Genomic DNA, 83068 nt, shown 5'->3' on the forward strand with positions numbered 1-83068 from the left:
CCACGCTAACAAGCCTTTGTCAACACTTGACTTCAAGAAATTATTTCCCAGAGAATCATTGTACGTTTTTTCGTACTTTTTAGTGTATCGCCTGTGACAGCTACGCTAGTATACCACCACTATTGTTGCTTTTTCAAGTGTATTTTATCCTTATTATAGTCTTTATATGGCATTTATTTTAATTTATAAAATGTTTTCTCTTATATGTTTCAAAATACTCTTCGATTCTCTAGTTATCATGAGATTTGTTTCTTTTTTAATAAAACCGTAAAATCATTATTCAGGTATCCCTTCAATATGGTTACAGTCCAATACATTCCGTACTTTTCTGTTAATAAATGTCCTACCTTATCCGGGTCAAAGTAAAAGTATTTATCCTCCCTGTCGGGGGACTTATCCCAAAGCAGATTAAATGATATTACTCCTCTGGATAACTCTTGGAAAACGTCCAAGGCATCCATCAGGAATTCCTTGTTGTTGCCTAAATTGAGATTAAATATTCCCGACGAAAATATTGCATCAAATGAATTGCTCCGGAAGGGATTGTTTTTAAACAAATCCATACATATAAACCTTCCTTTTAACTTTTTACCTTGTGCAATATTAATCATATGGGGCAGAATATCCACCCCCGTATAATCAAATCCGATATATCTCTGATTAATGTACTCCAGTAAGTTTCCCGTTCCACAGCCCACATCAAGAATTCTTTTGTTGGTAAGATTAATCTGACCAACCAGTTCTTTAAACCTCATCTCCTGAGCAGTCTTATTTTCCCACCCTTGTATGTAGTAATCGGGATATCCTTCTTTGTAATTATCCTCATAGTATTTTTTTATATTGTTCATATGGTTCATATTCAGGCACCTTCTATCCTAGTATCATAATTACTTATTATTGACGACATTAACCGGGGTTCCCTTTATAAAAGAGTCGACATTCTTAATTAAAGTATCCATAAGCCGTTGGCGGGCTTCCTTTGTAGCCCATGCAAAATGGGGTGTTATTATACAGTTTTTTGCGCAAAGCAGTGGATTTTCAGCTTGTACAGGTTCTATAGATACTACATCAGTTCCAAAACCGGCCAGTTTACCGGTATTTAAGGCCTGTGCAACATCCTTTTCATCTATAACCGGCCCTCTTGATGTGTTTATAAGGAATGCTCCGTCCTTCATTTTAGATATTGTATCCTTATTTATTAGCCCCTTTGTTTGCTCAGTCAGAGGACAGTGTAAAGTTATAAAATCTGAATCGGTCAGTACTTTCTCCATGGCTGGGTACTTTATGTTATCCGTTTCAAGCCCCGGATTTAATGTTCTGCTGTGGAATAATACTTTCATACCGAATATTTCAGCAATTTTGGCTACTTTTTGTCCTATGGCACCAAAGCCGATTATTCCTAAGGTCTTGTTTTTTATTTCAATGAGAGGATAGTCCCAAAATGAAAAATCAATATTCTTTGTCCATTTTCCTTCATGGACAGCCCTATTATGTTCACCAACATGGTGGCAGAACTCTAATATAAATGCAAACACCATTTGAGCTACGGAATCCGTGCTGTACGCCGGTACATTTGTGACAATTATTCCGAGTTCTTTTGCATATTGAGTATCAACTACATTATATCCCGTTGCCATTACACCAATATATTTAACCGACGGTGTTTTATCTAATATCTCTTTTGTTAGGATTACTTTATTTGTAAGAATTATCTCTGCATTATCTATTCTTTCAATTATCTTTTCAGCCGGTGTTCTGTCGTAAACTACCAGTTCCCCAAGTCGTCCCATTGCATCCCATGACATATCTCCCGGATTCAGTGTATATCCGTCTAATACAACTATTTTCATGATTACCTCCAGTTAATAAGCTATTAGTATTAACCCCTGACCAAATGGAATTTATTCTGGCTATTAGAATTTATTATACAATTATAATCTATATAAATTGTCAGTTCCATACCATTTCCTAAATAAAATAAAAGAGCTGCCTGTCCTGCGTGACAGACAACTCCTTTATTATTATTGTAAAGCTAATACTTAATTTTTAGTTAATAGTTTTGCAATTTTTTCACCTGATACCTGTATTGCCTGAACAACGATTATTAATAAAATAACTGTTGTTAACATTACATCCATCTGGTATCTATAGTAGCCGAATCTGACTGCCAAATCACCAATACCGCCTCCTCCTACAGTTCCTGCCATTGCCGAATATCCTATAATGCTTATTATAGTTACTGTTAAAGCTCTAATTAAGGAAGGCAGAGCCTCTACCAACAATACACCCGATACGATATGCTTTATTCCGCTTCCCATAGCCAATGCTGCCTCTATCAATCCCTTATCAACCTCTTCAAAGGAAGCTTCTGCAAGCCTTGCAAAAAATGCTATTGATGCAACTGTCAAGGGTACTGCTGCCGCTTTTGGCCCTATGGTAGTCCCTACTACCTTCGATGTTACAGGAACTAAAAGTACCAGTAGAATAACAAACGGTATGGATCTTATAATGTTTATGATGAAGCCCGCAAGGGTATTGACTATCCTGTTTTTGTAAAGCAGATTGCTGGAGGTTATATAAAGAATCAGTCCCAAAAGCAACCCCAATACACAGGCAATAACTGTTGCAATAGCCACCATAATTAAGGTTTCTTTTGACGCCTTTCCTAATTGGGATAAAAACTCTAAGCTATGTTCCATGCGGTGTCTCCTTTCTTCCCATGGTAGTACGTAGTTATCTCTTCCACGTTGTCAGCAATAAACTGCTTTGCCCTGTCACACTCCTCCTGAGCTCCTTCAAGGGTGACAAAAAGTATTCCGATTGGCTTTCCCTTTATATATTCAATTTTTCCGTGAAGTATATTCAGTATGACGTCAAACTTTTTATTCGCCAAAGATATAATGGGTTCAACACTCTTTTCTCCCTTGTAAACAAGCTTTAGAATTTCATTCTCAAGGGATTCAACTATTTCAGAAGGCAGTTTTATATTATCCTTTATAAGGCCTCGTGTTATCTCATTTGCGGGTGCAGCAAATATTTGATAAGTATCGTTTTCCTCTATAACAACCCCTTGGCTCATGACAGCTATTCTGTCAAATAAGGTCTTAGCTATCTCCAATTGATGTGTTATAAATACAATTGTTATATTAAGTTCTCTGTTGATTTTGCTTAGCAGTTGTAAAATTTCCTCAGTTGTCTGGACATCTAAAGCTGAAGTAGCCTCATCACATAGCAGAACCTTTGGATTTACAGCTATTGCCCTTGCTATTGCTACCCTTTGTTTTTGTCCTCCGCTAAGGTTGGCGGGATAGACATTTTCCTTGTCGGATAGTCCGACTATTTCGAGGAGTTCCCTTACTCTTTTACTCCTATCCTCTTTAGGGTAATTCTGAATTTTTAGCGCAAATTCAATATTCTTTCCTACTGTTTTTCTGGAGATAAGGTTAAAGTGTTGAAAAATCATTCCTATTTTTCTTCTTATATTCCGCAGATTTTTGCCGCGGGCATTTGTTATATCCTCTCCATCCACAAAGACCTTGCCGTGTGTTGGTTTTTGCAGACCGTTAAGGGTCCTTATAAGACTGCTTTTCCCCGCCCCGCTTGTGCCTACTATTCCGAATATCTCGCCTTTGCGGATATGCAGTGATACGTCTTTCACCGCAGCAATCTCTTTTTCCTTTTTCTGTCCGAATACTACACTGACGTTTTCAAGTCTTATCATATGACCCCTCCTTTTAACATGAAATCGTGTTATTTGTTAAACCATTTGGGGAAATCAAAATCCTTGAATATATTTTTATCGTCTTGTATTACATTTCTAAATTCCTGTGATTTAACAATTTCTTCTATATCCTTTACAAACTGGGTTCCTTTGTCTTGAGTCTTCACCGCTATAACATTTTTATAGGATTCATCCAACTTTTCCTTGGCAACAGCGTCAGAAAGCTTTAAGCCGGCTGATATGGCAAAATTGCCATTTATTATTGCTATGTCAGCACTGTCGAGAGTTCTTGGAAGCTGTGCTGCTTCTGCTGGTGTGAAAACAAGCTTTTTAGGATTTTCGGCTATATCTCTTTCAGATGCCTTTGTTAAATCAATGTCAGGTTTCAATGTTATAAGATTTACCTGTACAAGGAACCTCAGCGCTCTTGCCAGATTCGGAACGTCATTTGGCAATGTAACCGTTGCTCCATCGGGTAATTCATTAAGTTTTTTATATTTTTTCGAGAAGATTCCCATGCTTGCAGTTGGTACACTGATTACCGGGCTCAGGTCAAGATTGTGTTCTTTTGCAAAGTTCTCCAAATATACTGTATGCTGAAACAGATTTACGTTTATTTCACCGTTTCCCAGTGCAATATTTGGTTGGACATAATCACTGAATTCCATTATTTTAACGGCATATCCCTTTTTCTCAAGTTCAGGTTGTATCGCCAGCTTTACCATATCTCCGTATGGTCCCGGTGCTACCCCAAACACTATTTCTTTTCCACTGCCTTTCCCGGATAGCGACTGCTGTGATGTGGAACCGGCTGAGTTTTGGGAGGAATTTGTATTGCCACATGCTGCGACACCCAATCCCAATGCTAAAGTTAAAATACCTGCTATACCTGCTTTTATTATCTTTTTCATTTATAAACACCCCTTTTCAAGAAACCTATATGTATCGTTCCTTTATAAATTTAATATTCTCATCTCTCTGCCTTTCAATTTCCTGAATATCCTCGTCAGTTAAATGTTTGAACCGTCCTTGTTTTTTAAGATATGTCCTGATGCTTGTAAATTCTTTCACATTCTTGTTAAGCTTGTATTTTCCGTCCTCATATTCTGCCAGATACCAAAGTCCGCATTCTACTGCTTCTCTTGCAATCGCTACTGTTTCGCTGCTGTCTATCCCCCAGCCTGTAGGGCATGGTGCTGCGATGTGTATGTATGATGTGCCGTTGGTGTTTTTTGCTTTTTCAACTTTTTTGATGTAGTCTGGAATATTACCTATACTTGCTGTTGCAGCATATTTTATGTGGTGTGCGGCTACAATTTCAAACATATTTTTTTTGCTGTTTCTGCTTCCATGTATGTGTTCACCGGGAGGTGTTGTTGTTGTTCTTGCACCGTACGGTGTCAGGCTGCTTTGTTGAACTCCCGTATTCATATATGCTTCATTGTCATAGCAAATATAAATTATTTTATCACCCCGGTCTATTGCACCGGATAATGCCTGAAGACCGATATCCGCAGTGCCTCCGTCTCCCGCAAAACCTACAACGTTGCAATTTTTAATGTTTAGTGATTTGGCTGCCGCCCTGATACCTGAAAGCATGGCTGCAGTACTGGCAAAAGGTGATATCAATGCATTTACTCCGAAACAAAGCTGCGGATATACAAATCCTACCGCAGACATGCAGCCGGCGGGAAGTACTACGAAAGTGTCCTTACCAAGGACTTTAAGTGCAAGCCTTACTGCAAGACTTCCTCCGCAGCCGCCGCAGCCTTTATGTCCATAAAAGTATTCTTCCTTATCCAATCTGTCTAGCACCTCTACACCTCCAGCCCAATAAAATTGACGATATTTGTGTCTTTATCAACGTTTTTCAATCGCCGGAATATTTCTTCAATGTCCTGCTGGCTTATATTCTTACCGCCAAGACCCCCTACAAAGTTAATAAGTCTTTTATTGGTGTTTTTGAGGGCATCAGTAACATTTGTATAAACTGTTCCGTGATATCCAAAGGATATATCCTTTTCCAGTACACCTATTACGGCTGCATTACTGCAAAGCTTAAGTATTTCTGTTTCCGGAAAGGGTCTCATAAACCTGATTTTAACAACCCCCACTTTTTCTCCGCCTGCTCTGAGAACATCAACTACAGCCCTCACCTGTCCGGTTATACTTCCCAGCGTTATAAGTATGATATCCGCATCCTCTGTTTTGTAGCCTGTGGCTAAACCTCCGTACCTTCTGCCTGTTATTTCTCCGTATTGTTTATCCAGGATTTCAATTATTTCTCGTGAGTTTTCCATTGCTTGGTGCTGTTGTACTTTAAACCTTATATTGTCCGCTGGACTTGATGAGAAAAATAAATTTCTTGGGTTTTCTAAGTCCATTTTTCCCTCCAGTTCAAAACCTGGTAGAAATTTGTCCACCTGCTCTTCTTTGGGAACCTCTATAGCTTCATATGTATGGGTCAATACAAAGCCGTCAAGGTTTACCATAACAGGAGTCAATACTTCTTTGTGCTCAGCCAGAGCATAGGCTTGTATTATCATGTCCAGACTTTCTTGTGCATCCTCCACATAAACCTGTATCCATCCGCTGTCCAGCATTGACAAGGAATCTCTCTGGTCTCCGAATATACTCCAAGGGAGGGCCAGTGATCTGTTGGCATTCATCATTACCAACGGTACCCTTCCCCCGCTGGCATAGTGCATTACTTCCGCCATGTATAAAAGTCCCTGTGATGAGGTTGCGGTAAAGGTTCTGGCTCCAAGTACACTTGCGCCCATAACTGCGGATAATGCCGAATGTTCCGACTCAACATACATGTATTCCGCATTTAGCTCCTGTCTTTCAACCATTTCAGCCAATCTTTCCACTACTATGGTTTGGGGTGTTATTGGATATGCGGCAATTACGTTTGGCTTTGCAAGTTTTACACCAATGGCTACTGCTTCATTTCCTGAAACAAATACCTTGTTACTCATTTGCCGCACCCTCCTTTTGCATGGTAATCGCATGCTTTCTACATTCTCTGGCACAAATACCGCAGCCCTTGCAAAAACCATAGTCTATGTCCATTATGTTTTTTTCATTGAAAATTACCCCCTCGGGGCATACTAGGTAACATAAACCGCAAATATTGCAAATATTATTGTTTATAACTGGTCTTGAATTTCTCCAGCCTTCCAGTGTTTCTGTGAGATGCATTGCAGGCCCATAGGTTCCCTTGGGTATTTCACCGGAAAAATCTGTTTTCACAGTTGGTCTGCTCATAATCCCACTCCTTTTGTACATGTAAAAATATATTCTGCAAGTTTCTGATTCTTTGACGCTATCCTCCCCGGCATATCGTATCCGATTGCCGCTAAAAGGCTGTCTCTTGATATCAGATGAGTATTAGCTACCAATACTGAAAGCATTGCAGTATTGGTTATGGCTGCACCCAGATATTCTTCGGCAACTTTAGCAGCGTCAAAACCAATAGTATCAGGGTTGCTATTTTCTTTGGGTGTATTGAGAATTACTTTTCCTTCGGGCTTTAATTTATTATGTAAACTTTCATCATAAAGACTTTCATCCAATACAACAATATAATCGCTCAACTGGCACTGGCTTCTGTTTCTAATAGGCACTGTATCTATTTTTGTATATGCAAAGACCGGAGCACCACGCCTTTCAGGCCCGAAGCTGGGGAAACTGAGGGCAAACTTGTTCTCATACAGGCTTGCTGCTGCTCCCAGTATTCTGGATGTTGTAAATGCACCTTGCCCGCCCCTGCCTAAAAATGTTATTTCTATCATAAATACATCTCCTTTTGGCTTACCAACCAAGGTTTAAAAAAATTTGCGGATGCTCTGCAGACGCTCCAGAGCCTTTTCTAAAGTTTCCTTTTTCTTTGCAAAGTGAAATCTTACATAGTTATTTACATCATCCTTAAAAAAGCTTGAGCCTGGAACTGCCGCAACACCTATATCTTTTGCCAGTCTCTCAGCAAACTCGACGTCAGTTTTTATACCGAATTCACTTATGTCTACCATTACATAGTAAGCCCCATCGGGCTTATGATATTTGAGGCCTATTGAGTCCAACCCTTTCAGGAAAAACTCTCTTTTCTCGGTGTACAATCTGGCTAGCTCCCGGTAATATTCATCACCAAAGGCCAGACCTGCAAGTGCCGCCTTCTGCAGCGGAGCTGCCGCACCAACTGTCAGGAAATCGTGAACCTTTTTGCAATTGTCTATTACATTTTTAGGGCCGATTACATATCCAAGCCTCCATCCGGTTATTGAATAGGTCTTGGACAAGGAGCTGCAGGAGATAGTTCTTTCAAACATACCCGGCAATGAAGCGAAGTATATATGTTTGCTCGGTTCATAGACTATGTGCTCGTATACTTCATCAGTAATTACAAAGGCATCGTATTTTGTAACCAATTCCGAAATAAATATGAGTTCATCCCTTGTGAATACTTTCCCCACAGGGTTTGAAGGGTTACACAATATTAAAGCCTTTGCTCCTGCCTTGAATGCATTTTCCAGCTCATCCTTATTAAATGTAAATTCCGGTGGATTCAGAGGAACATATATGGGTTTGGCACCACAAAGAACCGTGTCTGCTGCGTAGTTCTCATAAAAAGGTGAGAATATGGCTACTTTTTCACCTGCCTCGCATACTGACATCATTGCAGCCATCATGGCTTCTGTGCTTCCGCACGTTACCACTATATTCTCATCCGGGTTAAGGTTTATATTCATAAAATGTTTTTGTTTTTTTGCAACTGCTTCTCTGAAAAGTGGTGAGCCCCATGTTATTTCATATTGATGAGGGCCTTCTTCCGCTGTTTTTTTTAGGGCTTCTATCAATTGCTTCGGAGGATCAAAGTCCGGGAAACCCTGTGAAAGATTAATTGCACCGTATTGGTTGGCTATTCTTGTCATTTTTCTGATTATTGATTCTGAAAACCAGTCTAATCTTGTACTTAGTTTTGGCATTTTACCCTCCATATCCAAATGATTTAATGATTTATTTTTCTGTTCTTATGTCTACAAGTCTTTTTGCTTTATGGGTCGCTCTTGGAAGTGTTCCCTCCGGAAGTAATATAACATCCTTTGGCTTTATTCCAAGATGGGTTTTAAGTTCATGGGCAATTATCCTTGTAAGTTCTTCGTCCCTAGTCTCTGCCCCGAATCTTTTTTCAACCTCTACACTGAATTTCGTAATGTGGTTATCTGTCAATACGGTAACCCTGTACTCTCCTGTTAAATCCTTTATATTTCTCACTGTGTATTCTATGTCGCTTGGGAAAACATTTACGCCCCCGCAAATAAACATATCATCAACCCTGCCAACTACATTTATACGCTTGTGGGTGCGGCCGCATTTGCATTTCTTATTTGTATATGTAACAATGTCTCCCGTTCTGAAACGGATCATGGGCCTGGCCTCTTTTCTTAGGGTTGTAAGAAGCATTTCTCCCCTTTCACCTTCTGCTACAGGCTCGCCTGTGTGCTCATCAACTACCTCCACCAGCAAATGGTCCTCCGCAATATGAAGTCCCTCATGATACTCACATGCAGCAGCACAAGCCCCGAATATATCTGAGATTCCATAAAAATCATATACATCTGCTCCCCACAAATCCTCAATTGCTTTTCTGGTTGCAGGTATTGAGCCTCCCGGTTCTCCTGCAACTATTATTGTTCTTATGGATAAGTCTTTTTTTATGTCTATTCCCTTTTCTCTTGCCGTTTCTCCCAGATACCAGGCGTAAGAAGGTGTTGTCCAGATTATGTTTGGCTGGTATTCCTGCAATATGAACAGCAGCCTGTCTGTGGGGATTGTTCCGGCCCATATGCACAGTGCTCCGAGATTCTGTGCCCCTATTACATCCGGCCCTCCAACAAAAAGTGAAAAGTTAAGTGCATGTATGTATCTGTCCTTTGGTCTCATCCCTGCCTGCCAGAATAATCTGCTCTCAACCTCCTGAAATTCATCAAAATCAACTTTACTGAAGGGGCTGGCAGTGGGCTTTCCCGTGGAGCCGCTGGAGGACGATATAAATACCACTTTCTCTTCATCTACCGTTATCAGGTCTCCTAAAATGGGCTTTTCATTCTGTCTCTCTCTAATTATGTGTTTTGTCAGTATTGGAAATTTTCTTATATCGTGTAGAGTTTTTATATTATCCGGTGTAACGCCCGCTTTCTCAAAGCTCTCTCTGTAATATGTCGATTTTTCATATGCAAGCTTTATCTGGGACTTTACACGCTCCAACTGGTAAGCTTCCAGCTCATCTCTATCTATAGTTTCAATTTTTTCTACCCAATATTTGTTCTCCATTTTTAAACCTCCGATTTTGGCAACAGTTATTGGCACCATTAAAAACTACGTGCCACTATTTATAATAGTTTCAGCGTTTTATCACTCTGCTGTATTATTCCTAGTAATATTATATGTTTGCTATTATATATTCTGAACTATTCTGTGTCAATAGAATTTAGCAATATATATATTAACAATCTTAAAATTAATAGAAATATAATTCTGTGTACTTGTGTTCATTCAAAATTTAATTTACATACAGAATAGGATTGAATAGAAGTTTTTTTATTATAAACAGACAAAAAAATAACTCTAAGCATAGCTTAAAGTTATTTTTTTATATTTATTATTATTTGAATTCGGGAAGCCAATTGCCATGTGCCTCTATTAGTTCATCAACCATTTTTACGATGTTATCAAGAGTCATTTCAGCACCCGTGTGCGGATCCAGCATAGCTGCATGATAAATATGCTCCTTCTTTCTGGTGACTGCTGCTTCAATAGTTATAAGCTGGACGTTAATGTTGGTCATATTCATTGCTGCCAATTGTATAGGCAACCGTCCTACCCTGCACGGATTAACACCCATACCATCAACCATACAAGGTACTTCAACACATGCCTCGTGAGGAAGGTTTTCAATCAGACCGCCTTTATTTATAACATTTCCACCTATCTTATAGGGTTTATTTGTTACTATCGCCTCCATAATGTAAGATGCATACTCGCTTGATCTTGTATGGTTCAGCGCCTGATTGCTCATTAACTCATCTCTGCGTTGATTCCACTCTTCAATCTGATATATGCATCTCCTGGGGTACTCATCAAGAGGTATGTTAAACTTATCTATAAGTTCGGGATATGAGGATTTAATAAAGTAGGGATTGTATTCCGCATTGTGCTCACTTGATTCAGTGCAGTAATAACCTAATTTTTCTATGTACTCATATCTTACCATGTCATAATGCTTCTCGTTTTGATTCTTTTCTTTTGCACGTCTTTTAATCTCAGGGTAAAGGTCATTGCCGTTCTTATCGCATATTTCAAGTAACCACCCCATATGGTTTATACCAGCTATCAGTTCCTTTCTTTCTTCCAGCCGGTCTTCCATACCCAAGGATTTCAACAAATCCTGAGAACAAATCTGTACACTATGGCATAATCCCACTGTTTTTATACCCGTGTACCTCTGCATATACCCGGACAACATGGCCATTGGATTTGTATAATTCAAAAACCAAGCATTTGGACAGACTTCTTCCATATCCCTTGCAAAGTCCTCCATAACCGGTATTGTCCTTAGTGTACGCATTATTCCCCCGATTCCCAGTGTATCTGCAATTGTTTGCCTTAATCCATACTTTTTGGGAATTTCAAAATCAATAATCGTACATGGGTCATATCCGCCAACTTGTATGGCATTTATGACGAAATCCGCACCTCGAAGGGCCTCCTTTCTGTTCTCAACTCCTAAATAGGTTTTGATTTTAGCCCTTCCCTTGTTTACATTCCTATTTATTGCCTCCAGCATTATTTGAGACTCCTTGAGTCTATCGCCTGCAATGTCATACAGTCGTATTTCACCGTCTGCGAGAGCTTCAGTACACATACTGTCACCCAGTACATTTTTTGCGAATACAGTACTACCGGCTCCCATAAATGTTATTTTGACCATTGTTGATACCCCTCCATACCATTTAAACTCTATTTATAGAATACCAGAAATACATAATCCGAAAATTGAATAATGTAACTTTTATTTGTTATAATGTAACCATTGGGTTTAATTGAATATATAAATAATGATAGTATTTGAAAGGATGATTTTATTTGGAAAACAATTTATATAATCTTGCAGTAAAAAGAAGAAGTATCCGTAAATTCAAAGAAACACCCGTTTCACATGAGGATATAGAATATTTTATTTCTTGCGCGGTAAACGCACCAAGCGGATGCAACAGCCAGTGCTGGCACTTTGTTGCCGTGGAAGACAAAGCTTTGATTGAGCGGCTTGCAGAGGAAACTGCAAGAAGTGCCAGAGAATTCTATGGAACAGGTTTCACGGAAGCAAATGAAGAATTCCTGATTTCCAGAGAAAAGGCAACGAGTTTTTTCAGAAATGCTCCTGTGGTTATATTCGTATTTCTTGACAGGATGGATTATTATGACGAAAGGGTTTCCAAGGCTTTCTCTGAAAAAGGTTTTTCAAAAAGGGAAATGCTCGACGCCCTTGCTTACCCTGATATTCTGTCAATTGGCGCCGCTGTCCAAAATATGCTTCTTGCCATAACTGAAAAAGGCTATGGGGCCTGCTGGATGAATGATCCTGTAATTGGAGAACCCCAAATTAAACCCCTTTTAAAGGTAAGAGATGATTTAAGACTTATAAGCGTTGTTCCCATAGGAATTCCCAATTATATTCCTCGGGGGAAAAAACTCAGAAGTATGAGTGAAGTTATTGAATACAGGTGAATATACTAAGGGGTCGTTTTAAATGCACAATATTCCTTTACTGAATAAATGCTTTAATGATATCAACCCGTTGATATGCGGGTGGGAGTCGTGTAATAAGGGACATTTTTTCGGACCTGCTTCACGTGAATATAATCTGATTCACTATATTGTTTCAGGAAGTGGTATTTTTGAGAGAGCCGGAAAACACTATCCTTTATCCAAGGACTCTCTGTTTCTGATACGGCCTTACGAATTAACCTTTTATAAAGCGGATAATGAAAATCCGTGGGAATATATATGGATTGGGTTTAACGGAAATTTGGCTCCCGATTTGCTGAAAAACAGTGGGTTTTCTGATGATATTTGTACAATGCATATACCTTCTCTCAGAAATACCTTTTTAAGTATGAAGGATGCTGAAAACATGCAACACTCTTCAGAATTATACTTGTGCGGTAAAATTTTTGAGTTGTTTTCATACTTGTCAGAAGAATTCAGTCAAACACCGAAAGGGTCTGCAACAAGTGTTTACTGTAAACGTGCCAAGGATTATATAATGGCCAACTATGCAACACAAATATCCGTAAAAAGTATAGCAAATATGCTTGGTATTGACAGAAGATATCTGTGTAGAATTTTTCATAAGCACACTGGGAATACACCCCAGAATTTTATTGTCAATTACAGGCTTGAAAAGGCTGCACTTCTTCTTTCCAAACATGGCTATACAGTAGCAGAGGCTGGTAGAAGCACCGGCTATGACGACATATATAATTTCTCAAAAATGTTCAAGAAAAAATATGGGATACCCCCGTCACTTTATAGGAATGACTTATAACCAATTTTACCGACTTTTTTAATATGATTTTCATGGTGACATGCCAAAATTATAAGTCTATAATAATAGTTTAAATACTATTATACGGGGTCTTATTCATGAAAAAGTTTAAGCTAAACAAAGAAATTGACAAAGAAATTATCGGTCTTGCCTGGCCTTCCATTACTGAGCAGATTCTTGAAATGCTGGTAGGTATTGTTTCCACAGTATTTATGAGCCGGATAGACACGGCAGCCTTGGCAGGGGTCGGTATGGTCAACGTACTTATTAACTTCCTGCAGACTGTTTTTTCAGGACTATCAATAGGAACCACGGTGGTTATAGCGAGGGTAACAGGAGAAGGAAATCATACAGAGGCCAAAAGAACTTTGATTCAATCCGGGTACATGGCTCTTGTTGTAGGAATATTTCTAATGGTAACTGGAAAAATCTTTTCTAATCCCATTCTCAATTTATTTCTGGGTAGAGCAGAAGTTCAGGTCTTCAACCATGGTCTAACTTATTTTAATATTATTTTGTTCAGTCTTCCCTTTTTTGTTCTTGACATAATTGTATCGGGAGCAATGAGAGGTGCCGGAGATACAAAGACTCCTATGTATATTACAGGGGGAGTTAATATAATAAATATTATTCTTAATACCATTTTAATTTTCGGTGTACCTTTTCTGCATATACCGGGCATGGGTGTGGCAGGTTCTGCCATTGCCGTAACTGCCTCAAGAATTATCGGTGTAACTGTAAGAGTTCTTGTCCTGTATAACAGAAAAGGACTTAAACTTAATCTTAGTCTTAAAGATAATTACCGTTTGCATCCGCAGCTAATGAAAAGAATTATAAATATTGGTGTCCCGGGATTTATTGAGCAGGCAGTTATGCAGGGAGGTTTTCTCATACTTCAGCTTATTATTGTGACCATGGGTACGGTTGCAATGGCTGCTTACCAGATAGGAATTAATATAAATGCGATTGCATTTTTCCCGATATTCGGTTTTGCCATAGCCAATACAACTCTTGTAGGGCAAAGCCTTGGTGAAAAGAATTATGACAAGGCAAACAATTATTCTTATGAGGGCTTAAAAATAACCATGCTTTTTGGGTTTGTTCTCGGTATTTTGATGTTTATACTGGCTCCTTTACTGGCCAGAATATATTCCGATGATCCCGAAGTAATAAAGGAATCTGTAATGATTGTAAGGACTTTTGGTGTTCTTGAACCCCTGCTCGCCGTTCTCAATATTTGTTCGGCAACTCTGAAAGCCGCAGGTGATATTAAGTATGTTATGATTACGTCTTTGGTAGGTTTATGGGCCCTTAGGGTATTGCCTTCATATGCTCTTGACAGAGTTCTTGGTATGGGTCTTACCGCCGTTATGATTGGTATCTTTTTAGATTTCTGTTCACGTTCCGTTATGTATCTTTTGCGAATGAATAAAGGCGACTGGAAGTATTTGAAAGTATAACTCCTCAAAAAAACCCCCTACGCACGGATTGCTTCATGCGTAGGGATTTTAGAAGGAAATATATCTATTTTTTAGTTAGTTTCAAGATATTATTTTTACACGTTCTAATCCGGGTATTTAACGTGTAATAGCCTAACCAATAACGAGCAGACCTGTTTCCTATTATTTAGTCCTTTATAAGTAAGTAATTGGGAATTATAATATTTTATAGCCATGTTGAATATAAGGAATATATATGAAGGGTACTTTCTGAATAAGGTGTGCGAAGAATTTTAGAAGAATAATATAGAAATTTAGCAATCTATGTAACAAAATATATATTATACCATTTAATGTAATTATGCAAGACTTTTTTTCTGTCTTTTATAATACACTTTTAATAATTGTAATTAATTACCATATATATTTCTTTCTGAAAGTTAAAGAACCCCTTGAACAATAACGTTCAAAGGGTTCTTGCTTTTAAAGTTAAGCTTATTTTGCTTCAAGAATATATTGGTTTAACAAAGCTTCCAGCATTTCCTGACGTCCGGACTTGTTCTGGATCTTTGCATTAAGTGCGTGTTGTTCTAGTTCCTTAAAGCCAACTTTACCCCGAACGATATCTTTACCGATACCAGTTGTGTAGCTTGAATATCTGTCAGCAACAAATGCATCAAACTTACCGTCTTCCATGATCTTGTTAGCTATGATAAGACCCTTTGCAAAAGTATCCATACCTGCAATATGTCCATAGAACAAGTCAGCCGGTTCAAATGATCCTCTTCTAACTTTTGAGTCGAAGTTCAAACCACCCTTTGTCAATCCGCCTGCCTTTAATACTTCCAACATTGCAAGAGTTGAATCATACAGGTTTGTTGGGAATTGGTCTGTATCCCATCCGAGCATTACGTCACCCTGGTTAGCATCGATACTTCCAAGCATATTGTTGATTCTGCACATAGCAAGTTCATGTTGGAATGTATGTCCTGCCAATGTAGCATGGTTAGCTTCAATGTTCATCTTGAAGTATGGGTCCAATCCGTATGTTTTCAAGAAGCCGATAACCGTAGCTGTATCAAAATCATACTGATGCTTTGTTGGTTCCTTTGGCTTTGGTTCGATTAAGAACTGTCCGTCAAAACCGATTTCTTTAGCATAGTCAACAGCCATCTTTAAGAATCTTGCCAAATTGTCAAGTTCCAGCTTCATGTCTGTATTCAATAGAGTTTCATAACCTTCTCTACCACCCCAGAATACATAGTTTTCTCCGCCTAATTCTTTTGTAATTTCCATTGCTTTCTTAACCTGAGCTGCTGCATACGCAAAAATGTCAGCGTTTGGTGAAGTTGATGCACCATGCATAAATCTAGGGTTTCCGAAAGCATTTGTAGTTCCCCATAATAATTTAACCGGGCTTGATTTCATTCTATCTTTGATTACTGAAACTATTACATCAAGATTTTTGTTTGTTTCAGCAAGTGTGTCACCTTCTGGAGCAATATCTCTGTCATGGAAAGCAAAGAAAGGAGCTCCAAGCTTTTCAATGAATTCAAAGTTTGCTTCAACTTTATATTTTGCAATTTCCAGAGGATCGGACATTGTGTTCCAAGGTCTTACATATGATCCTGCACCGAACATGTCAGCACCTGGTGCTGCAAAAGTATGCCAATACGCTACTGCAAATCTCAGATGTTCTTCCATTGTCTTTCCGCCGATAACTGCCTTAGGGTTGTAGTACTTAAAAGCTAATGGATTATCTGACCCGCTTCCTTCAAATTTGATGTTTGAAATACCGCTAAATACTTCTGACATATTAAAATCCCTCCGTTTTTATTTTTTTGTTTCCTAACGATTATATATATTAAGCCTATAGCCTGTAGCCAAATAGCTTTTTTAATGGTATTATCGCCGCACCCAATGCCGATGAATCCTCTCCGATTTTTGATGCTACTACTTCTACTCTGGAGGCCGGATACTTGAGTGCCTTCGCTGATGCAATACTTTTTAAGTGATCCATTATATCTTCAGAAAATTTGACCAATTCTTTTCCAAGAACTATTTTAGAAGGGTTTACAGTATTTATAAGGTTTGCTATTGCTAGTCCCAAATATCCTGCTGACTCTACCAGAATTATTCTGGCTGATTCGTTTCCTTCACCTGCCAGTCTGAAAATATCATCGACAGTTATCGCTTCAATGTTCTCAAAGTCCGTTATCAAACCCTGCCTTACCAACTTTTGTGCTTTCTCTACCATAGTTCTTGCCGAGACCAATGCTTCAAGACAACCATAGTTTCCGCAGGCACATCTTGGCCCATTCTGGTCAACGGTTATATGACCTATTTCCCCTGCACTTCCACAACATCCTCTGTACAGATTCCCGGCTGCAAATATACTGGAGCCTATTCCCGACTTCATATTTATACATACAAAATCACTTTCATCCATACAGCACCCTATCCAGTTTTCACATAATGCAGAACACATTGCTTCATTATCAACATATATAGGAAAATCTCCAATTCCGTCCATCATGTGTTCCAAATCTACCTGTTCCCAACCAAGATTCGGAGCGAATATTATCTCATGTGTAAGGTTGTCGACCATTCCCGGAACGGATACTCCCACTCCGAGTAATCTTTCGTGTCCAATATTGTGGTTATTTATAATTTCAGCTATCTTTTCTTCCATAAGTCTTATTGACTCTGAAGCGGCCCGGGCAAAATCACAGGATATCTTATCCTTGAATTCAACTTGCCCGGTAATATCCATTAAAATAAAACGAATATAGTCAATGTCAATGTCCACTCCTATGGAAAAATAGCTTCTCGGGGTTAATTCATACAGTATTGGCCTCCTGCCACCCTTGGATGTTCCTATTCCTGCTTCACGAATGTAACCTTTGTCAAGCAGATTTGTTACTATTGTTCCACACGCAGTAGGTGAAAGTCCGGTTATTTGTGCAAGCTCAGCTTTTGATACTTGCTTGTTTATTCTTATTAATTCGAGTAATGATGTCTCATTAATCTCTTTTAATAGCTTATTATTTCCGGCTTTACCCAACCTCATAAATCAACCCCCATATACTGTAAATTTACACAGAACTAACTGTATAAAGCTTATTTCAATATTGTGCTAAGCTGGGTAAAATCATCTTTTAATGATTTGTAGAGCTTTGTATACAGCTTGTAGAAATCATCATATTTATTTATTCTATCTTCAATCGGAGCAAGAGTGTCTTTAACCTTTATAACATCTTCACAAGCTTGAGGAACGCTGTCATATATACCTGCACCAACTCCTGCAAGGATTGCTACACCCAAAGCCGGTCCTTCATCAGAACGGATACGGTTTATATTGGTACCGAATACGTCAGCCTGCATTTGTCTCCAGATTCCGCTCTTTCCGCCTCCGCCTGAAGCTCTTACCTCTGATATATCTACACCCATTTCCTTAATTATTTCAAGGCAATCCCTCAAGCTGAAGGTTACACCTTCCATTATTGAACGGATAAAGTGTGGTTTTGTGTGCTTTGCAGTCAGACCAAAGAATACACCTTTTGCATTTGGATCAAGGTGAGGAGTTCTTTCTCCCATCAAATATGGAAGATAAATAAGACCATCGCTGCAAGGTTTTATAGTTTCAGCTTCCGCATCAAGGAGCTTGTATACATCAATGTCTGAAAGTTCAGAAGTCATCATTTCTTCCATACAGAAGTTGTCTCTGAACCATTTGAGTGAAAGTCCAGCACCTTGTGTAACACCCATTACATGGTAGGTATTAGGTACAGCGTGGCAGAATGTATGCACTCTTCCAAGAGGGTCTATTGTAAGCTTGTCTGTATATGCAAAAACAACACCTGATGTTCCGATAGTAGATGATACTATACCTGACTTAACAATACCGTTTCCAACTGCACCTGCAGCTTGGTCACCGGCACCGCCGACTACAATTGTTCCGGCGTTTAGTCCTGTCTGGTCTGCTGCTGATGAAGTAACCTTTCCGGTAACTTCCTGAGATTCATACATTTTACCAAGCATTGAAGTTGATAATCCCAATTTATCAAGAACTTCGGTACTCCACTCTCTTTTTGCGATATTCATTAACTGCATACCGCTGGCATCAGAAACCTCAGTAGCGTACTCTCCTGTTAATCTAAATCTGATATAGTCTTTTGGTAACAATATTTTTGCTACTTTTTCAAATATCTGAGGCTCATTATTTTTAACCCACATGATTTTTGAAGCAGTAAACCCTGTAAGTGCCGGGTTTGCAGTAATTTCTATCAATCTCTTCCTACCAATGAGGTCAGTAATCTGATCACATTCAGCAGCACTTCTCTGGTCACACCAAATTATGGCATTTCTTAATACTTTGTCATCCTTATCCAGTAAAACGGCTCCATGCATCTGTCCGGACAATCCAACGCCCTTAACCTCTCTTTTATCAACGCCACTTTTTAACATGACATTATTTATACTTTCGCATGTGCCCTTCCACCATTCTTCAGGATCCTGTTCAGCCCAGCCAAGGTTAGGCTGATAAAGAGGATATTCAACTGTAGAGCTTGCAACAGGCTTTCCAGCCTCATCAAATAATACTGTTTTTACACCCGATGTTCCTAGATCAATACCAATAAGAAAAGACAATGTATAGTCCCCCTCTCCAAAGTATACTTTATAATATTATATTATAAAGTATACCAAGCTATGATAGTTTTGTCAAAATATATTTCGGTTTTATAACTTAGTTTTTGTACAAACTTTACAAAGAATCATAATCAAGGTATTCATGTTTATGGTTTGCAAATTTTTTATTTAAATACATAAATTTAATAAATAAAATCATTTATTTTAATATGCCTTATAAAAATAAAAAGGGCAGAACAATAAGTTCCACCCATACTATATTCAAAATATATTTTTAGCTAATATAATGTTATCTCGAACCTGTCAAATTTAATTTCCTCACCGAAGTGATCGCCATTAAAACTGGTTTTTCTATATAATCCAAAATCTGTGGTATTCTTTTTAAGCCAAATCGGAACTTCTATATCAAGTTTCTTGCAAACCTGAATAAGGCATTCCTCAAGTTGGTCCCTGAAATCCTCGGATGTTCCCTGCGGTTCAGCCCACGCTTCATTTATGAGTTTTCCCTGCTTTATTATTCTGCCATAGAGCTTCAATTGATTTGATCCCCTTATATAATTAGTTTTTCTTTAATACTATTATACAGTAAATCAAAAAAAATACAGCCGACATTTAAACATATTTGTAAAAATTGTTATTCTAAATATCTGACTTCATTAGTTTGTGCTCTACCGAATCCACCAACGCTCGCCAGCTGGCTTCAATTATGTCGGAAGATACCCCCACAGTCGTCCAGACTTCCTGTCCATCAGTAGTTTCTATCAGAACTCTAACCTTTGATGCAGTCGCAAAATTAGAATCAAGTACCCTAACCTTGTAGTCAGTAAGCTTCATTTCCGCTATTTTGGGATAAAACCTCTCCAAAGCTTTTCTTAAAGCTTTATCAAGTGCGTTTACAGGTCCGTCTCCTTCTGCTGCAGTTATCTCTGTCTGCTCTCCTACAACTATTTTTATCATGGCAGATGAATTTACACTATTTATGGTTGGTTCATTTACTATAACTTTAAACTCTTTCAATTCAAAGAAAGATTTGTATTTACCAAGCATTTTCCGGATAACAAGTTCAAATGAACTTTCCGCACCTTCATACTGGTAACCCTCATACTCAAGCTCTTTCAATCTTTCAATTATTCTTTTGGTTTCAGAGGAATCCTTGGTTATAGTACTGTCTATTTTGTTTATGATGTTCATAACCGCACTTCTGCCTGCCACTTCGGACATAAGAATTACACGCTGATTTCCCACAACCTCAGGATTTATCATTTCGTAGGCAGAAGTGTTCTTATTTACCGCATCAGCATGCATTCCAGCTTTGTGTGCAAATGCACAGTTTCCAACGAAAGGTGCTCTTTCGTCATGTATTATATTTGCAACCTCACTTACAAACCTTGCAGTAGGTGTAAGATAAGACATATTATCACTGGGTATACACTTATATCCCATCCTAAGCTGAAGGTTTGGGATAATTGTGCAAAGATTGGCATTCCCGCATCTTTCGCCAAAGCCGTTAATTGTTCCCTGTATCTGTACCGCTCCTGCCTCTACCGCAGAAATAGACCCTGCTACGGCCATTCCGTTATCATTGTGGCAGTGAATTCCAATTGCACAATCAACCGTTTCCCTTACTTTCTTTGTAATTCTGGCTATATGGGAAGGCAGTCCTCCTCCCTTGGTATCACAAAGGCATATGATATCCGCTCCTGCATTACATGCCTTCTTCAAGGTTTCAATAGCATATTCGGGATTTGCATCATAACCGTCAAAAAAATGTTCCGCATCGTAAACAACAGTTTTTCCTTTTTCTTTTAAAAATTTGACTGTATCATATATCATATTAAGATTTTCGTCCAGAGTAGTTTTTAATATATCAGTAACCTGAAAATCCCAAGACTTTCCAAATACAGCTATCGCTTCGGTACCTGCATGTAGAAGAGATTGTATGTTCACATCATCTTCTGCTTTTATATTTGCCCTTCTGGTTGACCCAAAAGCAATTATTTTGGACGTCCTCAATTTCATTTTTAATACTCTTTCAAAAAACTCAAGATCTTTCGGATTTGAACCGGGATTACCCGCTTCAATGTAGTCAATACCCAGTTCATCAAGCTTTGAAACAATTTTCAGTTTATCCTCAACTGTAAATGATATTCCCAGCGCCTGAGCCCCATCTCTCAAAGTTGAATCATACATGATTATTTTGTTATTCTCCATATAATTTCTCCTTTCTTATAAAATAAATTAACCTGCCTTCCTCGGGAATATCAGGTATTCAAAGCTAAAAAAGCAGCCCTTAAAGGGGCTGCTTTTTTTATCAAGCTCCCCTTACTGGTTAATTATGCTTTCTCCAATTTCGCTTATTGATCTGTTTATTGCATTCAGGTATGCCTTAACACTGGCCTCAATGATGTCAGTACTGACACCCTTGCCCATAAATACGCTGTTATTATTCGATATTTTTACGGTTACCTCACCAAGTGCATCTTTACCTTCCGTAACCGCCTTTATACTATAATGCACCAACTCTGCATTAACCCCCGTAGCTCGCTCAATTGCGTTAAAGGCTGCATCTACAGGGCCATCTCCCGTTGCAGCTTCTGTTATGATTTCCTCATCTTTTTTAATACTGACTGTTGAGGTTGATATCATTTTATTTCCGCTGTTTATCTGAAAGCTGTCTATTACAAAGATTTCAGGAACCGCAATGTTTTCATCCACCAGTGCTTCTATATCCTTGTCAGTGACTACTTTTTTCTTGTCAGCTAAATCTTTAAATTTTGCAAAAGCAACCTTTACTTCTTCATCAGACAGGGAGTAACCCATCTCTCTCAATCTTTCTTCAAAAGCGTGATGCCCTGAAAGCTTGCCCAGAACCATTCTGTTCTGACCCATTCCCACTGATTCAGGAGTCATAATCTCATAAGTGGTCTTTTCAGAAAGCACACCATGCTGATGTATTCCTGATTCATGTGCAAATGCGTTTGCTCCCACGATGGCCTTATTGGGTTGTACATTCACACCTGTCAGGCTTGAAACAAGTCTGCTTGCTCTGTATATCTGGGTTGTGTCAATCTTATGTGTTATATCATAGTAATCTTTTCTTGTATTTATACCCATTATTATTTCTTCTATAGCAGCATTCCCAGCTCTTTCACCAAGACCGTTAATTGTACACTCAACCTGTACAGCTCCATTTGCAACTGCTGCAAGCGAATTAGCAACAGCGAGGCCTAAATCGTTATGACAGTGAACGCTTATATCTGCCTTGTCAATATTGGGTACATTATTTCTTATATTCCTTATAAGTCTTCCGAATTCCTGCGGTGTTGAATATCCCACCGTATCGGGAATATTTACGGTTGTGGCTCCTGCATTGATAACAGCTTCCACTATACGATACAGAAAATCCTCCCGGGTTCTGCTGGCATCTTCTGCTGAAAATTCAACATTGGAACAATAGCCCTTCGCATGTTTTACCATGGCAACAGCCCTTTCCAGCACCTCTTCCTCTGTCATTTTCAGCTTGTATTTCATATGGATATCGGAAGTAGCAATAAAGGTGTGTATTCTTGGGCTTTCCGCATACTGAACCGCCTCCCAAGCCCTGTCTATATCTTTTTCTACAGCACGGCACAGACTTGCTATTGTAACCCCTTTCAGGTTTCTGGAAAGTGTCATTATTGATTCAAAGTCACCGGGGGAGGCAATGGCAAATCCACCCTCAATAACGTCTACACCCAGCCTTACCAGTTGCTTTGCTATTTCCATCTTCTCCTGGAGATTAAGGTTAACACCGGGTGTTTGCTCTCCATCCCTTAATGTGGTATCAAATATCTTAATCGTTCTGGCCATATTAATTCCCCCTTACATTCTCATATTCATAAATATCTAAAATTAAAATAAATTAATAAAATCAACAATTCTGTTTGTGAATTAGTAAGCTTATAAAAGCTATACTAATTCATCAAACATATTCTTTTTATATATTATTATTACTTTTTCAACCAGCTCATCATTTTTCTAAGCTCTGCTCCTACTGTCTCCAACTGGTGTTCAGATTCATTTCTTCTCATTGATATAAAGTTTGCTCTTCCGGCTGCTTTATTTTCAATTATCCAGTTGGCAGCGAACTTACCATCCTGAATTTCTTTAAGCACCTTTTTCATTTCTTTTCTGGTTTCGTCTGTGATTATTCTCTTTCCTGTTACATAATCACCGTATTCTGCAGTGTCACTAATGGAATATCTCATTTCGCCGAAGCCGCCCTGATTGATAAGGTCTACAATCAGCTTCATTTCATGTATACACTCAAAGTAAGCTATTTCAGGCTGATATCCTGCTGCAACCAATGTTTCAAAACCGGCCTTCATTAATTCTGTTACACCGCCGCAAAGTACAGCCTGTTCACCGAACAAGTCGGTTTCTGTCTCTTCTCTGAAGGTTGTTTCAAGTATCCCTGCTCTGCCTGCTCCAATGCCGGAAGCATATGCCAAAGCGTATTCCTTTGCTTTTCCGGAAGCATCCTTTTCAACTGCAATCAGTGCAGGAACACCTCTTCCTTCCTTGTACTGACTTCTTACAGTGTGGCCAGGGCCCTTTGGTGCAACCATGATTACATCGACATCAGCCGGAGCAACTATCTGCTTGAAGTTTATATTGAAGCCGTGTGCAAACATAAGGATGTTACCTGCTTCAAGGTTAGGTGCTATACACTCTTCATACATTGCCGCCTGTTTTTCGTCAGGAATGAGAATCATTATGATTTCAGCCATTTTCGCTGCCTCTGCGGTATCATAAACCTTCAACCCGTCAGCCTCAACCTGCTTTCTTCTTGCAGACGTCGGAGTAAGTCCTACTATTACATTAACTCCGCTGTCCTTTAGGTTTTGTGCATGTGCGTGCCCCTGACTTCCGTATCCTATAACCGCTACTGTTTTTCCCTCCAGTAGTTTCAAATTGCAGTCACTGTCATAATACATTTTTGCCATATTCTTAAGCCTCCCAATATTTTAATCATTGCAATTCTATATAATTGCATTGTTTTTATGTTGACTATATTTCTTCCGTACTTCCTGCCTTAATATACTTATTGCCTCTTTCAATGGCAATTGTACCTGTTCTTACGATTTCCTTTATACCAAACTGCCTGAGCATATCCTCAAGAGCCCTGACTTTATCACCGGAACCTGATATTTCAACTGTTAATGTATTTTTTGATACATCTACAATTTTTGCTCTGAATATTTCAACTATCTGCACTATTTCAGACCTTGTAGAGGATGTTGCATTAACCTTTATCAGAGCAAGTTCACGGCTGACGGATTCAGAATTTTCCAAAGCCCTTATCTTGATTATGTCAATTAACTTATTAAGCTGCTTGCTTACCTGCTCAACGGTATATTCGTCTCCGTCAACTACAATAGTCATTCGTGATACTTCAGGATTCTCTGTTACCCCTACTGCAAGGCTATCAATGTTGAACCCCCTCCTGCTGAATAAACCTGCTACTCTGGACAATACTCCGGAGCGGTTTTCAACCAGTACAGAAAGTGTATGCTTCGCCATTTCTTATTCCCCCTCTGTCTAAACCGTTTCTTCTTCAGGATCAATACTACATTCCAGCAGATATACATTATCATCAGCAAGGAATCTGTCCAATGCACTGTCAATCTGCGAATTACAGGATATTCTTTCAGATTTGAATCCATAGGCTTCCGCTATTTTAACGAAATCAGGATTATCATCAAGAAATACCTGTGAATATCTCTTTTTATATTTGTTCTTCTGTATTTCTCGAACCATACCAAGCCTGTTGTTATTGAGTATGAGGATTTTTACTCCCAGCCTGTTCTGCTTTATGGTACCCATCTCCGGCATTGACATCTGAAAACTTCCGTCACCGCCTATAACAACTACCGTACTGTCAGGTTTGCCTGTCTTGGCTCCGATGCCCGCCGGAAGGCCATAGCCCATAGTTCCCAATCCCCCTGAGGTAATAAAAGAACCCGGTTTTCTTGCAATAAAATTGTTTGCGGCCCATATCTGATTCTGTCCGACTTCCGTAACTACTATTGCGTCATCATTAAGTCTTTTTGAAAGTTCAGCTATAAGCTTCTTAGGGTTTACATAACTGCTTTTCTCCGTTAATTCAACTTTATTCTTTTTAACAGCCTGTTGCAGACTATCGAGCCATTGTGAAGTATTACAGTTTTGAATAGACTTATATAAGTCCTCAACAATCAATCCGGCATCTCCTACCACAGGTATCGTGGTACTTACATTTTTCCCTATCTCGGCAGGGTCAATGTCAATATGAATTATTCTAGCCTTTTCAGCTATCTTGCCGGCTGTTCCCAAAGCACGATCTCCCACTCTGGCCCCGATTATTATAAGGAGGTCAGTGTTATGTACCGCATAGTTGGCTGCATATACTCCATGGGAACCTAACATTCCTAAATTCAAAGGATGGCCTACCGGGATTGAGCCGATTCCCATTAACGTTGTCACTACAGGTATTTGATACTTCTCTGCAAGCCTTGTCATTATTTCCGAAGCCTTTGCAGAAATAACTCCCCCTCCTGCACAAATAACCGGCCTTTGTGAGCCCGAAACCGCCTCAGCAATCTTTTTTATCTGCTGGGGATGACCTTTGTAATTTGGCTTATATCCCTTAATATCTACCTCATTTGGATATCTGAAATCAAGTATATCTGTCTGTATGTCCACAGGTACATCTATCAGTACTGGCCCAGGCCTACCGGTAGATGCAATATGGAAAGCTTCTTTTACTATTCTGGGTAAATCCTTGACGTTTTTTACCAAGTAATTATGCTTGCAGAAGGGTTCTGTAGCTCCAGTAATGTCTGCCTCCTGAAACACATCCCTGCCTATCAGATCAAGGGATACCTGCCCTGTAATAGCTACCATTGGAATTGAATCCGAATATGCAGTTGCAATCCCTGTTATAAGGTTTGTCGCACCGGGCCCCGAGGTAGCCACACACACTCCTGTTTTTCCGGTAACTCTTGAATATCCGCTGGCAGCATGTGCTGCTCCCTGCTCGTTTCTTGTAAGTGTGTGATTGATATCTGAATCCAGCAGTGCATCATAAAATGGACAGATTGCCGCACCGGGATATCCGAAAATTGTAGTTACGTTTTCCAACTCAAGTGCCTTTACCAATGCTTGAGCTCCTGTTATTTTCAATGGCAATCCTCCTTTTTTACTATAGGTTATACTCAGATTAGTTATAAAAAACCCCTCATCTCTGCTATTACGCAGGGACGAGGGGATAATTCCACCGTGGTACCACCCTGATTTGATGCAGTTTATAAACTGCATCCTCAGTGAGCAACCGGACGCGTGTCCGTGCTCCATAGCTATATCGTTGCCAACGCCGATACTTAATCAAGTTGAATCTTTGGGTATCGGGCCTCCGGAATGAGTTATACATGTATTTACTGTACCGTCTTCCACCAACCGCCGGCTCTCTTTAACAAATCAATACATCTTGTTTTCCATCATAAGCTATATTATGATAATTAATTCTTACAAAAGTTGTAAGTCTTGGTTTAGAAATAATTATAGCATCATATTTATAGAGCGTCAATAAAAGGCATTTAACGTTTTCTGACCAGTTTAGCTTGAGTTTTTAATGTTTTATGTTGTTGGGTAAATCGCAGCTCATAATCCTGAATATTCAAATAAATCAAAATCTGCCGTATTTCTGCTGTCATAACCATTGCTGCTGGCGAACATCCCTACATATGTCCCAATAAATCCCCCTGCTACATCAGTACTCAGTATTCTTCCGTCTACATTGAAAGCCAGTTCTATAAGCTGATTTTCATCCCCGAAGTAAAAGCTGTAATCCTGTCCGCATGCCTGAACTACCATATGAATACGTTTGTGCGTAATTTCCTTTTGAGCAATGATGCTTTCCTTTCCGTCAGTACATACGACCAGCCTTATTATATTTTTCTCACCAGAGCGGGTACACTCTAACCTCATATGATAATTGTTATTTTGTATTACTAATATGCCTGCCGCTTCATTTTTGTTCTCAGGGGAAAACTCCATTATTGTTTTGGCCCGAAAATTAATATGCTGCTGGCGCCTGCCAATATAGCCGGGGTTTTTCTGCTCAGTTATTTTTACAGGTCTCAGCTTTAACCTTAAATGCCCCGGTCGGTCGGTAAGGCTGTAAAAGTTTTCTCTTGGAGTGCGTACAAAATTCCATTCAAACCCAAGCTTTTCATTGTCAAAATGGTCACAAGCCGTTACTTCAACCGGATTATCCGAAGGAAGCTTAGGTCTTTCATACGTAAACTCGACTTTTCCGCTTAAAGGACTTACTACCGGCCAGCCATCTTCCCATGTAACGGGAATAAGAAATGTTTCACGGCCAAGGTTTCTGTAGTATCCTCCATACGGCCTTGATGCCAGCGCTACCATCCACCACTCGCCGTTTTGGGTTTCAATAAGGTCGGCATGGCCTACATTTGCAATAGGGTATTTTCTTCCCAAATGCCTGTGGGTAAGAATAGGATTTCCTTTGCAACCCTCATACGGGCCTGTTATACATTTGCTTCTGGCAATTGTAACCGAATGGTGATAGTCTGTACCACCTTCAGCAATCATAAGATAATAATAGCCGTTAATTTTATATATATGTGGTCCTTCAGGCCACACAGCATTCTTCATTGCGCCTCTCCACAAGCCATATCTCGGGCCTGTCAGCTGCATCTTCCCAGTGTCCAGTTCCCGCATCCAGATTTCGTTGTCTCCATAGTAGGTTCCATCAGGTGCATCATTGGTCCCCATAAAATATATCTTTCCGTCATCATCAAAGAAAAGTGACGGGTCTATGCCGGGTGCATCTTCTAGCCAGTATGGTTCTGACCAAGGGCCTTCCGGTTTTTCCGCTGTTATTATAAAGTTGCCCTTTTTCCCTACGTTGGTACATGCTATATAAAACAAGCCTTTATTATATCTGATGGTTGGAGCATATATCCCTTGGGATTGTTCAAGTTCATCTAAGTTAAGCTGAGTCGTTCTCTCTAGGGCATGTCCTATTTGTTTCCAGTTAACTAAATCCTTGCTGTGGAAAATCGGCAGTCCCGGAAAATATGTAAAGCTTGATGTAACAAGGTAATAGTCATCGTTTACACGGCATATTGACGGATCCGGATAAAACCCCGGCAATATGGGATTACTGAAATAATTACAATCTTTTTTTGTCAAATATAACGCCTCCCTACAGAAATATTTATTTTGAGTATCCGGAAATGTATCATCCCCGAAATAAGGATGATACATTTCAATAAGGATAGTTTAGCACAGTTTATAAGTATTTTTCATTTATTGTCCTATAATTTCCAAAAACCTATCCTTGGATATATAATTTGTTTCCTCTATCAAGGCTCCGTTTTTGTAGAACCTTAAATAAGGTATCTCTGAATTTCCCAGCTGCTCCTCCTTGAAGGTTTTGAATTCTTCAAAATAGTCGGTGGTATTATACACTAACTCATATACATCAATATCCACTATAATATCCGTACTATCATATAACCATGTTTTCAGCGCCTGCCACTGGGGACACCAATCCTGTGTTAATATTATAAGTACTATTTCCTTTGAAGCTGTTATACTCTTGTCAAAATCCCCGTTCTGTATAGCATTTAAAGCCTGTTCCTTTTGTATTTCTGCTTTATTTATCATAAGTTCCCGTCCTTTAATGTAGTATGTCCTTATTTATTATTTTCTTAGCTGCTTAAAAAATTCTGTTAATATATTTCCACATTCCTCGAACATTAATCCATATACTACATCAACCCTGTGATTAAATTGCGAAACTCTGAATAAATCCACCACTGACCCTGCAGCACCCGCCTTTTTGTCCATTGCTCCTATATAAAGAGTCTTTATCCTTGATTGAATGATAGCACCTGCACACATGGAACACGGCTCCAGAGTAACATACATGTCACATCCGTCCAGTTTCCAGGTTCCAAGCTCCTTTGCAGCTTCTTTCAAAGCCTCTATTTCGGCATGGGATGTTACATCTAGCTTTTCTTCCTTTTGATTACGACCCCATGCTATAATCTCTCCATCCTTCACAATAATCGCTCCTACCGGGGATTCACCCTTTTCATATGCCTCTTTTGCTTGTTCAATTGCCGCAAGCATAAATTTCTCGTTTCTGGTGTACATTCCGGGTACCTCCATTAGTAGTATTTCATATTCAATACTATATATTATAACTCCGGAGGTACGGAATTAAATATTTTTATAAGTCAGTACCATAACGAAATTATAAACATATTATGTTATCAGAATGTCAGCTTTTTTTAAGCTGCGTTAGTATTTGTATAAAAAGGAGACGTATACATGAAAAAAGCTTTAATTACGGGAATAACAGGTCAGGATGGGTCATATCTTTCTGAGTTTTTATTAGATAAAGGGTACGAAGTTCACGGTATTGCCAGAAGAAGTAGCAGCCTGAATACTCAAAGGATATCCCATCTTCTTGAGGATAATAGCGGAGAAAATTCACGAATATCCCTTCATTTCGGGGACTTGTCCGACTCCGGCAGTCTAAACAAACTTATATATATGATAGAACCCGATGAAGTTTACAATCTGGGTGCACAAAGTCATGTTAAAGTGTCTTTTGACATTCCTGAATACACTGGCGATGTTGATGCACTTGGAACTGTAAGACTTTTGGAAAGCATCAGAGAAATTAACCCTCGTATCAAGTTCTATCAGGCTTCCTCAAGCGAATTATTCGGTAAGGTGAGAGAAACTCCTCAAAGTGAGACTACTCCCTTCTATCCCAGAAGTCCATATGGCGTATCTAAAATGTATGCATACTGGATTACAGTAAACTATCGTGAAGCATATGACCTTTTTGCATGCAATGGAATCCTTTTCAACCATGAGTCTCCCAGACGCGGAGAAACTTTCGTAACCCGTAAGATAACCAAAGGTATCGCCGACATAGTAAATAGGAAAACAGACAAACTTTATCTCGGCAACATTGATGCAAAAAGGGATTGGGGTTTTGCAGGGGATTATGTGGAAGCAATGTGGCTCATGCTTCAGCAGAATGAACCCGACGATTATGTCATAGCTACAGGGGAAACCCATACTGTAAGGGAGTTCTGTAATCTTGCATTTAAACATGTAGGAATAACGCTGGATTGGCAAGGCTCCGGAGAGCAAGAAAAGGCTGTAGACAGTACTACCGGGAAAGAGCTTATTAATATCAGCAGTAAATTCTTCCGGCCTACGGAGGTAGATTTGCTTTTGGGTAATCCGTCTAAAGCCAAAAGCCAACTCAAATGGGAACAGAAGGTCTCTTTTGAGGAACTAGTTAAGATGATGGTCGAAAGTGATTTAAATGGGGAGATGAAATAATGAATAAGGAAAGTAAAATCTATGTAGCCGGACACAACGGTATGGTTGGTTCTGCAATAGTAAGGAGACTGCAGAAGAACGGCTATGAAAATATTTTATGTAAAAGTCACAAAGAGCTTGACCTTACAGACCAGGCCTTAACGGACCGTTTTTTTATGGATGAAAAACCGGATTATGTTTTTATCGCAGCTGCAAAGGTTGGAGGAATACATGCCAACAACTCTTTTCCTGCAGACTTTATAATGGAGAACATGCTTATAGAGTGCAACTTAATAAAAAGTGCTTTTAAATATGGAGTTAAAAAACTGCTGTTTTTAGGCAGTTCGTGTATATACCCTAAATTATGCCCTCAGCCCATAAAGGAAGAATATCTTCTGACTGGTGAACTTGAGCCTACCAACGAAGCATATGCCCTTGCAAAAATATCAGGTATAAAAATGTGCCAATCCTATAATAAGCAGTACGGTACCCGGTTCATTTCCGCCATGCCTGCAAGCCTTTATGGGGTTAATGACAGATTTGATGTAAACAATTCCCATGTTATTCCTTCAATGATTATCAAATTTCATGAAGCAAAAATGAAAAATAAGCCTCATGTTGAGCTGTGGGGTACAGGAAACCCTTTAAGGGAATTTCTTTACGTTGATGACATGGCAGATGCATGCTTGTATCTTATGCAAAATTATGATAGCAATGAGTTTATCAACATAGGTTCGGGTCAGGAAATCAGTATCCGTGACCTTGCAGAAACAGTAAAGCACGTAACCGGATACGATGGCAAACTTGTTTTTGATACTACCAAGCCTGATGGTACACCAAGGCGTGTACTGGATAACACTAAAATACATAAGACAGGTTGGAGACCTCAGGTTGATATGGAAGAAGGGCTGCGCAGAGAGTATGAATATTATCTGAAATATGTTTTTACCTAAAAATAATTTTTGCCAGTATTCTCGATAAAAATTGAGGCAGTATCAAATTAGAACTGCCTCAATTTTATTTTACTCATTATTTTGTTCACTGAATAATTGCTTTAATACATCAAGTTGGGCACTTATCAACGCCTCAGACTTTGTTTTAAACGAGTACAACTGACCCTTAATTTCATCCAGCTTTCCTCTTGCCTTAATGACCTCAAGGTTGGCAGTTTCAATTATTTTTTGGGCACTTACCTCTGCCTCATCAGTTATATTTTTTGCTTTCTCACATGCATTTGTTTTTATTTGTTCACTTGTATGCTGTGCAACTATAATGGAATGCTGCAATGATTCCTCAAGTATTTTATAGTGTTGAATGGTCTCATTAAGTAAATCTATTTTACTTTTCATTTCCTGGTTCTCTTTAGCCATACTTATGTAGTCCTCACCCACTTGGGCAAGGATTGCATCAACCTGTTTTCTGCAATATCCGTTAATCAGGGACTTTTTTATGCAAAGACATTTAAAATCTTCGGGAGTATAATACATATCGCTCATCTCCTAAAATTACTCTCTCATCATAATATATTCCCTTTATGGCAATATATTCTCTATTTGAGTAACCATATGGACGAAGAATATGTATCTTTTACCACCTACAGCCTAAGGGCATTATATCTCTTTCCCTGATATCAAACCTGAAGTTTGTAAAGTCTCTGGTTATAATCATATCTGCAATGTCCCTAACCCATAGGATATCATTTACGGTAACATAAAATCTCGCCCTGTCAACTAAGCTCTCCATGTTAGGGTAATACCTTGCAACACGTTTTAAAAAAGCTTCACCAAGATTATCAATAAGTATTCCCACATCATAAGCAGGGTCTCCCAATCCCGAAAGTCCGAAACCTATTACACCCGTTAATTTCTTTAATCTACTGTCTATAAGCAGATGACAAGCAGAAAGGTCTCCGTGTATAAGTGTAGGTTCGTAGGACAAAAAATCATCATCATTCTCAACAGGTTTGAATACCTGCCTTATATACTCCTTTGTATAATCTGAACAGTACGGAAATACCTTTCTGTATATTCCTTCAACAAGTTGCTTCCATCCATTTTGTGTTATAGGATTTTGGAATTCGCCGATTCCCATATTTTCCGCATCTTCCACTCGTATGGTATGAATTGTTTTAAGAAAATTACCTATCTGCTGTGCCAAAGTCTCCTGATATTTACCGTTCATTTGCAGCAGCAGGTTCCTGAATATAGGTTTTCCCTTTATTATATTGTATTTTACCATTTCCCTCCCAAGAGGTTCGTGAGCAGGAACGAGGGGCTCTATACGATTACGAATCAAATTAGTAACCTTGGCTTCGTTTTCCAAAAAAGCAACACTCCAGTCGTATCTGGCAAATTTGAAAATGTAAGTATCGTTTATGATAACTACATCATTATGTCTACCCTCATTTATAAGGTATTCCACTTTTGTTATATTAATCTGAGGGCATCTGCTTCTTATAAGCCCCATATACATATTCTCTTTTTCATCCATACAGAATTTTCACCACCCATTAGTATTAAACCCTTTTATCAATATAAAAGCTTTATATTCGATTCAGGCCAGTCCCTTAACCTTAATACGGTATTTGAGAGACTTGAATATCCATTTCCAATAAAGAAATCACATTTTGAAGCTATATAAGTATCTTTAATTATTTCAACAGTGTCCTTCACAAGTTCTACCCCTTTGTGTCGCTTATTGGGGTAGTTGAGAAGAGCAGTAGGAACTCTCTCTTTAAGCGGTACCTTCTTGCTATCGGTATATATCAACATATCGTTTTTGTTATACAACTTTTTATATTGCTTAAAAACGGCATTTGAATCGGTTATCAGAAACAAGTGCCTTACGTTGTATTTTACAATAAACTGCCATATATTCGGCTTGTAAAACTCATTCAGGTCATATAATTGAGCCACCTCGTTCACTATTGCCTTCTCTCTTACATGTACCCCTAAAATAGGCCTTTCGTCTCTGAAATTTGGATTTGTATTTAAAAACTTTTGAATTTCTTTTTGTATTTTTGGCTGTAGCTTGATATAATTGTCAAACATGTACCTGTATATCTGATACGGAGTTTTCCCGTATGACCAATGACCACTTCTTACATATGGTAAAAGTGCTCTCAATGGATAATAAGTATCACTTACAACCACGTTGGCTTCACTTCTCATCATACCGCTTAGTTCCCTATTTTCCATTTTAAATCTATCTGTATCTTCAGCCAGAACGTTTTCAAACTTCCATACCTTGGGATAGTAAGAATACTCCGGGCGCGCTACATCGTGGAAGGTATATTGGGATATAGGCTCAAAAAATGATTCAAATGAATTTGTATCAACGGATTCACTGTAGAGGCTTTCCATTCCCCAGTATACTACCGGAATCCGGTTTGTCAGTTCGGCGGCAAACATCTGACATATCACATGGTCCACATCACTCCATATGCTACCTCCCAGTGACTTTATCAGAAGAAATCTACTATTCGACATATGTGTTAACACCTCCATAAAATTCCGGGTACTCCAACCTGTGATTTTTGCTTTCAAGCAGCCTTCTGTTACCCTCTTCCTTTACTCTCCTTTTGGCAAGTTTTTTTTCATTTTTTAAATCTCTGTAAAAAAGAATAATGTTTGGTTCCGGCCAGTCCTTAAGCCTTTTTATTGTATATGAAACATTGGAATAACCGTTTCCGATAAAGAAATCGCATTTTGCTCCAAGATAGGTATCTTTTATAATTTCTATACCCTTACGTCTTTTTGCTGAATAGTCCTGCAGGTGTGGTGCATCTTCAGTTGCGCTTAACGCCCCTCTTCTACATTCTGTATAAACCACTTTGTCTCCATACAGTCTCAAAAATTCCTTCAAAATATCTTCACAATCCGTAAGAAGTAGTATTTTCTGTATATCATATCTGGCACTGAAGTTTTCTATTTCTTTATAATATCGCTTGTTCAAGCGTCCAAGATTCTCAACTTCTCTTACTTTATCCCCGCCTCTAATGTGGACAGACAGGGTTAGCCCTTTATCCTTAAGTTTTTCATCGTAAAATTCTTGAATCTCCTGTTCAATATCGGGCTTTAGCTTTAGATATTTATCAAACAAGGTCCGGTAAATCTGGTGTGCGGTCATACCGTAAGCCCAATGGTTCTTTGTTATATAATTAATTAAAGGCCTTATAAAATAGTGGACATCACTAACCAGTACGTTTGCATCACTATTCATCATTTCACCAAGATTCCGGTATGTCCATGTTACCTTATCCAAATCTTCAATCATTACATTGTCATAATTCCATACAGGAGGGAAATAAGTATAATTATATTTTATTACATCGTCTATATTATAGTTGGAGACCGGTTCAAAGTAGAGATCAAAGGCATTTGTTTTGAATGATTCTGCGTACAAACTATTGGGTCCCCAATATATAACAGGAATTCTGTCGGTAAGTTCAGCGGCCAGGAGCTGACCCATTACGTGATCCACATCTGACCAGAAGCCGCATCCCCATGACTTTATTAGTAAAAATCTGTCATTTGGCATTTAACTCACCTCTTTTCTCCGTATTCTTTTTAAACTTACTAAAAAATTTTATTACCCTTTGAGCTGTACGGGAAAAAATATTGGGTTTATCGCTTTTTACAACAAGCATTACATTTACAGGATACTTTCTCTTTTTAAATATCCAGTACATCATTTTTATGTTTTTATCTGCCCAATCCTTTATGCGTGTAACACCGTGGGATACATTTGAAAAGTCGTTTCCTATGAAAAAATCACATTTTGCAGCAATAAATGCATCTTTGACAATTTCTACACCTCTGCGCCTAACCACCATCGGGCTTTCCATATGATACACGGGTTCGTCGTTTTTGATCCTTTTACAATTTGTATAGACAAGCATAGGGCCGTATATGTTTTTATATTCCTTCAGCGTATCTTCGCAGTCGGTAAGTAGGAATATCTTCTTTATATTATATTTATCTATATATTTTTTTATCTCCTTATGGTAGCCTCTGTTAGGCTCCTTAAACTTACCCTTTGCAAACAGCTTATATAACTTCTTTCCCTTTTTTTCAGGTTTCTGTTTATATTTTCTATATATTTTATTCCAATACTGATTTCCGTTTTTTTTAGAGTCTCTGGTATCAAATATCATGTCTTTCTCAACCCTTCGTACGTGAACTGCAAGGATAGGATGGTTGCCTTTAAGCCATGAATTATAAAAGCCCTGAACTTCCGTATCTATATCTGACCTCAGCTTTATATATTTACTGAATAAATATTGGTATATTTGTTGAGAACTCATCCCATATGCCGGGTGATTCTTTTTTATAAATGGAATTAATTCATGTATGTTATAATAAACATCTGCTACTACGACATTTTCTTGGCTGCTAAGTAAATCTCCGATATTTCGGTAAATCCAAGTATCTTTATTCTGGTCTTCAATAAATAGGTTTTCATAATCCCAGATTGGCGGGTAGTATGTGTACTCGGGCTTTGCTACATCAAAGATAGAGTAGTTGGAAACAGGTTCAAAGTACAATTCAAAGCCGTTGGTCAGGATATACCCATTGTGCAGGCAATGTGTAGGCCAGTATACAACCGGAATCCTGTTGGTGAGTTCAGCCACAAGAAGCTGACCCAGAACATGGTCTACATCCCCCCAAAGAATATAACTCCAAGCTTTTATAAGCAGGAATCTGTCATTAGACATTTTTATTATCACCTCAATATAAATGCATTTCATGTTATTTTATGTAAGCCTATACTGATATGTGATAATAAAAAATAAAAGGTGTTGTCGCAAAATTAATTTTTTATCCTTTTTAACCTGTACTAAAGAGTATAAATTGTATCAATGAAAGCTTGGTTAAAGATATTTTCAGTTGTTTATCAGAGAACAAAACCTACACAAATATAGGTTTTAGCGAAACAATGAATCATGGACGATGAATGTGAGCAACGGTAAAATACCCTAAGATGAGCCGCTAGAAACTCTTGCAAATATTCTGGAAGCAATCATTGATATAATTTTATACGGGAGTACGGTGTTTAAAACAGAAAAACTTTCTGTTTTGAAACAGCCCCCTTGTTTACAAACCATTACTCCTCTTCTTTTTCAAACAACTCCAATATGTAATAATATAAATTTTCTAATTGATTATTATCGAAATGATTAAAAACCCGAACCCCATAGGAACTCTTAACTTCTACATCAAATGTATTTTTTACACATATCTCAATATCGGAGTCTAATTCCGTTATTCCCGTCATTAGTATGTTATCACTTTTTTGATTATCGTATGAAAGAATCAATATGTCAGGGGCAAATATATTGTATATGTTATAGAAGCTCTTTTTTAAGGAAGGTAACTGTCGATTGATGAAATGTCTGATATTTATGTACCCGTTACAAATATCGGGCTCTTTTATGTCCTCATATACACCTAAAGCATTAAATCCGTCACTCCTGAATTTGTCGGTAAGCCCTTTTTCAAAATCATTCATGCTATTATTGTTAACTAAAATAATAGGTATATCCGGCTCTTTAGGATTTCTAAAGGATTGAATACAATCCGTGTAGTTGTTTTTGTTAGCCCCCTGCCGTAATTTGGCTATAATCTCATCAAAACCCATATTGGGATTATTTTTTAAAAGATTATATACATGAGCGGTGACCATTGGTGCCGCATAGCTGTTACATTCATTTGTCGCTATATCCGTCCCATCATTCTTTTTCAGACTGTGTTTTGCACACGCAGATATATTTATCCCGTCCATACAATCAAAATTAAATGTATACTCCCCCTCTTTCAATACTCCTGTAAAGTCATATCTCACGCCAATTACCTTTTCAAAAGATGCAGGACATGTAAAAATATTGCGATTGTTGCATGCCGCAACTATTATTACATTTTTCTCAAATGCATAATCTACTGCTTCCTTTACTTCTTTAAAATCTCTGTAATCTATTGTGCCCAGACTCAAATTTACAAGACGTATACTTTTATCGGCACACCATTTCAGTGCACGGATAAGCTGTGCTTTCATTCCTGTTCTTGAGCTTGAATCCAATATTTTTACACTACTTAGAACAGCTTCAGGAGAATACTTTTTTATTATTGCAGCACAGGTTGTACCATGAGACGGCAAAAAAGGGTCATAGTCCACCCTTTCACAAACAGTTAAGTCATGGGCTATTTCCAGATTGTACGAAAGTCTGTCCGTTTGATACAGCTTCTCGTTAACTCCGTCATCTATGACTGCAATATTAAAAGGTAATGTATTCATCTTTTGTCTGATGCCCTCCCTGCCCCGATAGCCTGTATATTAATTACCATTTATTCAAATAAATTACATATAATATATCATTCATTTATTTCATTTGCAAACTCCACTTATCTTTATTCCATTCAATAGTTCTTACAAGCCCTTCCCTGAATGGCTTAAAGTATGTAAGCCCAAATTCGGAACAAATCTTACTTATATCAAGTTGAACCTTGTCAGGAGAAACCTTTATTTCTTCAATAGCCTGTTTTTTTTGTTGACTGTCAATGGTAAGAGTACTTCCTGTAGCAGAACAAACTTCCTGGGCAAGTGTCTTTATACTGATACTATCCCGGCCTCCCACGTTATATACAAAGTCTCTTCCATATACAATTATATAAATAAGCATTAGGGCACAGTCTGCTATATAGCAAAACGTTCTGATTTTGCTTCCGTCATCCACCATGGAAATCTTTTTTTGTTCCAACGCCTGTCTTATGAACTGGCCAAGAACGCGTTCATCGTCCCCCTTGACTCCCGGGCCGTAGGTCATGGATATTCTGGCCACTTTCGCTTCCACCCCTTCATAGTGCCTGTAAGCAAAACACAGAGTTTCTCCCATCCTTTTTGACTCTGAATACACAGCTCTTACATTTACCGGAGAACAAAAACCCGGGTAGCTCTCCGGTGTAGGTATATTATCAATATCCGGCCCACCATAGATTTCAGAGGAGCTCAGGAATAATATAACCGCACTGTCCTTTTTAGCCTTCTGAAGCAGCTTTTCACTAACAATAGTGTTTAAGTGAATGGTATCCAGGTAGTTTCTAAGGAATTTTCCGGGCTGTGCGTAAGTTGCACCGTGTATAATATAGTCAGCCTTCACTTTGAGCTTGTCAAAATCCATATTGTTAAGGTCTTCAGAATAGAAACTGTAATTCTGCTCAAATATATCAGCCAATGCCTCACAAGGCTTACTCCTGCTTATAGCATGAATCTTAATTTCACCGCCCTTTAAAAGATTGGCAAGATGAAGCATGTATATAATATAAGTTCCAATTAATCCATTGGCACCCGTAATCAGTACAGTTTTGTTATATAGAGGAGACAAGTCTATTTTTTCTAAATACTCCATGCAATCTTCTTTTATATATTTATCCAAAAGGAGGCCTCCTTTCATTATTTCATTAATTCAATGGCCTTTGTGCATATAGTTTCAGAGTCAGGATAAAAGGCTTTCTCCTGCAAATCTCCGGCCGGGGTTGGTATATCCGGGCAGCAAACTCTTACAACAGGCTTTTTCAGTAGATTAACATCTTTTTCAGCAACGATGGCGGCAATTTCTGCGGCAACACCGCCTGTCTTCCACCCTGTATCTGTTATTATAAGTCTGCCGGTCTTTGCAAGGGATTCAAATACAATATCTTCGTCTATAGGTTTTATTGTCCTTAAATCTATTACCTCAGCTGATATGTTCTGGGCTTGAAGCTTCTCTGCCGCCTTTAAGGCTTCAACCAGCATATAGGATACTGCAACAATAGTAACATCCTTTCCCACTCTTCTTACAACACCCTTTCCGAATGGTATGGAATACAGTGTGTCCCGGACGTTCCCCATTGTTTTGTAAAGCCATCTGTGTTCAACAAACAAAACCGGATTATTATCAATTATGCTTGAAATAAGCAATCCTTTAGCATCATAAGGAGTGGCAGGAGCAGCTATTTTCAGTCCGGGAGCATTCATAAGCATACCCTGTAAACATTGTGAATGCTGGGCTCCCGATCCCCATCCTCTTGCACTCACTGTTCTCACTACTAAAGGCACACTAACTTTTCCTCCGGTCATATAGCTCCATTTTGCAGCGTGGTTTACCAGTTGATCTAACGAAAGCAGCAAAAAATCCATTCTGCTATGAACGAAAACAGGTCTTAATCCTGCCATTGCGGCTCCTGCTGCTATTCCCGTCAGGGAATTTTCTGCAATAGGTGTGTCAAAAACCCTGTCACGGCCATACTTTTCGTGCAATCCTTTTGTAGTTCCAAAAACTCCACCTGGGTCATCTACACCCTCTCCCATAACAAAGACTCTGGAGTCTCTTGCAAGGGATTGGTCCATTGCTTCATACAAAGCATCCTTATATGAAATCATTCTGCCATTTTGGGAATCATCCGTTATTATAAATTTATCCTGTTTCTCAACTTCAATTGTAGTCCAGGGCATGTAAGCTACCTCCTATCAGTATACATAAATGAAACTGCATTAATCTGCATAAACAAAATCAAGAAGTTCCTCAGGCTGTGGTTTAGGTGAATTAACTGCGAATTCAAAAGCATCCTTTATCACCTTATCTATATCTTCATGGATGGATTTTTCCAGCGGCTCGTTAAGAAGATTTCTGTTTTTAAGATATTCTTTATACCATTTTATTGGGCACTTTGAAACCCAGTAATCGTACTCCTCCTGGGGTCTGTATCCAACACCCAGGTCATCAACGGTGCCGATATGGCCTTTCCATCTGTAGCTTATACACTCCAGTAAAACAGGCCCCTCTCCTTTTCTGCACTTTTCAATAGCATTTCCTGCATACTCAGAAACTTTAAGCACATCATTCCCATCTATCTGATATGCCGGAATTCCATACCCCTGAGCAATTTTACAAATATTGTCTCCTGTCTGCCGTTCCTTTTGGCGGGAATTTATGGCATAGAAATTATTTTCACATACATATATAACCGGTAGTTTTTTAAGGGATGCAAAATTCAGGCTTTCATGAAAGGTTCCTTCGTCTGCCGCTCCATCTCCGAAAAAAACAGCAGTAACTCTGTCATTTTTTTGAATCCTGGATGCCAGAGCGGTTCCCGTTCCAAGTGGCAAGCCACCTCCTACTATGGCAGTGGAACCGAATATTCCTATATCCGGAGCCATCAGGTGCATGGAGCCTCCTCTGCCGGAAGTACACCCTGTCTTACGAAGATACAATTCAGCTATCATCTGTTTGATATCTCCACCTTTTGCAATATACTGTGCGTGGCTCCTATGGGTTCCAAAAAGGTAATCCTCCTTACGGAGATGTATACAAACCCCTGCCGCGATTGCCTCCTGTCCTATGGAAAGATGAATGGGAGTTTTCATTTCGTCATTTTTATATTCTTCCTCTATTTTGCGTTCCACACTGCGTATGGTCTGCATAATTTTGTACAGCTCAATAAGTCTTTCATTTTCCATATATATCAGCCTCCGAAATACCCTATAATACACATTTTTAAGAACGAGTCAAAAAAGCAGTGTTACATTCTGAGTTTGCCAGTCTTTTAGTTCGCATACTGCTCTGGATACGTTTGAGAATCCATTTCCTATAAAATAGTCGCATTTTGCTGCAAGCCATGTGTCTCTTATAATTTCAATTCCTTTAAGCTTGTTGTTAACATATTCCTGGAAGTGAACTCCCCCTCCATTCTTGAAAACCCTTTTACAGTCGGTATTAATTAACCTGTCTCCGTAAATGTTTTTATACTCCGACAATATGTCTTTGCAATCGGTCATAAGAAAAATGTGGGCATCCGGACTTACTTTCAAATAAGCGCTTATTTTCGCCGGATAAAGTTTGTTCAGTTCATGCAGATGACTAACTTCCAATATCTTGTCACTTCCTCTTATATGTACCGCAATAATATCTTTACCTGACATATTTATGTCGTAGAAATCATTTATCTCTTTTTTAACTTCAGGCCGCAGCCGTATATATTTTTTAAGCATAATCCTGTAAATTTCTACGGAATTCATTCCAAAATACGGACATGTCTCATCCATACGGCATATAATACCATCCATATCCGTATATCTGTTCGCTATCTCTATGTCCCCATTACCACTAATATTTTCTATTAATTCATCCATGCCATATTTTGATACGGGGAAAAAATACTGTTCAAAAGCGTTTGAGGATTCATCCGTGCTGTACATGCTCTTACTTCCCCAATAAATAACAGGAATCCTTTGTGTAATTTCTGAAAGCAAAAGATTAGAAAGGGTGTGATGCATGTCATACCAAAATCCATCTCCGGTTGTATTGATAAGTAAGAATTTATCCTGCTTCAATTTAAAACCCTCCACATATCAGGCTGTTACAAGAATTTTTCGTATCCGTTCTTTTTAATTATTTCAATCAGACTTTTTACTTCCTGCGCTCTTCCTCTGGGACAAACAATAACGGCCTCATTTGTGCCTACAACTATCATATTGTCCAGACCTATTACTGCAATAAGTATTCCATCAGCATAAATTACAGAATTGGTAGTTTGTAGAGCTACATAGTCGCCCTTCCAAGAGTTACCATACATGTCTTTTTGCAGCAGTCCCGACAATGTATCAATACTCCCTATGTCATCCCAGTCGAAGGAAGCCCTTATTACGTAAATGTCTTTGCTTTTTTCCAGTACAGCACTGTCAAATGAAATATCCTGTATTTCATTATATGCATTATTAATATATGTGTTAAAATTTTCACTTCCCTCATGTACAAGTGCATCGGCGATAGACATATAATGTTCAGGTATATATTGCCTAATCTGATTAATTATTGTCTTTGCTGTTCCGGCCAGAATACCTCCGTTCCACAGGTAATCACCCGATTCAAGCATTGTTTGGGCTGTGTCTTCTTTTGGTTTTTCAGTAAATTTAATAACTTTAAGAATTTGTTCTTTTGAGCTTGACTCGCTATGTGTTTTTATATATCCGTAGGCGGTAGAGGGATATGAGGGGTTAATTCCTATTACAACAAGACTATCCTTTTCCTCTGCCGCCCTAAACGCAAGATTTATAGTTTCAGCATAACCCTGCTGATCTTTTACATATCCGTCAGCCGGTACAAAACACAGTACTGCTTCTCCCAGTTTTTTATCAAGCAGCATTGCTGTATATGAAATACATGCAGCAGTGTTCTTCTTCTGGGGCTCCGAAATTATATTTGAATGTGGAATTATGTCCTTAACAACTTCTTTGGTCAATTCTACAAGACTTTGATTTGTTACAATAAAGCAATTGGATGGTGGAACGCTCCGGCATACACGGTTAATTGTCTGAACCAGCATACATTCGCCGTCATCAACAGATATAAACTGCTTAGGCTTTTTTTCTTTTGACAGCGGCCAGAGTCTTGTTCCTGAGCCTCCTGCCATAATAACGACAAATTTTTCCATCTTTTACTCTCCAAAAGTGTTATTATACTCTATTTTATGTAAATTAACTTGAATATGTTCATACGTATTTCTATATAAGCTTCCGGACATAATACAATTTACATAAAAATTTCTATATATGGGACGGCGTACATGCAGGGTAAATATATATTATTAGCAATTTTAAATTCAGGACTTACCGTGTTAGGACAGACACTTTGGAAAATAGGGCTTGAAAGAATGGAGGGCTATAGTTTAAAGCTTTTACTGAACCCACTAATACTTGCGGGTGTTTTTGTCTACGGTGTCTCTACGGTTTTGTGGCTATATGTGCTTTCCAAGCTACCGTTTTCAACTGCATACCCCTTGAACAGCGTAGCTTATGCACTAAGCCTCTTTGTTGGATTTTTTATTTTTAAGGAGAATATCGACCTCCGTAAAATTTGGGGTACTATACTCATTCTGACAGGAGTATTTTATATAGCCAGAGGGTAAAATAAATTTGGTATGAATACCGGCTTCGGAGGAATAAATGAAAAGTATAATAATAATACCTGCTTACAATGAACAGGATAATATTCTTGATGTCATAAATGATATAGAGCAAAATGCCGCAGGGTATCATTACATGGTTATAAATGACGGTTCAGTGGACAAAACAGGTTTAATATTGCGGGAAAATCACATTCCACATATAAATCTTCCTTTTAATGTAGGTATAGGCGGAGCAGTTCAAACCGGCTATAAATACGCATTTGAAAAAGGCTACGATATAGTTGTACAGTTTGACGGCGACGGTCAGCACAAGGCATCTTTTATCCCTGAAATGATAAATATTCTGGAGGAAGGAAACGCAGACATGGTTATTGGCTCCAGATTTTTGGATAAAAGGGGCTACCAATCTACTTTTATAAGAAGGTTGGGCATAAAGTACTTTCGTTTTTTAATATGGCTATTATCAGGGTTGGGAGTGTCAGACTCAACTTCCGGCTTCAGAGCCTGCAACAGAAAAATTATTGAAATGTTTTCAAAAAACTACCCTCAGGACTATCCTGAGCCTGAATCCATAATGATTTTAAAACAAAAAAATTTAAAAGTAACTGAGGTACCTGTAGAAATGAAAAAAAGGGCTCGGGGAAATTCTTCAATAAACAGGTCTCTCTCCGTTTACTATATGGTCAAGGTTACATTAGCTATAATTTTGAGCCGCATGAGACCGCGTATAAGACGGTTTTCCAATTAAATTTTCTTACGGAAGGTAAAAATATGAACTTACGGTTACAGATAAGTATTCTTCTTATAGGGTTTATTTTACTTACATCAATACTCAAAATGGTTCAGAAAACAAAGTTGGAACTCAAGTACAGTATTCTTTGGATTGTATCCTCTGTAATGTTTATAATTATTGCTGCTTTCCCTGTCATCCCTGATTGGTTTGCAAACCTCATAGGTATAATAGAACCTGCAAATGCAGTATTCCTGGTACTTATTCTATTTGAGCTGGGTATAAATCTTAACCTTACCATAACCGTTTCCAAACAGACCAACAAGGTTAAAAATATGGCGCAATATATTGCCCTAATGGAGAACCAAAACCGTGAAAAAAGTTGAAATAATCAAACTATTATGATAATCTAATATAGATTGCACTGTAAATTAATTAATTACTTATTAAAGTTATGAAGCGGAGTAGTAAAAGAAAATTTAGTCATTAAAGAGAGCTGTATACTTGGTGAAATTGCAGTTGACTACCTTCTTTGAACTCGCCGTGGAGCTGCTGATATAAAATTCAGCCGTAGGTCTTTCGTTACAGGACTTTTGAGTGAGCCTCCAGGGCTAACAAGAGTGGTACCGCGGATTAACCCGTCTCTTTTATTAAGAGACGGGTTTTTATAAGTTATTGATATTAATATTAAATAAAATAAAGGAGTTGATTAAATGCCATACTCAGCAGATATAGATAGAAAGTGGCAAAAAAAGTGGGAAGAAACAGATATCTACAAGTTCAATCCCGAAAACACCGACAAGAAGCTATACTGTCTGGAGATGTTCTCATACCCATCAGGTGCTAACCTTCATGTAGGACATTGGTACAATTACGGTTTGACTGATTCCTGGGCCAGAATGAAAAGAATGCAAGGATATAATGTTTTCCATCCAATGGGATTTGATGCTTTCGGACTTCCCGCAGAGAATTATGCAATAAAGACAGGTATTCATCCGCAAGACTCCACTCTGAAAAATATAGAGACAATGGAAGGCCAGCTCAAGGAAATGGGCGCTACCTTTGATTGGGATTATGAAATAAAAACCTGTATGCCCGACTATTACAAATGGACGCAGTGGCTGTTCCTTCAGTTATATAAGTCCGGTCTTGCCTATAGAAAAAATGCACCTGTTAACTGGTGCCCCAAATGCAACACTGTTCTTGCAAATGAGCAGGTTATTGACGGGTGTTGTGAAAGGTGTGATACAGAAGTAACAAAGCGTGACCTTACTCAGTGGTTCTTTAAGATAACCTCATACGCTCAGGAGCTTCTGGACAAGCTGGATACTATTGACTGGCCTGAAAAAACAAAAAAGATACAGACAAACTGGATAGGACGTTCAGAAGGTGCTGAAATAGCCTTTAAAGTTGCCGACACAGATATTGAGTTTCAGGTATTTACAACAAGAGCTGATACCCTTTATGGTGTAACATATGTTGTACTGGCTCCTGAAAATTCAATAGTTGAGAAAATAACAAAACCTGAATATGCAGAGGCAGTTGAAAAGTATAAAAACGATACCAAAAAGCAGACTGAAATAGAAAGACTTTCAACAACAAAAGAAAAGACAGGTGTATTCACGGGAAGTTATGCCATTCACCCAATAACAGGAGAAAAAGTACCTGTATGGATTGCGGACTACGTTCTTGCAAGCTATGGAACAGGTTGTGTAATGGCTGTTCCGTCCCATGATGAACGTGACTTTGAATTTGCAAAGAAATATAATTTGCCTATCAAGAGGGTTATAAAAAGTGCTGATGGTTCAAATGACGAGCTTCCGTACTGTGAATACGGTGTTCTGGTTAATAGTGCCGAATTTGACGGTGTCCCTTCTGCTGAGGCAAGAACCGCTATAATAAAGAAGCTGGAAGCTGACGGCAAAGGAAGTTTGAAGATAAACTACAGACTGAGAGACTGGCTTGTTTCAAGACAAAGGTACTGGGGTGCCCCTATTCCTGTAGTTTACTGCGAGCACTGCGGCGAGGTAGCAGTCCCCGAAGAACAACTGCCTGTTGCTCTTCCTTACAACGTTGAGTTTAAGCCGGACGGAGAATCCCCTCTAAAAAAGAGTGAGGAATTCATGAATACCGTTTGTCCGAAATGTGGTGCTCCGGCTAAGAGGGACCCTGATACACTGGATACATTTGTTTGCTCGTCATGGTACTATCTCAGATATCCTGACAGCCGGAACAATGATAAGCCATTCGACACCGAGTGGATAAACAAGATGCTTCCCGTTGACAAATATGTCGGCGGCGCTGAACATGCTGCAATGCATCTGCTTTATGCGAGATTTATAACCAAAGCACTGAGAGATTTGGGCTTCCTCAATTTTGACGAACCGTTCCTGTCACTTGTACACCAGGGTACAATACTTGGCCCGGATGGGAATAGAATGAGTAAATCCAGAGGAAATACCATTTCTCCTGATGATTACGTGAGAAAGTACGGTTCCGATATATTCAGGATGTACCTTGGCTTCGGCTTCAATTATGTTGACGGCGGGCCATGGAGCGATGACGGAATAAAAGCTATTTCAAGATTTGCAAGCAGAATAGAAAGGCTTGTTGAAAGTCTTGCAGAGCAAAAGGCAAAGGCGTCCAGAACTGATATGGACAAGGATGACAAGGAACTGAACTATGTTCGTCATACGGCTATTAAAGGAGCCACTCAGGATACTGACAGATTCCAGTTCAACACTGCAATGTCACGTTGCATGGAACTGGTAAATGCTCTTTACAAGTATGATGCAGAGGTTAAAGTTAAGAATATACAACTATTTGAGGATACAATTAAGGACTTAGTAAAGCTTGTTTCTCCTTTTGCACCACACTTTGCTGAGGAAATGTGGGAACAGCTAGGCTATGAATATTCTATATTCCATCAGAATTGGCCTGAATTTGACGAAAATGCATTAGTTAAAGACACTATAGAGCTGGCAGTCCAGATTAATGGTACTGTCAGGGGTAAAATAGAAGTTGCTGCTGACGCTGACAACAGTGAAGCAGAAGCTGTTGCTTTAGCTGATGAAAAAATAAAGCCATTCTTGGATGGAAAAGAGATAAAGAAAGTAATAGTAGTAAAGGGAAGGCTTGTTAATATAGTTGCAAAATAAGCTTATAGTTTTATAGAAATATATAAAAAGGGACAATCTTACAGGGATTGTCTCTTTTTGTATATTTTTCACAATTATTGTAATTTCATATCGTAATATGCTAATATTAAATTGCACATTCGTCAATGGAGACATTTTTATGAATATAACTTTTTATAGAAAGCTTGCATACAAAGTGGCTGATGTTATCACAAGAAATCAACAGTACTCGGAAGCAGAGATTAAAAACATTCGTTACGGGCTGGTATGTATCTTTTCGGATTTGTATAAAACTATTCTATATTTACTTATTTTTACCGTGCTTTCACTAACGAAAGAATTTCTATGTGCTTTTCTTGCCTTCCTTCTGCTTCGTCCCTTTCTTGGCGGTTACCATTTTAAAAATGAGATTGTATGTATTATAATGTCGTTTATAACAATGGTTATAGCTATATTTGTAGGTAAAACAGTTATAATTCCCTACTATATACAATTAACTCTTATTGTATTTCTTCCAATCCTCGGTTTTTTAATTGCACCCGTCAAAGAAAGTCAAGGCCAAGAGGGCCGAAAGAAAACAAGAACTGCTGCAGTAGTAATGAGTATTTTACTTCTACTGTCAGACTTTTTCTTTATGACATCTAGTATAATTACCTGGTCTGTAATAGAAGTTTATTCATTATCTGTATATCAACTACTAATTAGCAAATATAAGTATAAATTGTAATATTTTTTGTAAAATATATTGACTTTTTCTGTAGAATGTTAGAATATTAAGTTGAGAATTAAATTTTTTTAAGGAGTGATTCTGATGAAAAAAAATTTATTAAGATCAATTGGGAAAGTTTCATTATTAGCAACAGGCTTGATTACTGGGGCAGCTTCTAAAATATTATGGTTGTATCAACCGGAAAATTAATTTAAAATAATCTTAACTTGCTAAAAATTTACTCTAATAGTTAGAGTTCTACTCCAATTATTAGAGTTCTGTTTTTGTTTAAGGTTTTTTGTTGTGTTTCGTAATCTTCCTCTGGAAGGGTGTGTAAATAAGGGTGTATCTTGCAAATGAATTATTTTTAACTGTTATAGAGGGCTTGATTTTCATAATAGCCTTTTATCTCCTGTCGGGACAACGGCAATTTATAAGAAAGATTTATACACGGATTGCCTGGTTTGTAACGATTTATACAATATATACATACTGGATTACCAAGTTTTTGCCGTCAGGGCTGCATTCACTTTTAATAGCATCCCTTACATGTTTTATACTTAATTATATACTTAACGGAACTCTTTTTAAAAGTGTAGTCAAAGTTCTTATTATTTTTTTAGGAATGGCGATTATAGAAAGTCTTATCGGCTTGGCATGCATGAGTGTTACAGGCAAACCAATGTCAGTACTTATTGACAATAATGTATTACTGGCGGTTTTAGGTATTATAGCAAAGCTGATTGAAAGTACTATTGTATTTGTATTATATAAGTCTCACAATGGGTTTTCCTGGTTAAAAGACGGAAATCCATATCAGTCTCGGTACAAGCAGACTCTTATTATGATTTTTGCTGTACTGTTCTTTCTGGTAGGAACAAATATTTATATTTCCAAAGACCCTCAAAATCTACTTCTGTATAATATTTTTACCTTTGTTATATATATCGTTTTGATTATTGCAATGCTTTCGGCCTTTAGGGAAGGTTCAAAGCTTGAGATTCTACAATATGCAAATGAACTAAAAAAAGAAAATGTTTATCAGTTGATTTCCTTTAACGAAATGGTGGCTAAAGAAAGACACGAATATAAGAACCATTTAAATACTATATACGGACTTTGTACCTTAAACAGACCTGATTTAAGCGATAAGGTCAAGCAATATATAAACAATTATGCGAATAATAGCGAGACCATGAATATAAATGTATGTTCAGGCAACGACTTTGTTGACGCTATTATCAGTGTAAAATATAATAATGCTCTAAAGAAAGATGTAGAAGTTCTTGTTGACTTTGAAGAACCCTTATCAAGTGCAGTAATAGATGAGGATACCGCTGTTACTGTTATATCTAATATAATAGATAATGCCTATGAATCTATCTTAGGGATAGACAAGGAAAAAAAGTTTATACGTCTTGAAACATATATCGAGAATGATAATTACTATATGTCTATTTCCAACAACGGCCCTATGATTCCCGAAGCAATTATTAAGAAAATTTTCAGTGCAGGCTATTCTACCAAAGACAATGCTTCTAAAAAACGGGGTTTCGGACTTAGCATCGTACAAGCACAGATAGATAAATGCGGGGGCAGTATCGAGATTAACAGCGACGAAGAACTCACAGAATTCCTGATAACTCTTAAAGTAAATAGTCAGGCAAGCTAACGACTTATTTATGTAAAAACTACACATTCTTCTTCAAATTGGTTATAATAATATGATAGCTTATTTTATTATACTTTGGAGAAAATGATGTTTAAAATTTCTAAAGACACTATTTATTATTTGTCTACGCCCATGAGATACAAGAAGGGCATGGATTATTTCAGGGATAAGCGTATCAAATCCTTGTCCTTTAATCAAGAAATGCTGTTGTTTGACGCAACAGTTTTGGGAACGCACCCGTACAATGTACAGGTGCGGTTTGCCAAGTCCGGGGATCTCACTGATTTTTCATGTACCTGTTCGGATTGTGAAAAGACAGGAAAAGGGTGCAAGCACATTGCCGCGGTTCTTTTCTTAATTAAGGAAAAGGATGAGCAGGGTTTTTTTAATTCTTCTGTTCAAAAGAAAGCAGCAAAAGATATTTTTCAATTTTTTTCAGATAAAGGCCCAGGTGTAAAGCTCCCCATTAATGTTGAATTTAATCTTGAATTTATTAGTAGAAGGTTCTCAATTCCAAAAAGAGGGCCTATTGCCTCGCTATCTCTTCGTATAGGTACTGACAGACTTTATGTGGTCAGAAATATACGTCAGATGTTGGAAAGCCTTAAAACCGGTAATGAGATTGTCTTTGGGAAAGGCTTTACCTTTGACCCTGTAATATATGACTTTAAGGAAAATGACAAGCCTGTTATTTCATATCTTCAGGAAATATGGCAGAACGAGAATCTATTACATTATTTTACAGGCGAATTGAGTAAGTACAGTACCTTTATAGATAAAGATGTTTTCCTCTCTGAAGCATCTCTTAAAAGGCTTCTTCAGCTTTTACACGATACCCCTTTTAATGTAATAAACAATAACATAAAAATTCAAAATGTTTTAATACAAAATGAGGATATACCTTTAGAATTCACATTGACGGGAAATGCCTCGTCCATAGATTTGAATATAGACACTAAATTGCCTCTTTACCAGATAACCTCTGACTTTGAATATTTTTTATATGGTGAAACTATATACAGGGTATCAGCGGCCCAACGCGAATACTTTAAACCTTTTTTTACCTATATGCAGCAGGAGAATGTTAATCGAATAACCTTCATAGAAAAGGATAAGGAACGGTTCTTTTCAGAGGTACTTCCTTATGTTGAAAAAACCGGGCGGGTATACATAGATGAAAATGTTCAGGACATGGTACAGAGAGTGGACTTCGAGCCTGAAATTTATCTGGACAAATTCGAAGATATAATAACTGCTGATGTTAAATTTAAATATGGTGATCGTATAATCAATCCTTTCTCTGCCTTTGGAGACCAGGTCTCTATGGGTAAAATTCTCGTACGGGACATGGAAAAAGAGGGTCTCATTGTTGACATATTGGGTGAAAGCGATTTTAAGGTTAACGGCAACAGAATATATCTGGATGAGGAAGAAAAGATATTTGATTTTGTAAATACAATTGTTCCTAAACTACAGGAATATACGCAGATTTTCTATTCCGACAACTTTAAAGCAATGACCATAAAGAGGCTTCCCTCCTTTTCAGGATTTTTGAGGCTGAATACACTGAACAATTTTCTTGAATTCAGCTTTGATATGGAAGGTGTAGGCCGTGATGAGCTATCATCTATATTTCAGAACGTAAGAGAAAAGAAGAAATATTTCCGCTTGAAAAACGGCGCATTTCTTCCTCTTGATTCAGAGGGACTTTTAACTATGTCTGAAATAATCGAGCAACTTGAGCTGACAATGGATGATTTAGATAGTGAGCTGGTCCAGCTCCCTATGTACAGAGCTTTTTTTATAGATGGTATGTTGAAAGAAACCGGAATGAAGTTCTTTGAACGCAATAAGGCCTTTAAAGATTTAGTTCATGATATTCACGAACCTTCCGAGACTGAATTTCAAATTCCCGAAACCCTTAAAGGAACTCTAAGGAATTATCAAAAGCTTGGATTTAAGTGGCTTAAAACTCTGTCAACATATGGTCTTGGAGGAATTCTCGCTGATGATATGGGTTTGGGAAAAACCTTGCAGGTTATTACTCTGCTCCTGTACGATAAAAATGTTTCAGGCCCCGCAACATCTATTGTAGTTGTTCCTACCTCCCTTATTTACAACTGGTGTTCGGAAGTTGACAAATTTGCACCGGATTTAAAGATAACTGCTGTGGTCGGAAACAAAGCAGAACGTGAGGAACTAATAAAGACTGGTGTCAACTCGGATGTAATAGTCACCTCTTATGCCCTTATCAGACGTGATATTGACAACTACAAAGATTATATGTTCAGATATTGCATACTTGATGAAGCTCAACATATTAAAAACCCCGGATCCCAGGCAGCTAAAGCCGTAAAACAGCTCGTATCCCAGCACAGGTTCGCACTTACAGGAACGCCTATGGAAAATAATCTTACGGAGCTGTGGTCAGTTTTTGACTTTATTTTACCCGGATATTTACGGTCACACGGAAAATTTGTTGAAAAGTTTGAATCGCCGATTTCAAAAGGAGACAGTACCGCTCTAACCTCCCTGAGCAAACAATTAAAACCTTTTATACTCAGAAGGCTAAAGCAGGACGTTCTCAAGGAACTACCAGAAAAAATTGAGCATATTATTAAAGCAGACCTTACTGAGGAACAGAAAAAGCTTTATGTTGCTTACTTGGAGCAAGCTAAAGGAGATATTTTCAAGGAAATAAACCAAAATGGCTATGAACGGAGTCAAATAAAGATTTTATCGGTTCTTATCCGATTAAGACAGCTCTGCTGTCACCCCTCGCTGTTTGTAGACAACTATGAAGGTGACAGCGGTAAGCTACTACTCCTTAAAGAGATAGTAGGAGACTCTCTTACCTCCGGGCACAGAATACTCCTGTTCTCGCAGTTTACATCAATGTTGGCAATTATAAGGCAGTGGCTGCAGGAGGATGAAATAGACTATTTATACCTTGATGGGTCAACTCCCGCTGACGAAAGAATGAAAATGGTTAAAAACTTTAACAACGGTCAGGGTAAGATTTTCCTTCTGTCCCTTAAATCAGGAGGAACCGGCTTGAATCTGACAGGTGCTGATACGGTTATTCACTATGACCCTTGGTGGAACCCGGCTGTAGAAGATCAGGCAACCGACCGCGCATACCGTATAGGCCAGCTAAAAACCGTCCATGTAATGAAGCTGGTTACACACGGCACAATAGAGGAAAAAATATTACGCCTTAAGGATAGGAAAAAGCAGTTGGTTGATGCGGTTATCCAATCCGGGGAAACCCTTATTACCAAGATGAGTAAAGAAGAGTTGACGGAACTTTTCGAGTTATAATAACAAAACCAGAGGCAAATTAAAACCTCTGGTTTTGCTATATTTCTATATAAACATACTTTTTCTATTTCAAATTATCAGGATTTAATGCTTGAAGCTCGTCTGGTACAAAAAGTCCATCTTTTCTTATGAGCTTATCATCAAACCATATTTCTCCCCCGCCATATTCAGGCCTTTGGATAAACACAAGATCCCAGTGGATTGAGGACTTATTCCCATTTGGACACTCGTCATAACAGCTTCCGGGTGTAAAGTGTATACTTCCTCTTATCTTTTCGTCAAAGAGAGTATCCTTCATTGGAGTTTCAATGAAAGGATTAACACCTATTGCAAACTCTCCTACATATCTTGCTGCTTCGTCAGTGTCAAAAATTTCATTAATACGCTCGGTTTCGTTCGCTGTAGCTTTAATAATCTTTCCATCCTTAAATTCGAGGCGGATATTCTCAAAAGTTACGCCTTGATATACCGCAGGACAGTTGTAGCTTATTACACCATTTACCGAATCTTTTATCGGTGCAGTAAATACTTCTCCGTCAGGAATGTTCATTTTACCGTCACACTTTATTGCAGGCAATCCTTTTATTGAGAATGTCAAATCTGTCCCTTTACCTGTAATTCTTACCTTGTCGGTAGCTTCCATCAATTTTACAAGTGGGTCCATAGCTTTTGACATTTTTGCATAATCCAGATTGCATACATTAAAGTAAAAATCTTCAAAATATTCAGTTGGAGTGTTGGCAAGCTGCGCCATTGAGTGGGTAGGATACCTCATTACACACCATCTTGTGTGTTCTACACGCTGATCTGAATGTACAGGCTTTGAAAACAGTGACATGTATATCTTCATCTTATCAGATGGAACAGAAGCCTTTTCGCTTACGTTATCCCCTGACCTGATACCAATGTACGCATCCATGTCTTTCATTCTTGCCAATTCATAGCGAGCCATATCTTTCACTTGTTCTTCTGTACACTGTTCAAGGAGTACTCTTTCCAATTCCGGATTCTTTATTGTAAGGAATGGAATTGCTCCTACCTTATATGCCTCACGAATTAAGGCTCTTGACAATTGAACCTCGTTACCGATATTCTCAATAAGGATTTTCTCCCCCTGTTTTAGTTCACATGAGTAGTTAATCAAATTATGTGCCAGTTTTTCTATACGTGGATCGTTCATTACTATAACCTCCGTTTGTTTATTATTATGTTAACTAGTGTATTATACTAAAAGTTCTTCCAATTCTTCCAGAGTTTTTTCAAATACGTTTAATGCATCTTGAATAGGCTGTGGTGATGAAAGGTCTACACCTGCTATTTTTAAAAGCTCTATAGGATAATTTGAGCCACCGCCTTTAAGGAACTCTAAATATTTATCAACTGCCGGCTTGCCTTCTTTATATATTTTTTCAGCAATAGCAGTAGCGGCGGAGAAGCCCGTAGCATATTTGTATACATAAAAACTGCTGTAGAAGTGAGGTATTCTTGACCACTCCATTGTAATTTCCTTGTCAACGTTAACTGTTTCTCCGAAATACTTTTTGTTCAGGTCATAGTAAATATCGCAAAGCTCCTGTGCATTAAGTGCCTCTCCCTGTTCTGTCTTTTGGTGTGTAAGCTTTTCAAACTCTGCGAACATTGTCTGTCTGAATACTGTTCCCCTGAACTCCTCAAGATAATGATTCAGCAAATATGCCTTCTCCTGCTTGCTTTCAGATTTTGATAACATATGCCTCATGAGGAGTGATTCATTTACCGTTGATGCAACCTCTGCAACAAATATCCTGTATTGGGAGTATACGTAAGGTTGGGTCATATTGGTATAGAATGAGTGCAGGGCATGGCCCATTTCATGTGCAAGAGTATACACATCATTTATGTTGTCCTGATAATTAAGCAGTACATAAGGGTGAGTTTTGAAAGCTCCCCATGAATATGCTCCGCTGGTTTTGCCTTCATTTTCATAAATATCAATCCAGCCTGAGTCAAAGCCTTTTTTAAGATATCCGATATATTCCTCTCCTAGTGGCTTTAGTCCCTCTTCTACAAGCTTTTTGCCTTCCTCGTAGGTAACTTTCTTGTCGTATTCTTCAACCATGGGCACATACAAGTCATACATATGAAGCTCAGCCAGCTTTAATACTTTTTTTCTCAGCTTCATATATCTATCCAGCAGATGCAGGTTTTTATTTACTGTTTCGATAAGGTTGTCGTATACCTTTACAGGTACGTTGTCGTTATCCAAAGATGCTTCTAATGATGAAGGATATTTTCTTACAACGGAGTAAAACCTGTTTTTCTTTACATTGCCAGTAAGCGACGCACCGAGTGTATTTTTCATTTTGTCGTAAGTACTGTACACGGCTTCAAAAGCATCTTTGCGGACTCTTCTGTCCCTGCTTTCCAACATTGTAGCATATCTGCCCTTTGTGACTTCTACTTCCTCACCTTTTTCATCCCGAATATGGGGAAATTTTATGTCCGCATTGTTGTACATGGTAAAGATATCCCCTGCTGTGTCAGATATTTCAGTTGAGAGTGCAAGTATCTGTTCTTCCTTCTCAGATAAAATATGCTCCTTTTGTCTCAAATTTTCCTGTACCATAAACATATACACGGAAAGCTCTTTATTTGAGTTCATAAAAGACATCAGCTTGTCTTCTGGTATTGCCAGCATTTCGGGGACAATAAATGAAATTGCGGTATAAACTTCTGTACCGAGGGTAGAAGCTCTTTCAGTCAATGCCTGATAGGTTGAATTTCCGTTATCCTCATCCCTTTTCATTCTTGCATATACAAAGACTTTGTCATTTAGCGACAGTAATTCATCACTTTTCTTGAAACAGTCAAGAAGTGTATCAGCACTATTTCCAAGCTTGCCCCTGAAGTTTCCCATTTGTGCTGCCAATTCCTTAACTTTCTTAAAGTCCTTTTCCCATGAATCGGTATCCTTATATATATCCTCCAGTTTCCATTTAAATCTTTCCTCAATGTCTTTTCTCTTTGCCAGTGTCTTTCCTGAAGCCATATTTTTTTCCTCCACTTTTCCTAATATCATTTTGGTTACTGGTTATTTTATTCGCTATATAACTTAATATCTCACTATATCTAATAATTATAAAACAACCTAATACTCTTTTCCATGCATTTCCTATATAAAGTTATTTATAGGTATGATTTTAAAATAAAAATAGCCTTGAAATGTTCAAATTTTTTTAGTATACTATGATAGTTGTTAAAAGGAAATATTTATTTACGCGCCCGTAGCTCAGCAGGATAGAGCGTCGGTTTCCTAAACCGCAGGTCGCACGTTCGAATCGTGTCGGGCGTACCAAAAACCTATAACCGAAATGGTTATAGGTTTTTTATTGTTTGGGTTGAGGGGTTTGTTGGCAAAGTGGGCAACAATTCCCTGATTAACTTTCTATACTTAGCCCCTCACTATGTGGAGTGTATAATAAGGTATGGCATACCCAACATATGCCAGTAAATAGGCTAACACAAACTCATTAGTAAGATATCCTCCAAAATATATAATTAGAAATAAAACCGCTAAACTCAATAAAAAAAGTACAAAAGTAACAGTCCCCATCCTGTGTTCGGGTATATTTCTGGTAACTCTTTCAAACCTATATTTTAGCTTAAATTTTGATTCAAAGCACAAAATACTTATTATGACAATAAAATTTATGAATATATCTATTATAAAAATCAATTCACTTTTTTGTATCCCGAATAAATAATCCCAAAAATTCTCGCTAACCTTAGGATGATACGCTATACAAGCTATCATTATCAATAAAAAGTTAAGAACTTTCTTATAATCTTTCTTAATATATTCTATTATGCGGTTCGTTCTAGATCCCCTTTGAAAGTTTTGTACATTGTTAAATAAATATGCTAAATATTTATGTTTTTTCAATCCGTCTTTTTTTGAAGTATCATTAAATATTAATGTTGGTACCAATATGCCGGGTAATATCAATCCTACCCACCAGTTTTTTATTATCAGGATAACGTAATTTTCCGGTACATCTTGTAAAAAATAAATATACAAAATTATATTTCCAATAAACCATAGTATTAAAATGAATTTAGCAATATATTTTTGTTCATTAACTCTCTTAAAAGCTATTATAAAGAAGGCTATACAAAGCAAGAAACTAAGTTGTGCACAATTCGCACTAAATTTTATCGGCTTTACTAAATCCACTGGTATTTCCCAGCCGGGACCTATTAAAAGCAATGAGTTATACCTTAATGTAAAATAACTATATAAAAACAATGAAATTATTAACAACTTATAACAAATTAAAGATAACTTATTATAAAAATTACTATTTAATGCTTTCTTAATAGTATTTTTTAAAACATTATTTAATTTATATAGCCTAATTTTATTTTTGTTATAATGTTTCTTTTCATCAGGAATATTTTCTTCAAGCGATACTTGGCAATCAGGGCACATACTAAATTCATTACGGTATTCATACCCACAGTTAGGACAAAACACTTAGTTCACCCCCTCCTGCCCCCCTTCAAATTCCAGTGTTTCCCTCTTTACATTATATCTTGTTTTCCTCTGATAAACATTGAAAACTACCATTGAAACCAGTAAGAGCACAGAACATGTCACAAACATTACGGTGTAATTAAAATATTGAGAAATTCCTCCACCGATTATAGGCCCCAACCCCTGGCCAATGTCTGCGCCAATATAAAATGTACTGGTTGCTACCCCAACCCTGCTTGGGCTTACTCTCTTGATACTTTCTGCCTGAAGTGATAATTGGCCTCCACCTTGTCCAATGGACTTCAATACGGATGCGACTATAAGCAGTCTAAGTGTCGGTGCAACTCCTATCAAAGCCATGGAAACAGCTGAAACTATCAGTGAAATATTCACTGTAATAGTCAAGCCCTTTTCATCCACGATTCGCCCCACAAACAGGCGTAAAAGAAAAACTACAAAAGCTCCCACCGAAAAGAATATTCCAATATTTGAAATGTTCCTTTCTTTCCCCAAAAGAATTAAGAACGAACTTACTAACCCGTTTCCAAAGGAGAACATTCCACCAATTATCGCATAAACGATGCCCTCTTTAGCGATTAAGGAATCAATTGTCAGCTTACTTCTTATACTCACATTTTCTGCTTTCTTTTCTTCAATGGGATACTTTAAACACAGCAGTAATGCCGCTCCTATAAAGGACAACAAAGCAATGACAATAAACAATGTCTGGAAACCGTACTTGTCGGCAATGTATATTCCTATGTTTGGACCAACGATTGATGCCACTACCTGCCCAATCCCATAGTAGCCTATCCCTTCCCCTAAGCGGTCCTTGGGAATAAATCTGGTAGCAAGGGCAATATTTACGGTACTGCTGACACCAAATGCAATCCCGTGAAGCACTCTGAAAGAAAAAAGTACCGGGATACTTGAAGAGAAAGAATATCCTACAACTGAAAATCCAATAACCATGTTTGCTGCGATGCACAGGTACTTTTTGTTAAATATGTCTGACATCATTCCCGCAAATGGACGCATGACTAGTGCTGCAACAGAAAAAATTCCTGATATGACACCTGCGATTGCCAGTGAATTCTGAATGTCCATAGAATATTTCGAAATAACGGTATACACCATATTAAATCCCGTAGCTGTTATAAAGCTGACAGCAATCAAAAAAATAAAAGCTCTGCTCCACAATATGCTTTTATTTTTTTTACCGTTATTATCTATATTATTATTAAAAGACGTTTCCGTCAGAGCCACCTCCTCAGTACAGGAGATATTATTTTCTAAATGTTTTAACATTTGAATATTCCCACCCTTATATATAATGTCGGTATCAGAGAAAATTATCTACCGGATGTATTATGTAAACGTTGGCATGAATACAAGAATTCAGGATAAACAATCCCACAAGATTTGTTAATTTAGGAAATGTATTCACAAATAAATCATTCTACTAAAACAGGTTTGCTATTTCGTTTTACCAACAAAATTATTATATTTGTACTTCAATATTCTGTCAATCACAAGAAGGGAAAGTCACCTGTTATGCCTTAAATATTGCATACATTTCTACATATTGACATTGACAAAGGGATGAGATACAATTGCATTATGGTTGCTAAAACGATATTGCAAATTACTTAACTACATGCTTCCAATTCTATTTTTAGTTTTAGAACGACAGGAATCTAATCTAATTTGGGATGAGTGATAAAATTGAGTTTAGTCTTAAAACAATTTGAAGTACAAGGTAAAAAAAGAGATGCATATATCCTTACTCCCAATAAAGAATGGGATAATTTAACCAAACCATCTTCAATAATGATTCTACGTTCTTCACCAGACGAAGCCTCGGTTTACGATCTTATTACCGCGGGTTTATGTGAGTTGAGTGAAAAATATAATATTCTGTTTGTTTTCCCCAACCCCAGTGAATATGATAGCGATATAGCCTTTTTAGAAACTATAAACCAAAAAATCTCATGTGGGATAATAGATGGAAAGTGGAGTGTAATGAATGATGTTCATTATATTATAGGTATCGATTCCGGAGCCGGATTGGCACTTGAATTTACGGCAATACACCCTGAAACCACTGCAGCCGTAGCCCTTATTGGAGGTACTATGCTACCTGATATAACCAGTAACGGTAGCACACCTATGCCAGCAATTCTTTTCAACTGTACAGACACTATTGTTTCATACTATAAAAACATAAACAAATCAGAATTAGAAACATCATTGGGCGCTTTAGGCACAATGTATACCAACGGGTTAAACCCTTATCATAAAGTAATTAATATCACTGATAAAAATATAAATAAATTAACCAATTCTATAATGAGAGAAATATGGTTCAATTTATTTTATACTGTAAGGCGCATAAATACCTGCGAAAAAGGTAATATTTCTGAGCGAATTTGTTTTGAAAACTGCCATTTTGAAAAACATCTTGATGACCGTTCTCTCGGCGATAATGACGGTTTGGCTCACACCTGGCTGGAACATATTCCCCAATGTGTTCTTGATAATCCGTCCAATCCTGTACCTCTGGTAATTTTCAGCCATGGTGCTTTTGATAATCCAGTGAAAGCAGCCGACATGAGCAAGTGGCATGAAATCGGTGAAAAAGAAGGCTTTATTACTGTATATCCACTAGCCAGTAATGGAATAAATTTTAATCTAAATGTGGATGAATCAGCACCTAGTGATGTAGAATTCTATCTGGCCTTGATAAAATATATAAAAGGTAAGTATCCCCTTGACAGCTCAAGAGTTTATCTATCAGGCTTTTCAAATGGCGCAGGAATGTCTCAGGTAATGGCAATGCTGCACCCTGAATTGATAGCTGCTATTGCTCCAATTGATAGTATGTGGCCATATACTATCCCCGGTCCTTTTGACCAGGAAAATTTCAGTCTGGAGAAAAACCTGCGACCTATATCAATTGGACTTGAACTCCAAAAGAAACACAACTATCGTATGCCGGTCTGGTATGTCTATGGAACCCGCGAAATGGAATATCCAATTTATAAGGGGTTGGGTCAGCAATACCAGTATGATGCATGGAAACAGTATAACAACATACCTGTTCTTGAAACACCTGAAAAGCCTCTTGATACCGAATGCAGCATTGGTGTAGAAAGCGAAACTGTTGAGGTGCTTTATCCATGTAAACAATATCCTGATTATAAATACTCCATACATAAATTTTATAGTAGTGACACTAATGAAAATTACTACAACTTTGTATTAGCACATGGTAAAGCCCACGATGTCCATATTGTTGACGCTGAACTTGCTTGGAAGTTTATTTCCGGATTCAGCAGAAACCCGGACGGTTCATTGAAACAACAGTCACAATAGGTAATAATGTAAAACATTTTTACAATAATTTATAATTTACCACTTTCCCAGCCAAAAGGCTGAAATGGAAACATTTTAAAAGGAGGAAGTATTTTATGGGTAAGAAAAAATCACTAAAACGCTTTATTACTATGCTAGCTGTTTTCTCAATGGTATTTACGAATTTTATTGGTTCGTGGTCCGGTGTCTCTGCAGCTGCTGTAAAAGGTAATCCTGCATTTAAACAGGCCGCTAAAGATCTGACAGTCGGGCAAACCTTTACTTTTGATATTGTCAATAAGCAGACAGGCGCAACTTACCAGTGGAGCAGCAGTAACAAGTCAATTGCTACAGTAACACAGAAAGGGCAAGTTAAGGCAATCGCAGTGGGCACTGCAACAATTTCCTGCAAAATAACTAAAAACAAAAAGGCTACAACTCTTAAAGCAAAAGTTGTTGTTAAAAAGGCAACTCCTAAGCCACCACAACCGGCAAAAGTACCGGTAGATAAAAATGGGCTTGATTCCAAAGGAAGAATGGTTGCTTATTTTGGATCACCTGCTATTGATGGTAAAGTAGATGGTACTTGGAGCAAAGCACAAGTAGTTATACCTAAAATTGTATCACCAAACATGACTACAACTGCTACTTTTAAAACTTTATGGGATGATAACGCTTTATATGTACTTGCAGAAGTAAAAGACAAAGAATTAAGCGTAAAATCTGATACACCATATATGCATGATTCTATGGAAATCTTCTTGAATGAAAATAACGATAAGACACAAGAATATGGCCTTGATGATTTACATTTCAGAGTTAATTGTGAAAACTCACAGTCTGTAGATACCGGAGATATCGGCAGATTCTATACAGCTACTACTAAAGTGAAGGATGGATACATAGTAGAAGCCAGAGTTGCTTTTAAAACTAAGCCGGCAAACAACAAAGTACTTGGAATAGAACTACAGATAAATGATGCAAAAGGTACTGAGAGAGTCGGTACTATTAATGTTTTTGATGCAACAGGAAGTGCATGGAATGACACTACAAAATTTGGTCAAGTATTGCTAACAGGCAAGGCCAATGGAGCAGTTAGCGGACTTAATCCATATGATCTCATAAAATTGATATCAAGCACTCAAAAAATTGATTTCACACTTTATAAAAATGCAGATATAGTAAAAGACACTGTTAAAGCTGCTCAAAAAGTAATTGCAGATAAAAAAGCTACTCAGAAACAAATTGATGCTCAATATTCTGCAATAAAAGCAGCAATCGAAAAATTGGTTCTCACTGATGAAGCTGCAAATGAAAAGTACTTTAAAGCAGTTCCCGATAAGTATAGAACTGAAGCTGATAAGCAGGGCACTATTGTTAGCTTAGAGTACTCAGCAGATAATTTGAAGAACGGAACAGACGTTAAGAAGATGAATGTTTATCTTCCTTACGGTTACGACGCTTCCGATAAAAGCAAAAAATATAACGTTTTATATTTGATGCATGGCGGTGGCGAGAATGAGAATCTCATCTTTGGCGGACCTGGTCAAAACAAAGAAATGAAGAAAATCATAGACAATATGATTGCAAATGGTGATATTGAACCGCTTATTGTTGTAACACCTACATTTTACGGTGGAAAAGACGATACTGCACTCTTCCATGAAGAATTAATGAAAAATGTTGTTCCTCTGGTAGAAACTACTTACAATACATACGCAAAATCAGCATCATTAGCAGATTTGAAAGATTCTAGAGAGCATAGAGCATTCGGCGGATTTTCAATGGGTTCAGTAACTACCTGGTATACATTTATTAATTGTCTTGACTATTTCAAATATTATATGCCATTGAGTGGAGACTGTTGGGTGTTAGGTGATAAAGCAGGAAGTGAAAAGGCAACCTTAACAGCTGAATATCTTGCAAAGGTTGTAAAAGATTCCGGATATACTCCACAAGATTTTTACCTATTCTGCGCTACAGGCAGTTTGGATATTGCATATCCTAACTTGAAACCTCAGGTAGATGCTATGAAGCAATTGAAGGATACCTTTATTTACTCATCTGATACACAAAAAGGAAACTTCTATTTCATAGTAAGCGATGGCGGTACACATGCTTGGAATTGGGTTAATCAATATATTTACGACATTTTACCTGATTTATTTAAATAAAAAAATTACATATCTCCTCACTAATATGTAATTCATAAGTTGTAAATGAGAAAAGGCACCCCTAATAAGGGTGCTTTTTCTCAAAGATAATCATCCGTCTTAAATTTTCCTTTTTACTTTAACTAACACATTATGATAATATGTTAATATCTATCTCTTAGGAGTGTAATATGGCTAATGCAAATATTAAATTAATTGCTGCAAAAACAAATCTTTCACTGGGTACTGTATCTATTGTTCTAAATGGACGCGGCGATAAAATGCGCATTTCCGAAAAGACTCAGAACCGGGTATGGGAAGAAGCAAAATTATTAGGATATAAACCAAATATATATGCCCGCCGCTTAAGAAATCAGTCGGCAGGCAATTCAGCTGCAATTATTGGTATTCTGTGGCCTTCTGTATATTCTTCAGAATTGATTGTAAGCTTCTTTGATGGAATTCAAAATAGCATTTTAAATGATAAATTGAACGTAGAGGTTGTATTTAAACCTTATCAATATTCGGAAATCAGCAAAATGGAAGATATATTTAAAAATCAGTTGTTTAACGGGGTAATAATTGTTGGAGCCTCTGACAGCGATGTTGATTATTTGTATAAGATAAATTCCACAATGCCTATAATATTGTTTAACAGGCAAAATGATAAATATGGCACTGTATGCATTGATAATTATTCTACAGGTGAAAAAGTCTCCAGATTACTTGCTGCAAGAGGACATAAAAAAGCTGGCTTAATTTGTCCTAATCTTTTATCACGGAATTTCAGCATGAGAAGAACAGGCTTTTTGGATGGATGCCAAAAACACGGAATTACTGTACTGCCGGAGCACATTATTCATGAAACCCTTGACTCAGAAGGCGGGTATCGAAGTGCAGAAAAACTTTTGAGGTCACAGACTCTTCCTTCCGCACTTTTTTTGCTTGTGTCCGGCTATAGTCATGAAGTCTACTCGGTTTTGCAAAAAAGTGGAGTGCGTATTCCTGAGGATATTGAAATAATAGGTTGCTCTGACATCGTATCCAGCCGAATTTTAAAGCCTAGTATGACAGTCATTGATTTACCAATACAGAAAATGGTAAAGAGAAGTCTGCAACTTATACTTGATATGATAAACGGGTATATACAAGAACCTCACAACATTTTTGAGGAGGCATATTTCATATTTCGTGAAAGCTGCGGAGGATTTCCTGATACTGAGACGGTTATTTAAAAAATAGACTTACTTCTTTTTTATAATATACGTAAACTTCCACACAGCTGAATTACCCGAATACCTTCCTCTGTTTTCTACAACTGTAACATTAGATGTATACTTAGTACTTGTGCTTGCTTTTAGTTTACTTACTGAAACCGTGAGAGTCTTGCTCCCATAGTCTGGGTAACTATCATCCTCTTCTGCCGTTGAAACAATAGTAATCTTACCATTTGGCGATGTAGATATTTCCACTGTTTGTCCCTCGTAAATTGCCTTTTTATTAACTGTAGCGCCATATCCCCATTCATTGCCTACATGATTATTTTCTACGCAAGCAACAGATTGCAATGTTACCTTTACTTTGGTATTTGCAGCACTGTAGGCTCCACTTGTGAAAAGTGGTAATATGAGTATTATTGTTAACAAAAAACTGATAACCCTTTTGTTCATATATTATCAACCCCCAATTTCCAAAATAATCTGTTAATATCCAAATTATAGCATAATTATACTATATAGTAAACTTTTACCAATTGTATAATATGAAACCTTAATAAAATTACAAAATGAATATATTAATTTTTAAAAACAGATAATAAATTTGGGAGGTGAAATCTTATGAATCAGAAAATAGCTATCGAACCTAATTTGACTCCTATAAAGGACTATTTGACTAAAAAAGGGTACAACGTTGAAAATATGGACTATGGACAGGGTGCCACAAAAAATAATTTTGATGCGATTATAGTTGCAGGTGTAGAAACTAATATAATGGGCATACAGGATACGAGCAGCAAAGCCATTGTAATAAATGCTGACGGTATGACAGAAGAACAGGTATATCAGGAACTTCAAAGCAGATTACATTAAACGAACAAAACCCCAATACCGCAAAGGTATCGGGGTTTTGTTCGTTGATAACATTATATTTTATTTTTGTCCGTAATACGCTTTGGGTCCGTGCTTTCTCATAAAATGTTTATCTAGCAGCACCTGTGGCATGGGAGTTACATTTGGGTTCAATTGTCTGCACTGAATAGCCATCATAGCTACTTCTTCTAAAACAACAGAATTATGAACTGACTCCGCTGCACTTTTTCCCCATGTAAAAGGTGCATGATTTTTTACAAGTATGGCAGGGATATAGTTAGGATTTAAATCTTTAAAAGCCTCTATTATCACCGTTCCGGTATTTGCTTCATAATCGGACTGAATCTCATCCTTTGTCATTTCCCGAGTACATGGGATTTCACCATAAAAGTAATCCGCATGAGTAGTCCCGTAAGCAGGAATCCCCATACCGGCCTGTGCAAAAGCAGTTGCCCATCTGGAGTGGGTGTGGGTTACACCACCTATTTCGGGAAAAGCATTATACAAAGCTACATGTGTCGGTGCATCAGAAGACGGCTTCAGTTTACCTTCCACCACTTTACCTGTGAGGTCGATTAATACAATATCTTCAGCGGTCATAACCTCATACTCAACGCCGCTTGGCTTTATTGCAATCAATCCACTTTCTCTGTCAATACCGCTTACATTTCCCCATGTATATGTTACAAGTCCTTTTTTAGGCAGTTCCAGATTGGCTTCCAGTACTGCTTGTTTCAGTTGTTCCAACATATTTTTTTACCTCATAAAATCAATTATTCCAAGGAATTATTTTAATTCAAGGAGTTTACCGCGGCCCTTTCAATATCCAGTCCCTTTGTGTACCGTTTCATAAACTCGTTAAAACCGTCAACGTCCTTTGGATCAGGTTGTACAGTCTCACCTTGGCTTTCCCCAAACACATTTTGTTTAAGAAAATCCTCCAAGGACTGTGAACTTTTTCTATTAATCATGTACGAAGCAAGCAGGGCAATACCCCATGCGCCACCTTCACCCGCAGTCTTCATAACTGATACGGGAACATTAAAGGCAGCCGCCATAATCTTCTGTCCAACTTCCTTTGTTTTAAAGAAACCGCCGTGTCCGGTAATACCGTCCACTTTAACAGCTTCCTTTTGGAATAGTATATCCAGTCCTGTTTTTAAGGCTCCAAGAGATGTAAACAGATTGACCCTGATAAAGTTAGCCAGATTAAAATTACTATTGGATGAACGAACAACCATAGGGCGTCCCTCTTCAAAATGAGTAATATGTTCACCTGAAATATAACCGTACGCAAGCAAACCTCCGCAATCTGGGTCACCTTGAAGTGCCAATCCCAGCAGGGTATCATATAGCTGTGGTTTTTTTACGTCAAAGCCCAAGGCCTTAACTGCCTCAGCAAATATACCCATCCATGCATCATAATCCGATGTACAATTATTAGAATGCACCATTCCCACAAGACTTCCGTCAGGTGTAGTCACCAGGTCAATTTCCGGATACACTTTGGATAATTCCTTTTCGAGTACAACCATAGCAAAAACTGAAGTCCCGGCAGATACATTTCCTGTGCGGACTGCTACACTGTTGGTTGCAACCATTCCGGTACCCGCATCGCCCTCCGGAGGGCAAAGAGGAATACCTGACTGAAGCTCACCTGTGATATCAAGGAGCCTTGCCCCTTCTTCAGTCAATTTACCGGCTTCAGTACCCGCAACAAAAACCTTTGGAAGGATATTTTCAAGTTTCCACGAAAAATTACGACTGCTATTGACCTCATTAAACTGCTTAATCATATTTGAATTAAAGTCTTTAGTATTTAAATCAATTGGGAAAACACCTGATGCCTCTCCGACACCAAGAACTTTTTCTCCTGTCAACTTCCAGTGTATATATCCGGCCAACGTAGTCATAAAATCAATACCGGATACATGCTCTTCATTGTTCAGTATTGCTTGGTAAAGATGGGCAATACTCCATCTCTGAGGAATCGGATAACTGAACAGTTTGGTAAGTTCCTCGGATGCCTGTGCAGTTATAGTGTTACGCCATGTTCTGAAAGGTGTCAGAAGGTTCCCTTCCTTGTCAAAAACCATATAACCGTGCATCATTCCGCTAAATCCGATAGCACCGGTTGTTTTTAACCCTACACCGAACTTCTCCCTAACTTCTTTAATCATTTCCTGATAGCTGCTCTGAACACCTTTCCAGATATCTTCCAAGCTGTAAGTCCAAATGTTATTGATATAACTGTTTTCCCAGTCATGACTGCCGGATGCGATAGGTGCATTATCTGCACCTATCAATACCGTTTTTATTCTGGTTGATCCGAGTTCAATCCCAATTGTTGTCTGTCCGTTAATAATAGCATTTCGACCGTCATTTAGTTCATGCGTCATTGTTTTCCCCCTCATGTAGTCATCCATACTTATTCACTGAATCTAATAGGATGTCATTCAGATTAACATAAATTTTTATTTGAATGGATTCTCGTCCTTATAAAGCATAGCTGCAGGCTGATTGAAAGCTACGTCCTCAACACCAAGAAGCTTCATTGTAGCAAACAGAACTTTTCCCATGTGCTTGAATGCTACACCGCCATGATGTGGGTATCTCTTAGCAATCAATACATGTCTATAGAATCTGCCCATTTCTTTGATTGCAAATACACCTATACCACCGAATGATTTAGGATCAACATCAATGATTTCTCCCTCGGCAACATAACTTCTCAACTGGCTGTCAGCTGTTCCCTGTAGTCTGAAGAAAGTAATATCTCCCGGTCTTATTGTTCCTTCCAAAGTTCCTCTTGAGATATCAGGCTCCTTGTCCGGTTCAAGCAATCTGTGCATGATAAGCTGATACTTCATAGAGTGGTTTTTCATCATACATGAAGGAGTATTTCCGCAGTGGAAGCCCATAAACAAGTCTGTAAGAGTATATCCGTTAAATAAATCCTTATTGTTTTCGAACATATCCTTAGGAACAGAGTTGTTTATATCCAACAGTGTTGCAGGCATTTGTGTAGCACAAGTAATTATATATTCACTTAATGCACCATAAATATCTGTTTCACATGCAACTGGAATTCCTTTTGCTGCAAGTCTTGAATTAACGTAACATGGAACGAATCCGAACTGTGTCTGGAATGCAGGCCAGCACTTATTTGCAAATACAAAATATTCAGAAGCTCCTTTATTCTGTTCAGCCCAATCCAACAAAGTAATCTCATATTGTGCTAACTTTGGAAGAATTCCCGGATAACCGTTTCCATTCTTGAGTTCTTCTTCCATTTCTTTAACAACTGCAGGTATTCTAGGATCATCCTTGTGATTATTGAATGCCTCGAAAAGATCAAGCTCTGAATTTTCCATTATTTCAACGCCCAAATCATACAAAGGTTTGATAGGAGCATTACATGCAACAAAATTAAATGGTCTTGGTCCAAAGCTGAATATTTTTAGTTTTGAAAGGCCAAGAAGTATTCTTGCAATATTTTCAAAATCCCCAACCATTTCGGAAACATCCTGTGGATCTCCAACAGGATATTCTGGAATATATGGATTCAATTTTCTCAATGCCAGATTATAAGATGCATTCAACATACCGCAATATGCATCTCCACGTCCGCCTATAAGGTTTCCTTCGGATTCTTCAGCAGCAGCTACAAACATAACCGGTCCGTCAAATTTCTGAGCAAGTATGGTTTCAGGTCCTTCAGGTCCAAAGTTTCCAAGGTATACTACAAGAGCATTTACATCGGCATCCTTTAATTCCTTCAGAGCATTGAGAACATCTGTTTCATTCTCAACCACTGTATTTGCCTGAAATATTTCTAATCCTGTTTCTGCGCAAGCCTTAACAACTGCTTTACGCCTTTCCACGCTCAATTCTGCAGGAAAACAGTCCCTGCTTACTGCTACAATGCCGAGTTTAACTTTTGGTACGTTATACATTTTAGAGATCCCCCTTAATATTTTTTTTGCATTTAAATTTAAAATAAGATTAATGTCGTATACTGTTACGTACAAGTAAAATTAACATCTACCTTTTGATACACGATTCCTTTATAACAAGCTCCGGTACAATAGTTTTCTGAACAGGAACTGTCAGATAATCATTTTGCTTTATCATTTGAAGTAGAATTTCAGCGGCTTCCTCACCTAACTTCTCCTTAGGGTGACGAACTGTGGTAATCTTCACGGGGCAATTCGCAGAAAAATAGGAGTCGTCAAATCCCGTTATCGAAATATCATCAGGTACTTTTACACCTAAACTGTTCAGCAACTCATATACTCTGAATGCAATCTCATCGTTATAACAAGCTATTGCATCAACCCCACGATTCTCTTCCAGCAACCGTTTAACCATATTATAAGGCTTTATGTCCCTGTCCTCAGTGTGAAACCAAACCACATCATCGGGATTATAGGCCATACCTGCATCAGCAACAGCTTTTGCATATCCATTATGTCTTTCAACCCCTTGAACATCGTCAGCCTTGAATATTCCTGCTATTTTTTTATGCCCTAACTTTGCCAGATATTCCACAGCCGAATACATGCCTTTTGCATCATCCAGTATAACATGTGATTTACTGTCAAGCTGCTGATAAAAGCCATGAATAAATATATACGGTATATGGTGGTTGTCCAGTGCTTCATAAAACTTCATATTTTCTGAATACAAGGCACTTTTGGTAGGCTCTATTATAAGTCCCTCAACATTCTTCTGGAGTACATCTTCCAGACAAACAGCCTCATTTTTGGTATTATTATTGGTATTCTTGAGCATAATGCTGTAACCCTTGGACGAAAGTATGCTATCAATGCCTTGAATAACCTTTGGAAAAATATATTCTGAAATATAGGTTGTAATTACAGCAATATTTCTGGAGTCACTTCTTTTTCTGCTCCTATCCAGGCAGTAGGTTCCACGTCCATGTTCAGTGTAAAGATATCCTTCATTCACAAGCATTGAAATTGCTTTTCTCACTGTATGCCTGCTCAGGGACATTGTTTCCGCAAGAACGTTTTCCGAAGGAATTTGTTCTCCCGGCTTTATTTTCCCCATGAGTATTTCTTGTTTCAGATACTCCATAAGCCTGAGGTACTTTACCTGATTATCATTATTTTGCATTATAATCTCCTCATAAGCAACTTGTACGTACATCTTAATTATACATTATAATTTCAAATACACAATACTGTTTATCAATAAAAAAACTGCCTGGATTTATATCAGGCAGTAATAGTTAAAAAACTTATTATTTAGAAGGCTTTGTATTATTATTTTCCTTCTTATCGTAATTATTTTGGGGCATTTTACGGGTATCGTATTTTATTTTATCCATTTCCCACAGCTTTCTTTGATAATCTAAAAACTCATGTAATTTCATTTTAAAATCACCTCCTGATTTTATGTTATGTTAACATTTCAGGAGTTGTTACAAATATGGTCATGACTAAACCCTACTGGATACTGATACCTATCCAAACAAATTTATCTCTTAACTAGAAAAAAGTGTATACTCCTAATCCCCTATATTGTGGATTAGGTCATCTCATTATCTACAATATATACACACATATCTAGTAATATCCACAGTTTAATTCACAAAATGTTGTGTTTCTGTGGATAAAGTCTTGTTGTTACCCCAACTAATCCACAAAGTTTTCAACAGGCTGTTAACAAAACCTGATAAAACTGTAAAACTTACAAACCTGACTTTATAATCTTTACATAAAACTTTCTGTTTCTGGGTCCGTCAAATTCACAGAAATAAATTCCCTGCCATGTACCAAGCAGTAGTTTTCCTTCTTCAACAATGATGTACTGGCTGCTCCCCATGGAGCTGGCTTTTAAATGCGCTGAACTATTTCCTTCATAATGCCTGAATTCGACCCTGTCAGGATATGCCTTATCCAAGCCATAAAGAATATCTCTAACCACATCAGGGTCAGCATTTTCATTAATGGTAATCCCGGCAGTTGTGTGGGGACAATATACCATAACAGCCCCATCGCTTATCCCACTTTCAGTCACGGCCTCTGCAACCCTCGCCGTAATATTATAAAAGTTCTGTCTTTCTGTTTTTAAGCTAAACTCACGTACCATTACAATCTTACCTCCACTTGTTTATCAATTTCTATAAAGCCCTCTTCCACTACACAATCAAGAGCCAATATTTCCACACCTTTATTATGAGCAGATTTCAGAACATCTGCAAATTCTTTATGTGTCACACTGTTGGGCGTAAAATAGTCCACGTCTTTCATCTGTATTACAAAAATTACATACGCCTTATACCCTTCCCGTAAGCTCTCAATAAGCTCATTTATATGCCTTACGCCCCTTTCGGTAGGTGCATCGGGAAAAAGTACTACATTATTTTCTTCAAGCGTTACTCCTTTTACCTCGATAAAAATCTTACCCTCTTTAGTTTCAATATAAAAATCAAACCTTGAATTTTTATATTTTGCCTCAGGTTTTATTAGAGTAGGATTCTTAAATAAATTTCCCTTTTCTAACCACTCCCGGATTACCTTGTTGGGAACCTGACTATCTATATTAATATGTCTGCTTCCTTTTATAACACTAATAAGGTCAAATCCTGTTTTACGGTGGGGATTATCTGACTTCTGAGCATACACAACTGCACCCGGTAATAAAAGCTCTTTACATCTTCCGGTGTTTTTAACATGGCAAACCTCAGTAACACCGTCAATTTCCACATGTGCAATAAATCTATTTGGCCTTTCAATGAATATTCCTTCATGAATATTTTTATATTTCAATTTATCCTCCCACTGCCTGTCTTTTTTAATCACATCAAAAGAATATCATACAGTCGGATAAAAAAACTATAAATATTTTGTTAATACAGTCTGATTATGGGTATAAATACATTAACTTTAAATTGGTTAATATACTAATAACAATATATTGAAGGAGGTTTTCTATGAAGACAGAAGTTGCTTATTATCGTTGCAAGCAGTGTGGTAATATCGTGAGTGTTATAAAAAATGGTGGAGGAACACTTGTCTGTTGCGGAGAACAGATGGAAAGACTTGAACCTAATACTACTGATGCAGCTCTAGAAAAACATGTTCCCGTAGCGGAAAGAAAAGACGGTCAGATCGTAGTACAAATTGGTTCCGTGGCCCACCCGATGATTGATGCCCATTATATTGAGTGGATTGAAGTTGCAGGCGACGAAGGCACTGAAAGAATCGTTCTTTCCCCCGGTGATGAGCCAACGGCAGTTTTTGCCGACAAGAGTAACGCAGAAGTTTATGCATACTGTAACCTGCATGGGTTATGGATGTCTCATGTAAAATAATTATAGTGGCCCTGCAAAGTAAAGTGACTTTACTTTGCAGGGCCTATTAGTTACTCTATAAAATATATTTACTCTTGTTCCTCATTAACAATTGCTATAGATGCACTTGCTCCTATTCTGGTTGCACCGGCTTCTACCATTGCCTTTGCAGTCATATAATCCCGTATACCTCCGGCTGCTTTTACTCCCATATGAGGGCCTACAGTTTCTCTCATAAGCCTTATATCATCGGTTGTAGCCCCTCCTGTACTGAATCCTGTAGAAGTCTTAACAAAATCGGCTCCGGCTGCCTTACACAGCTTACAACAAATAACTTTTTCCTCATCAGTAAGGAGGCATGTTTCAAGTATTACCTTAACAATTGCTTTTCCCGCTGTTGCCTCAACTACTGCTTCAATATCCTTTTCTACATAATGGAAATCCCCCGACTTAACAGCTCCTACATTTATTACCATATCAATTTCTTGGGCACCATTTTCCACTGCCTCAACGGTTTCTGCGACCTTGGATGCGGTTGACGTAGCACCCAGAGGAAAACCTATTACCGTACAAACCTTTATATCGGTTTCCTTTAAAATCTCACTGCACAGTGTCACATAACAAGGATTAACACAAACAGAAGCAAATTTATACTCTATAGCCTCTCTGCATAGCTTCTTTATCTGCTCCTTACAAGTCTCGGGTTTTAATGCTGTGTGGTCAATTAAACCTGCCAACTTAGTCATAAATACCTCCGTATATAAAAATTAGTACATAAATATTATTTACCAATATTTCGGATTTATCAAGAAAAAAAATAGGTTAGTCTTCGTCGACTAACCATGTAAAGGGGGTCAAAATGTATTTTGTGAGGTCAATATTATAATGGCCATAATTTATAAAATTTATACAATTATTTTGAAAAATCTGATTATTATATTTATTTATTTCCATGTAAATAATAAATTCAATAAAATAAATACCTTAGAGAAGGAGCTGCATCTATGGAGTTGCAAAACAATGTTATAAATGCCGAGAATTTAAATGAAGACAATACTTTGTCACTTGTTCAAGATAAACTTAAACCTGGGGAAACAATGATTCTTGACGTAGGATATAACTATTTCCATCAGGCCGACAAACTTTATGAAATGCTTGTAAATGAAGGCTATTATGTCAGAAAAACCTTTGTAAACGGACGAAATCAATTACTGGTAGCTCAAAAAGATGATAAGCATCAAATGTATTAAATAGCATGTAAAACTAAAAAAGACCTGCTGATTAACTTTAATACCGCTAACTCAGCAGGTCTTAATATTTATTAAATATGTTTATTTATTCTCTCCAAAAGGTACAAAGACTTCAAGAACCATCTGCTTGAATTCAATACTGGCCGGGAAAAGCTCCGACCTTTCACCGTCCACCGTCAGTGCCAGTGGCATTTTACTGCTCAGTTCGCATTTTCTGGCCTTTAGAATGATTACGTTCTTATCATTGACAGATTCCTTGCTCAATACCTTAAAAAAGATACTTGCAAGGTTTATATTTGAACATTTCTTAACAAGGATAATATCCATATATCCATCAGTATAATCCGCCTGATTCAAGAGATTGGGGAAGCCGGCTGCCTGTTTTCCGTTAACAATCAAGAATAAAAGAAACTTACCTTCAATAAAATGATCATCCGCAGCAATTTTCAGATCAAAGCTTTTAATATTCGTCAATTCGGAAATACCTTTTAAGTAATAAGCAAAAGGGCCAAAATTCTTTTTAAGCTCACTGTTTGTATTAAAAGAAACGTCAACAAAATTCCCCCCTGCAAATGTACTCAGAAAATACTGTGAATTGTTTATGTATCCCACATCACACATAATTGTATTGCCCTGAAGAATTATGTCTATGCTTTCTTTAAAAGAGTTTATTCCCAGGCATTTTGCAAAATCGTTACATGTTCCTGAAGGTATTACTCCTAATGGCATGTTAATACCGTTGTTTAACAGCAGGTTGGCTACAAAATTAATTGTCCCATCGCCGCCGGACGCAGCAACAAAGTCATATGTCCCTGACTGCAATGCATTAATGAGATAATCGCTGTTAGTATCCGTCAACCTGTACGGCTGAGCAAGAATACCCTTGTCCTGAAATGAGGACAAAATAAAGTCCAGTTCACTGGGAATCCTATGTCCCCCGGAAACAGGGTTATATACAAATAATGCGTTTCTCACAGGTTTATCCTCCCATTTATGCAGAGTAAACTTAAAAAATTCTCTATTAATTTATAATAAATGAAAATTAACACAAAAGCAATCTTAATAGACATGATATTGATAAATTTATTACAAATGAGAATATTTCTGGGTATTAAAATGGGGCGTCAGCAAGACTTTCGTCTTGCTGCAGGCCCCCAAACTACGCTAATCCATCCTAATGGTTGACACTTCTTTCAGCCATCTCAATTGCCTTCTTAACAATGTTTCCGCAATCTCTTGAAGATACTGCTCCCCATCCTTCGTTAGCAACTGTATTGTAGACTCCAAGTTCTCTGGCAATTTCCTCTTTAAGGGCATCTGACATCACACTTTTACGTCTACTCATGGTTAGTGCCTCCTTTAACAGGCAGTCCCCACTGCGTAATGGCATTTCAGGTGAAAGCAATTACGCTGTTCACTGCCTGAAATAGATTTTTTAGCGTACACATATATTGTGTGACTTTTTGAGAAAAATATTAAGGAAATGTAATCCACATTTTACACAGACTAAAATTCATCATAAATTTCATACCACCACAATATATGCACTTATTATTTAAACATTACAACAATATTTTGTATGGGCAAAATTAATCGTGTATACAATCAACAATTAATTATTTTTAATCCACATTTCAAGCTAAAACTGTGGATTACCTGCAGAAACTGACAAACCTGCAAATTCTACTCCCTCTAGTGCTTTAGCCATTTCTTAAAATTAATATGTGAATAACTTAAAAAAAATGTGGATAAATAAAATTTTATCCACATTCCATACTTAATTATATTTTATTACTCAATATTCATACTGATATCAACAGAATTTGCAGAGTGAGTTAGTTTTCCTATAGATATAATATCAACACCTGTTAACGCAACATTGTAAATTGTTTCTTCACTTATATTTCCCGAAGCCTCCACAAGAGCCCTCTTATCAATAAACTTGACCGCCTCAGTCATCTGTTCATTTGACATATTATCAAGCATAATTATATCAGCTTTGCACTCCAGAGCCTCACGAACCTCTTCCATGGATTCTACCTCAACTTCAATCTTTACAGTATGAGGAATACTGCTTCTTACACGTTCAACCGCATTTGTTATCCCTCCGGCAGCAGCAATATGGTTATCCTTGATTAGAACACCGTCAGAAAGTGAAAATCTGTGATTGGCTCCGCCTCCTGCATTAACTGCATACTTTTCCAAAAGTCTCAGCCCGGGAGTAGTTTTTCTTGTATCAGTTACCTTTACAGGCAAGCCCTGTACTTTATTAACATATCTGTTAGTCATTGTAGCAATTGCAGACAGCCTTTGCATAAAGTTTAATGCAGTCCTTTCACCCTTCAACAAAGCTCTAGTAGGGCCGCTTACTTCTGCAATAATATCCCCTTTTGATACCTTGTCTCCATCTTTCACAAAGGCTTTGAAACACACGCCGCTATCCAGTACTTCAAAAACATATTTTGCAACATCAAGCCCGGCTATAACAGCGTCTTGCTTAGCCAGAAATTCAGCCTTGGATGAATCTCCTTCTGAAATGATATTATCTGTAGTAATATCACCTAGGGGCATATCTTCCTTTAGTGCATTCATAACTATTTCATGGATATAAAGTTTACTGAGTTTCATTTTTCCTCCTTTTAAAATGGTGAAGTCATTTTGCCCTTCTCCAATTCTTTAACAATGTTTTTTCTCCAATTTACATTATCAGTCTTATCAAAATCTGTTCTATAATGTGCACCTCTGCTCTCTTTTCTCTCAAGAGCAGATTCTATAACGAGGCCTGCTACTGTTAGCATATTCAATACTTCCAGTTTCACAAGACTGAATCCTGACAAATCGGAATACTTCTTATAGATATAATTAATAATTTCAGCAGCTTTTTCAAGACTTTGTTGATTTCTGATTATACCAACATACTTTGTCATAGCAGCCTGTATCTCTTCTTTCATAGCTTTGAGTGCTGCATCGTTATCTTTGTTTGATGTATAACCTATCTTTGTGTTCACTGCTGAATTATCGCAATGTCTATCTTCTGACCCGATTTTCCTGGCAATTTTTCTTCCGAAAACTAGTCCTTCCAGCAAAGAATTGCTTGCCAGCCTGTTTGCTCCGTGAATTCCAGTACAAGCAACTTCTCCACATGCATATAAGCCGGGAATATTGGTCTGACCGTCAACATCCGTTCTGATGCCACCCATACAATAGTGCTCTGCCGGAGCAACCGGAATAAAATCCTTGGATATATCAATTCCGTAATCAAGACATGTCTTGAAAATATTTGGAAATCTGTTTTCGAGATATTCCCTGCTTTTAAAAGTAATATCCAGAAAAACGTTTTTAGAATCAGTAAGGGACATTTCTTTAAAAATTGCTCTTGAAACAACATCTCTAGGTGCAAGCTCGCCTAACTCATGATATTTCTTCATAAAAGCTTCACCCTTGCAATTTTTAAGTCGAGCGCCCTCTCCCCTGACTGCCTCCGATATTAAAAAGCTTTTGTCCTTTGGGTGGTACAGTACTGTAGGATGGAATTGTACAAATTCCATATCCATTGCCTGAGCACCTGCTCTAAGACACATTCCTACTCCGTCTCCAGTTGCAACTTCAGGATTTGTAGTATGCGCATAAATCTGTCCGAAACCTCCGGTTGCAACTACCACAGAATTTGACTGGAAAACTTTTATTTTATCTGAAATTTCATCATAAACAATAACTCCTCTGCATTTTCCCTCTTCAATAATAAGGTCAACAGCAAAGTGGCTTTCAAAAATAGATATATTCTTCTTCTTTACGGCAACATCAATAAGCTTATCACAAACTTCCTTGCCGGTCGTATCACCTGAGTGAATAATCCTGTTTACGCTGTGGGCACCTTCTCTTGTAAGGGATAGCTGTTGACCGCTTTTATCAAAGTTCACTCCCAGGCTGCACAGTGTTCTGATATTTTCAGCAGCCTCTTCCACCAGAACCCATACGCTTGTTTCATCGTTTAATCCTGCACCGGCAAAAAGAGTATCTTTGAAATGCAGCTGCGGCGAATCGTTCTTCTCATCGAGAGATACTGCTATTCCCCCTTGCGCAAGAACTGAATTGCTTATGTCCAGTGTCTCCTTTGTAATTATCCCAATCTGGAAACTTTCGGGTATCTCCAATGCAGTGTATACTCCGGCTATTCCACTACCAATAATTACAACATCCTTGTATATGACCTCAACGTCAACCTTAGTACTATCCTCTTCCATTTTTTACCCTCCATATCCCCACTTTTGTAAAGGAGCTTCTGACAAGCGCTACTTATATCAGTTCTGTTCCATGCTATGGGGTAAAGTACTTAATTGTTACAAATATCTATTTTCCTACCGCCAGCATTCTGTTTAAACTGCCGGACGCACGCTCAATAATATCTCTGTCCAGTGTTATTTCATATTGCCTTTTTGCCAAAGCATCATGAACACTCTGTAATGATGTCTTTTTCATATTCGGACAAATGAGCCCGGTTGACATCATATAAAAAGTTTTATTTGGGTTTTCCTTTTTCAACTGATAAAGAACACCCATCTCAGTTCCGATAATAAATTTATCATGTTCAGAATTTCTTGCGTAATCAATAATCTGCTTTGTGCTCCCCACAAAATCTGCAAGCTCCTGTATCTCTGGCTGGCACTCCGGGTGCACCAGTAAAATAGCATCTGGATTGAGCCTCTTTGACTCTATAACCGCATCTGCCTTAATTTTATGATGTGTAATACAGTAGCCTTCCCAAAAAATAATATTCTTTTCAGGCACCATTTTTGCAACATAACTGCCAAGGTTTTTGTCAGGTGCGAAAATAATATCTTTTTTATCAATTGATTTGATAACGTCCACTGCATTAGAAGAAGTACAACAGATATCGCATTCTGCCTTAACTTCTGCACTTGAATTTATATAACATACAACAGCTGCATCAGGATACTTTTTCTTTGCCTCTTTCAAAGCATCAGCCGTAACCATATCAGCCATGGGACAACCTGCATTTATTTCAGGCAACAGAACCGTCTTTTCAGGCGACAGGATCTTAGCACTTTCCGCCATAAAATGTACTCCGCAGAAAACTATAGTATCAGCCTGACTGGAAGCACAAAACTGGCTTAAAGCAAAAGAGTCTCCCGTAACGTCAGCTATTTCCTGCACCTCATCAACCTGATAGCTATGAGCAACAATAACTGCATTATGCTCTCTCTTCATTTTGTTAATATTACTAATCAACAAATTTTTATCCATTATTTTTACCCTCGTTATCTGTTAAAAATTCCACAATACGCAATCTACTTGAATACACGGAAGTTTAAAATACTGCATTTATTTTAATACTTATAATTTGCTTTGTAAATGCTTTTATACTAAAAGAAAAAATCCCTTCATATAATAATGAAAAGATTTTTTACATAATAATGTTTTTAGTTTAAAAAATAAGTAAAAACTACTTGTGGCATCTGCTGGATTCAGGACAGCCTGAACACCCGCAGCCGCAGCTTGATTCGCCATTTTTCCTCTGTCGGATTCTATAAATTATAACCCATGCCATTAATCCGAAAACCACTGCAGATATTAAAATCGTTGCAATATTATCTTTTAAAAATTGTATCATATAAAACCCCTCCAATCCCTGAATCAGGCGTTTACACTCTTACTTTGTCTTCCAGCCTTTTTACTTGGAGAGAACAAGAGCCACAAGCCGACTGCAATAACAATTAAAGCGGCTACCGTACCAACTCCGAATGAAACTGCTCCTGTAAGCAGACTACCTATTTGATAAATTATTAATGAGATCGCATATGCTAAAAGCGTCTGATAGCCCACAGCAATCATGGTCCACTTCCACCCGCCCATTTCACGCTTAATAGCCCCTATTGCTGCAAAACACGGCGCACAAAGAAGATTAAATGCCATAAAAGCGTAAGCGCTAACGGCAGTAAACATACCCGAAATGCTGGCAAGAAGTGTAGGATCACTTTCACTGACCTCACCCAAGCCAAAAAGAACACCAAAGGTTCCTACAACGTTCTCCTTAGCAGCAAGGCCGGTTACTGCGGCAACGGAAGCCTGCCATGTTCCAAAGCCCAAAGGCTTGAATATCGGTGCAATTACATTACCTATCGATGCCAGAATACTGTTTCCCTCTTCAACCATTTTAAAACTCCAGTTGAAATTGGAAAGGAACCATATAAGCCCACATGCTACAAATATTACTGTTCCGGCCTTAATAATAAATGCCTTTCCGCGCTCCCACATATGAATTAAAACACCCTTACCGCCGGGAACATGATATTGTGGAAGTTCCATTACAAATGGTGCAGGATCACCTGAAAACAACTTAGTCTTCTTGAGAATAATCCCTGATAAGATAACCATTAAAATGCCTAAAAAATATGTTGAAGGTGCAACCCACCATGATTTATCCGCAAACATCGCACCGGCAATCAGAGCAATAATAGGCAGCTTTGCACTACAAGGTATAAAGGTAGTTGTCATAATTGTCATTTTACGGTCTTTATCCTGTTCAATGGTTCTTGATGCCATTATACCCGGAACGCCGCAACCTGATGAAATTAGCATTGGAATAAATGACTTTCCTGAAAGACCAAACTTGCGGAAAATCCTGTCCATAATAAAAGCTACACGAGCCATGTAACCACAGTCCTCTAGAATAGATAAGAAGAAGAACAAAATCATCATCTGAGGAACAAATCCAAGAACCGCTCCAACTCCTCCAATAATTCCGTCTATTACCAATCCCTGAAGCCATTCTGCCGCGCCTACATTCGAAAGGAAGGTACCTACTGCAGGCTGTATCCAACTTCCAAAAAACGTGTCATTTGTCCAATCCGTTACTATCGTACCCAACCAGGAAACAGATACGAAATACACTATAAACATAATAGCTGCAAAAATAGGAAGTGCAAGCCATCTGTTGGTAACTATCTGATCAATTTTATCCGATGGAGTCATGCCTACTCTCTTTTTATGTAAGCACTTCTTTATTACTTTTCCAATATAGAAATAACGTTCATTAGTTATAATGCTTTCACTGTCATCATCCATTATTCCTTCACAGGCTACGGTTATTTCATCAATCTTTGATAAAGTTTCAACCTCAAAAGAAAGCTGCTCTAAAACCTTTTCATCACGTTCAAACAGCTTGATTGCGTACCATCGGGAGGACTGTTTACTTACAGACCCAGCCACAATTTCCTCAATCTTATTAAGGGAGTTCTCCACATCACTTGAAAAAGAATGTTGAGGAATTGTAATTTTGTTGTTCTCAGCAATATCAATTGTCTTTTCGATAATCTCTTTTAAACCGATACCCTTAACAGCTGATGTTTCAACAACAATACAGCCCAATTCACTGCTAAGCTTTTGAATATCAATTTTGTCCCCGTTTTTACGGACGATATCAATCATGTTTAACGCAATAACAACCGGAATTCCTAATTCAACTAACTGTGTGGTAAGATAAAGATTACGTTCAATGTTCGATGCATCAACAAGATTAATAATAACATCAGGTCTGTCATTTAAAAGATAATTACGTGTAACAACTTCCTCAAGAGTATAAGGAGATAAAGAGTAGATGCCGGGTAAGTCCATTATAGTTATATCCTTATACCCTTTGAGCTTACCCTCTTTTTTTTCGACTGTAACTCCTGGCCAGTTTCCAACGTACTGTGAACTACCTGTTAACTCATTAAACATGGTAGTTTTTCCGCAGTTCGGGTTTCCTGCAAGTGCGATTTTTATTGCCATTGTTCCTTCCCCCTAAAAATATAGTTAGTTTGCGCTAACTATACTGTTAAAATATGCAGGGCCTTTATTACCCTGCCTGATTAATCTACTATAATCATTTCAGCATCTGCTTTTCTCAGTGACAACTCATATCCTCTGACAGTTACTTCAATTGGATCCCCCAGTGGAGCAACTTTTCTTACAAATATAGGTGTACCCTTAGTAATACCCATATCCATAACCCTTCTCTTCACAGCTCCTTCACCGCTCAGCTTTATAACCGTCACGGTATCGCCGCATTTTACATCTCTGAGAGTTTTCATATTACTTCCTCATTTCTATATAACATTTATACAATAATTCTGTTGGCCATTGCTTTATCAATTGCAACACGTGCTTCCTTTACATTCACTATCATATTACCACCGATTTCGGAAATAACGGTAACATTCCCTCCTACTACAAAACCCAAGCTTTCTAAAAATTTTTTGGTTTCATCTTTCCCTCGTATTGCCTTTATTGAATTCATTTCGCCTAAAGAAACCATAGTTAATGGCATATGAATCACTCCCTTTAGTTAGTGTCAACTAACCTATCATCTATAAAATAGTTAGCACTTGCTAACCTCATATTTGAGTTTACCACTGCTAACTACATTTGTCAATATATCTTATACTTAAATTCTTGAATTTGTAAATCAAGCCATTACTCACACCTTGATAAAGGGTTTTCATATGTTATAATTATAGAATTAGGAATAGATTGATTTCATACGAAGAATATGGAGGCTGTTAAATGACAAAGTTACAGGAGTCAGGTGAAAATTACCTGGAAACCATATTAATTCTTAAAAATAAGAATGGGAATGTCCGTTCAATTGATATTGCTAACGAATTAGGGTATACAAAACCTAGCATAAGTCGCGCCATGACTATTCTAAAAAATTCGGAATACATTACAATAGATGATAGTACGGGATATATAACGCTTACAGATAGTGGTTATAGCATTGCTAAAGCAATGTACGAACGACATGAAATACTGTCCCGCTATTTAGTATCAATCGGTGTTTCCCCAGAAACAGCAGCACAGGACGCATGCAGGATAGAACATGTAATAAGTCAGGAAACTTTTCAGAAAATAAAAGAAAATGCTAGTAATAAGTAAACCTAAATTGATTATATAATGATAATTTCTTGTATATAAATATGTCAAATGTTCTATTATATCTAATTTTTTACCACACAAAAGTAATTTATCTACTTTTATGATATCCGTTATATAATAAGC

76 protein-coding genes, 1 tRNA gene and 2 other annotated features are annotated in these 83068 nt (G+C 37.8%); of the genes, 20 read left to right on the forward strand and 57 right to left on the reverse strand.

Translation table 11 applies throughout. From position 1 onward, the window contains the following. Positions 1-236: 236 nt before the first annotated feature. From L323_RS23525 to L323_RS23580, 12 genes are all read right to left on the reverse strand, one after another. Positions 237-857 carry a class I SAM-dependent methyltransferase gene (locus L323_RS23525; protein ID WP_020814097.1) on the reverse strand — a complete coding sequence of 207 codons (621 nt, stop codon included), beginning with the start codon at positions 855-857 and terminating at the stop codon, positions 237-239. Between the two features lie 30 nt (positions 858-887). Then, a complete protein-coding gene (locus L323_RS23530) occupies positions 888-1850 on the reverse strand; it encodes a D-2-hydroxyacid dehydrogenase (protein WP_020814098.1) in 963 nt (320 codons plus the stop codon). Between the two features lie 189 nt (positions 1851-2039). Further along, the gene (locus L323_RS23535; protein WP_020814099.1) at positions 2040-2699 is read right to left on the reverse strand and encodes a methionine ABC transporter permease; all 660 of its coding nucleotides are present in this window, start codon (positions 2697-2699) and stop codon (positions 2040-2042) included. Next, positions 2684-3721: a methionine ABC transporter ATP-binding protein gene (locus L323_RS23540; RefSeq protein WP_020814100.1), complete on the reverse strand. Its 1038-nt coding sequence runs from the start codon at positions 3719-3721 to the stop codon at positions 2684-2686. Before L323_RS23540 ends, L323_RS23535 begins: the two co-directional genes overlap by 16 nt. Before the next feature lie 29 nt (positions 3722-3750). Next, on the reverse strand, positions 3751-4632 hold the full coding sequence (locus L323_RS23545; RefSeq protein ID WP_020814101.1) for a MetQ/NlpA family ABC transporter substrate-binding protein: 882 nt from the start codon (positions 4630-4632) through the stop codon (positions 3751-3753). Between the two features lie 25 nt (positions 4633-4657). Continuing rightward, the gene (locus tag L323_RS23550; RefSeq protein ID WP_020814102.1) at positions 4658-5536 is read right to left on the reverse strand and encodes a thiamine pyrophosphate-dependent enzyme; all 879 of its coding nucleotides are present in this window, start codon (positions 5534-5536) and stop codon (positions 4658-4660) included. Between the two features lie 2 nt (positions 5537-5538). Further along, positions 5539-6702 (reverse strand): transketolase C-terminal domain-containing protein, encoded by a 1164-nt coding sequence (locus L323_RS23555; protein ID WP_020814103.1) that lies wholly within the window; start codon positions 6700-6702, stop codon positions 5539-5541. Next, positions 6695-6991 carry a 4Fe-4S binding protein gene (locus L323_RS23560; protein WP_020814104.1) on the reverse strand — a complete coding sequence of 99 codons (297 nt, stop codon included), beginning with the start codon at positions 6989-6991 and terminating at the stop codon, positions 6695-6697. Before L323_RS23560 ends, L323_RS23555 begins: the two co-directional genes overlap by 8 nt. Then, the gene (locus L323_RS23565; RefSeq protein ID WP_020814105.1) at positions 6988-7518 is read right to left on the reverse strand and encodes a 2-oxoacid:acceptor oxidoreductase family protein; all 531 of its coding nucleotides are present in this window, start codon (positions 7516-7518) and stop codon (positions 6988-6990) included. The genes L323_RS23560 and L323_RS23565 overlap by 4 nt, the downstream gene beginning before the upstream one ends. Positions 7519-7551: 33 nt before the next feature. After that, positions 7552-8709, reverse strand: a complete 1158-nt coding sequence (locus L323_RS23570) for a pyridoxal phosphate-dependent aminotransferase (RefSeq protein WP_020814106.1) — start codon at positions 8707-8709, stop codon at positions 7552-7554. Positions 8710-8740: 31 nt separating this feature from the next. Next, positions 8741-10057, reverse strand: a complete 1317-nt coding sequence (locus L323_RS23575; protein ID WP_020814107.1) for a phenylacetate--CoA ligase family protein — start codon at positions 10055-10057, stop codon at positions 8741-8743. A gap of 331 nt (positions 10058-10388) precedes the next feature. Next, positions 10389-11714: an alpha-glucosidase/alpha-galactosidase gene (locus L323_RS23580; protein ID WP_020814108.1), complete on the reverse strand. Its 1326-nt coding sequence runs from the start codon at positions 11712-11714 to the stop codon at positions 10389-10391. A 155-nt stretch (positions 11715-11869) separates the two neighbouring features. Between L323_RS23580 and L323_RS23585 the strand changes: the two genes are divergently transcribed. The 3 genes from L323_RS23585 to L323_RS23595 all read left to right on the forward strand — a co-directional run bounded on the left by L323_RS23585 (position 11870) and on the right by L323_RS23595 (position 14791). After that, complete coding sequence (locus L323_RS23585; protein WP_020814109.1) at positions 11870-12511, forward strand: nitroreductase family protein; 642 nt, start codon at positions 11870-11872, stop codon at positions 12509-12511. A gap of 22 nt (positions 12512-12533) precedes the next feature. Then, positions 12534-13331, forward strand: coding sequence for an AraC family transcriptional regulator (locus L323_RS23590; protein WP_020814110.1), 798 nt, complete (start codon positions 12534-12536; stop codon positions 13329-13331). Positions 13332-13429: 98 nt separating this feature from the next. Then, entirely contained in the window at positions 13430-14791 is a 1362-nt protein-coding gene (locus L323_RS23595; protein WP_020814111.1) for an MATE family efflux transporter, read from the forward strand. Between the two features lie 474 nt (positions 14792-15265). On the opposite strand, the gene xylA is transcribed toward L323_RS23595, so the two are convergent. From xylA to tadA, 12 genes are all read right to left on the reverse strand, one after another. Beyond that, on the reverse strand, positions 15266-16585 hold the full coding sequence (xylA, locus tag L323_RS23600; RefSeq protein ID WP_020814112.1) for a xylose isomerase: 1320 nt from the start codon (positions 16583-16585) through the stop codon (positions 15266-15268). 55 nt (positions 16586-16640) lie between these two features. Further along, positions 16641-17840, reverse strand: a complete 1200-nt coding sequence (locus L323_RS23605) for an ROK family transcriptional regulator (RefSeq protein WP_020814113.1) — start codon at positions 17838-17840, stop codon at positions 16641-16643. Positions 17841-17890: 50 nt separating this feature from the next. Next, on the reverse strand, positions 17891-19420 hold the full coding sequence (xylB, locus tag L323_RS23610; RefSeq protein ID WP_020814114.1) for a xylulokinase: 1530 nt from the start codon (positions 19418-19420) through the stop codon (positions 17891-17893). A 278-nt stretch (positions 19421-19698) separates the two neighbouring features. After that, positions 19699-19956 (reverse strand): hypothetical protein, encoded by a 258-nt coding sequence (locus L323_RS23615; protein ID WP_020814115.1) that lies wholly within the window; start codon positions 19954-19956, stop codon positions 19699-19701. A 103-nt stretch (positions 19957-20059) separates the two neighbouring features. Further along, positions 20060-21631 carry a citramalate synthase gene (gene cimA / locus L323_RS23620; RefSeq protein WP_020814116.1) on the reverse strand — a complete coding sequence of 524 codons (1572 nt, stop codon included), beginning with the start codon at positions 21629-21631 and terminating at the stop codon, positions 20060-20062. A 111-nt stretch (positions 21632-21742) separates the two neighbouring features. Continuing rightward, on the reverse strand, positions 21743-23269 hold the full coding sequence (locus tag L323_RS23625; protein ID WP_020814117.1) for a 2-isopropylmalate synthase: 1527 nt from the start codon (positions 23267-23269) through the stop codon (positions 21743-21745). Positions 23270-23409: 140 nt separating this feature from the next. Continuing rightward, on the reverse strand, positions 23410-24405 hold the full coding sequence (ilvC, locus tag L323_RS23630; RefSeq protein WP_020814118.1) for a ketol-acid reductoisomerase: 996 nt from the start codon (positions 24403-24405) through the stop codon (positions 23410-23412). Between the two features lie 64 nt (positions 24406-24469). After that, the gene (gene ilvN / locus L323_RS23635; protein ID WP_014315504.1) at positions 24470-24982 is read right to left on the reverse strand and encodes an acetolactate synthase small subunit; all 513 of its coding nucleotides are present in this window, start codon (positions 24980-24982) and stop codon (positions 24470-24472) included. 18 nt (positions 24983-25000) lie between these two features. After that, positions 25001-26623, reverse strand: a complete 1623-nt coding sequence (gene ilvB, locus L323_RS23640; protein WP_020814119.1) for a biosynthetic-type acetolactate synthase large subunit — start codon at positions 26621-26623, stop codon at positions 25001-25003. Between the two features lie 70 nt (positions 26624-26693). Next, positions 26694-26950 (reverse strand) — a binding site (T-box leader). Positions 26951-27100: 150 nt separating this feature from the next. Continuing rightward, positions 27101-28660, reverse strand: a complete 1560-nt coding sequence (locus L323_RS23645; protein WP_020814120.1) for a glycoside hydrolase family 43 protein — start codon at positions 28658-28660, stop codon at positions 27101-27103. 117 nt (positions 28661-28777) lie between these two features. Next, on the reverse strand, positions 28778-29137 hold the full coding sequence (locus tag L323_RS23650) for a hypothetical protein (protein ID WP_020814121.1): 360 nt from the start codon (positions 29135-29137) through the stop codon (positions 28778-28780). Between the two features lie 36 nt (positions 29138-29173). Next, positions 29174-29629 carry a tRNA adenosine(34) deaminase TadA gene (gene tadA, locus L323_RS23655; protein ID WP_020814122.1) on the reverse strand — a complete coding sequence of 152 codons (456 nt, stop codon included), beginning with the start codon at positions 29627-29629 and terminating at the stop codon, positions 29174-29176. A gap of 177 nt (positions 29630-29806) precedes the next feature. On the opposite strand from tadA, the gene gmd reads away from it, so the two are divergent. Together gmd and L323_RS23665 are read left to right on the forward strand one after the other, a co-directional pair. After that, positions 29807-30838: a GDP-mannose 4,6-dehydratase gene (gmd, locus tag L323_RS23660; RefSeq protein ID WP_020814123.1), complete on the forward strand. Its 1032-nt coding sequence runs from the start codon at positions 29807-29809 to the stop codon at positions 30836-30838. After that, positions 30838-31770, forward strand: coding sequence for a GDP-L-fucose synthase family protein (locus tag L323_RS23665; protein WP_020814124.1), 933 nt, complete (start codon positions 30838-30840; stop codon positions 31768-31770). Before gmd ends, L323_RS23665 begins: the two co-directional genes overlap by 1 nt. Positions 31771-31839: 69 nt before the next feature. On the opposite strand, the gene L323_RS23670 is transcribed toward L323_RS23665, so the two are convergent. The 11 genes from L323_RS23670 to L323_RS23720 form a co-directional block, all read right to left on the reverse strand. After that, positions 31840-32304, reverse strand: a complete 465-nt coding sequence (locus tag L323_RS23670; RefSeq protein WP_020814125.1) for a DivIVA domain-containing protein — start codon at positions 32302-32304, stop codon at positions 31840-31842. Positions 32305-32404: 100 nt separating this feature from the next. Beyond that, the gene (locus L323_RS23675) at positions 32405-33307 is read right to left on the reverse strand and encodes an aminoglycoside phosphotransferase family protein (RefSeq protein WP_020814126.1); all 903 of its coding nucleotides are present in this window, start codon (positions 33305-33307) and stop codon (positions 32405-32407) included. Positions 33308-33345: 38 nt separating this feature from the next. Beyond that, a complete protein-coding gene (locus L323_RS23680; RefSeq protein ID WP_020814127.1) occupies positions 33346-34305 on the reverse strand; it encodes an O-fucosyltransferase family protein in 960 nt (319 codons plus the stop codon). Then, positions 34295-35356, reverse strand: coding sequence for an O-fucosyltransferase family protein (locus L323_RS23685; RefSeq protein ID WP_020814128.1), 1062 nt, complete (start codon positions 35354-35356; stop codon positions 34295-34297). The genes L323_RS23680 and L323_RS23685 overlap by 11 nt, the downstream gene beginning before the upstream one ends. Then, positions 35346-36533, reverse strand: coding sequence for an O-fucosyltransferase family protein (locus tag L323_RS23690; RefSeq protein WP_020814129.1), 1188 nt, complete (start codon positions 36531-36533; stop codon positions 35346-35348). Before L323_RS23690 ends, L323_RS23685 begins: the two co-directional genes overlap by 11 nt. 389 nt (positions 36534-36922) lie before the next feature. Further along, positions 36923-38110, reverse strand: coding sequence for a S8 family peptidase (locus L323_RS23695; RefSeq protein WP_020814131.1), 1188 nt, complete (start codon positions 38108-38110; stop codon positions 36923-36925). 85 nt (positions 38111-38195) lie between these two features. Further along, entirely contained in the window at positions 38196-39248 is a 1053-nt protein-coding gene (locus tag L323_RS23700; RefSeq protein ID WP_020814132.1) for an NAD-dependent epimerase/dehydratase family protein, read from the reverse strand. Positions 39249-39265: 17 nt separating this feature from the next. Then, positions 39266-40306 (reverse strand): alpha-ketoacid dehydrogenase subunit beta, encoded by a 1041-nt coding sequence (locus L323_RS23705; RefSeq protein ID WP_020814133.1) that lies wholly within the window; start codon positions 40304-40306, stop codon positions 39266-39268. A 39-nt stretch (positions 40307-40345) separates the two neighbouring features. Further along, the gene (locus L323_RS23710; protein ID WP_020814134.1) at positions 40346-41311 is read right to left on the reverse strand and encodes a thiamine pyrophosphate-dependent dehydrogenase E1 component subunit alpha; all 966 of its coding nucleotides are present in this window, start codon (positions 41309-41311) and stop codon (positions 40346-40348) included. Between the two features lie 48 nt (positions 41312-41359). Then, on the reverse strand, positions 41360-42184 hold the full coding sequence (locus L323_RS23715) for an O-fucosyltransferase family protein (protein WP_020814135.1): 825 nt from the start codon (positions 42182-42184) through the stop codon (positions 41360-41362). Between the two features lie 26 nt (positions 42185-42210). Then, entirely contained in the window at positions 42211-43284 is a 1074-nt protein-coding gene (locus tag L323_RS23720; protein WP_020814136.1) for a mannose-1-phosphate guanylyltransferase, read from the reverse strand. A 132-nt stretch (positions 43285-43416) separates the two neighbouring features. Between L323_RS23720 and L323_RS23725 the strand changes: the two genes are divergently transcribed. The 7 genes from L323_RS23725 to L323_RS23755 all read left to right on the forward strand — a co-directional run bounded on the left by L323_RS23725 (position 43417) and on the right by L323_RS23755 (position 53327). Continuing rightward, positions 43417-43758 (forward strand): EamA family transporter, encoded by a 342-nt coding sequence (locus L323_RS23725; RefSeq protein ID WP_020814137.1) that lies wholly within the window; start codon positions 43417-43419, stop codon positions 43756-43758. A 37-nt stretch (positions 43759-43795) separates the two neighbouring features. Beyond that, positions 43796-44506, forward strand: coding sequence for a glycosyltransferase family 2 protein (locus tag L323_RS23730; protein ID WP_020814138.1), 711 nt, complete (start codon positions 43796-43798; stop codon positions 44504-44506). 23 nt (positions 44507-44529) lie between these two features. Beyond that, on the forward strand, positions 44530-44874 hold the full coding sequence (locus L323_RS23735; protein WP_020814139.1) for a DUF2304 domain-containing protein: 345 nt from the start codon (positions 44530-44532) through the stop codon (positions 44872-44874). A gap of 59 nt (positions 44875-44933) precedes the next feature. Beyond that, positions 44934-45137 (forward strand) — a binding site (T-box leader). A 64-nt stretch (positions 45138-45201) separates the two neighbouring features. Continuing rightward, positions 45202-47646 carry a leucine--tRNA ligase gene (gene leuS / locus L323_RS23740; protein ID WP_020814140.1) on the forward strand — a complete coding sequence of 815 codons (2445 nt, stop codon included), beginning with the start codon at positions 45202-45204 and terminating at the stop codon, positions 47644-47646. 139 nt (positions 47647-47785) lie between these two features. Continuing rightward, complete coding sequence (locus L323_RS23745; protein WP_020814141.1) at positions 47786-48352, forward strand: accessory gene regulator B family protein; 567 nt, start codon at positions 47786-47788, stop codon at positions 48350-48352. A 325-nt stretch (positions 48353-48677) separates the two neighbouring features. Further along, positions 48678-50006, forward strand: a complete 1329-nt coding sequence (locus L323_RS23750; RefSeq protein WP_020814143.1) for a sensor histidine kinase — start codon at positions 48678-48680, stop codon at positions 50004-50006. Between the two features lie 87 nt (positions 50007-50093). Then, positions 50094-53327 carry a DEAD/DEAH box helicase gene (locus L323_RS23755; RefSeq protein ID WP_020814144.1) on the forward strand — a complete coding sequence of 1078 codons (3234 nt, stop codon included), beginning with the start codon at positions 50094-50096 and terminating at the stop codon, positions 53325-53327. A gap of 64 nt (positions 53328-53391) precedes the next feature. Here L323_RS23755 and L323_RS23760 read toward each other — a convergent pair whose 3' ends face one another. Next, positions 53392-54507: an aminopeptidase gene (locus L323_RS23760; protein WP_020814145.1), complete on the reverse strand. Its 1116-nt coding sequence runs from the start codon at positions 54505-54507 to the stop codon at positions 53392-53394. 42 nt (positions 54508-54549) lie between these two features. After that, positions 54550-56355 (reverse strand): oligoendopeptidase F, encoded by a 1806-nt coding sequence (gene pepF, locus L323_RS23765; RefSeq protein WP_020814146.1) that lies wholly within the window; start codon positions 56353-56355, stop codon positions 54550-54552. 229 nt (positions 56356-56584) lie between these two features. Here pepF and L323_RS23770 point away from each other — a divergent pair. Then, positions 56585-56661, forward strand: a tRNA-Arg gene (locus tag L323_RS23770). Positions 56662-56757: 96 nt separating this feature from the next. On the opposite strand, the gene L323_RS23775 is transcribed toward L323_RS23770, so the two are convergent. Further along, positions 56758-57840, reverse strand: a complete 1083-nt coding sequence (locus tag L323_RS23775) for a TFIIB-type zinc ribbon-containing protein (protein ID WP_020814147.1) — start codon at positions 57838-57840, stop codon at positions 56758-56760. After that, the gene (locus L323_RS23780; RefSeq protein WP_020814148.1) at positions 57841-59148 is read right to left on the reverse strand and encodes an MFS transporter; all 1308 of its coding nucleotides are present in this window, start codon (positions 59146-59148) and stop codon (positions 57841-57843) included. A 408-nt stretch (positions 59149-59556) separates the two neighbouring features. On the opposite strand from L323_RS23780, the gene L323_RS23785 reads away from it, so the two are divergent. From L323_RS23785 to L323_RS23795, 3 genes are all read left to right on the forward strand, one after another. Next, positions 59557-61215 (forward strand): PHB depolymerase family esterase, encoded by a 1659-nt coding sequence (locus tag L323_RS23785; RefSeq protein WP_242835230.1) that lies wholly within the window; start codon positions 59557-59559, stop codon positions 61213-61215. Positions 61216-61310: 95 nt separating this feature from the next. Continuing rightward, entirely contained in the window at positions 61311-63368 is a 2058-nt protein-coding gene (locus L323_RS23790; protein ID WP_020814150.1) for a sugar-binding protein, read from the forward strand. Positions 63369-63538: 170 nt separating this feature from the next. Then, entirely contained in the window at positions 63539-64582 is a 1044-nt protein-coding gene (locus L323_RS23795; protein ID WP_020814151.1) for a LacI family DNA-binding transcriptional regulator, read from the forward strand. Between the two features lie 9 nt (positions 64583-64591). Here the strand turns inward: L323_RS23795 and L323_RS23800 are convergent, their stop codons facing one another. After that, positions 64592-65017, reverse strand: a complete 426-nt coding sequence (locus L323_RS23800) for a hypothetical protein (protein WP_020814152.1) — start codon at positions 65015-65017, stop codon at positions 64592-64594. A 168-nt stretch (positions 65018-65185) separates the two neighbouring features. Between L323_RS23800 and L323_RS23805 the strand changes: the two genes are divergently transcribed. Beyond that, a complete protein-coding gene (locus tag L323_RS23805) occupies positions 65186-65437 on the forward strand; it encodes a YkuS family protein (protein WP_020814153.1) in 252 nt (83 codons plus the stop codon). A 60-nt stretch (positions 65438-65497) separates the two neighbouring features. Here the strand turns inward: L323_RS23805 and araD are convergent, their stop codons facing one another. From araD to sfsA, 7 genes are all read right to left on the reverse strand, one after another. Continuing rightward, positions 65498-66187 (reverse strand): L-ribulose-5-phosphate 4-epimerase, encoded by a 690-nt coding sequence (gene araD, locus L323_RS23810; protein WP_020814154.1) that lies wholly within the window; start codon positions 66185-66187, stop codon positions 65498-65500. A gap of 41 nt (positions 66188-66228) precedes the next feature. Continuing rightward, positions 66229-67836 (reverse strand): xylulokinase, encoded by a 1608-nt coding sequence (locus tag L323_RS23815; protein WP_020814155.1) that lies wholly within the window; start codon positions 67834-67836, stop codon positions 66229-66231. 75 nt (positions 67837-67911) lie between these two features. Continuing rightward, positions 67912-69393, reverse strand: coding sequence for an L-fucose/L-arabinose isomerase family protein (locus tag L323_RS23820; RefSeq protein WP_020814156.1), 1482 nt, complete (start codon positions 69391-69393; stop codon positions 67912-67914). Between the two features lie 88 nt (positions 69394-69481). Further along, positions 69482-70576: a GntR family transcriptional regulator gene (locus L323_RS23825; protein WP_020814157.1), complete on the reverse strand. Its 1095-nt coding sequence runs from the start codon at positions 70574-70576 to the stop codon at positions 69482-69484. A 127-nt stretch (positions 70577-70703) separates the two neighbouring features. Beyond that, entirely contained in the window at positions 70704-70835 is a 132-nt protein-coding gene (locus L323_RS41875; RefSeq protein ID WP_020814158.1) for a hypothetical protein, read from the reverse strand. Positions 70836-71152: 317 nt separating this feature from the next. Further along, positions 71153-71554, reverse strand: coding sequence for a secondary thiamine-phosphate synthase enzyme YjbQ (locus L323_RS23830; RefSeq protein ID WP_020814159.1), 402 nt, complete (start codon positions 71552-71554; stop codon positions 71153-71155). Further along, entirely contained in the window at positions 71554-72234 is a 681-nt protein-coding gene (gene sfsA, locus L323_RS23835; RefSeq protein ID WP_020814160.1) for a DNA/RNA nuclease SfsA, read from the reverse strand. The genes L323_RS23830 and sfsA overlap by 1 nt, the downstream gene beginning before the upstream one ends. Positions 72235-72398: 164 nt before the next feature. On the opposite strand from sfsA, the gene L323_RS23840 reads away from it, so the two are divergent. Then, a complete protein-coding gene (locus L323_RS23840; protein ID WP_020814161.1) occupies positions 72399-72779 on the forward strand; it encodes a desulfoferrodoxin in 381 nt (126 codons plus the stop codon). Positions 72780-72847: 68 nt separating this feature from the next. Here the strand turns inward: L323_RS23840 and deoC are convergent, their stop codons facing one another. Then, positions 72848-73504, reverse strand: a complete 657-nt coding sequence (gene deoC, locus L323_RS23845; protein ID WP_020814162.1) for a deoxyribose-phosphate aldolase — start codon at positions 73502-73504, stop codon at positions 72848-72850. A gap of 258 nt (positions 73505-73762) precedes the next feature. On the opposite strand from deoC, the gene L323_RS23850 reads away from it, so the two are divergent. Then, the gene (locus L323_RS23850; RefSeq protein WP_020814163.1) at positions 73763-74008 is read left to right on the forward strand and encodes a hypothetical protein; all 246 of its coding nucleotides are present in this window, start codon (positions 73763-73765) and stop codon (positions 74006-74008) included. Between the two features lie 81 nt (positions 74009-74089). Here L323_RS23850 and L323_RS23855 read toward each other — a convergent pair whose 3' ends face one another. The 9 genes from L323_RS23855 to L323_RS23890 all read right to left on the reverse strand — a co-directional run bounded on the left by L323_RS23855 (position 74090) and on the right by L323_RS23890 (position 82337). After that, complete coding sequence (locus L323_RS23855) at positions 74090-74983, reverse strand: YegS/Rv2252/BmrU family lipid kinase (RefSeq protein ID WP_020814164.1); 894 nt, start codon at positions 74981-74983, stop codon at positions 74090-74092. 199 nt (positions 74984-75182) lie between these two features. Then, entirely contained in the window at positions 75183-75353 is a 171-nt protein-coding gene (locus tag L323_RS23860; protein ID WP_014315550.1) for a small, acid-soluble spore protein, alpha/beta type, read from the reverse strand. Positions 75354-75799: 446 nt separating this feature from the next. After that, the gene (gene nadC, locus L323_RS23865; protein WP_020814165.1) at positions 75800-76636 is read right to left on the reverse strand and encodes a carboxylating nicotinate-nucleotide diphosphorylase; all 837 of its coding nucleotides are present in this window, start codon (positions 76634-76636) and stop codon (positions 75800-75802) included. Positions 76637-76647: 11 nt separating this feature from the next. Beyond that, on the reverse strand, positions 76648-78252 hold the full coding sequence (nadB, locus tag L323_RS23870; RefSeq protein ID WP_020814166.1) for an L-aspartate oxidase: 1605 nt from the start codon (positions 78250-78252) through the stop codon (positions 76648-76650). Between the two features lie 106 nt (positions 78253-78358). Further along, positions 78359-79273 carry a quinolinate synthase NadA gene (gene nadA / locus L323_RS23875; protein ID WP_020814167.1) on the reverse strand — a complete coding sequence of 305 codons (915 nt, stop codon included), beginning with the start codon at positions 79271-79273 and terminating at the stop codon, positions 78359-78361. A gap of 199 nt (positions 79274-79472) precedes the next feature. Beyond that, the gene (locus L323_RS40730; protein WP_020814168.1) at positions 79473-79640 is read right to left on the reverse strand and encodes a FeoB-associated Cys-rich membrane protein; all 168 of its coding nucleotides are present in this window, start codon (positions 79638-79640) and stop codon (positions 79473-79475) included. Between the two features lie 23 nt (positions 79641-79663). Then, the gene (feoB, locus tag L323_RS23880; RefSeq protein WP_020814169.1) at positions 79664-81799 is read right to left on the reverse strand and encodes a ferrous iron transport protein B; all 2136 of its coding nucleotides are present in this window, start codon (positions 81797-81799) and stop codon (positions 79664-79666) included. 80 nt (positions 81800-81879) lie between these two features. Then, positions 81880-82101: a FeoA family protein gene (locus L323_RS23885; RefSeq protein ID WP_020814170.1), complete on the reverse strand. Its 222-nt coding sequence runs from the start codon at positions 82099-82101 to the stop codon at positions 81880-81882. Between the two features lie 26 nt (positions 82102-82127). After that, complete coding sequence (locus L323_RS23890; RefSeq protein WP_020814171.1) at positions 82128-82337, reverse strand: FeoA family protein; 210 nt, start codon at positions 82335-82337, stop codon at positions 82128-82130. A 236-nt stretch (positions 82338-82573) separates the two neighbouring features. Between L323_RS23890 and L323_RS23895 the strand changes: the two genes are divergently transcribed. Beyond that, positions 82574-82945, forward strand: coding sequence for a metal-dependent transcriptional regulator (locus L323_RS23895; RefSeq protein ID WP_020814172.1), 372 nt, complete (start codon positions 82574-82576; stop codon positions 82943-82945). Positions 82946-83068: the final 123 nt, after the last annotated feature.

Origin of the sequence: Ruminiclostridium papyrosolvens C7, from assembly GCF_000421965.1 — a bacterium.
In the GTDB taxonomy this organism is placed as follows: Bacteria; Bacillota; Clostridia; order Acetivibrionales; family DSM-1351; genus Ruminiclostridium; species Ruminiclostridium papyrosolvens_A.

What these genes read in the sequence shown, in the direction of transcription:
- L323_RS23525 (WP_020814097.1), bottom strand. Translation starts at nt 857, where the DNA reads ATGAACCATATGAACAATATAAAAAAATACTATGAGGATAATTACAAA.
- L323_RS23530 (WP_020814098.1), bottom strand. Translation starts at nt 1,850, where the DNA reads ATGAAAATAGTTGTATTAGACGGATATACACTGAATCCGGGAGATATG.
- L323_RS23535 (WP_020814099.1), bottom strand. Translation starts at nt 2,699, where the DNA reads ATGGAACATAGCTTAGAGTTTTTATCCCAATTAGGAAAGGCGTCAAAA.
- L323_RS23540 (WP_020814100.1), bottom strand. Translation starts at nt 3,721, where the DNA reads ATGATAAGACTTGAAAACGTCAGTGTAGTATTCGGACAGAAAAAGGAA.
- L323_RS23545 (WP_020814101.1), bottom strand. Translation starts at nt 4,632, where the DNA reads ATGAAAAAGATAATAAAAGCAGGTATAGCAGGTATTTTAACTTTAGCA.
- L323_RS23555 (WP_020814103.1), bottom strand. Translation starts at nt 6,702, where the DNA reads ATGAGTAACAAGGTATTTGTTTCAGGAAATGAAGCAGTAGCCATTGGT.
- L323_RS23560 (WP_020814104.1), bottom strand. Translation starts at nt 6,991, where the DNA reads ATGAGCAGACCAACTGTGAAAACAGATTTTTCCGGTGAAATACCCAAG.
- L323_RS23565 (WP_020814105.1), bottom strand. Translation starts at nt 7,518, where the DNA reads ATGATAGAAATAACATTTTTAGGCAGGGGCGGGCAAGGTGCATTTACA.
- L323_RS23570 (WP_020814106.1), bottom strand. Translation starts at nt 8,709, where the DNA reads ATGCCAAAACTAAGTACAAGATTAGACTGGTTTTCAGAATCAATAATC.
- L323_RS23575 (WP_020814107.1), bottom strand. Translation starts at nt 10,057, where the DNA reads ATGGAGAACAAATATTGGGTAGAAAAAATTGAAACTATAGATAGAGAT.
- L323_RS23580 (WP_020814108.1), bottom strand. Translation starts at nt 11,714, where the DNA reads ATGGTCAAAATAACATTTATGGGAGCCGGTAGTACTGTATTCGCAAAA.
- L323_RS23590 (WP_020814110.1), top strand. Translation starts at nt 12,534, where the DNA reads ATGCACAATATTCCTTTACTGAATAAATGCTTTAATGATATCAACCCG.
- L323_RS23595 (WP_020814111.1), top strand. Translation starts at nt 13,430, where the DNA reads ATGAAAAAGTTTAAGCTAAACAAAGAAATTGACAAAGAAATTATCGGT.
- xylA (WP_020814112.1), bottom strand. Translation starts at nt 16,585, where the DNA reads ATGTCAGAAGTATTTAGCGGTATTTCAAACATCAAATTTGAAGGAAGC.
- L323_RS23605 (WP_020814113.1), bottom strand. Translation starts at nt 17,840, where the DNA reads ATGAGGTTGGGTAAAGCCGGAAATAATAAGCTATTAAAAGAGATTAAT.
- cimA (WP_020814116.1), bottom strand. Translation starts at nt 21,631, where the DNA reads ATGGAGAATAACAAAATAATCATGTATGATTCAACTTTGAGAGATGGG.
- L323_RS23625 (WP_020814117.1), bottom strand. Translation starts at nt 23,269, where the DNA reads ATGGCCAGAACGATTAAGATATTTGATACCACATTAAGGGATGGAGAG.
- ilvC (WP_020814118.1), bottom strand. Translation starts at nt 24,405, where the DNA reads ATGGCAAAAATGTATTATGACAGTGACTGCAATTTGAAACTACTGGAG.
- ilvN (WP_014315504.1), bottom strand. Translation starts at nt 24,982, where the DNA reads ATGGCGAAGCATACACTTTCTGTACTGGTTGAAAACCGCTCCGGAGTA.
- L323_RS23650 (WP_020814121.1), bottom strand. Translation starts at nt 29,137, where the DNA reads ATGATAAATAAAGCAGAAATACAAAAGGAACAGGCTTTAAATGCTATA.
- tadA (WP_020814122.1), bottom strand. Translation starts at nt 29,629, where the DNA reads ATGTACACCAGAAACGAGAAATTTATGCTTGCGGCAATTGAACAAGCA.
- gmd (WP_020814123.1), top strand. Translation starts at nt 29,807, where the DNA reads ATGAAAAAAGCTTTAATTACGGGAATAACAGGTCAGGATGGGTCATAT.
- L323_RS23665 (WP_020814124.1), top strand. Translation starts at nt 30,838, where the DNA reads ATGAATAAGGAAAGTAAAATCTATGTAGCCGGACACAACGGTATGGTT.
- L323_RS23670 (WP_020814125.1), bottom strand. Translation starts at nt 32,304, where the DNA reads ATGTATTATACTCCCGAAGATTTTAAATGTCTTTGCATAAAAAAGTCC.
- L323_RS23675 (WP_020814126.1), bottom strand. Translation starts at nt 33,307, where the DNA reads ATGGATGAAAAAGAGAATATGTATATGGGGCTTATAAGAAGCAGATGC.
- L323_RS23680 (WP_020814127.1), bottom strand. Translation starts at nt 34,305, where the DNA reads ATGTCGAATAGTAGATTTCTTCTGATAAAGTCACTGGGAGGTAGCATA.
- L323_RS23685 (WP_020814128.1), bottom strand. Translation starts at nt 35,356, where the DNA reads ATGCCAAATGACAGATTTTTACTAATAAAGTCATGGGGATGCGGCTTC.
- L323_RS23690 (WP_020814129.1), bottom strand. Translation starts at nt 36,533, where the DNA reads ATGTCTAATGACAGATTCCTGCTTATAAAAGCTTGGAGTTATATTCTT.
- L323_RS23695 (WP_020814131.1), bottom strand. Translation starts at nt 38,110, where the DNA reads ATGAATACATTACCTTTTAATATTGCAGTCATAGATGACGGAGTTAAC.
- L323_RS23705 (WP_020814133.1), bottom strand. Translation starts at nt 40,306, where the DNA reads ATGCCCTGGACTACAATTGAAGTTGAGAAACAGGATAAATTTATAATA.
- L323_RS23710 (WP_020814134.1), bottom strand. Translation starts at nt 41,311, where the DNA reads ATGGAAAATGAAAGACTTATTGAGCTGTACAAAATTATGCAGACCATA.
- L323_RS23720 (WP_020814136.1), bottom strand. Translation starts at nt 43,284, where the DNA reads ATGGAAAAATTTGTCGTTATTATGGCAGGAGGCTCAGGAACAAGACTC.
- L323_RS23725 (WP_020814137.1), top strand. Translation starts at nt 43,417, where the DNA reads ATGCAGGGTAAATATATATTATTAGCAATTTTAAATTCAGGACTTACC.
- L323_RS23730 (WP_020814138.1), top strand. Translation starts at nt 43,796, where the DNA reads ATGAAAAGTATAATAATAATACCTGCTTACAATGAACAGGATAATATT.
- L323_RS23735 (WP_020814139.1), top strand. Translation starts at nt 44,530, where the DNA reads ATGAACTTACGGTTACAGATAAGTATTCTTCTTATAGGGTTTATTTTA.
- leuS (WP_020814140.1), top strand. Translation starts at nt 45,202, where the DNA reads ATGCCATACTCAGCAGATATAGATAGAAAGTGGCAAAAAAAGTGGGAA.
- L323_RS23745 (WP_020814141.1), top strand. Translation starts at nt 47,786, where the DNA reads ATGAATATAACTTTTTATAGAAAGCTTGCATACAAAGTGGCTGATGTT.
- L323_RS23755 (WP_020814144.1), top strand. Translation starts at nt 50,094, where the DNA reads ATGTTTAAAATTTCTAAAGACACTATTTATTATTTGTCTACGCCCATG.
- L323_RS23760 (WP_020814145.1), bottom strand. Translation starts at nt 54,507, where the DNA reads ATGAACGATCCACGTATAGAAAAACTGGCACATAATTTGATTAACTAC.
- pepF (WP_020814146.1), bottom strand. Translation starts at nt 56,355, where the DNA reads ATGGCTTCAGGAAAGACACTGGCAAAGAGAAAAGACATTGAGGAAAGA.
- L323_RS23780 (WP_020814148.1), bottom strand. Translation starts at nt 59,148, where the DNA reads ATGTTAAAACATTTAGAAAATAATATCTCCTGTACTGAGGAGGTGGCT.
- L323_RS23790 (WP_020814150.1), top strand. Translation starts at nt 61,311, where the DNA reads ATGGGTAAGAAAAAATCACTAAAACGCTTTATTACTATGCTAGCTGTT.
- L323_RS23795 (WP_020814151.1), top strand. Translation starts at nt 63,539, where the DNA reads ATGGCTAATGCAAATATTAAATTAATTGCTGCAAAAACAAATCTTTCA.
- L323_RS23800 (WP_020814152.1), bottom strand. Translation starts at nt 65,017, where the DNA reads ATGAACAAAAGGGTTATCAGTTTTTTGTTAACAATAATACTCATATTA.
- L323_RS23805 (WP_020814153.1), top strand. Translation starts at nt 65,186, where the DNA reads ATGAATCAGAAAATAGCTATCGAACCTAATTTGACTCCTATAAAGGAC.
- araD (WP_020814154.1), bottom strand. Translation starts at nt 66,187, where the DNA reads ATGTTGGAACAACTGAAACAAGCAGTACTGGAAGCCAATCTGGAACTG.
- L323_RS23815 (WP_020814155.1), bottom strand. Translation starts at nt 67,836, where the DNA reads ATGACGCATGAACTAAATGACGGTCGAAATGCTATTATTAACGGACAG.
- L323_RS23820 (WP_020814156.1), bottom strand. Translation starts at nt 69,393, where the DNA reads ATGTATAACGTACCAAAAGTTAAACTCGGCATTGTAGCAGTAAGCAGG.
- L323_RS23825 (WP_020814157.1), bottom strand. Translation starts at nt 70,576, where the DNA reads ATGCAAAATAATGATAATCAGGTAAAGTACCTCAGGCTTATGGAGTAT.
- L323_RS41875 (WP_020814158.1), bottom strand. Translation starts at nt 70,835, where the DNA reads ATGAAATTACATGAGTTTTTAGATTATCAAAGAAAGCTGTGGGAAATG.
- L323_RS23830 (WP_020814159.1), bottom strand. Translation starts at nt 71,554, where the DNA reads ATGGTACGTGAGTTTAGCTTAAAAACAGAAAGACAGAACTTTTATAAT.
- L323_RS23840 (WP_020814161.1), top strand. Translation starts at nt 72,399, where the DNA reads ATGAAGACAGAAGTTGCTTATTATCGTTGCAAGCAGTGTGGTAATATC.
- deoC (WP_020814162.1), bottom strand. Translation starts at nt 73,504, where the DNA reads ATGACTAAGTTGGCAGGTTTAATTGACCACACAGCATTAAAACCCGAG.
- L323_RS23850 (WP_020814163.1), top strand. Translation starts at nt 73,763, where the DNA reads ATGGAGTTGCAAAACAATGTTATAAATGCCGAGAATTTAAATGAAGAC.
- L323_RS23860 (WP_014315550.1), bottom strand. Translation starts at nt 75,353, where the DNA reads ATGAGTAGACGTAAAAGTGTGATGTCAGATGCCCTTAAAGAGGAAATT.
- nadC (WP_020814165.1), bottom strand. Translation starts at nt 76,636, where the DNA reads ATGAAACTCAGTAAACTTTATATCCATGAAATAGTTATGAATGCACTA.
- nadB (WP_020814166.1), bottom strand. Translation starts at nt 78,252, where the DNA reads ATGGAAGAGGATAGTACTAAGGTTGACGTTGAGGTCATATACAAGGAT.
- nadA (WP_020814167.1), bottom strand. Translation starts at nt 79,273, where the DNA reads ATGGATAAAAATTTGTTGATTAGTAATATTAACAAAATGAAGAGAGAG.
- L323_RS40730 (WP_020814168.1), bottom strand. Translation starts at nt 79,640, where the DNA reads ATGATACAATTTTTAAAAGATAATATTGCAACGATTTTAATATCTGCA.
- feoB (WP_020814169.1), bottom strand. Translation starts at nt 81,799, where the DNA reads ATGGCAATAAAAATCGCACTTGCAGGAAACCCGAACTGCGGAAAAACT.
- L323_RS23885 (WP_020814170.1), bottom strand. Translation starts at nt 82,101, where the DNA reads ATGAAAACTCTCAGAGATGTAAAATGCGGCGATACCGTGACGGTTATA.
- L323_RS23890 (WP_020814171.1), bottom strand. Translation starts at nt 82,337, where the DNA reads ATGCCATTAACTATGGTTTCTTTAGGCGAAATGAATTCAATAAAGGCA.
- L323_RS23895 (WP_020814172.1), top strand. Translation starts at nt 82,574, where the DNA reads ATGACAAAGTTACAGGAGTCAGGTGAAAATTACCTGGAAACCATATTA.